Annotated in this window: 75 protein-coding genes and 1 tRNA gene; 55 read left to right on the top strand and 21 right to left on the bottom strand. The window is 63.5% G+C overall.

All coding sequences use genetic code 11. The features are described 5' to 3' along the window. From ACQZ2L_RS23075 to ACQZ2L_RS23050, 6 genes are all read left to right on the top strand, one after another. The coding region (locus ACQZ2L_RS23075; RefSeq protein ID WP_430328008.1) for a type I secretion C-terminal target domain-containing protein at positions 1-3,373 on the top strand (3,373 nt) is incomplete at its 5' end. A gap of 166 nt (positions 3,374-3,539) precedes the next feature. Continuing rightward, positions 3,540-3,881: a tryptophan synthase subunit beta gene (locus tag ACQZ2L_RS23070; RefSeq protein ID WP_430328009.1), complete on the top strand. Its 342-nt coding sequence runs from the start codon at positions 3,540-3,542 to the stop codon at positions 3,879-3,881. Positions 3,882-4,064: 183 nt separating this feature from the next. Then, complete coding sequence (locus tag ACQZ2L_RS23065; RefSeq protein WP_430328007.1) at positions 4,065-4,964, top strand: TauD/TfdA dioxygenase family protein; 900 nt, start codon at positions 4,065-4,067, stop codon at positions 4,962-4,964. Between the two features lie 18 nt (positions 4,965-4,982). Continuing rightward, the gene (locus tag ACQZ2L_RS23060; protein ID WP_430328006.1) at positions 4,983-6,002 is read left to right on the top strand and encodes an ABC transporter substrate-binding protein; all 1,020 of its coding nucleotides are present in this window, start codon (positions 4,983-4,985) and stop codon (positions 6,000-6,002) included. Positions 6,003-6,008: 6 nt separating this feature from the next. After that, the gene (locus ACQZ2L_RS23055) at positions 6,009-6,872 is read left to right on the top strand and encodes an ABC transporter ATP-binding protein (RefSeq protein ID WP_430328005.1); all 864 of its coding nucleotides are present in this window, start codon (positions 6,009-6,011) and stop codon (positions 6,870-6,872) included. A 13-nt stretch (positions 6,873-6,885) separates the two neighbouring features. After that, positions 6,886-7,749 (top strand): ABC transporter permease, encoded by an 864-nt coding sequence (locus ACQZ2L_RS23050; protein ID WP_430328004.1) that lies wholly within the window; start codon positions 6,886-6,888, stop codon positions 7,747-7,749. Positions 7,750-7,769: 20 nt separating this feature from the next. Here ACQZ2L_RS23050 and ACQZ2L_RS23045 read toward each other — a convergent pair whose 3' ends face one another. Beyond that, positions 7,770-8,327: a WYL domain-containing protein gene (locus tag ACQZ2L_RS23045; protein ID WP_101322654.1), complete on the bottom strand. Its 558-nt coding sequence runs from the start codon at positions 8,325-8,327 to the stop codon at positions 7,770-7,772. Between the two features lie 205 nt (positions 8,328-8,532). Here ACQZ2L_RS23045 and ACQZ2L_RS23040 point away from each other — a divergent pair, with 205 nt between their 5' ends. The 6 genes from ACQZ2L_RS23040 (at position 8,533) to ACQZ2L_RS23015 (ending at position 14,490) form a co-directional block, all read left to right on the top strand. Then, on the top strand, positions 8,533-9,345 hold the full coding sequence (locus tag ACQZ2L_RS23040; protein WP_430328003.1) for a tetratricopeptide repeat protein: 813 nt from the start codon (positions 8,533-8,535) through the stop codon (positions 9,343-9,345). A gap of 112 nt (positions 9,346-9,457) precedes the next feature. Then, positions 9,458-9,910: a MarR family winged helix-turn-helix transcriptional regulator gene (locus ACQZ2L_RS23035; RefSeq protein WP_430328002.1), complete on the top strand. Its 453-nt coding sequence runs from the start codon at positions 9,458-9,460 to the stop codon at positions 9,908-9,910. Continuing rightward, positions 9,907-11,994 (top strand): FUSC family protein, encoded by a 2,088-nt coding sequence (locus ACQZ2L_RS23030; RefSeq protein ID WP_430328001.1) that lies wholly within the window; start codon positions 9,907-9,909, stop codon positions 11,992-11,994. Before ACQZ2L_RS23035 ends, ACQZ2L_RS23030 begins: the two co-directional genes overlap by 4 nt. Further along, the gene (locus ACQZ2L_RS23025; protein WP_101322650.1) at positions 11,991-12,203 is read left to right on the top strand and encodes a DUF1656 domain-containing protein; all 213 of its coding nucleotides are present in this window, start codon (positions 11,991-11,993) and stop codon (positions 12,201-12,203) included. Before ACQZ2L_RS23030 ends, ACQZ2L_RS23025 begins: the two co-directional genes overlap by 4 nt. Continuing rightward, positions 12,200-13,075, top strand: a complete 876-nt coding sequence (locus ACQZ2L_RS23020) for an efflux RND transporter periplasmic adaptor subunit (protein ID WP_430328000.1) — start codon at positions 12,200-12,202, stop codon at positions 13,073-13,075. The genes ACQZ2L_RS23025 and ACQZ2L_RS23020 overlap by 4 nt, the downstream gene beginning before the upstream one ends. Continuing rightward, positions 13,072-14,490 (top strand): efflux transporter outer membrane subunit, encoded by a 1,419-nt coding sequence (locus ACQZ2L_RS23015; RefSeq protein ID WP_430327999.1) that lies wholly within the window; start codon positions 13,072-13,074, stop codon positions 14,488-14,490. The genes ACQZ2L_RS23020 and ACQZ2L_RS23015 overlap by 4 nt, the downstream gene beginning before the upstream one ends. Positions 14,491-14,511: 21 nt before the next feature. On the opposite strand, the gene ACQZ2L_RS23010 is transcribed toward ACQZ2L_RS23015, so the two are convergent. Further along, the gene (locus ACQZ2L_RS23010) at positions 14,512-15,999 is read right to left on the bottom strand and encodes a YifB family Mg chelatase-like AAA ATPase (protein ID WP_430327998.1); all 1,488 of its coding nucleotides are present in this window, start codon (positions 15,997-15,999) and stop codon (positions 14,512-14,514) included. Between the two features lie 327 nt (positions 16,000-16,326). Then, positions 16,327-16,605, bottom strand: a complete 279-nt coding sequence (locus tag ACQZ2L_RS23005; RefSeq protein ID WP_430327997.1) for an accessory factor UbiK family protein — start codon at positions 16,603-16,605, stop codon at positions 16,327-16,329. A 404-nt stretch (positions 16,606-17,009) separates the two neighbouring features. Here ACQZ2L_RS23005 and glnK point away from each other — a divergent pair, with 404 nt between their 5' ends. From glnK to sutA, 3 genes are all read left to right on the top strand, one after another. Next, positions 17,010-17,348, top strand: a complete 339-nt coding sequence (gene glnK / locus ACQZ2L_RS23000) for a P-II family nitrogen regulator (protein WP_002555808.1) — start codon at positions 17,010-17,012, stop codon at positions 17,346-17,348. 48 nt (positions 17,349-17,396) lie between these two features. Beyond that, positions 17,397-18,719, top strand: coding sequence for an ammonium transporter (locus ACQZ2L_RS22995; RefSeq protein ID WP_101322645.1), 1,323 nt, complete (start codon positions 17,397-17,399; stop codon positions 18,717-18,719). Between the two features lie 429 nt (positions 18,720-19,148). Next, entirely contained in the window at positions 19,149-19,472 is a 324-nt protein-coding gene (gene sutA, locus ACQZ2L_RS22990) for a transcriptional regulator SutA (RefSeq protein WP_103435388.1), read from the top strand. Between the two features lie 54 nt (positions 19,473-19,526). On the opposite strand, the gene ACQZ2L_RS22985 is transcribed toward sutA, so the two are convergent. Genes ACQZ2L_RS22985 through lptM form a run of 6 tightly spaced genes read right to left on the bottom strand, consistent with a single transcriptional unit; the run spans position 19,527 to position 24,125 of the window. Further along, entirely contained in the window at positions 19,527-20,222 is a 696-nt protein-coding gene (locus tag ACQZ2L_RS22985) for an HAD family hydrolase (RefSeq protein WP_430327996.1), read from the bottom strand. Then, the gene (xerC, locus tag ACQZ2L_RS22980; RefSeq protein WP_430327995.1) at positions 20,219-21,118 is read right to left on the bottom strand and encodes a tyrosine recombinase XerC; all 900 of its coding nucleotides are present in this window, start codon (positions 21,116-21,118) and stop codon (positions 20,219-20,221) included. The genes ACQZ2L_RS22985 and xerC overlap by 4 nt, the downstream gene beginning before the upstream one ends. Next, positions 21,118-21,828, bottom strand: coding sequence for a DUF484 family protein (locus ACQZ2L_RS22975; protein ID WP_430327993.1), 711 nt, complete (start codon positions 21,826-21,828; stop codon positions 21,118-21,120). Before ACQZ2L_RS22975 ends, xerC begins: the two co-directional genes overlap by 1 nt. Before the next feature lie 13 nt (positions 21,829-21,841). Then, complete coding sequence (gene dapF / locus ACQZ2L_RS22970; protein WP_430327992.1) at positions 21,842-22,672, bottom strand: diaminopimelate epimerase; 831 nt, start codon at positions 22,670-22,672, stop codon at positions 21,842-21,844. 4 nt (positions 22,673-22,676) lie between these two features. Next, positions 22,677-23,924 (bottom strand): diaminopimelate decarboxylase, encoded by a 1,248-nt coding sequence (lysA, locus tag ACQZ2L_RS22965; RefSeq protein ID WP_430327990.1) that lies wholly within the window; start codon positions 23,922-23,924, stop codon positions 22,677-22,679. A gap of 9 nt (positions 23,925-23,933) precedes the next feature. Continuing rightward, positions 23,934-24,125 carry an LPS translocon maturation chaperone LptM gene (gene lptM, locus ACQZ2L_RS22960; RefSeq protein WP_430327989.1) on the bottom strand — a complete coding sequence of 64 codons (192 nt, stop codon included), beginning with the start codon at positions 24,123-24,125 and terminating at the stop codon, positions 23,934-23,936. A gap of 221 nt (positions 24,126-24,346) precedes the next feature. On the opposite strand from lptM, the gene cyaY reads away from it, so the two are divergent. The 3 genes from cyaY (at position 24,347) to rnk (ending at position 25,439) form a co-directional block, all read left to right on the top strand. After that, a complete protein-coding gene (cyaY, locus tag ACQZ2L_RS22955) occupies positions 24,347-24,679 on the top strand; it encodes an iron donor protein CyaY (RefSeq protein ID WP_430327988.1) in 333 nt (110 codons plus the stop codon). A gap of 1 nt (position 24,680) precedes the next feature. Further along, positions 24,681-24,893 carry a DUF1289 domain-containing protein gene (locus ACQZ2L_RS22950; RefSeq protein WP_101322636.1) on the top strand — a complete coding sequence of 71 codons (213 nt, stop codon included), beginning with the start codon at positions 24,681-24,683 and terminating at the stop codon, positions 24,891-24,893. A gap of 135 nt (positions 24,894-25,028) precedes the next feature. Next, positions 25,029-25,439 (top strand): nucleoside diphosphate kinase regulator, encoded by a 411-nt coding sequence (rnk, locus tag ACQZ2L_RS22945; RefSeq protein ID WP_430327987.1) that lies wholly within the window; start codon positions 25,029-25,031, stop codon positions 25,437-25,439. A gap of 15 nt (positions 25,440-25,454) precedes the next feature. Here rnk and ACQZ2L_RS22940 read toward each other — a convergent pair whose 3' ends face one another. From ACQZ2L_RS22940 to ACQZ2L_RS22930, 3 genes are all read right to left on the bottom strand, one after another. Continuing rightward, positions 25,455-28,310: a class I adenylate cyclase gene (locus ACQZ2L_RS22940; RefSeq protein WP_430327986.1), complete on the bottom strand. Its 2,856-nt coding sequence runs from the start codon at positions 28,308-28,310 to the stop codon at positions 25,455-25,457. A 151-nt stretch (positions 28,311-28,461) separates the two neighbouring features. Then, positions 28,462-28,707 carry a TIGR02647 family protein gene (locus ACQZ2L_RS22935; RefSeq protein WP_314876949.1) on the bottom strand — a complete coding sequence of 82 codons (246 nt, stop codon included), beginning with the start codon at positions 28,705-28,707 and terminating at the stop codon, positions 28,462-28,464. A 73-nt stretch (positions 28,708-28,780) separates the two neighbouring features. Continuing rightward, entirely contained in the window at positions 28,781-29,080 is a 300-nt protein-coding gene (locus ACQZ2L_RS22930) for a hypothetical protein (protein ID WP_101322632.1), read from the bottom strand. Between the two features lie 145 nt (positions 29,081-29,225). On the opposite strand from ACQZ2L_RS22930, the gene ACQZ2L_RS22925 reads away from it, so the two are divergent. Beyond that, positions 29,226-29,885, top strand: a complete 660-nt coding sequence (locus tag ACQZ2L_RS22925) for a glutathione S-transferase (RefSeq protein ID WP_430327985.1) — start codon at positions 29,226-29,228, stop codon at positions 29,883-29,885. A 154-nt stretch (positions 29,886-30,039) separates the two neighbouring features. On the opposite strand, the gene argH is transcribed toward ACQZ2L_RS22925, so the two are convergent. After that, positions 30,040-31,434, bottom strand: a complete 1,395-nt coding sequence (gene argH, locus ACQZ2L_RS22920) for an argininosuccinate lyase (protein ID WP_101322630.1) — start codon at positions 31,432-31,434, stop codon at positions 30,040-30,042. Between the two features lie 313 nt (positions 31,435-31,747). Here argH and ACQZ2L_RS22915 point away from each other — a divergent pair, with 313 nt between their 5' ends. From ACQZ2L_RS22915 to rsd, 7 genes are all read left to right on the top strand, one after another. Further along, positions 31,748-32,497: a LytR/AlgR family response regulator transcription factor gene (locus ACQZ2L_RS22915; protein WP_101322629.1), complete on the top strand. Its 750-nt coding sequence runs from the start codon at positions 31,748-31,750 to the stop codon at positions 32,495-32,497. 127 nt (positions 32,498-32,624) lie between these two features. After that, positions 32,625-33,566 carry a hydroxymethylbilane synthase gene (gene hemC / locus ACQZ2L_RS22910; RefSeq protein WP_314875038.1) on the top strand — a complete coding sequence of 314 codons (942 nt, stop codon included), beginning with the start codon at positions 32,625-32,627 and terminating at the stop codon, positions 33,564-33,566. Beyond that, positions 33,563-34,330 carry a uroporphyrinogen-III synthase gene (locus tag ACQZ2L_RS22905; RefSeq protein ID WP_430327984.1) on the top strand — a complete coding sequence of 256 codons (768 nt, stop codon included), beginning with the start codon at positions 33,563-33,565 and terminating at the stop codon, positions 34,328-34,330. The genes hemC and ACQZ2L_RS22905 overlap by 4 nt, the downstream gene beginning before the upstream one ends. Positions 34,331-34,375: 45 nt before the next feature. Next, a complete protein-coding gene (locus ACQZ2L_RS22900) occupies positions 34,376-35,476 on the top strand; it encodes a uroporphyrinogen-III C-methyltransferase (protein WP_430327983.1) in 1,101 nt (366 codons plus the stop codon). Beyond that, entirely contained in the window at positions 35,473-36,711 is a 1,239-nt protein-coding gene (locus ACQZ2L_RS22895) for a heme biosynthesis protein HemY (RefSeq protein ID WP_430327982.1), read from the top strand. The genes ACQZ2L_RS22900 and ACQZ2L_RS22895 overlap by 4 nt, the downstream gene beginning before the upstream one ends. Positions 36,712-36,932: 221 nt before the next feature. Beyond that, positions 36,933-37,439, top strand: coding sequence for a disulfide bond formation protein B (locus ACQZ2L_RS22890; protein WP_430327981.1), 507 nt, complete (start codon positions 36,933-36,935; stop codon positions 37,437-37,439). Positions 37,440-37,667: 228 nt separating this feature from the next. Beyond that, positions 37,668-38,138 carry a sigma D regulator gene (gene rsd / locus ACQZ2L_RS22885; protein WP_103435375.1) on the top strand — a complete coding sequence of 157 codons (471 nt, stop codon included), beginning with the start codon at positions 37,668-37,670 and terminating at the stop codon, positions 38,136-38,138. Between the two features lie 9 nt (positions 38,139-38,147). Here the strand turns inward: rsd and ACQZ2L_RS22880 are convergent, their stop codons facing one another. Then, entirely contained in the window at positions 38,148-38,786 is a 639-nt protein-coding gene (locus tag ACQZ2L_RS22880) for an FKBP-type peptidyl-prolyl cis-trans isomerase (RefSeq protein WP_430327980.1), read from the bottom strand. A gap of 188 nt (positions 38,787-38,974) precedes the next feature. On the opposite strand from ACQZ2L_RS22880, the gene ACQZ2L_RS22875 reads away from it, so the two are divergent. Beyond that, entirely contained in the window at positions 38,975-39,934 is a 960-nt protein-coding gene (locus ACQZ2L_RS22875) for an AlgP family protein (RefSeq protein ID WP_430327979.1), read from the top strand. Here the strand turns inward: ACQZ2L_RS22875 and ACQZ2L_RS22870 are convergent. Further along, positions 39,910-40,392 carry a TIGR02444 family protein gene (locus ACQZ2L_RS22870; RefSeq protein WP_430327978.1) on the bottom strand — a complete coding sequence of 161 codons (483 nt, stop codon included), beginning with the start codon at positions 40,390-40,392 and terminating at the stop codon, positions 39,910-39,912. The two genes, ACQZ2L_RS22875 and ACQZ2L_RS22870, sit on opposite strands and share 25 nt — an antisense overlap. Before the next feature lie 50 nt (positions 40,393-40,442). Here ACQZ2L_RS22870 and ACQZ2L_RS22865 point away from each other — a divergent pair, with 50 nt between their 5' ends. From ACQZ2L_RS22865 to ACQZ2L_RS22845, 5 genes are all read left to right on the top strand, one after another. Further along, the gene (locus ACQZ2L_RS22865; RefSeq protein ID WP_430327977.1) at positions 40,443-42,353 is read left to right on the top strand and encodes an ATP-binding cassette domain-containing protein; all 1,911 of its coding nucleotides are present in this window, start codon (positions 40,443-40,445) and stop codon (positions 42,351-42,353) included. Next, positions 42,353-42,940, top strand: a complete 588-nt coding sequence (locus ACQZ2L_RS22860) for a mechanosensitive ion channel domain-containing protein (RefSeq protein WP_430327976.1) — start codon at positions 42,353-42,355, stop codon at positions 42,938-42,940. Before ACQZ2L_RS22865 ends, ACQZ2L_RS22860 begins: the two co-directional genes overlap by 1 nt. A gap of 100 nt (positions 42,941-43,040) precedes the next feature. Next, positions 43,041-43,673: a LysE family transporter gene (locus tag ACQZ2L_RS22855; RefSeq protein WP_430327975.1), complete on the top strand. Its 633-nt coding sequence runs from the start codon at positions 43,041-43,043 to the stop codon at positions 43,671-43,673. 149 nt (positions 43,674-43,822) lie between these two features. After that, the gene (locus ACQZ2L_RS22850; RefSeq protein WP_430327974.1) at positions 43,823-44,065 is read left to right on the top strand and encodes a DUF2789 domain-containing protein; all 243 of its coding nucleotides are present in this window, start codon (positions 43,823-43,825) and stop codon (positions 44,063-44,065) included. Between the two features lie 70 nt (positions 44,066-44,135). After that, positions 44,136-44,774 carry an NADH:ubiquinone oxidoreductase subunit N gene (locus ACQZ2L_RS22845; RefSeq protein ID WP_430327973.1) on the top strand — a complete coding sequence of 213 codons (639 nt, stop codon included), beginning with the start codon at positions 44,136-44,138 and terminating at the stop codon, positions 44,772-44,774. Positions 44,775-44,782: 8 nt separating this feature from the next. On the opposite strand, the gene ACQZ2L_RS22840 is transcribed toward ACQZ2L_RS22845, so the two are convergent. Together ACQZ2L_RS22840 and ACQZ2L_RS22835 are read right to left on the bottom strand one after the other, a co-directional pair. Beyond that, positions 44,783-45,220 carry a CBS domain-containing protein gene (locus ACQZ2L_RS22840; RefSeq protein ID WP_430327972.1) on the bottom strand — a complete coding sequence of 146 codons (438 nt, stop codon included), beginning with the start codon at positions 45,218-45,220 and terminating at the stop codon, positions 44,783-44,785. A gap of 142 nt (positions 45,221-45,362) precedes the next feature. Beyond that, positions 45,363-46,241, bottom strand: coding sequence for a LysR family transcriptional regulator (locus ACQZ2L_RS22835; protein WP_430327971.1), 879 nt, complete (start codon positions 46,239-46,241; stop codon positions 45,363-45,365). A 104-nt stretch (positions 46,242-46,345) separates the two neighbouring features. Here ACQZ2L_RS22835 and ACQZ2L_RS22830 point away from each other — a divergent pair, with 104 nt between their 5' ends. After that, positions 46,346-47,116, top strand: a complete 771-nt coding sequence (locus ACQZ2L_RS22830; RefSeq protein ID WP_430327970.1) for a sulfite exporter TauE/SafE family protein — start codon at positions 46,346-46,348, stop codon at positions 47,114-47,116. 53 nt (positions 47,117-47,169) lie between these two features. Here the strand turns inward: ACQZ2L_RS22830 and ACQZ2L_RS22825 are convergent. Then, a tRNA-Arg gene (locus tag ACQZ2L_RS22825) sits at positions 47,170-47,246 on the bottom strand. Positions 47,247-47,599: 353 nt separating this feature from the next. Between ACQZ2L_RS22825 and ACQZ2L_RS22820 the strand changes: the two genes are divergently transcribed. From ACQZ2L_RS22820 to ACQZ2L_RS22785, 8 genes are all read left to right on the top strand, one after another. Further along, entirely contained in the window at positions 47,600-48,349 is a 750-nt protein-coding gene (locus ACQZ2L_RS22820; RefSeq protein WP_181108527.1) for a GntR family transcriptional regulator, read from the top strand. After that, positions 48,346-50,070 (top strand): fumarate reductase/succinate dehydrogenase flavoprotein subunit, encoded by a 1,725-nt coding sequence (locus tag ACQZ2L_RS22815; RefSeq protein ID WP_430327969.1) that lies wholly within the window; start codon positions 48,346-48,348, stop codon positions 50,068-50,070. Before ACQZ2L_RS22820 ends, ACQZ2L_RS22815 begins: the two co-directional genes overlap by 4 nt. Positions 50,071-50,130: 60 nt before the next feature. Beyond that, positions 50,131-50,376 (top strand): 4Fe-4S dicluster domain-containing protein, encoded by a 246-nt coding sequence (locus tag ACQZ2L_RS22810; RefSeq protein ID WP_181108525.1) that lies wholly within the window; start codon positions 50,131-50,133, stop codon positions 50,374-50,376. A 127-nt stretch (positions 50,377-50,503) separates the two neighbouring features. Beyond that, complete coding sequence (locus ACQZ2L_RS22805) at positions 50,504-51,910, top strand: ABC transporter substrate-binding protein (RefSeq protein WP_430327968.1); 1,407 nt, start codon at positions 50,504-50,506, stop codon at positions 51,908-51,910. Between the two features lie 48 nt (positions 51,911-51,958). Further along, positions 51,959-52,741 carry an ABC transporter permease gene (locus ACQZ2L_RS22800; protein WP_430327967.1) on the top strand — a complete coding sequence of 261 codons (783 nt, stop codon included), beginning with the start codon at positions 51,959-51,961 and terminating at the stop codon, positions 52,739-52,741. Then, the gene (locus ACQZ2L_RS22795; RefSeq protein ID WP_430327966.1) at positions 52,741-53,598 is read left to right on the top strand and encodes an ABC transporter ATP-binding protein; all 858 of its coding nucleotides are present in this window, start codon (positions 52,741-52,743) and stop codon (positions 53,596-53,598) included. The genes ACQZ2L_RS22800 and ACQZ2L_RS22795 overlap by 1 nt, the downstream gene beginning before the upstream one ends. After that, positions 53,595-54,560: a HEAT repeat domain-containing protein gene (locus ACQZ2L_RS22790; RefSeq protein WP_430327965.1), complete on the top strand. Its 966-nt coding sequence runs from the start codon at positions 53,595-53,597 to the stop codon at positions 54,558-54,560. Before ACQZ2L_RS22795 ends, ACQZ2L_RS22790 begins: the two co-directional genes overlap by 4 nt. After that, on the top strand, positions 54,560-54,835 hold the full coding sequence (locus ACQZ2L_RS22785; protein ID WP_430327964.1) for a gamma-butyrobetaine hydroxylase-like domain-containing protein: 276 nt from the start codon (positions 54,560-54,562) through the stop codon (positions 54,833-54,835). The genes ACQZ2L_RS22790 and ACQZ2L_RS22785 overlap by 1 nt, the downstream gene beginning before the upstream one ends. Positions 54,836-54,839: 4 nt before the next feature. Here ACQZ2L_RS22785 and ACQZ2L_RS22780 read toward each other — a convergent pair whose 3' ends face one another. After that, on the bottom strand, positions 54,840-55,703 hold the full coding sequence (locus ACQZ2L_RS22780) for an ABC transporter ATP-binding protein (RefSeq protein WP_430327963.1): 864 nt from the start codon (positions 55,701-55,703) through the stop codon (positions 54,840-54,842). Beyond that, positions 55,700-57,238 (bottom strand): ABC transporter permease, encoded by a 1,539-nt coding sequence (locus ACQZ2L_RS22775; RefSeq protein ID WP_430327962.1) that lies wholly within the window; start codon positions 57,236-57,238, stop codon positions 55,700-55,702. Before ACQZ2L_RS22775 ends, ACQZ2L_RS22780 begins: the two co-directional genes overlap by 4 nt. A gap of 364 nt (positions 57,239-57,602) precedes the next feature. On the opposite strand from ACQZ2L_RS22775, the gene ACQZ2L_RS22770 reads away from it, so the two are divergent. Together ACQZ2L_RS22770 and ACQZ2L_RS22765 are read left to right on the top strand one after the other, a co-directional pair. Next, positions 57,603-58,655 carry an ABC transporter substrate-binding protein gene (locus tag ACQZ2L_RS22770; RefSeq protein WP_430327961.1) on the top strand — a complete coding sequence of 351 codons (1,053 nt, stop codon included), beginning with the start codon at positions 57,603-57,605 and terminating at the stop codon, positions 58,653-58,655. Positions 58,656-58,696: 41 nt separating this feature from the next. Continuing rightward, positions 58,697-59,602 carry a TauD/TfdA dioxygenase family protein gene (locus ACQZ2L_RS22765; protein WP_430327960.1) on the top strand — a complete coding sequence of 302 codons (906 nt, stop codon included), beginning with the start codon at positions 58,697-58,699 and terminating at the stop codon, positions 59,600-59,602. A gap of 147 nt (positions 59,603-59,749) precedes the next feature. On the opposite strand, the gene ACQZ2L_RS22760 is transcribed toward ACQZ2L_RS22765, so the two are convergent. Further along, positions 59,750-60,664, bottom strand: coding sequence for a LysR family transcriptional regulator (locus ACQZ2L_RS22760; RefSeq protein WP_430327959.1), 915 nt, complete (start codon positions 60,662-60,664; stop codon positions 59,750-59,752). A 192-nt stretch (positions 60,665-60,856) separates the two neighbouring features. Here ACQZ2L_RS22760 and ACQZ2L_RS22755 point away from each other — a divergent pair, with 192 nt between their 5' ends. The 12 genes from ACQZ2L_RS22755 (at position 60,857) to ACQZ2L_RS22700 (ending at position 83,838) form a co-directional block, all read left to right on the top strand. Continuing rightward, complete coding sequence (locus ACQZ2L_RS22755; protein ID WP_430327958.1) at positions 60,857-63,193, top strand: TonB-dependent receptor; 2,337 nt, start codon at positions 60,857-60,859, stop codon at positions 63,191-63,193. 17 nt (positions 63,194-63,210) lie between these two features. Beyond that, the gene (locus tag ACQZ2L_RS22750) at positions 63,211-64,887 is read left to right on the top strand and encodes an aryl-sulfate sulfotransferase (protein WP_430327957.1); all 1,677 of its coding nucleotides are present in this window, start codon (positions 63,211-63,213) and stop codon (positions 64,885-64,887) included. Between the two features lie 430 nt (positions 64,888-65,317). Beyond that, positions 65,318-66,760: an NADP-dependent succinate-semialdehyde dehydrogenase gene (gene gabD / locus ACQZ2L_RS22745; RefSeq protein ID WP_314874924.1), complete on the top strand. Its 1,443-nt coding sequence runs from the start codon at positions 65,318-65,320 to the stop codon at positions 66,758-66,760. A 177-nt stretch (positions 66,761-66,937) separates the two neighbouring features. Next, positions 66,938-68,218: a 4-aminobutyrate--2-oxoglutarate transaminase gene (gene gabT, locus ACQZ2L_RS22740; protein WP_101322592.1), complete on the top strand. Its 1,281-nt coding sequence runs from the start codon at positions 66,938-66,940 to the stop codon at positions 68,216-68,218. 137 nt (positions 68,219-68,355) lie between these two features. Next, positions 68,356-69,639 (top strand): HDOD domain-containing protein, encoded by a 1,284-nt coding sequence (locus tag ACQZ2L_RS22735; protein ID WP_430327956.1) that lies wholly within the window; start codon positions 68,356-68,358, stop codon positions 69,637-69,639. Positions 69,640-69,825: 186 nt separating this feature from the next. Further along, positions 69,826-71,574 (top strand): ShlB/FhaC/HecB family hemolysin secretion/activation protein, encoded by a 1,749-nt coding sequence (locus ACQZ2L_RS22730; RefSeq protein WP_430327955.1) that lies wholly within the window; start codon positions 69,826-69,828, stop codon positions 71,572-71,574. A 10-nt stretch (positions 71,575-71,584) separates the two neighbouring features. After that, complete coding sequence (locus tag ACQZ2L_RS22725) at positions 71,585-72,103, top strand: toxin-activating lysine-acyltransferase (protein WP_430327954.1); 519 nt, start codon at positions 71,585-71,587, stop codon at positions 72,101-72,103. Between the two features lie 16 nt (positions 72,104-72,119). Next, positions 72,120-81,047 (top strand): hemagglutinin repeat-containing protein, encoded by an 8,928-nt coding sequence (locus ACQZ2L_RS22720; protein ID WP_430327953.1) that lies wholly within the window; start codon positions 72,120-72,122, stop codon positions 81,045-81,047. Next, positions 81,047-81,925 (top strand): PoNe immunity protein domain-containing protein, encoded by an 879-nt coding sequence (locus ACQZ2L_RS22715; RefSeq protein WP_430327952.1) that lies wholly within the window; start codon positions 81,047-81,049, stop codon positions 81,923-81,925. Before ACQZ2L_RS22720 ends, ACQZ2L_RS22715 begins: the two co-directional genes overlap by 1 nt. A gap of 150 nt (positions 81,926-82,075) precedes the next feature. Further along, positions 82,076-82,429, top strand: coding sequence for a hypothetical protein (locus tag ACQZ2L_RS22710; protein WP_430327951.1), 354 nt, complete (start codon positions 82,076-82,078; stop codon positions 82,427-82,429). 74 nt (positions 82,430-82,503) lie between these two features. Next, positions 82,504-83,094 carry a GAD-like domain-containing protein gene (locus ACQZ2L_RS22705; RefSeq protein ID WP_430327950.1) on the top strand — a complete coding sequence of 197 codons (591 nt, stop codon included), beginning with the start codon at positions 82,504-82,506 and terminating at the stop codon, positions 83,092-83,094. A gap of 504 nt (positions 83,095-83,598) precedes the next feature. Continuing rightward, positions 83,599-83,838: a hypothetical protein gene (locus ACQZ2L_RS22700; protein ID WP_430327949.1), complete on the top strand. Its 240-nt coding sequence runs from the start codon at positions 83,599-83,601 to the stop codon at positions 83,836-83,838. Positions 83,839-84,010: the final 172 nt, after the last annotated feature.

Genomic DNA, 84,010 nt, shown 5'->3' with positions numbered 1-84,010 from the left:
CGGCGTTCCGGCCACCGAGGCTGATGCCAAAGTCACCTTCAACTTCGAGCTGAGCGACAAGCCTCAGGCCGGCAGCGCGCCAGTCGTACTGAACGTGCGCATCGGCAGCACCGACTACACCGTCAACATCGACAGCAACGGCAAGGGCTCGATCCAGGTCCCTAACCCGAACAGCGAAGACGTGTACAAAGACGCTAGCGAGTTGGTCGCGACTGTCACAGGCGGCACCGGCGGTAACTTCGAGAAGATCGAAACCGGCGCGACTGGCACCGCACAAATCGCTGACACCGAAACCCCGGTCAGCGTAACCATCACGCCGCAAGCTGCGACTGAAGCCGACGCCAACGTCATCTTCAACTTCCAGATGAGCAAGCCGCCGCAGGCTGGCAGCGACCCAGTGGTACTGGTCGTCAAAGTCGGCGCCAGCAACTACAACGTCTCGATCAACAGCCAAGGCCAGGGCACGCTGAGCGTACCTAACCCGAACACCGAAGACGTGTTCAAGGACGCCAGCAAGCTGGTCGCGACTGTGGTCAGCGGCACTGGCGGTAACTACGAGAAGATCGAAACCGGCGCAACCGCGATTGCCGATATCGCCGACACCATCGATACCGTCTACGCCAAGATCAGCATGGTCGGTACCGGTTCGGTCAACGAAGGCGGCAACCTCACCTACAAGGTCGAGCTGGTCGACAAGTCGGGCAACTCCATTAGTGTGCCAACCGGCAAGTCGGTTTCGGTCAACCTGGAATGGTCCGGCAATGCTGATGCCAGCGACATTGAAGGCACGCTGCCAACCAGCGTGACCATAAGTGGCGGCAAGAGCAGCGTCGAGTTCAACGTCAAGACCTTCGACGACACCAAGATCGAAAGCAGCGAGACCCTGACCGCCACCATCAAGCAGGTCAACGACACCAATCAGGTGTTCGAGAACCTCGCCGTGGGTAGCCAGAACGTCGCCACCGGCACCATCATCGACAACGACAAAGGCCCGGTCATCACCGCGCCTGGCAGTGCTTCGATCATCGAGAGCGGCACCGCAGGCGGCGCTGATGTGGTGTTGGTCATCGACCGTTCGGGCAGCATGGGGCCGGCGGGCAACGGCAATGGCGGTAGCGATCCAGATGGTAGCGGGCCATATACCTCGCGCCTGCAGATGCTCAAGGAAGCGGTGAAGAACCTGTTCGATTCCGGCACCGTGCATTCGGTGTTCATCGTATCGTTCAGCGGCAGCGCCTCCTTCCATAGCTCCGGCAAGGATGGGGGTTGGTTCACCAACCTGGATGATGCCTATGCCGCGATTGACGCACTCAAAGCCAACGGCACCACCAACTACAATGCTGCGCTGAACACAGTGATCGGCAACTATCAGGCACCACCAGCAGGCGGCAGCAAGCTGGTCAACATCTTCATGTCCGACGGTGAGCCGACCAGCGGTCAGGGCGCGAATGAAAGCAACTGGATCAACTTCCTGAACCAGAAGAACTTCAATGATTCCTATGCTGTTGGCTTCGGCGGCCTGAGCAACACTGACAAGAACTACCTGGAGCCAATCGGCTGGAAGCCGGGCGAAACCGTAGGTTCCATCACACAAGGCGCCAACGACAACCACGTCCTGGTCGTCGACACCTCGCTCAGCGCCCTGACTCAGGCGCTGGTAGGTAGCGTTGGCGGCAGCGCGGTGTCCGGTAACGTCACCGACAACGCCACCAGCGGTACCGCTGGCTGGGCCAGCAACGGCTGGAAACTGGCGTCGGTGCAGTACAACGGCGTTACCTACTCGTTCACCAGCGCCACCGACTCCAAGACCCTCGACCTGGGCAATGTCGGCAAGGTGGTGATCAAGGCCGACGGCAGCTACACCTTCTCCGGCAAGGACAACTTCGACACGGCCAATTCGCTGTCGGCAGTGGTCAATTTCACCGTCAAGGATGCTGCTGGTAATACGGCCTCTTCGTCGCTGACCCTGACCGTCAACGACCGTAGCGACCCAATCGCTGCCAATGACGACGTGACCGCCACCCTGACCTCGAAAACAGTCATGGGCGCGGCAACCGACGTCACGCTGGCCAGCTTCACCAGTGGCGAGAAGAACCAGTGGAAGTTCGAGAACGCAATTGATCGCGACGCGCCTAACCCGGCAGCCGACACCGGCCGCTGGCAGGTGAGCTCGGTGGTCGGCACCACGGCGGATGCCAGTGTCAGCAGCGGCAGCAATCCGACCCTCGTACTGACGGATCGCAACGGTAATAACAGCGGCGATGCCTCGATCCTGACCCCGCTGTACAAAGCGGTGGGCGGCGAGACGATGTCGTTCAAGGCGGTAGCTTCCCTTTCGACGGTGAACTACTGGTTCTCTACCGAGAAAGACACTGCAGCCTGGACGCTGTTCAAGAGCACCGATGGTGTCAACTGGACCGTGGCCGGTGGTGGCTCGATCGCTAATGGCACCTCCACCATCACCACCGATGCGCTGGAAGCGAACGCCCAGTACCGCGTGCAGCTGACCGTGCATGACGACACCAGCAGCGTCTACACGGGCAACGCCTCCGTCAGCTTCGACGACTTCAAAGTCACCGTACCTGGCGCCCCTGTGGTCGAGTGGACTGCCACCCCTGTCACCGGCACTGTGGCTGGCAACGACGTGTGGGGCACTGACGGCGAAGTCTCGACCCTGGCAATCAAGGTCAACGGCGCCTGGGTCGATGTACCGACTGGCGGCACCACCGTCAACGGTCAGTACGGCAGCCTGGTGATCGGTAAGGATGGCTCGTACACCTACACCCCGACTGCGAGCAAGGACGGCGTCGGCCACATGGATCAATTCGATTACAAACTGACCCAGCCGGACGGCGATACCGACACCGCGCACCTGTACGTGACCATTCAAGGTACCGGCCCAGGCGCAGATGGCGTGGCGGCACCGGCGTGGACCAGCGGCAATGACCTGCTGATCGGCGGCGACGGTAACGACAACATCTTCGGCGGTGCCGGCAACGACACACTGATCGGCGGCAAGGGCAACGACATCCTCACCGGCGGCAGCGGTGCCGACCTGTTCGTCTGGAAAGCGGGCCACACCGGCAACGATGTGATCACCGACTTCAAGGCGTCCGAAGGCGACCGTATCGACCTCAGCGAACTGCTTCAGGGCGAGAAGGGCAGCACCATCGACAACTATCTGAAGATGACCACCGTGCAAGGTGACACCGTTCTGCAGATCAGCAGCGATGGCAAGCTCAACGTTCAAGATGGCACCAATCACGTCGATACCACTATCACCGTGCAGGGCGTCAACTGGTCGAACAGCTCCATCAACTCGTTGATCAGCGGTGCCGATCCGTTGATCAAGGTCGACAACCACAACGGCTGATGTTCACCCGCCAGCAGCAGGCAACTGCTGCTGACGTTGTGCACTGATTCAATTCCGGCCTCGTCGCAGCTTGCCTGCAACGAGGCCGGAGTCGTGTTGGGCCAGCTCAAGCGTTATCCTGCCCCCATTGCAACCAGAAGGATTCACCGTGACAACGGATCACAGCCTGTATTACGTGCAGCGCGACGCCGATGGCCGCCTGTCGCGGGTCGACGCCAATGCTTTTGAAGGCCATACCGAAACCCTCCCGGGTGACCACGTCGAGGTCCTGCATTGGCTGGCTGACGATGTTATTGGCAACAGCCTCAACCAGCTCAAACAGAGCGATCTGGACATGATCCGGGTGCTCGAAGACTTGATCGAAGTGCTGACCAACAAAGGCGTGTTGAGCATTACCGACCTGCCGGCCGGAGCTCAGGCCAAGCTGCTCAGCCGCTCTAGCGCGCGGCGTGCCTTGGGTGGGTTGAGCAACCTGATCGAAGAAGAGCCTGAAGGCGGTTTGATCTGATCAGCCGTTCATATGTATATGCACTAACGGTATTTAAACTATCGTTCTTATGACTTTATAGTCACTCCACTGCGTACCTGCCGACCAATCGGCGCGCCGCACGATGTGAATCCACACGGGAGTCCCCCGTGCGTTTCTGATCGTTGCGCGCCTTTTGCATCGCGCACTATGTGGGAGTGACACATGCCAGCCGTCTCCAGCGCCTTGTCGAGCAACGACAGCGCACCTTCGCAATCCTTCGAGGTTCGTCCATTTGCCGGCGCAGTCGGTGCCGAAATCATCGGCCTGAACCTGGCTCAACCGGTCAACAGCGAAGACTTCCAGCGTATCCATCGCGCTCACCTCGACCATCACGTGCTGGTGTTTCGTGACCAGCGCATCGCCCCCGAACAACAGATTGCGTTCAGCCGACGCTTCGGCGAGCTGCAGATCCATGTGCTCAAACAGTTCCTGCTGGCGGGTCATCCAGAAATCCTGATCGTTTCCAACATTATCGAAAACGGCCAGAACGTTGGTTTGGGCGATGCGGGTAAATTCTGGCACTCCGATCTTTCCTACAAAGAACTGCCCAGCCTGGGTTCGATGCTGCACGCCCAGGAGTTGCCCAGTGAGGGCGGCGATACCCTGTTCGCTGATATGCACAAAGCCTGGGACGCCGTGCCCGATGCCCTGCGCAAGGTCATCGCCGGCCGCGATGCCGCGCATTCGTATACAGCGCGCTATGCCGAGACCAAGTTCGAAGGCAACTGGCGCCCGACCCTGACTGCCGAGCAGCTCGCGCAGGTTCAGGAAGTGATCCACCCGGTCGTGCGTACCCATCCGGAAAACCACCGCAAGGCACTGTTCGTCAGCGAAGGCTTCACCACCCGTATCGTTGGCCTGCCGGCAGACGAGAGCCGTGATGTGCTGCAGCAGCTGTACGCCCTGAGTGTTCTTGAACAGAACATCTATCGCCACCAATGGCAGCCGCATGACCTGGTGTTCTGGGACAACCGCTCGCTGATCCACCTGGCCGCCGGCTGCCCGGCTCACCTGCGGCGCAAACTTTTCCGCACCACCATCCAGGGCGATGCCCCGTTCTGACGACCGAGAGAACTCACCATGCGCAAATCCATCAGCCGCCTGGCGGCGAGCATCACCCTGGGCGCGACCCTGGCCGTCGGCACCCTTGCAGCACCCGTCGCAGCACATGCCGAAGGCAAGATCCGCATCGCCGAGCAGTTCGGCATCGTCTACCTGCTGCTCAACGTCGTGCGTGACCAGCAGTTGATTGAAAAACACGGCAAGCAGGAAGGCCTCGACATCAAGGTCGACTGGGCGCAGCTATCCGGTGGCGCGGCCATCAACGACGCCTTGTTGTCCGGCTCGGTGGATATCGCCGGCGCCGGCGTCGGCCCACTGCTGACGGTCTGGGACCGAACCAAAGGCCGGCAGAACGTCAAGGCTGTGGCCTCGCTGGGCAACTTCCCGTACTACCTGGTCAGCAGCAACCCGAATGTGAAAACCATTGCCGACCTGTCCGAGAAAGACCGCATTGCCGTACCTGCCGTGGGCGTCTCGGTGCAGTCGCGTTTTCTCCAGTACGCCGCCGCCAAGCAGTGGGGTGACAAGCAATACAACCGCCTAGACAAATACACTCTCGCGGTGCCGCATCCGGATGCCACCGCAGCCCTGCTGGCTGGCGGCACCGAACTCAACGGCCATTTCTCCAACCCACCCTTCCAGGATCAGGTGCTGGCCAACAAGAACGTGCATATTGTGCTCAACAGTTATGACCTGCTTGGGCCCAACTCGCCGACCCTGCTGTTTGCCACCGAAAAATTCCGCAACGACAACCCGAAAACCTACAAAGCCTTTGTCGCCGCACTGGCTGAAGCCGCCGACTTTGCTCAGCACGACAAGGCTGCCGCAGCCGATACCTATATCCGCGTGACCAAGGCCAAGATCGATCGCGACGCGCTGATCCGGCTGATCGACAACCCGCAGTACGAATTCACCATCACGCCGAAAAACACCTACCCGTTGGCCGAATTCCTTTACCGGGTCGGCGCGATCAAGAACAAGCCCGCATCGTGGCAGGACTATTTCTTCGAGGACGAGCGTCCTCTGCAGGGGAGCTAATCGCCGATGACTGCCCCATTGCCAGGCCACGCGGCCAGCAAGCTGAGCCAGGTCGCTACGCCGGCATTGCTGGCTGTGGATAACGTGAGCCTTGAATACCGCACCGCGCAGCAAGTGGTGCGCGCCACTCATCAGGTCAGTTTCGAGGTCGACCACGCGGATCGTTTCGTTCTGCTCGGGCCGTCCGGCTGCGGCAAGTCGACCTTGCTCAAGGCAGTTGCCGGTTTCATCGAGCCCAGCGAAGGGCAGATCCGTCTGCAGGGCGAAGCCGTGCGTGGCCCAGCCCCTGATCGCATCGTGGTGTTTCAGGAGTTTGACCAACTGCCACCCTGGAAGACGGTGAAGCAGAACGTCTTATTCCCGCTGCTGGTGTCCGGCCAGCTCAAACGCAACGAGGCCGAGCAGCGGGCTTTGCATTACCTGGACAAAGTTGGCCTGGCTGCGTTTGCCGATGCCTACCCGCACACACTCTCGGGAGGCATGAAAGCGCGGGTGGCGATTGCCCGTGCGCTGGCGACCCAGCCGAAGATCCTGTTGATGGACGAGCCGTTCGCTGCACTCGATGCCCTGACCCGGCGCAAGATGCAGGAAGAACTGTTGCTGCTGTGGGAGGAGGTGCGTTTTACCCTGTTGTTCGTCACCCATTCAATCGAAGAAGCACTGATCGTCGGCAACCGTATCTTGTTGCTGTCGCCGCATCCAGGGCGCGTTCGCGCTGAGGTGCACAGCCACCAGTATGACCTGGGCAGCCTGGGCGCCAGCGACTTCCAGGCCAGTGCCAGGCGTATTCACCGGCTGCTGTTCGACGAGGCATCAGAACCTGAACACAGCGCTGAGCTGGGCTTCAACGACATTCGCATCGCCTACTGAGGGGAAACAGGACATGACCACGACACCTGTTCGCCAGGAATATGAAGTGCAGCTGCAGCCTTTGCTCAGTGTGCCGCTGCAAAGGCAGTTGCCGTTAAGCCAACGCTTGTGGCAGCAAGGCTGGCTGCGCAAGACAGTGATTCTGCTGGTGCTGGCAGTCGCCTGGGAGCTGGCTGCCCGCTATACCGACAACGACCTGCTGCTGCCCAGCTTCCTGCAGACGGCAGCGGCACTGTGGGACTCACTGCTCAGCGGCGAACTGCCGGAAAAGGTCGGCGTCTCGTTGGTGGTGCTGCTCAAGGGCTATCTGCTGGGCATCGTGCTGGCCTTCGGCCTGACCAGCCTCGCCGTATCGACCCAGTTTGGCCGCGACCTGCTCAGCAGCCTGACCTCGATGTTCAACCCGCTGCCGGCAATCGCTCTGTTGCCATTGGCCTTGCTGTGGTTCGGCCTGGGCGACAACAGCCTGATCTTCGTGCTGGTGCACTCGGTGCTGTGGGCACTGGCACTCAATACCTACGCAGGCTTCATGGGCGTGTCCGAAACCTTGCGCATGGCCGGGCGCAACTACGGCCTGCGCGGCCTGCGCCTGGTCGTGCACATCCTCGTGCCCGCCGCGCTGCCGTCGATCCTGTCTGGCTTGAAGATTGGCTGGGCGTTCGCCTGGCGCACGCTGATCGCTTCCGAGCTGGTATTCGGCGCCAGCAGCGGCAAGGGCGGATTGGGTTGGTATATCTTTCAGAACCGCAACGAGCTGTACACCGACAAGGTGTTTGCCGGGCTGGCGGTGGTGATCTTGATCGGCTTGCTGGTCGAGGGGCTGGTGTTCAATACGCTGGAGCGCGCTACGGTGCGTCGCTGGGGGATGCAACGCTGAGGGCCACCGGGTGCTGTGACTCAGTCCTGATACTGAGCTGCGGCGCTGCTCAAGGTACGCCCGATTTCCTCACGCAGTGACTGTGGCAGCTCTACCACCAGGCTGTCGCCCTGGCTCAACAGCCACCAGCGCAGCGGCCAACCGTCGCTGACCGTCGCGCGCAGGCGGTGGCCGTGCTCCAGCGCGGTCAACTGCATGTCCGGGGTCAATGGCGCGTCACGCAACTGCCGGGCGAGCAGATCGCTGATCCACGCCTGCAGCTCAATGCCATCACCCTGCACCGGCTGCAGTGCATCCCCGCGCAGGTACGCCTGCAAGTCGAAATTGCCGCGCAGCTCGCTCACCGCTGCCGCTGACCAGTGCCAGCCAAACGGGATGCTCTTGTCGTTGCGCTCAAGCGGGAAGATCAACGCAAGCTCGTTGAGATCGCGCTCGACCGTGCGTTTGCTGACGATAAAGCCGACGTCACGCAACCCCCAGACCAACTCGGCGCTGGTAATGCCGGGCGAGCGGCTGGGCAGCTGACGCAGCAGGGCCCATTGACGGCTGAGGGTGGCGCGAGTAGTGGCGAAGGGCAAAGGTTAACGTCCTTGTCTAGGCTTGCCGCACCAGAATGGCGGCACAGGGCGCGCATGGCAATTAGCCACACCTCGCTCAGATCAATGAACCTGCATTTGGTTGCCTGGGTTCGAATCGTTCGCGACAGGTTTCGTCGTAGCATGCCGCAGAATCACGCCTCACCACGGCTGTGGTTGGGTTGTGAAGCGTTCAATGAGGATGAACATGTCTGCTGCCAGCAATATCCATTCGCTGCTCGCGCGTCTTTTACCGGCGCGGATAATCCCTGTGCCGATTCCTCCACGCCAGCGTCAGCATCTGTTCACCGGTGTCGGCCTACCCAGCCACTGTGGGCAGTTAGGCGAACGCCCTGGCCTGGTCAATCGCCTGGATGAAGCCGTCGACCTGCAGGCGGTGTATGCCGACCTGCGCCGGCTCGCGCTGGCGGGCAACATCGCTGCACTGAACGACCTTGGCTGGATCTGGCTCAACGGCAAGTACTGGCTGGCAGATACGGTCCTGGCTGGGCATCTGCTGCGCATGGCCGCGCTGCAGGGCAATGCTGCCGCCTGGTTCAATCTTGGCCAGCAGCACTACTTCGGCAAAGGCGTGGCGGTGTGTTACGAGCAAGCCGCCGAATGCTATCGCCAGGCATTCGAGGGCGGCCTGCTGCACGCTGCTGCAGCGTTGGGCGACCTGTTCGAAGAGGAAGTCTGCGACGCTGAGCAGGAATGGATGGTTGACCCGGTCGAGGCGCTGCGCTGGTTCATGCGCGGGGCCAAACTGGGCGAGGCGCGCTGTCGGTTCGAGGTCGGCCATCGTTTCTTGCATGGGCTGTATGTCGAGGCCGATATCAAGGCCGCCCTGTACTGGCTGGAGCTGGCGGCGGCCGCCGGGGTGATGCAGGCAGCAGAAGAGCTGGCGGTGCATTTCAGCAGCCGCAACGTTGCCCGCTACAAGGATTGGCGTGATCAGGCGATCCAGATGGGCAGCAACCTGGCCTTGACCATGAAGCTTGAAGACCAGGTTCAGCGCTGAAGTGCATGAACAACCTTTCATCCGCGCAGCTCATCGCCGGCGGTTGACGCGGGGGGTGGGGCAGGGCGTATATTGATAGTTAGCAAACTATGAATATATTTCCGGTTACTCCATGACACTCGATTCACTGCACCTGCAAGTCAGCAGCGGCATGGTAGTGGGCGCACGCCATTGGCGGCGTATCTGCCATACAGCCCTGACCAGCTATGGTATTTCCGAAGCCTGCGCGGTGCCGCTGCTGATGATCGTGCGCCTGGGCGATGGCGTGCATCAGGTCGCGGTGGCCCACGCTGCCGGGCTGGAGAGCCCATCACTGGTGCGCCTGCTCGACCAGCTGTGCCGAGCCGGGCTGGTCTGTCGCAGTGAAGACCCGCTCGATCGCCGGGCCAAGGCACTGAGCCTGACTGCCGAGGGCCGGGTCCTCGCCGAGTCGATCGAAGGCGAGTTGGTGCGTCTGCGGCGGGATATCCTCAAGGGCATCAGCGAGGCTGATCTGGAGGCCTCGCTGCGAGTGATCCGGGCTTTCGAAGCCGCCGCTCAAGGGCCCATTGAGGGCCTGGCATGAACGGCTTCTTCAGCTCGATGCCACCCGCCCGCGACTGGTTCTATGGCGTGCGCACCTTCGCCGCGTCGATGATCGCCCTGTACATTGCCCTGCTGATGCAACTGCCGCGCCCCTACTGGGCGATGGCCACGGTGTACATCGTCTCCAGCCCGTTCGTTGGCCCAACCAGCTCCAAGGCCCTGTACCGCGCCCTCGGCACGCTGCTCGGCGCGGGCGGGGCGATCCTGCTGGTACCGCCGCTGGTACAGTCGCCGTTGTTGCTATCGGTGGCGATTGCCTTGTGGACGGGGACCTTGCTGTTCCTCTCGCTGAACCTGCGCACCGCCAACAATTACGTGTTGATGCTGGCCGGTTACACCTTGCCGATGATTGCCCTGGCGGTGGTCGACGATCCGCTGGCGGTGTTCGACGTCGCCTCTTCGCGGGCCCAGGAGATCTGCCTGGGCATCGTTTGCGCAGCGGTGGTGGGCGCGATCTTCTGGCCGCGGCGGCTGGCGCCAGTGGTGGTCGGTTCGACCGGCAACTGGTTTGCCGAAGCGATCCGTTATAGCGATAGCTATCTGGCCCGTGATGTTGCGGTAGAAAACGTCGCCGCACTGCGCGCCTCGATGGTCGCCACCTTCAACAGCCTCGAGATGATGATCGGCCAGCTCGGTCACGAAGGCGCCGGCCCGCATACCGTGAAGAATGCCCGCGAACTGCGTGGCCGGATGATCCACCTGCTGCCGGTCATCGATGCCCTCGACGACGCCCTGCGCGCCCTCGAAGGCCGCGCGCCGGCGCAGTTCGCGCTGATGCAGCCGCTGCTGGCCGATGCCCGAGAGTGGCTGCAAGGCAGCGCCGATGATGCTTCGGTGCTGCGCTGGCGCGCCCTCAGAGACAAGCTCGAGTCTCATCAACCAAGCGCTGCCGCGCTCGATCAGCGGCCCGAACTACTGCTCTCCAACGCGCTTTACCGACTGACTGAATGGGTCGACCTGTGGCAGGACTGCTGCGCTCTGCAACATGCTTTGCGCGCTGACGATGCTACGCCCTGGCGGGCAGTCTATCGGCACTGGCGGCTGGGCCGGCTTACGCCATTTTTCGACCGTGGGCTGATGCTCTACTCGGTGTTCTCCACGGTCACTGCGATCATCGTCGCCTGCGCATTGTGGATTGGCCTGGGCTGGCACGACGGCGCCAGCGCGGTGATCCTCGCCGCAGTCGCCTGCAGCTTCTTCGCCGCCATGGACGACCCCGCGCCGCAGATCTACCGGTTCTTCTTCTGGACCCTGCTGTCGGTGATCTTCTCCAGCCTCTACCTGTTCCTGGTGCTGCCCAACCTGCACGACTTCCCGATGCTGGTGCTGGCCTTCGCCGTGCCGTTCATCTGCGTCGGCACCCTGACCGTGCAGCCGCGCTTCTACCTCGGCACCTTGCTGACCATCGTCAACACCGCGACCTTTGTCAGCATCCAGGGTGCCTACGATGCCGACTTCTTCACCTTCCTCAACGCCAACCTGGCAGGCCCGGTGGGCTTGCTGTTCGCGTTCATCTGGACCCTGCTGCTGCGCCCGTTCGGCGTTGAGCTGGCGGCCAAGCGGCTGACCCGCTTTGCCTGGCGCGACATCGTCGAAATCACCCAGCCAGCGCCGTTGGCCGAACAGCGCAAGGTCGGCGTACAGATGCTCGACCGCCTCATGCAACACCTGCCGCGGCTGTCGCAGACTGGCCAGGACAGCGGCGTGGCCCTGCGCGACCTGCGCGTGGGCCTGAACCTGCTCGACCTGCAAGCCTACCTGCCGCGCACTGGCCTGCAAGCACGCGAGGCGCTGCAAACGGTGATCGAGGAAGTCGGCGCTCACTATGCCCAGTGCCTGCGCGCCGGCGAACGCCTGCATGCGCCGCCAGAGCTGCTGCGCAACATGGAGCACGCCCGCCAGCGCCTGGCGCTGGACGATCTGCACGACCGTGGCGATGCCCGCGTGCATTTGCTGCACGCCTTGAGCGGCCTGCGCCTGGCCTTGCTGCCGGGTGTTGAGGTGATGCTTGAGCCCAGTGCGCCCGCGCAACTGCCTGATGGCATCGATGGAGCTCCGCTGTGATTGGTGAACTGGATATCAGCGGGGTGTTCCTGCCCACGCTACTGGTGATGATGATCGGCACCTACCTGCTGTTTCTTGGCGTGCACGCTGTGCTGGTGCGCCTGCACTTCTACCGCCTGGTCTGGCACCGGGCGTTGTTCAACGTTGCCCTGTATGCCGTGCTGCTTGGCGCGGTAGACCACTTTTGCCGAAGCCTGATGCTGCCATGAAAAAACCTTTGCTGACCTTGGGCCGTGTGGTCCTGACCCTGCTGGTAGTGACCTTTGCCGCCGTGCTGATCTGGCAGATGGTGGTGTACTACATGTTCGCCCCGTGGACCCGTGACGGCCACATCCGCGCCGACGTGATCCAGATCGCCCCGGACGTGTCCGGGCTGATCCAGCGCGTCGAGGTGCGCGACAACCAGGTGATCAAGCGCGGCGACGTGCTCTTCAGCATCGACCAGGACCGCTTCAGCCTGGCCCTGCGCCACGCCCAGGCGACCTTGAGCGAGCGCCAGGAAACCCTCGCTCAAGCCACCCGCGAAACCCGCCGCAACAAAAAGCTGGGCAACCTGGTCGCGGCAGAGCAGTTGGAAGAAAGCCAATCGCGTGAAGCCCGCGCTCGCGCAGCGGTCAATCAGGCCCAGGTCGCGGTCGACAGCGCGCAACTCAACCTGGACCGCTCGGTAGTGCGCAGCCCGGTCGACGGCTATCTCAACGACCGCGCCCCGCGTGCCCATGAGTTCGTCACCGCTGGCCGTGCAGTACTGTCGGTAGTCGACAGCGCCTCGTATCACGTCGATGGTTATTTCGAAGAGACCAAGCTCGGTGGCATCCATATTGGCGATGCTGTCGACATCCGCGTGATGGGTGACAACACCCGCCTGCGTGGCCACGTCGAAAGCTTTGCCGCCGGCATCGAAGACCGTGACCGCAGCAGCGGCGCCAACCTGCTGCCCAACGTCAACCCGGCGTTCAGCTGGGTACGCCTGGCCCAACGCATCCCGGTGCGGATTGCCTTCGATGAGGTGCCAGCCGACTTCCGTATGATCGCCGGGCGCACGGCCACCGTGACTATCCTCGAGGACCAGCGCCCATGAAACGCCTGTTGCTGCTTGGCCTGAGCCTGTCACTCGGCGCCTGCCAGATGGTCGGCCCCGACTATCAGGTACCAGAGGACGCTGCGGTCCAGCGCAGTGACCTCAACGGCGCCTTGCGCCAGGACGCCGACAGCGTGGTCTCGGCGCCGGTGCCGGAGGACTGGTGGCAGCTGTACCAGGACCCGCGCCTGAACCAACTGGTGCGCCAGGCCCTGGCCAGCAACAGTGAGCTGCGCGTGGCGGCAGCCAACATCGCCAAGGCCCGCGCCCAACTTGAGGTCGCTGAATCGCAGGGCGGCTTTGGTGGTTCCGGCAAGCTTGCTGCGCAGCGCTTGCAGGAGTCTGGCGAAGCCTTCCTGCAACCGGAAAAAGTCCCGGTCGCAAACATCGGCGAAGCGATCATCAGCGCTTCCTATCAGTTCGACCTGTGGGGCACCTTCAAGCGCGGCACTGAAGCCGCCCAGGCCAATGCCGACGCCGTCCAGGCCGCCGCTGACACTGCCCGCATCACTTTGGTGGCCGACGTGGTCAAGGCTTACACCCAGGTCTGCTCGGCCAACGAAGAGCTGCACATCGCTCGCCAGTCGCTGGACCTGCAGCAGCAAGGCGTGCAACTGACCCAGCGCCTGCGTGATGCTGGCCGCGGTGACGAAACTCAGGTCACTCGCTCGCAAACCCAGCTCAAATCATTGAGCGCCGAGCTGCCGCGTTTTCAGGCTGAGCGCGAGACGGGCTTGTATACCCTGGCGGCGCTGCTGGCCAAACCGGTTGAGCAACTGCCGGCAGGCACTGCCGATTGCGCCGAGCTGCCGCACCTGGCCCAGTTGATCCCGGTGGGTGACGGTGCTGCGCTGCTCAAGCGCCGCCCCGACGTGCGCCAGGCCGAACGCCAGTTGGCAGCCGCCACCGCGAGCATCGGTGTCGCTACAGGTGCGTTGTATCCGAACATCAGTATCGGCGCCCAGGTCGGCACCATCGGCATCCTCGACAACCTCGGCGAGCCGTCTACCAACCGCTGGGGCTTTGGCCCGCTGGTCAGCTGGACCATCCCCACCAACGGCACCCGTGCGCGTATTCGCGAGGCCGAGGCCTCGACGCAAGCCGCCCTGGCCCATTTCGACGGCGTGGTACTCAACGCCATCCGCGAAACCCAGACCCGGCTGGCGCAGTACAGCGCACTGCTCGATCGGCGCGATGCCCTGGCCGAGGCCGAACGCTCGGCCCAGCAAGCCGCCGAGCAGACCCACCGCTACTTCCAGGCCGGACGCGAGTCGTTCCTGGCGGACCTGCAGGCCACCCGCACCTACACCGACATGCGCGGGCAGCTGGCCGCGGCCAACAGCCAAGTGGCGATGGGGCAGATCAGCGTCTTTCTGGCGTTGGGTGGTGGCTGGAAAGACACAGCAGGCAAGTGATTCAGGCAGTGCTCAGCGGGCCTACGATCCCGGCCGGTACTGCAACGCCTCAGCCAGATGCGCACGACCGATGCTGTCCAGCTGCTCCAGATCAGCCAAGGTTCGCGCTACCTTGAGCAGCCGATGGGCCGCGCGCAGTGACAAGGTCAGGCGCTCGCAGGCGTTCTCCAGCCAGCTCTGATCCTGTGCACTCAACCCGCAATAACGGCGCAGGCCGTTGAGGTCGAGAAACGCATTGGCGCAGCCCTGTCGGCGTTGCTGGCGCTCGCGGGCCTCGGCCACCACTGCGGCAACGCTGGCACTGGTATCGTCGCTGGGCTGGTTGGTCAGCACGGTGCTTTCCCGCGCCACGGTCAGGTGCAGGTCAATCCTGTCCAGTAGCGGCCCAGACAGCTTGTTGCGGTAGCGCTGGATCAGCTCGGTGCTGCAGCGACAGCGCCCGGTGGGGTCGCCCAGGTAGCCGCAGGGGCACGGGTTCATCGCCGCCACCAACTGAAAGCGGGCCGGGAAGCGCACTTTGTCCTTGGCCCGCGCCACCACGATTTCGCCGCTTTCCAGGGGCTCGCGCAACACCTCCAGCACCCGCCGCTCGAACTCCGGTAGCTCATCGAGAAACAGCACACCATGGTGGGCGAGGGTGATCTCCCCTGGCTGCGGCCGACTGCCGCCACCGACCAAGGCCGGCCCGGAGGCCGAGTGATGCGGATGCCGAAACGGCCGCTGCGGCCAGCTGTTCAACGGCGTACGCCCGCTCACCGACTGAATCGCCGCCACTTCCAGCGCCTCGTGTTCATCCAGCGGCGGCAGCAAGCCGGGCAGGCGGCTGGCGAGCAAGGTCTTGCCGGTGCCTGGCGGGCCGGTGAACAAAAGATTATGGGCACCCGCCGCCGCCAGCAGCAGCGCCCGTTTGGCCGCCACCTGGCCCTGTACTTCGCTCAAGTCCGGGTAAGGCTTGCTCTGCAGCACCAACCCATTGGCCGCATAAGGCGCCAACGGCACCTGACCGTTGAGGTGGGCGACCAGTTCTTGCAAATGGGCGACCGCATACACCACCAGGCCACTGGCCAGGCTCGCCTCCTCGGCATTGTCGCGCGGCACTACCAGCGCCCGGCCGGCATCGCGTGCCGCCAGCGCCGCCGGCAGGACCCCCTGCACCGCCCGCACGGCACCGGACAAGGCCAACTCGCCGAGGCACTCGATCTCGCTCAGCTGGGCCACCGGCACCTGCGCATCGGCCGCCAGAATGCCCAGGGCAATGGCCAGGTCGTAGCGCCCGCCGTCCTTGGGCAGGTCGGCAGGGGCGAGGCTTTGGGTAATACGCCGGGCGGGATAGTTCAGGCCCGAGTTGACGATGGCGCTGCGCACCCGGTCCTTGCTCTCTTTGACGGTGGTTTCCGGTAGACCGACCAGCGTCAGCGTGGGCAAGCCATTGGCGAGGTGGGTCTCGACACTAACAGCGGGTGCCTCGACGCCGACCTGGGCGCGGCTGTGAACAAGGGCGAGGGACATGGACACTCCGTGATCGCTGATGAACGCCGCGTCCTGCGGCACGTCATCAGCGTAGCGGGGTGTGGGGTGGGTGCGTCGGGAAGAGTGCTTCGGGGTTTTGCAGGGGCCTGCGCTTGGCTCGAGTACGCCGGGGCTGCTATGCAGCCCTATCGCGACACAAGGCCGCTCCTACAGGGACCATGCACCAACGACGACCGCGGTCAACTGTGGGAGCGGCCTTGTGTCGCGATAGGGGTGCGTAGCACCCCCAGTATCGCAGGCTTTCACAGATCTCAAACACAGGCCTGGCAACCAGATCAACGCGATACAAATGACTCTGCCGCTTTCTCAGGACGCCGCTTGATCCGCCGCTGGCGCAGCACTCATCCGCGCATCCAGCTCGGCAACCTGCTTCTCCAGCGCTTCAAGCCGCGCGCGGGTGCGTGCGAGCACGACCATCTGGCTGTCGAATTCTTCCCGGCTGACCAGGTCGAGCTTGCTGAACGCACCCTGCATCAGCACTTTGAACTGGCTTTCCAGTTCAGCGCGGGGCTGGGCGGTGTCGCCGCTGAACAGGCGCGAGGCCTGGTCGCTGAGGGCGTCTAGAAGTGCTTTGGGCGCGAGCATGGTGGGCTGTCCGCTTGATCGAAAAAAGAGCCCAAGTGTAGCACGCCGGTTTAAAGGCCCTTTGCCGCACGCTTTTCGCGCATACCGCAGATAACCAGCGCACCAAAACCGTGCAGGTTTTCACTGATGGCGACTGGCCCAACCTGAACATTCCGCGCAACTCGCTGTTTCCCGAGCATTTCCAGGTTTTGGCAAGGTTTCTGCAATGACCTTTACGAGCCATGCACTGATGCGGGTCTTTGTGACCAGGCAGTGCGCAGGCCGCGCCGCGAGGCGTTCGTTCAGCGTCACTTGCGAGATCGACGCCGAGCCATGCCAACGATGCGTTACAAAGCCGAGCACTGCGCTTAGACTTGAGACGGGTTTGTTTTCCTGGGGCAAGTCCACCAAATCGGGAGAGTTTCATGAAGCTAGTCACTGCCATCATCAAGCCGTTCAAACTGGACGACGTTCGCGAGTCGCTGTCGGAAATCGGCGTGCAGGGCATCACCGTCACCGAAGTCAAAGGCTTCGGTCGGCAGAAGGGCCACACCGAGCTGTATCGCGGTGCTGAATACGTGGTCGACTTCCTGCCCAAGGTGAAGATCGACGTCGCCATCGACGACAAGGATCTGGACCGGGTAATCGAGGCCATCACCAAGGCCGCCAACACCGGCAAGATCGGTGACGGCAAGATTTTCGTAGTCAATCTGGAGCAGGCGATCCGCATCCGTACCGGCGAAACCGATACCGACGCGATCTAAGCGACACAACACAGCCTCACCAAACCCAACGCCCCAGGAGAAAACAACATGACTCTGCGTCAGATCGCAGGGCTAGGCGCCCTATTGTCCCTCGCAATGCCAGGCCTCGCGCTGGCCGAGGAAGCTGTCCCTACGCTGAACTCCGGCGACACCGCATGGATGCTCACTGCGACGGCGTTGGTACTGTTCATGACCATTCCAGGTCTGGCCCTGTTCTACGGCGGCATGGTCCGCTCCAAGAACGTGCTTTCGGTGATGATGCAGTGCTTCGCCATCACCGGCCTGATCAGCATCCTGTGGATGGTGTACGGCTACAGCCTGGCCTTCGATACCACCGGTATGGAAAAAGGCGTGCTCAACTTCAGCTCGTTCGTGGGCGGCTTCTCCAAAGCCTTCCTCAACGGCGTGACCCCGGCCAGCCTGACTGCTGCGTTCCCGGAAGCCGTGTTCATCACCTTCCAGATGACCTTCGCCATCATCACTCCCGCGCTGATCGTCGGTGCCTTCGCCGAGCGGATGAAGTTCTCGGCAATGCTGATCTTCATGGCGGTGTGGTTCACCCTGGTCTATGCGCCAATCGCGCACATGGTCTGGAGCGGCGACGGTGCACTGATGTGGGACTGGGGCGTACTCGACTTCGCTGGCGGCACCGTGGTGCACATCAACGCCGGTATCGCGGGCCTGGTCTGCTGCCTGGTACTGGGCAAGCGTAAAGGCTACCCAACCACGCCAATGGCGCCGCACAACCTGGGTTATACCCTGATCGGCGCAGCCATGCTGTGGATCGGCTGGTTCGGCTTCAACGCAGGCTCCGCCGCAGCTGCCAACGGCACCGCCGGCATGGCCATGCTGGTCACCCAGATCGCTACCGCCGCAGCAGCACTGGGCTGGATGTTCGCCGAGTGGATCTTCCACGGCAAACCAAGCGCACTGGGCATCGCTTCGGGTGTAGTGGCAGGCCTGGTGGCAATCACCCCGGCAGCCGGCACCGTAGGCCCGATGGGCGCTCTGGTAATCGGCCTGGCCTCGGGTGTGATCTGCTACTTCTGCGCCACCAGCCTCAAGCGCAAGCTGGGCTATGACGACTCGCTGGATGCATTCGGTGTACACGGTATCGGCGGCATCGTCGGCGCTCTGCTCACCGGTATCTTCGCGGCACCGGCACTGGGCGGCTTCGGCGCGGTGGACGACATCGGCGCGCAGTTCTGGATCCAGGCCAAGGGCGTGATCTTCACCGTGGTCTACACCGCCATCGTCACCTACATCATCCTCAAGGTGCTGGACATGGTGATGGGCCTGCGGGTCACCGAAGAAGAAGAGTCGGTCGGCCTCGACCTGGCGCAACACAACGAGCGTGGCTACAACCTGTAATCACGCCGAAAAAAAATTGCCCGGTTCGCCGGGCATTTTTTTGCCTGAATTTCGCAGTTTCGTGCAGAGCAAACGGTTTATCCGTTACGTTCGCGACGTATGCCAAAAACTTACAACCTGCAGTGCGTTTATGGAGCTTTGCTTTTTCTGCGAGCACGCTAGAATGCGCGCCGGAGAGTGCTGAAGAGTTAATCTCGCGCTTCTTCCAGCCTTTGCTAGGCTTGCCAATATCGTATGGCCAGCACCGGCTCAGGGATTTCGTCAGGCTCTGCCAGCAGCAGGGCCTGCAGGGTAGCGCTGCTCATCCAGCGGCGCGTGCTCAAGGGCAGTGGCCAAACCCACGGCCAGTTGAATTTTCACCGGTGGCTGCCGGTCTACGGCAACACTGGTCTATAACCAACCTGCTTTTCGCAAGCCATGAGGTAGAACATGAGCGACGACGATCTGGAAACTGACGACCTCGAAGTAGGCGACGAAGACGAGGCTGATGAGGGTCTTGAGGCTGCTGCCGATGACGGCGCCGAAGACGCTGGCGACGACACCCCGGTACCTGCTGCCAAAGGCAAGTCCAAGGCTGCCGTGACGGTAGACGACATGCCGAGCATGGAGGCCAAGCAGAAAGAGCGCGACGCCCTGGCCCGTGCCATGGAAGAGTTCTTGAATCGCGGTGGCAAGGTGCAGGAAGTGGAGGCCAATGTGGTCGCCGATCCGCCCAAGAAGCCCGACAATAAGTACGGCAGCCGCCCTATCTGAGTGGTTGTCTGCAAAAAAGCCCGCCGTCGCTGCGGGCTTTTTTGTGGCCGCTGTTCAGCGCCAGCGGGCGAGTACGTCAGGCAGCTGCGACAGCCGCTGAATCTGCGCATCAGGCGCTTTGTCGCCAGTCCAGGCCTTGCCCTGGGGGTTGAACCATACCGCGCGCAGGCCGGCCCGCTGGGCCCCGGCGATATCGTCGCCAGGGTGATCACCAACGTGCACTGCTGCCTCAGCCGGAGCATCACCGCGCTTCAAGGCCTCAAGAAACGGCGCCGGGTCTGGCTTGCCGATGCCAAGGTCTTCGGCGCACAGGGCGAACTTGAAGTAATCGGCCAGGCCAATGCGGGCGACGTCGGCGTTGCCGTTGGTGACCACACCCAGGGTGTAGCGCTGGCGCAGGATCTCCAGCACCGGCTGCACCTCAGGGAACACCTCGACCTGATGACGCGCGTGCAAGAACACCTCGAAGCCTTCGTTGGCCAATTGCTGCGCTTGCTGCTCGCTGTAACCGACGTCACGCAAGGCGTGGTTCAGTACGCGCCGGCGCAGGGCGCTGATGCGGTGCTTGAGGCCCGGCTCGGCCTGCACCAGGCGTTCACGAATGGCGTACAGATGCTCGACTGCCACGCCGCCCAGGCGCGGGGCGTTGGCTTCGAGCCAGTCGCGCAGCACGGTCTCGGCGCTGAGGATCACCGGCGCGGTGTCCCACAAGGTGTCGTCGAGGTCGAAGGTGATCAGCTGGATGCTCATGAGTCGGTGCCCTTGCTGCGTTTGGCCCGGGGATGGGCGCTGTCGTACACCGCTGCCAGGTGCTGGAAGTCCAGGTGGGTATAGATCTGCGTGGTGCTGATGTCGGCATGGCCGAGCATTTCCTGCACCGCACGCAGGTCCTGGGACGATTCCAGCATATGGCTGGCGAAGGAATGGCGAAGCATGTGCGGGTGCAGGTGCTGGCCCAGCTCGCGCTCGCCGGCCGCCTTGACCCGTAACTGAATGGCCCGCGGGCCGAGCCGCCGGCCCTGGCGGCTGACAAATACCGCCTTGTCCTGTGGCGCGCTGATGCCGCGCAGCTTGAGCCATTCCTGCAGCGCCTCGCGGGCCTTGCGGCCCACCGGCAGCACGCGGGTCTTGCTGCCCTTGCCCTGCACCTGCACCAGGCCATCGGCAAGGTCGAGGTGCTCGAGATCGAGGTTGGTCAGCTCGGACAGGCGCAAACCGGAGGAATAGAACAGCTCGAGAATGGCCTGGTCGCGGCGGGCAATGAAGTCGTCGTCGACGCCACCGTCCAGCAGCTGCAGCGCGCGGTCGGCGTCCAGCGCCTTGGGCAGGCGGCGTTCGCCCTTGGGCGGCGCCAGACCATTGGCCGGGTCGTGCTCGCACAGGCCTTCGCGGTTCAGGTAGCGGTACAGGCCGCGTACTGCCGACAGCAGCCGGGCGATGCTGCGCGAGGACTGGCCGTGATGATGCTGGCGGGCAACGAGTTGGCGCAGTTGCTGAATGTGCAGCGCGCCCCAGCTGCTGATGCCTTGGGCACTGCAGTATTCGAGGACTTTCTCCAGGTCGCGACGGTACGCTTGCTGGGTATGCGGCGAGACCTGGCGCTCATTGCGCAGATGCGCGCAATAAGCCTCCAGCTGGCGCTCCATCAGCGCACCGGTCGCAGGGTCTGGGTGAGCCTTGGAACCACCCGGCCAAGCACTTCAGCGATGTAGCTGAGGAACAACGTACCGACGCTGCTCTTGTAGTGCTGCGGGTCGTGGCTGCCGATCGCCAGCACGCCATGCAGGCCCTGATATTCCAGGGTGGCCACCGCGCTGGAGCCGACGTCCTTGCGCTGCTCTTCGCCAAACAGAAACGCCAGCTCATGTTCGCGCAGGTTGCCGCTGACCGTCTTGCCGCTGCCCAGCAGGGCACCGATGGCCTGTTGCGCCTCGGCGTTGCTGACCCAGCGGCCGACCGGCGTGGCATTTTCGCCAAACAGGATCAGGCTGACAAAAGGCACCTTGAATTCCTGGCGCAGGCTGTCTTCGACGGCCATCACCACTTCTTCCAGGCTACCGGCATCGAGCAGGTCGAGGATCAGCCGGCGGGTCTTGTCGAACAGCCGGTCGTTGTCGCGGGCGACGTCCATCAGTTGCGACAAGCGATGGCGCATCTCGATATTGCGGTCGCGTAGCAGCTTGAGCTGGCGCTCCACCAGCGACACGCTGTCGCCGCGCTGGTGCGGGATCTGCTGCTCGAGCAGCAGTTCGTCGTGCTCGGCAAAAAACGCCGGGTGCGCACGTAGGTAGGCAACCACCGCCTCGGCATCGAGGTCGGTGGCCTGTTCGGATAAAACCTGTGGCTGATCGGTCATGGCGCTTACTCGGTTAGAGGCGAACCTGTCCTTCATAGACGCGCACGGCAGGGCCGGTCATCAATACCGGTTGGCCGGGGCCCGCCCACTCGATGCTCAGGCGCCCGCCTGGCAGGTCGATGGACACGGGCGAATCCATCCAGCCCTGGCTGATAGCGGCCACGGCAGCGGCGCAGGCGCCGGTACCGCAAGCCTGGGTTTCACCGGCGCCACGTTCCCAGACCCGCAGGTTGGCGCGGTGGCGGTCGACAATCTGAATGAAGCCGGCGTTGACCCGCTGCGGGAAGCGCGGGTGGTGTTCGATCTTCGGCCCCAGCTCGTGCACCGGTGCGGTCAGCACGTCATCGACGCGCAGCACCGAGTGCGGGTTGCCCATGGATACGGCTGCAATCGAGTAGCTCTGACCGTCGACTTCAAGCGCGTAGCTCAGTGCCTGCCCGGCCGCCTGGAACGGGATTTGCTCCGGGTCCAGCCGCGGCGGGCCCATGTCGACGCAGATCTGCCCGTCGTTACGCACGTCCAGCTCGATGATGCCGCCCTTGGTTTCGACGCGGATGAGCTTTTTCGCGGTCAGGCGCTTGTCCAGCACGAAGCGCGCAAAGCAGCGCGCACCGTTGCCGCACTGCTCGACCTCGGAGCCATCGGCATTGAAGATCCGGTAGCGGAAGTCCACGTCCGGATTGTTCGGTGCTTCGACGATCAGCAACTGGTCGAAACCGATACCTGTGTGCCGATCACCCCATTGTTTGGCGTGTTTGGGTTGGATGTGCGCGTGCTGGCTGACCAGGTCGAGGACCATGAAGTCGTTGCCCAGGCCGTGCATTTTGGTAAAACGCAGCAGCATGGGTTCACTCCGGCAGCAGGCTTTCGCCGGCGAACAGTTCGGCGACGGTCTCGCGACGGCGCACTTCGAAGGCCTGGTCAGCGTCGACCAGCACCTCGGCGCAGCGACCGCGGGTGTTGTAGTTCGAGCTCATGACAAAACCATAGGCGCCCGCCGACTCGACGGCCAGCAGATCGCCCTCGGCCAGGTTCAGCGTGCGGTCCTTGGCGAGGAAGTCGCCGGTCTCGCAGATCGGCCCGACGATATCGTAGGCCCGGCCATCACCGGCACGCGGCTGCACGGCACTGACACCCATCCAGGCCTGGTACAGGGCCGGGCGGATCAGGTCGTTCATGGCCGCATCGACCACGGCGAAGTCTTTGTGCTCGGTGTGCTTGAGGTATTCGACGCGGGTCAGCAGGACGCCGGCGTTGGCCACGATGTAGCGGCCGGGCTCGAACACCAGGGCCAGGTCGCGATCGCCAACGCGCTCGCGGATGGCCTTGACGTATTCACCGGCCGACGGCGGCTGTTCGTCGCAGTAACGCACACCGATACCGCCGCCCAGGTCCAGGTGGCGCAACAGGATGCCGCACTCGCCGAGGCGGTCGACCAGGGCCAGCAGGCGGTCGAGGGCATCGAGGAACGGCTCCAGCGTGGTCAGCTGCGAGCCGATATGGCAGTCGACGCCGACCACTTCCAGGTTCGGCAACTGCGCGGCGCGCACGTAGACTTCTTCGGCATCGGCAATGGCGATACCGAATTTGTTTTCCTTGAGGCCGGTGGAGATGTACGGGTGGGTGCCAGCATCGACATCCGGGTTGACCCGCAGCGACACCGGCGCCACTTTGCCCATCTCGGCAGCCACGACCTGCAGCCGCTCGAGCTCATCGGTGGACTCGACGTTGAAGCAGTGCACGCCCACTTCCAGCGCACGGCGCATGTCTTCGCGGGTCTTGCCGACGCCGGAGAAGACCACGCGGTCAGCGCGCCCGCCAGCGGCCAGCACACGCTCCAACTCGCCGCCGGAGACGATGTCGAAACCTGCGCCCAGACGGGCCAGCACATTCAGCACACCAATGTTGGAGTTGGCCTTGACCGCAAAGCACACCAGGTGCTCGACGCCTTGCAGGGCATCGGTGTAGCTGCGGTACTGCGCCTCGATGTGGGCACGCGAGTAGACGTAGGTCGGGGTGCCGAATTGTTCAGCAATGGCCGACAGGGCCACGTCTTCCGCGAACAGCTGGCCGTCGCGGTAGTTGAAAGCGTCCATTGGATTTCCTTACTGCGCTGGCGGCTGCTCTGGGTCTTGCTCTTGCTGCGGCGCGGGCTGAGCGTGCTGGTGCTGGTGCGACTTGTTGGCCTTGCCGTCCTTGCCGTCTTCAGGCAGGAACAGGGGGCCTTTCTGACCGCAGGCCGAAACGAGGCAGGCAACCGCGACCAGCGCCGCGAAGGAGGAAATCAGGCGCTTCATTGGTGAAATCCTTGAAATAAGCAGTATTGCGCCCGAGTATACCCAGCGCCTGCCTGATTGCCTATGCAAGGGCCGGTCCGCCTGGCGGTAAGCCACGCTGGCGGGGCCGCTGCTGCGTTATCCTTGCAGCAGCGGCAGATGGCCTGAGGCTTTGCATTCTTGCGCCAGCGTCCGTATCTTCCCCGGCTTGCCTGTATGCAGCCAATTTCGAGGTTCTTGCAATGAGTTTGAGCGAAGCGCGTTTTCACGACCTGGTCGATGCCACCCAACAGGCGCTGGAAGACCTGTTCGATGAAGCCGATCTTGATCTGGACATGGAAAACTCCGCCGGCGTGCTCACCATCAAGTTCGAAAACGGCAGCCAGCTGATCTTCAGCCGGCAGGAGCCGCTGCGTCAGTTGTGGCTGGCGGACAAGTCTGGCGGCTTCCACTTCGACTACGACGAAGAAAGCGGCAAATGGACCTGTGAAAAGACCGAGGAGCTGCTCGGCGAGATGCTTGAACGCATCGTCTGGGGGCACATTGGCGAAAAGCTGGACTTTGAAGAGATCTGACATGAGCGAGCAGCCGCGGCCGCCCAAGCCGCTATACAGCAACGTCAGCCCTGCGGTGAAATCGCCCTGCATCAACGTCTGCCGCCTGGACGCCGAACGCGTCTGCACCGGTTGCCAGCGCCATGTCGAGCACATCCGCGAGTGGCGCTCTGCCGACGACGAGCGCCGCCGGCAGATCTGCCGCGAAGCCGAGGCCCTGCGCGCCCGGGCTTGAGTATTCGTCCGGCTGTGGTACTGTCGGGCTCTGCGTCGGCGCTGCCGAATGCCTGCACAAACCCCGCCCTTGGGCGGGGTTTTGCTTTATTCGTGCGCCGCAAATTGTCTGTTGAACATGGAGTCTGACTGGAACATGAGCCGCAAACCTTCCCTCATCCTCACTCGCCTGGACGTGCAACGTCTCGAGCGCCTGATCGATAGCCTCGATGAGAACGCGCCGGGTGTCGCCGCCTTGCAGGACGAGCTCGACCGCGCCGAAAAGGTAGTCGGTCACGAGGAGGTCCCGGCTGGCGTGGTGACCATGAATTCGCGGGTGCACTGCCGTGAAGAGGCCAGCGGCAAGGACTACCACCTGACCCTGGTCTACCCGAAAGACGCCAGCGGTGAAGGCAAGGTGTCGATCCTCGCACCGATTGGCTGCGCTTTGCTCGGCCTGTCGGTAGGTGACCAGATCGACTGGCCGGCGCCGGGTGGCAAGACCCTGAAGCTGACCTTGCTGGCGGTCGAGTATCAGCCAGAAGCTGCAGGCGACTTCGACCTCTGAGGTGTCACGCAGGCCTCACAGCAGTGAGGCCTGCAACTGCTCGACGCCGTCATTCAGCGCCTGCTCCAGCTCGCGCTTGTACCTCAGATGCAGGCACGTCGAGCCCTGCTCGTCGGCGAGCAGCTCGGACAAATCCAGATCGGTGATGTAGCAGCGATAACGCCCGGCACTGCGCCGCTGGCCGAGGATCTGCCGCGCCACCACGGCGTACAGCTGATCGCCATATTCAAGCTGCGAATATTCCTGCTGATCGCAATACAGGGTGATGTGCACCTCATCGCCGATCCCGCTTTGTACGATCGCCTGCACCTCGTAATAAGGCTGGCTGCCGTTGTCGCTCGGTGCCTGGCGTGGCTCCAGGCTGCGCACCTTGCCCAGGCCAGCAGGCAGCAGCTGGTAGTAGAGAATATCCAATGAGCCCTGTTGCAGGCTGGTCAGCGGCAGCCGGGCATCGCGGCGCATGCCCAGCGATTGCAGAAAACGCTGCAAGGGCAGCAACAGATGCGCTTCATCTTCCAGCGGCAGGCGCTGCTGCCACAGGGCGTTGAATTCATCCAGCACATACAGGTCGGCCCAGCCGTCGAGCAGGCGGTAGAACACCTGGATGCACTGCGGCTGGCCTTGGGGCAGAACCCAGACCAGATCCTCATCGTCCAGCGCGTTGTCGTCCAGGTGCAGCGGGCTGTACTCGCTGCGCTCCTCGCCCAGATAAGCCAGCAGTTGTTCGTGGTTGGTCAAGGTGACCAGGTTGACTTCACCTGGTTGCAGCTCAAGCACATGGGTGTCCTGCGCGATCTGCACCAGGTATCGGTAGTTCAGCCGCTGCTGGAGCAATGTGCGAGCTGTGGCGAACACATCCTCGACCCGCTGCGCAATGGCCTGAGCGCGGTTGTGACAGAAGCTGCGCACCTGCAGCCGTGGCGGTTGCTGGCGCTGGCCCGGGGTGTTGAGAAAGTCACGCAGGCAACGCATCAGCGCATGCTCGCCGTCGTAGCGCTGGACCAGCACCTCGTTCCAGCTGTTCAAGGTGATCTGATCGAGGGTCAGCACCAGGTTCTCGCGTACGCCAGCGTAACTCAGCGAGTCGGTGCGGGCGGTGGTCATGAGGATGTTCAGTTCACGCTGATGGCGCAGCGGATCGACGCCGACGTTGACCAGCAACAGGACCTCGTCCGCCACACTTGGCTGCAGCAGGCGCAACTCGCTGACGGGCTCCAGGGGCAGGACAATACTCTGTTGCAGGCTGCCGAGCAGGTTGAACAGCTCGAACTCGCTCAGATCGCTGGCGCCCGGATGCAGGGCCAGGCGTGTGCTGCTGTCGATAACGCCGTTGCGGTGCGCCCAGGTCAGCAGTTCGAGCAGTTCGCGGCAGCGCTTGAGCGGGCTGGAGTGGTCCAGCTCATCCACGCTCAGATTGCCCTGGTACAGGCTCCAGTGGAACGCACCGGGCTCCTTGCGATTGCTCGCATGGACCAGCGTCAGGGTGTCTTCGGCAAGGTCCGGGGCGATCCCCGGATTGATCACTTCGATCTTGCCGGCACGGCGCTCGAAGGCAGCGTATAGGCGTCGGCCGAGCACATTCAGGTCGCGTTGGTCGGCGCGGCTGCTGGCCTGCTGCTCGCGGGCGAACTGGTTGAGAAAGCGGTAGCTGTGATTGAGTTCGGCGACCAGCGCCCGCCGCTCAAGCGCGACCTGGCGCACCTTCCACTGGCTGCGGCTGTCGAGCAGCGCCAGCTGGCGCTCATCCCAACCCCATTCACGGACCAGTCGCGCCAATAGCTGGCGTTGCCAGCCACCATTGCGCGAGCGGCCGCTGAGCTTCTTGTTGACCTTCAAGTACAGGCTACGCCGCACCAGCTCCAGCCGCGCGACGTCGCCGCGGCGCAGCAAATACTGCTCGATGCGCCGATAGACCATCACGTACGGGTCCAGCGCATCGAGGTCGAGCTGGTTGGCAAACACCGCCTGCTTGAACTCAAGGCTCAAGCAGCGCACCTGCGGATGCTCGCTGGCGTAGGCTTCGGTCAGCAGCAGCTTGAGCAGCGATTTGTAAGGTGAGTCCATGCCTTTGAACAACTGCCACAGGCCGGCGCCGACAAACTCGCCGACCGGGATATGGGCCAGATGGCCGAGGTCAAGATCGTGATCGGCGCGGATAAAACGCTTGCTCAGCAGGGTTTGCGTGTAGGCCTGATAGTTGTGCTCTTCATAGACCGGCACCAGCCACCACAGCGGCGTGCGCCCGGCCAGCCAGATTGCGGTGCGGTAGAACTCGTCGAGCAGCAGATAATGCTGGGTCGTGCCGCAGTCATCGGAGCTGAGCTGGCCATCGCGCTCACCGACGGTAAACGCCTGCGGCTCGATCAGAAAGAAATGAGCCTCGGCGCCCAGGCTCGTCGCCCACGCTTCGAGCAACTGGCATTTGCGCCTGAGCTCGGCCAGCGCCCACTCGTCCAGTCCGGCGGCGTGGCAGACCCACACATCCATGTCGCTCTGTTCGGCCTGGGCCAGGGTGCCCAGGCTGCCCATCAGGTACAGGCCCTGGATCGGCAGCGGCACATTGCCCAGTCGCGGTTTGTAGCTGAACGAGCGCGCCAGGCGCTGGCCCTCGGCAATCAGCTCGGCATCTGGCTCATACCTGCACACTCCGGCTGGAGTGGTGCCGGAGACATACCCGGGCAGCAGCGGGTGATTGACATGAAACAACAGCGGCAACAGCGTCAGGACCTGTTGCTGGCGGGTTGACAGGCCCTCCCGTGCACGTCCCAGGCGACCCTGATTGATCTGCATGAAGCGCGCGCGCAGCGTGGCCAGGACTTTGCGGTCGATACCGTCGTCCAGGTCTGGGCGGATTTCATGAGGGTGGTTCATTGCGCACTCAGGGGCAGGCCAGGGCAGTGCCGAGTTTAGCCTGAGCAAGGGTCAATGGAGGGTAATTTATGGTTTTTTGACGCCAAATTAATAGCGAGGCGGTTGGCCTGTTCGCGACCAGCAACCTGGCCCGCGAACAGGCGCGAAGGCTTCAGGCGGTTTCTGGGGCTTTGAGAATGTTCAATACAATCTGCACGCTCTGCGCCGCATCACGGCCCAGGCTGGTCAGATAACCACCATCAGGCTGGTCGGTCAGTTGCTTGTCAAAGAGGCGTTTGGCAGCAGCGATTTTATCTGGCGAAGCGGATTGGTGGACCTGGATGCCTTCCTGGCTGCTATCGAGATTGAACAGCGCAAGGACTTCCAGCTCGGCGATCAGTTCGGGGGTAAGCGACATGGCGACTCCTGACTTCCAGACAAGGATTTTGGCACCACTGCGGGTGCTTGATCATGGAGTGTAGACAGACTTTTCAAGCGTTGCCTTGATCCGCCTCAGGTGGCAGCTCCGGCAGGGCGCGCAAGGCCGTTTCATACCACTCGGTATCGAACGGGCGGTCGGCATCGAGCATGGCGTCGATCTCGAAGGCCAGTACATGGGCCATCAGGTTGAGAATGTCTTCGCGCTCATAGCCAACCAGCTTCAGCTTGTTGAAGGTCGCCAGGGCCGCCGGCGGCTCGCCGCTTTCGATCTGGTTTTCGATGGCCTGGGTCAGGGTAGCTTCGGCGAAGGCTTCTTCATCTTCGTTGTCGATGTCCTGGGGTTCGCTCATGGCAGTGCTCCTGTAGTGAGGGGGGTAGTTTGCCATGCCCGCGCCGGCAATGCCTGGCCATCTATGCCATGCATGACGCTGGTCATGGCGCAAGGGAGTGGTTATAACAGCCGGGCCATCCCCTCACGGCCTGGAGGCTGTCGCAATGCTCAAGCTCTACGGATTCCCTGTCAGCAACTACTACAACATGGTCAAGCTGGCATTGCTGGAAAAAGCCCTGCCGTTCGAAGAGGTGCCGTTCGTTTCCGGCCAGACCCCGCAAGTGCTGGCCATCAGCCCGCGCGGCAAGGTGCCGGTGCTGGAGACCGAGCATGGCTTTATCAGTGAAACCAGCGTGATGCTCGACTACATCGAGCAGACCCAGCCGGGCAAAGCGCTGCTGCCGGCTGATGCCTTCGGCCAGGCCAAGGTGCGCGAGCTGGTCAAGGAAATCGAGCTGTACATCGAGTTGCCGGCGCGTACCTGCTACGCCGAAGCGTTCTTCGGCCTGGCCGTCGAGCCGCTGATCAAGGAGCGCGCCCGCACCGAGCTGCTGGCAGGCTTTGCCACGCTCAAACGCAATGGCAAGTTCGCGCCGTACGTTGCCGGTGAGCACATGACCCTGGCTGACTTGATGTTCGTGTTTTCGGTCGACCTGGCCTGCGCTGTCGGCAAGAAGGTATTGAACCTGGACTTTCTCGAGGACTTCCCGCAGGCCAGGGCGCTGCTGGAGTTGCTTGGCGACAACCCGCACATGGCGAAGATTCGGGCAGACAAGGAAGCGGCGATGCCGGCGTTCCTGGAAATGATCAGCAAGCGGCGTTGAGGTCGGAGATTGCTGGGGGCGCTTCGCGCCCCTTTCGCGACACAAGGCCGCTCCTACAGTTGACCGCGTACGCCGATAGTAGGCGGCCCCTGTAGGAGCGGCCTTGTGTCGCGATAGGGGTGCGAAGCGCCCCCGACGTACTCACCCCAGACGCTTACCGCGAAGCCAACAACGCCTGACCACGGACCACAGCCGCACGCACCTGGGCAGGTGCAGTCCCGCCAATGTGATTACGCGCATTCACCGAGCCTTCCAAGGTCAGCACGGCAAACACATCCTGCTCGATCTGATCGCTGAAGCGGCGCAGCTCTTCCAGGCTCATTTCAGCCAGGTCTTTGCCGCTGTCGACGCCGTACTTCACGGCATGGCCGACGATCTCGTGGCAATCACGGAACGGCAGGCCACGGCGTACCAGGTAATCGGCCAGATCGGTCGCGGTGGAGAAGCCACGCAGGGCCGCTTCGCGCATGATCGCGTGACGCGGTTTGATCGCCGGGATCATGTCGGCAAACGCCCGCAGCGAATCGCGCAGGGTGTCGGCGGCGTCGAACAGCGGTTCCTTGTCTTCCTGGTTGTCCTTGTTGTAGGCCAGTGGCTGGCCTTTCATCAAGGTCAGCAGGCCCATCAGAGCGCCGAACACACGGCCGCTCTTGCCACGCACCAGCTCCGGTACGTCGGGGTTTTTCTTTTGCGGCATGATCGAGCTGCCGGTGCAGAAGCGATCCGGCAGATCGATGAACTGGAACTGGGCGCTGGTCCACAGCACCAGCTCTTCGGAGAAGCGCGACAGGTGCATCATCGCCACGCTGGCCGCGGCGCAGAATTCGATGGCGAAGTCGCGATCGGAAACGCCGTCCAGCGAGTTGCCGGCAACCGCTTCGAAGCCCAGCAGCTTGCAGGTCAGCTCGCGGTCGATCGGGTAGGTGGTGCCAGCCAGCGCGGCGCTACCCAGAGGCATGCGGTTGGTGCGCTTGCGGCAGTCGACCAGGCGTTCGTAGTCACGGCTGAGCATTTCGAACCAGGCCAGCAGGTGATGGCCGAAGGTCACTGGCTGCGCGGTCTGCAGGTGGGTGAAGCCGGGCATGATGGTCTCGGCTTCACGCTCTGCCTGCTCCAGCAGGCCCTTTTGCAAGCGCGTGATTTCGCCCAGGATCAGGTCTATTTCGTCACGCAGCCACAGGCGGATGTCGGTGGCGACCTGGTCGTTGCGGCTGCGCCCGGTGTGCAGCTTTTTACCGGTGACACCGATGCGGTCGGTCAGGCGTGCTTCGATGTTCATGTGCACGTCTTCAAGGTCGACGCGCCAGTCGAAGTTGCCGGCCTCGATCTCGGTCTGAATGGTTTTCAGGCCGTCGATGATGGTGTCGCGCTCGGCGTCGCTGAGTACGCCGACCTGCGCCAGCATGGTCGCGTGGGCAATCGAACCCATGATGTCGTGGCGGTACAGGCGCTTGTCGAAGTCGACCGAAGCGGTGAAGCGGGCGACGAAGGCGTCGACGGGTTCACTGAAGCGGCCGCCCCAGGACTGATTGGTCTTGTCAGTGCTCATGGATTCACTCGTTGAAGGCGTGAACGATAAAAAGTGGCGCCGATAATAACAGGGTTGCACTGCCTGCCGCAGGGCATCGGTCGCTGGAAACAGCAGGAAATCAACCGGCGAAGTTACTGCAAAGGATATTTACCGATTGAACGGCAGCGTTCCACGAAGCGTCTACAGTTTGACAATAGGCTGGCGCTGAATCTGTCAGACCAGTGAATCTTTGGCCATTGCATGGGTCTAGAGCGTGACTGCGGCGTCGGACTACCGAGCCCGGTTTACGCTTATTACTTGTGCGAGACTCATTCAGGAATCCAGCGCAACTATGAATGTCCTGATCGTTGATGACGAACCCAAAGCCCGCGAAGACCTCAGCCGCTTGCTCGGCGGGCAGGAGGGCTACACGGTACTGGAGCCCAGCGCCACCAATGGCGAGGAAGCTCTTGCCTTGATCGACAGCCTCAAGCCTGACGTGGTCCTGCTTGATATCGGCATGCCCGGCCTGGACGGCCTGCAGGTCGCTGCTCGCCTCTGCGAGCGCGAAGCGCCACCTGCGGTGGTGTTCTGCACCGGTGATGACGAATACGGCAGCGAAGCGTTCAAGGACAGCACCCTCAGCCATGTCAGCAAGCCGGTGCAGCCGCAGGCCCTGCGCGATGCCCTGCGCAAGGCAGAAAAACCCAACCGCGCGCTGCTGGCGGCGCTGACCCGGCCAGCCACCGAAGACGGCGGCAACCCGCGCAACCACATCAGTGCGCGCACCCGCAAAGGCATCGAGCTGATCCCGCTGTCGCAGGTGATCTACTTCATTGCCGACCACAAATACGTGACCCTGCGCCATGAAGCCGGTGAAGTGCTGCTGGACGAGCCGCTCAAAGCGCTGGAAGACGAGTTCGGCGAGCGTTTCGTGCGCATCCACCGCAACGCGCTGGTTGCCCGTGAACGTATCGAGAAGCTGCAGCGTACGCCGTTGGGGCATTTCCAGCTTTACCTCAAGGGCATGGGCGAGGATGCGTTGATCGTCAGCCGCCGCCATGTAGCAGGCGTGCGCAAGATGATGCAGGGCTTGCACTGATCGCTCGCCCTCGGCGCCGCTGCGCTCGCGCGCACTGGCGCAGCACCACCGATTGCTGACCTGAGTCTGCAGGCAGGCCCCGAGTAGCTGTTATGATCGGCAGCATTTCTCTGCATCGGGGCGTTTCATGTCCACTCGCGAAATCCGTATTGCCACCCGTAAAAGTGCCCTTGCCCTGTGGCAGGCCGAGTACGTCAAAGCACGTCTGGAACAGGCCCATCCAGGCCTGATCGTCAGCCTGGTGCCGATGGTCAGCCGTGGCGACAAGCTGCTCGACGCGCCGCTGGCGAAGATCGGCGGCAAGGGCCTCTTCGTCAAAGAGCTGGAAACCGCCCTGCTCGAGAACGAAGCCGACATCGCCGTGCATTCGATGAAAGACGTGCCCATGGACTTCCCTGAAGGCCTGGGCCTGTACTGCATCTGTGAGCGCGAAGATCCCCGCGATGCCTTCGTTTCCAATACCTACGCAAGCCTGGAAGCGCTGCCTGCTGGCAGCATCGTCGGCACCTCCAGCCTGCGCCGTCAGGCGCAGTTGCTGGCGCGCCGGCCGGATCTGCAGATTCGCTTCCTGCGCGGTAACGTCAATACCCGTCTGGCCAAACTCGATGCCGGTGAATATGACGCGATCATTCTGGCCGCAGCGGGTCTGATCCGCCTCGGTTTCGAAGACCGCATCAGCGCCAGCATCAGTGTCGACGACAGCCTGCCGGCCGGTGGCCAGGGCGCAGTCGGTATCGAGTGCCGCAGCGCCGACAGCGAAATCCACGCCCTGCTGGCGCCACTGCACCATGTCGACACCGCCGACCGGGTGGTCGCCGAGCGCGCCTTGAACAAGCACCTCAACGGCGGTTGCCAGGTGCCGATCGCCTGCTACGCAGTGCTTGAGGGCGAGCAGTTGTGGCTACGCGGGCTGGTTGGCCAACCCAGCGGCGGCCTGCTGCTGGCAGCTGAAGCGCGGGCGCCACGGCTGCATGCCGAAGCGCTCGGCGTCCAGGTTGCCAAGGACCTGCTCGAGCAGGGCGCCGAAGCGATCCTCAAGGAAGTCTACGGCGAGGCCGGCCATCCGTGAGCGGCTGGCGCCTGCTGCTGACCCGGCCTGAAGAGGACTGTGCGGCACTGGCGCAGACCTTGGCGGCCGCCGGCATCGCCAGCAGCAGCCTGCCTTTGCTGGCGATCGAGCCGGTCACTGTGGATGACACACAACGCCAGCTGCTGAGCCAGCTGGCGAATTACCAGGCGTTCATCGTGGTAAGCAAGCCCGCTGCGCGCTTGCTGCTGGCCAATCTGGCCGAAGCCGGCCTGGTGCCGCCGTCCAACGCCTGGTTCAGCGTCGGTGAGGCGACCGCTCAGGTCTTGCGCAACGGCGGGCTTTTGGTGACATTCCCTGCCCAAGGTGACGACAGTGAGGCCTTGCTTGGCTTGCCCGAGTTGCGCAAGGCTATCGCCGTTCCTACGCCGCGTGTCCTGATTGTCCGTGGGGTAGGGGGTCGTGAACTGCTGGCAGAGCGTCTTGCCGAGCTAGGTGCTAGTGTCGATTATCTGCAACTGTATCGTCGCTGCCTGCCGCAATACCCGCCCGATACCCTGCGCGAGCGGGTCGATCGGGAACGCCTAAACGGCTTGGTGGTCAGCAGTGGGCAGGGTCTTGAACATTTGCGCCAGTTGGCAGACGCCGATTGGCCGCGCCTGGCGCGCTTGCCGTTGTTCGTGCCGAGCCCGCGTGTAGCCGAACAGGCCCGCGCGCTGGGTGCGCAACAGATTGTGGATTGCCGTGGCGCCAGTGCCGCGGCCTTGCTGGCAGCTGTGCAGCGCAGCGCTGCACCTGCCTCTTAAGGCGCTAAGCTCAGAGCGACGCGCCCCCATGCAAAGGATGAATACGTGAGCGAAACTGTCTTGTCGCAGAATGAACAGCCCTCGGTGCTCGACGCGCCGCAAACCCCTGTCACCCCGCCGACCAAGCGCTCAGGCAATGGCCTTGCCGTGGTTGCCCTGCTGCTCGGTGCAGCCGGTGTTGCGGTAGGCGGCTGGGGCGTCTGGCAGGTGCGCCAACTGCAGGGCAATGAGCTGGGTCAAAGCCAGCGCATGGAAGCCTTCAGCGAGCAGACCGCAGCGTTGCAGCAGCGTGATCAGCAGATCAGCGCACAACTTGCCAGCCTGCCGCCGGCCAGCGAGCTGGAAGACCGCCGCCGCCTGGTGGCGCAGTTGCAGGGCGACCAGCAGCGCTTGAGCCAGCGGCTGGATACGGTAATGGGCGAAAGCCGCAAGGAATGGCGCCTGGCGGAAGCCGAGCACCTGCTGCGTCTGGCCACCTTGCGCTTGTCGGCACTGCAGGATGTGACCAGCGCCAAAGCGCTGGTCGAAGGTGCCGACGAAATCCTCCGCGAACAGAGCGACCCAGGTTCATTCGCCGCCCGCGAGCAGCTGGCCCGCAGCCTGGCCACACTCAACAGCACCCAACAGCCAGACCGCACTGGCCTGTTCCTCAAGCTGGCAGCGCAGCGTGAGCAGGTGCAGCAGCTCAGCGCCCAGTCGCCTGAGTTCGACAGCAGCGCAGACGCCATGGGCGCGCTGACTGCGGATGGCGATGCCAGCAGCCGCTGGTCGCGCTGGTGGGCCGAAATCTCCAAGTACTTCCAGATCGAATTCGATGCCGACAACAATGTTCGCCCATTGCTGGCAGGGCAGTCGCTGAATCAACTGCGCCTGGCCCTGAGCCTGACCATCGAGCAGGCCCAGTGGGCAGCCCTGAATGGCGAAGCCAAGGTCTATACCCAGGCGCTGGATGATGCTCGCAGCGTGCTGCTGGCCAACTTCAACGCCGACAACCCGCAAAGCAAGGCCATGCTCGACAGCCTCAACGCCCTGGCCGAGCAGCCAGTGTCGGTGGTCACCCCTGACCTCAGCGAAAGCCTGGCGGCGGTACAGGCCTACATTCAGCGCCGCCACCTGCCGGCCAACGCCGAAGGGGGCAAGCCATGAAGCGAGTCTATCTACTCGCGGTGCTGGCAATCGTGGTCGCCGCAGCGCTGGGCATCGCCGTGGCCAAGCACAGCGGCTACGTGATGGTGTCCTACGGCAGCTTCCGCTATCAGTCCGGTCTGTGGGCCGCCTTGGGTGGTTTGATCGGCCTGATCGTGGTGCTGTGGCTGTTGCGCTATGTGCTTGGCCTGATCCTGAGTTCGACCGGGGTGGTCAACCCATGGTCGCGGCGCAATCGCCGCCGGCGCACGCGCATCGCCATCGAACAGGGCCAACTGGACCTGGCCGAAGGCCGTTGGGCCAGCGCGCAGCGTCACCTGCACCGCGCCGCCGAAGCCGAGCGCCAGCCGCTGTTGTATTACCTCGGCGCCGCCCGCGCTGCGAACGAGCTGGGCCGCACTGAAGAAAGCGACAACCTGCTCGAGCGCGCGCTCGAGCGTCAGCCTCAGGCTGAACTGGCGGTGGCGTTGACCCACGCTCAATTGCAGATGGACCGCGGCGACAGCGACGGCGCCCTCGAAACCCTGCTGGCGATGCAGCAGCGCCATCCGCATAACGGCCAGGTGCTGCGCCTGCTGCAGCAGTTGCACCTGCAGCGTGGCGACTGGCCGGCGCTGATCCGGCTGCTGCCTGATCTGCGCAAGGGCAAGGTATTGCCAGCCACTGAGTTGGCTGCGCTGGAGCAGCGTGCCTGGGGCCAGAACCTGAGCATCGCCGCGACCCGTGGTGATGATGCGGTAGCCGCCCGGCAGGCGCTGGAACGCGTCTGGCAGCAGCTGACCGCCGCGCAGCGCCAGGAACCGCAGTTGGTGCTCGCCTACGCTGAACAACTGCGTCAGGTCGGCGCCCAGGGCGAAGCCGAGCAGGTTCTGCGTGCGGCACTCAAGCGCCAATACGAAAGCCATCTGGCCCGGCTGTACGGGCTGATCCGTGGTGATGACCCCGCGCGTCAGCTGCAAACCGCCGAAGGCTGGCTCAAAGAGCACGCTCAGGACCCGAGCCTGCTGTTGACCCTGGGCCGCTTGAGCCTGCAGAACCGTCTGTGGGGCAAGGCGCGCGATTACCTTGAGAGCAGCCTGCGTTTCGAGCGCAACCCGGAAACCTGTGCCGAGCTGGCGCGGTTGCTGGCGAGCCTGGGTGAAACCGAACGCAGTAACCAATTGTTCCAGGAAGGCCTCGGCCTGCTCGACGAGCGCCTGCTGGCGCTGCCGTTGCCAGACGGCGCCCGAGCTTGACCGACCCTTGGGTCTGCGCAAGCCGCGCAGGCCCAAGGGCTGGTACCTAATCTGAAACGGTGAAGTGAGTTTGCGATGACCCCTTCGGAAATTTCCCACAGCAATCAGTAATCTTTCCTCAGCAATCAGAGACTTGTCCCTACTGTATTGCCTTGAAACAAAGTACCCATTTCCTCTACCGTCTCAAGCCACGTCATTGACTCCTCCGGGACCCCATCGCCATGTCGCTGGCCCGTTTTCGTACTCTGTTTTTCCCAGGCTTGCTGGCCTCGTTGGCGATCCTGTTTGCCGCCTTCGCCCTCGAAAGAAACCTGGGCTTGCTGCCTTGCTCGCTGTGTTCCGGCCAGCGCCTGCTGCTGGGCCTGTATGCGCTGGTCTGCCTGGTTGCGCTGGTGCATGCCCCGCTGCGTCTCGGTTGGCTGGTCTACACGATGCTGGCATTGGCCTGCTCGGCCAGTGGCGCGCTGTTGGCGGCACGGCAGGTCTGGCTACAGGGCTCGGAGTTTGCTCATGGCGCCTGCCTGCAGCCGCTGCCGAGGGTGTTCGAGCAGCCGTGGCGGCAAGCGTTGGAAACCCTACTCAAGGGTGGCCCTGACTGCGGCGCGTTGTCCTGGAGCTTTCTCGACCTGACCTTGCCCGAGTGGAGCTTGCTGGCCTTCCTGCTGCTGGCAGCGCTGCCGCTGTCGCGACTGGTGGCTGATCGTTTGCGCCGCCTCTCCCAACATTGATCCAGCGCAACGCTGGCGCATGGTTCGACCGGCGGCGCGCTATCAAGGGATGAAACGCTTGTATGAACTTTGTCCGATGCGTACCTTGATGGGCAGCACGTGCGGGAATAATCTCCCAGCACGGACACTGAAAACACAACTGCTCGATGCCGTACTGCTGACGTCCCTTTGTCGCGCACCTTTGCGCAACGAGGTGCAGCGGCATCTACCCAGAAGGGAAGAACTGCCATGCTCGATAGTTGCCAGAATGCCCAGGAACGCTGGGGCGGGGTCCACAAGCTGATCGATCGCTGGCTGCTGGAGCGCCAGGAGCTGGTGGTGGCTTTCCGCGCACTGCGCGATGCCAAGCCAGCCTTCGCTGACAAGGCCCAGAGCCGTGATTTCTGCGGCGTGTTGGTCGACTACGTATCGGCGTGGCACTTCGAGGTGTTCGAGCAGCTGCTCAGCGAGGCCAAGGCCTTCGACGACAAGCGCGCGCTGGCGCTGGCCGAAGACATGAACCCACGCATCACCGACATCACCCAGATCGCGCTCGACTTCAATGATCACTGTGACAAGGCCGAGTGCAACGACCCTGAGCGCTTTGCCCAGACCCTGCAAGCGCTGGGCGGCCATCTGCGCGAACGCTTCGAGCTGGAAGACTGCCTGATCGAAGTGCTGCACACCGCACACAAACAGGAAGCTGCACTGCAGGCCTGATCGCTTCGATCAGTCGGCCACTGCCAGCAGTTCGATTTCGAATACCAGCGGGGTGTAGGGTGCGATCAGGTCGCCCGCCCCGTCGGCGCCGTAAGCCTGCGCTGAAGGGATCACCAAACGCCATTTGGCTCCCGCCTTCATTTTTGGCAGCGCCGCCTGCCAGCCTTCGATCACCGAATCCAGGTTGAACCACTGCGGTTGCTGGTTCTGGTCGAACACCGAGCCATCCGGCAGACGTCCCACGTAGCGCACTTGCACCTTCCCGCCCGGCTTGGGCTGCGCGCCAGTGCCTGCCTGTAACTCGCTGTAAAGAATTCCTTCAGGCAACTCATGGGTGCCGACTCGGCCGCGTTCATTGGCCATGAAGCGGACTTCAGCCGCTTGTGCCTGACTGCCCTGGGCCTCGGTTTCATGCTGCTCGAGCAGGCTTTGCATCTGTGCTTGATCGAGCCGCAGCGGCTTGCCTTGGTAGGCCTGGCGCAGGCCTTCGACCAGGGCTTCCAGTTGCAGGTCAGGGACCTCCTGACGCAGCCGCTCACCGAGGCTCGCGCCCAGGCTGTAGGCCATATCCTGATCGGTATTGCTGGCCGGCGCGGCAACACTCAATGGCGCGAGCAGGCAGAGGCTGAGCAGAAGATAACGGGACACGATCGACTCCGGACGCGATGGCCAAGTAGCAACAGCCGAACAAGGGCCAACTACACTTGCTCGAGCTGCACCATAACAACTTTGCCCAGGCATGCAACGCGGCCCCAGCAATACTGTCAAGATGCCCTAGCGGCGGTAGCAGCAGAAGCATAGTATGAGCCGCAATCTCATCAGCCAGGAGGTAAACCATGTCGGCCAAGAAGAAGCCAGTAAGTACGCCGTTGCACCTGCTCCAGCAACTTTCCGGTAGCCTGCTCGAACATCTGGAAGATGCCTGCTCGCAAGCGCTGGCGGATGCAGAGAAACTGTTGGCAAAGTTGGAAAAACAACGCGGCAAGGCGCAGGAAAAACTGCACGGCTCGCGGCTGAAACTGCAGGACGCTGCCCAGGCCGGCAAGGCCAAGGCGCAGAACAAGGCGCACAAGGCTGCCAGCGAACTTGAAGAAGTGCTCGACTCGCTCAAAGAGCGTCAATCGCAGACCCGCATCTACATCCAGCAGCTCAAGCGCGATGCGCAGCAGAGCCTGAAAATCGCTCAGGGCGTAGGCAAGGTCCGTGAAGCAGCCGCCAAGGCTCTCGAGCAACGCACTGTTGCCGAACCTGCTGCCAGCAAGGCGCCAGCCAAGGCAGCCGGCAAGAGCACTGCCAGCAAAGCCCCAGCCAAAGCCCCAGCTAAAGTCGCTGCAGTCAAACCTGCCGCCAAGCCAGCCGCTGCCAAAGCGCCTGTTAAAGCTGCCGCCAAACCGGCTGCCAGCAAGGCACCAGCCAAGGCCGCTGCAGCCAAGCCTGCCGTTGCCAAAGCACCGGCCAAAGTAGCTGCCAAGCCCGCTGCTACCAAGGCCCCAGCCAAGACTGCCGCTGCCAAACCTGCGGCCGCCAAAGCGCCAGCCAAACCTGCTGCTGCCAAGCCTGCAGCCAGCAAGGCGCCAGCTAAAACCGCTGCCGCCAAGCCCGTCGCAGCCAAAGCACCGGCCAAGGCCGCAGCAACCAAACCGGCTGCCAAGCCAGCTGCCGCCAAACCAGCGGCTGCCAAAGCAGACGACGCCAAAGCCAGCACCGCAGCAACCAGCACCAACTCGGCAGCACCAGCGGCAACGCCTGCCGTAGCGGCCAACACCCCAGCTCAGTCGCCGTCTTCGGCGTCCTGAAGGGCTGACGCTGCGGCGCGCAATTGATCCAGCGCGCCGTGGTCGCGGCACAGGTCCGGCGCCAGCCGGGCCAGCCAATCGTCCGCGGTCTCGGCCGAGCCTGCGGGCCATTGCTGCGAGCACGCCTGCAAACGCTCGAGCAAGGTTCTTTCAGCCTGTAGTTCCAGGCCCTTCAACTGCTCCCGCAACAGTGCCAGCGCGGCATCGCCCTGCGCTGCCATACGCCATTGCTGGCGCAGCGTGCGCAGTGGCTGGACCACCTCGATTCGCCACGGCTCAGCCAACGCCAGCAGGGCGCCCACGCGCTCATCGCTGACGCGTGCCCGGCGCGCTTGCAGCCAGCTTGCGCAGAGCAGCAGGCACACGTCGGCGCCGTCCGCCTGCAGTTGCAGGCAAGCCGCTTCAACCCCGGGCCGGGCGTACAGGGCCAGGGCGTAATTCCACAGGTCGGTGTGCATGGTTCCACTCGCGCTAGCGGCCGAGGAAGCTGGTAGACTCCGCGACCATCATGATCAGACTAACCAACCTCACTTTACAGCGTGGTCCGCAGCGCCTGCTAGATAGCGCCGAGATGACGCTGCACGCCGGTCATAAAGCCGGCCTCATCGGTGCCAACGGCGCCGGCAAATCCAGCCTGTTCGCCTTGCTGCGCGGCGAGCTTACGCCCGACGGCGGCGACTGCCAGCTGCCCGGCGACTGGCGCATCGCGCACATGCGCCAGGAGGTCGACACCCTCGATCGCGTGGCAGTCGACTATGTGCTCGACGGCGACCTGCGCCTGCGTCAGGTCCAGGCCGAACTGGCAGTGGCCGAGCAAGCCCACGACGGCACTGCGCTGGCCCGCCTGCACAGCGAGCTGGAGGGCGCCGACGGTTATACCGCCGATGCCCGTGCACGCAAGTTGCTGGCCGGCCTTGGCTTCAGCAACGAGCAGATGGACCGCCGCGTCGGTGACTTCTCCGGTGGCTGGCGGATGCGCCTGAACCTGGCCCAGGCCCTGATGTGCCCGTCCGACCTGCTGCTGCTCGACGAGCCGACCAACCACTTGGACTTGGACGCCATCCTCTGGCTGGAAGACTGGCTCAAGGGCTATCCGGGCACACTGCTGCTGATCTCCCACGACCGCGACTTCCTCGACTCGGTGGTCGACCACGTGCTCCACGTCGAGCAGCGCAAGCTGACCCTGTACAAGGGTGGCTACAGCGCCTTCGAACGCACCCGCGCCGAACGTCTGGCCCAGCAGCAACAGGCCTACGAGAAGCAGCAGGCGCAGCGCGCGCACATGGAAAAGTACATCGCCCGCTTCAAGGCGCAAGCGACCAAGGCCCGTCAGGCGCAGAGCCGGATCAAGGCCCTGGAGCGCATGGAAGAGCTGTCGGCGGCGCACGTCGATTCGCCGTTCGACTTCGTCTTCCGCGAATCGCAAAAAATCTCCAGCCCACTGCTCGACCTGTCCGAAGGCCGTCTGGGTTACGGCGACACCGCCGTGCTGGAGAAGGTCAAGCTGCAGCTCACGCCGGGTGCGCGGATCGGCCTGCTCGGGCCCAACGGCGCCGGCAAGTCGACCCTGATCAAAAACCTTGCCGGCGAATTGCAGCCGCTGGGCGGGCGCCTTGTGCGCGGTGAAAACCTCTCGGTCGGCTACTTCGCCCAGCATCAGCTGGACTCGCTGGACGACAAGGCCAGCCCGCTGCTGCACCTGCAGCGGATCGCCCCAACCGAGCGCGAGCAAACCCTGCGCGACTTCCTCGGCGGCTTCGACTTCCACGGCCCGCGTGCCGAGGAGCCGGTGGTGAACTTCTCCGGCGGCGAAAAAGCCCGGCTGGCCCTGGCCCTGATCGCCTGGGAACGGCCCAACCTGCTGCTGCTCGACGAACCGACCAACCACCTCGACCTGGAAATGCGCCTGGCGCTGACCATGGCCTTGCAGGAGTTCAGCGGGGCAGTGGTGGTGGTCTCTCACGATCGTCACCTGCTCAAGAGCACCACCGACGACTTCCTGCTGGTTGCCGACGGCAAGGTCGACACCTTCGACGGTGACCTCGATGACTACAGCCGCTGGCTGATCGACTACCGCCAGCGTAACGCACCGGTCAGCAGCACCCCGGTCAACCCGGACAAGACCGACAAGAAGGCCCAGCGCCAGGCCGCCGCCGCCCTGCGTCAGCAACTGGCGCCGCACAAGCGTGCTGCCGACAAGCTCGAAGCCGAGCTGGGCCAGGTGCACAGCCAACTGGCCGAGATCGACACGGCTCTGGCCGACAGCGGCCTCTACGAGCAGTCGCGCAAGGACGCTCTGCGTGACCTGCTTGGCCGTCAGAGCAAACTCAAGCAGCGCGAAGGCGAACTTGAAGAAGCCTGGATGGAGGCACTCGAGCTGCTCGAAAGCATGCAGGCCGAACTTGAGGCGTTGTCCTGATGGAAGACCTGCACGGCCTGCTGCCGGGGCAATGGATGGACTCGCTGTGGCTGGGCGCGCAGATTCTGCTGATCCTCGCCGCAGCGTTCATCCTGCAACGCTTTGTCGGCCGTTGCCTGAGCCGGCTGGGCGAACGCTACCCACTGCCACCGGAATTGCTGGTACCGGTACGTGGCGGCCTGCGCTGGTTGATCATGGGCAGTGCGTTGTTGTTCGTGCTGGAGCGTCTTGGCGTTTCGGCCACGGTGCTCTGGACCGCCCTCTCAGGCTTTGTCGCCGTAGCGGCGGTGGCGTTCTTCGCCATGTGGAGCGTGTTGTCCAACCTGCTCTGCGCGGTGCTGATCTTTACCGTCGGGCCGTTTCGTATCGGTGATGTCGTCGAGCTGGTGGAAACCCTCGACAAGCCGGGCGTGAAGGGGCGGGTGATTGCGATCAACCTGCTGTTCACCACCCTGATGGAAATGCCCGATGCCGGCGGCGCGCTGGTGCAGGTACCGAACAGCCAGTTCTTCCAGAAGTGCGTACGGCGCTGGCGCGGCACCGAGGTACCGGGTGTGACCAAGGATGTCGCCGTCCAGGCTGACTGAAACCGGCCGCTGCTCGTTCAATCCCACAAAAAACTACTGGTGATTTCGCCGCCAACCTCTTAGCTTAATGTTTTGCAATATATCCGCTATGAGGTGCTACATGTCGATGGAAACGTGGGTGGCGTTCTTTGCCGCGTGCTGGGTGATCAGCCTGTCGCCGGGGGCGGGGGCGATTGCCTCGATGTCCAGCGGCCTGCAGTACGGTTTCTGGCGTGGTTACTGGAACGCCCTGGGCCTGCAACTCGGTCTGCTGCTGCAGATCGCGATCATTGCAGCCGGGGTGGGAGCCATCCTCGCCGCCTCGTCCACCGCGTTTCAGGTGATCAAGTGGTTCGGCGTGTTCTACCTCGTGTACCTCGCCTACAAGCAGTGGCGCGCGCTGCCCATGGACATGAGCGCCGAGTCACCGATACGCCCGATCGGCAAGCCGCTGAGCCTGGTGTTTCGTGGTTTTCTGGTCAACGTCAGCAACCCCAAGGCGCTGGTGTTCATGCTCGCCGTGCTGCCGCAGTTCATCGACCCGCATCAGGCGCTGCTGCCGCAGTACCTGACCATTGCCGCGACCATGGTCTGCGTCGACCTGCTGGTGATGGCCGGTTACACCGGGCTGGCCTCGCGGGTGCTACGGCTGCTGCGCACGCCTAAACAGCAGAAGCGTCTGAACCGGACCTTTGCCGGGTTGTTTGTCGGCGCCGCAGCATTCCTCGCCACCCTGCGCCGGGCGCCGCTGTGACGCTTGTTGGATAAAAAGTGCAAATTGCTTCGACCTTGAGTGGCTTGGCTGCTGTCTATCTTTGAGCGAGGTGGCTGCGGCCACTTCATCTATCACTCAACCAGCGCCGGGCCGGCGTCGTCGACGGCCAGCTTGGCGAGGAGGCACCCATGGAAGCACCGACTCATCAGTTTGCCGACCTGTTCATGCAACTGGGGCTGGAAAACGATGCGCAGAGCATCGACCAGTTCATCACCTTGCACTCGCCGCTGAAAAACGAAATCAAGCTGGTCGATGCGCCGTTCTGGAACGACTCGCAGCGCGCATTCCTCAAAGAAGCGGTGCTGGAAGACGCCGACTGGGCAATCCCCTTCGATCAACTCAACGAGGCCCTGCGTCGCCCCCGCAAATAAAGCGCCGAGCGGCACCTGATGGGTGAAGTGGCGTTGCTATGCTGAGGTAAAACAACAAGGGGATAGCGTGATGAAAGATCCCTATGCAGCCGGTTTCTGGTGCACCCTGGCAATCCTCGGCACCCTGACCACCGGCTACTTCTACGGCATCCGGCACACCCATCAGCTGAACCAGGCCGTGCAGTTTCTGTACGCCGCTGCTGCGGTCACTGCGGCAGCGGCGCTCTGCGGGCTGGCCTGGATCGCCTGGCAGCACTTGCAGCTGAACCGGCGCGAACTCAGCCAGGGCCACACGCTGGTCACCATCTGGAACACCAAAGTTGCCCTGCGCCGGGTCGAAACCGTTTTCGACCGCTATTTCTGGGGCAGTTACTGGCACTCCGGGCGCACCTTCGAAGAGGTCATGGGCGAGCTCAAGGGCACGCCGCTGGAGCAGAGCCTGGACGCGCTGAAGTGCCAATGCCGCGAGCTCGACCGCGAAATCCACGACCCGCACCAGCACTGGCTGGCATTCGCCGGCGACCTTTCCAGCGTGGCCACGGCCATGGCCCGTGAGCGCTACCAGCTGGACCTGGGCGATGGGCCGGTGGCCGGCAAGGGCGGCACGGCCGTACTTAACCGTGATCTGGAAGTGCTGGTGTACACCTGGTCAGCGCGCCTGCGCAGCTTCGACCATCAGCTGGATGAGCTGGAAAGCGCTTATCACTGAAGCAACCGTCACTCGCCGCGAATGTACTGCTGCAGCTGGCTGATCAGGTTGGCCTGCTCGGTGATGGTTTCCTTGACCAGGTCGCCGATCGACAGCAAGCCGAGCAGCTTGCCCTCACTGACCACCGGCAGGTGGCGCAGATGGCGGTCGGTCATCAGCTGCATGCACTCATCGAGCTTGGTCCTGGGTTCAACCGTGATTACCGCTGCGGTCATGATCTCGGCCACCGTGGTGAACGGCGACGAGCGGCCCTTGAGCATCAGTTTGCGCGCATAGTCGCGTTCACTGACGATGCCTACCACCTGCCCGTCTTCAACCACCGGTAAGGCACCGATGTTTTTTTCCGCGAGCAGCTTCAGCGCCGCCAGCACCGATTCGGTTGGGCCGATGGTGTAGACGGTCTGGTGCTGTGCTTTGCTCTTGAGGATTTCGTCGACGGTTTTCATGCAGGCCTCGGTGCGCGAATGGGGGGATGCTCAGGTAAATAAAGCATCCGCCAAGGCGCTTTGCACGGCAACGCGGAAAACGGCATGGAGTCGATTGAAAAACGTCATGGCAGTGCTTGAGCGACAAGGGTGGTGCCCTCTATCAAGCTGGCTCGGCGTCCCGGAACTCAGCACCGAGCAGCGCCGCAAAGCCGTCTTTGGCAGGGTGGCGGCCAGTGTGCTTGTTCCAGATAAAGTAATTCTGCACTGGCGCCAGGTCGGCGAAGCTGAAGCCGCTGATCCCGCCAATGTTCTTGAACTGCTCAAACAAGCCTTTTGGCACCAGCGATACGCCTTCCCCCGCGCGAACGCAGCCCAGAATAGTGCCGTAGCTGGCAATACTGGTGATGTCCACCGCCAGCCCGTGCGGCGTCAGCCAGCGTTGCAGCGACTGCCGGTACGGGCAGCCTTCAGGCCACATCAACCAGGTTCGCCCCTGCAGATCGAGCGGGCTGTGGATAACTCCCGAGTCGGCCGCCGCGATGACTACCAGCTCTTCGCGGAATATCGGCGAGCGCTCTACGTCGGGATGCTCGACATTCACCGCAACCACAGCGCCGTCCAAGGTGTGATTGACCACCTCGGCCACCAATTGCGACCAGGTCGCCGTGCTGAACTGCATGTCGACGGCGGGGTGTTGCTGCCGATACTTTGCCAACAGTGCAGGTAAGCGGCCGGTTGCTGCCGACTCGATGGCGCCGACGCGCAGCATTCCTGAGGGTTTGGCATCGGCATCGAGCGCTCGGCAGGCTTCCTGGCACAGGGAGAGTATGCGATTGGTGTAGTCGAGAAAAAGCGTGCCCGAAGGGCTGATGACCAAGCCTCTGCCTTTACGAATGAACAGGGGTACACCCAGCTCTTGCTCCAGCTGTTTGATCCGGTTGGTGATGTTGGAGGGTACGCAGTGCAGGATTTCAGAAGCGCGAACGATGCTGCCCTGGTCGGCAACCACTTTGAACATGGTGAGTTGGGCCAGCTCCATGAATGCATCGCTCACTGAAAGTGAAGGGTCGAGTGAGTATAAGTAACTTGTCCCGGCAGGCTCAACGCACCTAGTTTGTGAGCTCTGCCACGGGCGACACACTCATGTTATTTGAAACCAGCATTTATCTATTGGGCCTGTTCGCTTTCTGCGCAGGCCTGATCGACGCCGCCGTAGGTGGCGGTGGCCTGATACAGCTACCCGCACTGCTGCATGCGCTGCCGCAGCACGCCATACCTACCGTGCTGGGCACCAACAAACTGGTGGTGCTGGCCGGTAATCTGTCTTCGATTTTTACCTATATCAAAAGAATACGCATTGTCTGGAAGCTGATGCTGCCGACCATGGTGGCTGCATTTGTATTTGCATTCCTCGGTGCGCTTTCGACTTCGTTGATACGAAAAGACCTGATGGAATTACTGGTGTTTTGCATCCTGGTAGTGATGGCGATATATACCTTTGCCAAGAAAGATCTGGGCCGCTCGCACACGCATTCAACCTGCGGGCCCAAGGAAATTGCGCTGGGTGTTTTGTTCGGTGCTTTGATCGGCTTTTACGACGGGGTATTTGGCCCCGGCAGCGGCAGCCTGCTGCTGTTTGTATTCGTGAAGTACTTTGGCTTCGACTTTCTCAATGCCTCTGCCTCGGCAAAGCTGGTGAACCTGGGCACGTTCAGCGCTGCACTGCTGTTTTTTGCGCCAGCGGGGCATGTGTTGTGGGCGCTTGGCGGGGTGGTGGCGCTGTTCAACATGGCCGGATCACTGGCCGGGGCTTTTCTGGCCTTGCGCTATGGCAGTGGGTTTATCCGGATCCTGTTTCTGATCCTGCTGGTGTTTCTGATCGGCAGGATGGGCTTGTCGTTGCTGGACAGGTGAGGTCCGCACAAACGAAAAAGCCCCGGGACAAGTCCCAGGGCTTTTTCTTGATATGGCGCACTCGGCGGGATTCGAACCCACGACCCCTGCCTTCGGAGGGCAGTACTCTATCCAGCTGAGCTACGAGTGCAACGCGGCGCAATGATACCCATCTTGGCCTAGCGCGTCCATCGCCTTGATCTGTAGCCGTTTTCGCTGTGAAGCTGAGCGACGCGGTCCCTGTAGGAGCGGCCTTGTGTCGCGAAAGGGTCGCGCAGCGGCCCCGGCGATCTTGTGGCGATAAATAGATCCTGGGGCCGCTACGCGACCCATTCGCGACACAAGGCCGCTCCTACAGGGAGCGCGCTGTGATGGATACTCGTGCGGGGTGCATTTACACAGCGCATATCCATATTCGATATCAGTATTTCCCCCGCCATCCCCACACCCAATATCCTCTGGTCACAACTTGTTATAACAAGTAACCGACCAGCGAAGAAAACCATGGCCCAATTGCTCCCCTTGTCTCCCGTACCGCTGTACACCCAGCTCAAACAACTGCTGCGCGAGCGCATTCTGGATGGCAGCTACCCGCCACACAGCCGCATGCCGTCAGAAAGCGAGCTGGGCAAGGCGTTTGCGGTCAGCCGCATCACCGTGCGTCAGGCGCTGGGTGATCTGCAGAAGGAAGGGCTGATTTTCAAGATTCACGGCAAGGGCACCTTCGTGGCCAAGCCCAAGGCGTTTCAGAACGTCAGCACCTTGCAGGGCCTGGGCGAGTCGATGACGCAGATGGGCTATGAGGTCATCAACCGTCTACGCAGCCTGCGCCATGTGCCAGCTTCGGCGCTGGTAGCGGAGCGTCTGCAGCTGGAGGAGGGCGCGTTGGTCACCGAGATCCGTCGGGTGCGTTTGATCAACCGCGAGCCGGTGTCGCTTGAGCTGACTTGGCTGCCCAAGGCCATCGGCGAAAAGCTGGAGAAGGCCGACCTGGTTACCCGCGACATCTTCCTGCTGCTGGAAAACGACTGCGGCATCGCCCTTGGCCATGCCGACCTGGCCATCGACGCAGTGCTCGCCGACAGCGACCTGACCCAGGCGCTGCAGGTCGAGGAGGGTTCGCCGATCATGCGTATCGAGCGCCTGACCCACGCCGCCGATGGCACGCCGCTGGACTTTGAACACCTCTACTACCGCGGCGATGCCTTCCAGTATCGCCTGCGCATCGACCGCCACAAGGGGCCCAAGGCATGAGTATCGAGACCCAGGACTACGACTTGGTCATCATCGGCGGCGGTACAGCCGGGCCGATGGCGGCGATCAAGGCCAAAGAGCACGACAAGAGCCTGCGCGTGCTGCTGCTGGACAAAGCCAACGTCAAACGCAGCGGCGCCATCAGCATGGGCATGGATGGCCTCAACAACGCCATCATTCCTGGCCACGCCACGCCCGAGCAGTACACCAAGGAAATCACCGTGGCCAACGATGGCATCGTCAACCAGACGGCGGTGCATGCCTATGCCACCCACAGCTTCGAGACCATCGAGCAGCTCGACCGCTGGGGGGTCAAGTTCGAGAAGGACGAAACCGGCGACTACGCGGTGAAGAAGGTCCATCACATGGGCGCCTACGTGCTGCCGATGCCCGAAGGCCACGACATCAAGAAGGTGCTGTATCGCCAGCTCAAGCGCGCGCGGGTCGAGATCAGCAACCGCATGGTCTGTACCCGGCTGCTGCTCGACAGCGACGGCGCGGCGGCCGGGGTGCTCGGCTTTGATTGCCGCAGCGGCGTGTTCAAGGTGATCCGCGCCAAGGCCGTAGTGCTCGCCTGCGGTGCCGCCGGGCGCCTTGGCCTGCCGTCGTCGGGCTACCTGATGGGCACCTACGAAAACCCGACCAACGCCGGCGACGGTTACGCCATGGCCTATCACGCTGGCGCCGAACTGGCCAACCTCGAGTGCTTCCAGATCAACCCACTGATCAAGGACTACAACGGCCCGGCCTGCGCCTACGTGACCGGCCCGCTGGGCGGCTACACCGCCAACAGCAAGGGTGAGCGCTTCATCGAATGCGACTACTGGAGCGGGCAGATGATGTGGGAGTTTCACCAGGAGCTGGAGGGCGGCAACGGCCCGGTGTTCCTCAAGCTCGATCACCTGGCTGAAGAAACCATCCAGAACATCGAAGAGATCCTGCACAGCAACGAGCGCCCCAGCCGTGGCCAGTTCCACGCCAACCGCGGCACCGATTACCGCCAGCACATGGTCGAGATGCATATCTCGGAAATCGGCTTCTGCTCCGGCCACTCCGCGTCCGGAGTGTGGGTCAACGAGAAGGCCGAGACCAGCGTCAAGGGCCTGTATGCCGCTGGCGACATGGCCGCAGTGCCGCACAACTACATGCTTGGCGCCTTCACCTATGGCTGGTTTGCCGGCATCAACGCCGCCAAGTACATCGCCGGGCGTGCGTTTGCCGAGGTCGATCAGGGCCAGGTCGAGCGTGAGCGTGAACGGGTGTTTGCACCGCTGCTGCGCGAGCACGGCCTGCCGCCAGCGCAGGTCGAGTACAAGCTGCGGCGCATGGTCAACGATTACCTGCAGCCGCCCAAGGTCACCAAAAAGATGGAGATCGGCCTGACCCGCTTTGCCGAAATCGAGCGCGACCTGGCGCAGATGAAGGCCAACAACCCGCACGAGCTGATGCGCGCCATGGAAGTCACGGTGATTCGCGACTGCGCCGAGATGGCCGCACGGGCCTCGCTGTTCCGTGAAGAGAGCCGCTGGGGCCTGTATCACCACCGGGTCGACTTCCCGGAGCGCAACGATGCCGAGTGGTTCTGCCACTGCCATCTGAAGAAGGACGAACAGGGCCACATGACCAGCTTCAAGAAAGCCGTCGAACCCTACCTGATCGCCCTCGATGCCGACGAACAGACCGCCTACGACCGCCTGCGCGTCAAGGCCGATGCAGCCTGACCGGCAGCACCCGCGTGCAACTCGAATCAAGAGAGCCACAGGCTCCAAGGACTCCGTGAAATGGCCTACCAACCGCAGGAAATCTTCTTTCGCAGCAGCGCCCCGGTAACCGTCGACGAAGACAAGTGCATCGCCGACAAGGGCTGCACAGTGTGTGTCGAGGTCTGCCCGATGGACCTGCTGGCGATCAACCCGGCCACGCAAAAGGCCTACATGGCTTTCGACGAATGCTGGTACTGCATGCCCTGTGAAAGCGACTGCCCGACCGGCGCTGTCAAGGTCGACATCCCCTACCTGCTGCGCTGAACCCCAGCCCAGCGCCCCGCCATCCGGCCCACCACCGGACGCCGCACTTGCAAGCCCCTCGTTTCCCACCACCCAGCCGGTGGCGGAGACGACTCCTATAGCTAAAACGATTCGAGGGGATACACCCATGCGCCTTGTAGCAACCGTGGCCGGCCTGACGCTGGCAATCATTGGCCTGAACGCCCAGGCCGAAACCATCCGCATCGCCATCGGCACCCAGGACACCACCATCAACTGCGCCACCGGCGGCCTGCTGATCCGCGAACTGGGCCTGCTCGACAAGTACCTGCCGCATGACGGCAAGTACCAGGATGCGACCTACCAGATCGAATGGAAGAACTTCACCAGCGGCGCGCCGCTGACCAACGAGATGGTCGCCGGCAAGCTCGACTTCGGCGCCATGGCCGACTTCCCCGGCGCGTTCAACGGCGTTGCCCACCTCGACGCGGGCAAGCGTAGCCTGTTCATCAGCGTGCTCTCGGGCAGTGTCCATGGCAGCGGCAATGGCATCGTGGTGCCGGCGGCATCGAGCGTGCAGTCGTTGGCCGAACTCAAGGGCAAGACCATCTCCGTGTCGTTTGCCTCGACCGCCCACGGCATGCTCCTGCGTGCAGTAGCGGCGCAAGGCTGGGACCCGCAAAAAGACGTGCGGATCATCGCCCAGGCGCCAGAGATCGCCGGCTCCGCGCTGCGCAGCAACCGCATCGAAGCCCACGCCGACTTCGTCCCGTTCGCCGAGTTGTTCCCCAATCGCGGCTTCGCCCGCAAGATCTACGACGGCTCGCAAGCCAATGCACCGACCCTGCACGGCGCGTTGGTGGATGCCGACTACGCGAAAAAATACCCTGAGGTGGTCACCGCTTATCTGCGCGCCAGCCTTGAGGCCGACCGCCTGATCGCCGCAGAACCGGAGAAGTACAGCGAGCTGATCGAGAAGGTCACCGGTATCGAAGCCGAGGTCAACTACCTGTTCCACGGCCCGCTTGGCCTGCAGACCCGCGACCTGACCTGGAAGCCGGAATACCGCAAGGCCGTCGCTACCTCGATCGACACCCTCAAGCTGCTGAAAAAGACCGACCGCGGCCTCGACATCGACCAGTTCATCGATGACCAGTACATCCGCGCCGCCTTCAAGCAAGCCGGCCTCGACTATGAAAAGGCCCTGAGCAACTACGACCCGCTGCCACTCAAGGCCAACGATGCGCTGACCGGCAAGCCGATCAGCGACTTCAGCCGGCTGGCGCAGATCTGGGTGCGTGGCGAGCCCAAAGTGCGTCACTACGCTTCGCCGGAGTCGGCGCTCAGCGCCCTGGCCCAGCTTGAGCAAGAGGGCAAGGACATCCGCGCGATCTACGCACAGGCCGCCGACAGTGGCATCAAGCTGCTGGCCAACCAGGCCTGGTTTGTGCGCAACGGCAAAGGCGAGCTGGCGGCGTTTCTGCTCAAGGATCAGGCCGAGCAGTTTGCCAAGGCCCACGGCGGTGAAGCGCTCGACTTCGTCAGCGCCAACCAGAAGCTGGTCGCCCAGCGCTGAGTGGTTGGCCCTTGGCTGATCGCGCCGAGGGCCTGCCTGGAGAGTTTGATGACTAGCACCTTCACCCGCGGGCCGCTGCGGCTGGCTTCATTGCTGGCGTGCCTGCTGTTTTGGCATATCGCCGCCAGCAGCAAGCTGGACTTCGGCCTGTTCACCTTTACCTACGTGCCAACCCCCGGCGCGGTGCTGGCCGCCGCCTGGCAGCTATTGCTGTCGAGCAACCTTGGCAACCACCTCAGCAGCAGTCTGGTGCGGGTGTTCGCCGGGTATCTGATCGCGGCCGTGCTCGGCGTGAGCCTTGGCCTGGCCATCGGCCGCTCGAAATGGGCTGAAGACACTCTGCTGCCGCCGCTGGAAGTGCTGCGGCCGATCCCGGCTGTGGCGTGGATCCCGCTGGCGATCCTGATGTTTCCGTCGTCGGAGCTATCGATGGTGTTCATCACCTTTACTGGCGCGCTGTTCCCGATCCTGCTCAATACCGTGCATGGCGTCGAAGCAGTCGACCCACGGCTGATCGCTTCGGCACGCAGCCTGGGTGCCGGGCGCCTGGCGATTCTGCGCGAGGTGATCCTGCCGGGCGCCTTGCCGAGCATCGTCACCGGCCTTGCGATCGGCATGGGCACCTCGTGGTTCTGCCTGGTCACCGCCGAGATGATCGCCGGGCAGTTCGGCATCGGCTATTACACCTGGGAGTCCTACACCTTGCAGAACTACCCCGACATCATCGTCGGCATGCTCCTGATCGGCGTGCTCGGCATGGGCAGCAGTGCCCTGGTCAAGCGCCTCGGTGCGCTGGCCACGCCTTGGTATCGGCCACGGAGGAGCGCTTGATGAGCAGTTATCAACAGGCTGCAGAACCTGGCCGCATCGAAGCGCGCGGCGTGTCGATCCGTCTGGGGCAGGGCAGCCAGGCCTTCGAAGCGGTGCAGACGCTCGATTTTGCCATCAAGCCAGGCGAGTTTGTGTGCATTCTCGGCCCCTCGGGCTGCGGCAAGTCGACCTTGCTCGGCGCCCTGGCCGGGCACCTGCGCCCCAGCGCCGGGCAGCTTGAGGTGGATGGGTTGGCCGTCGACGGGCCATCGCCGCAGCGCGGTATGGTGTTTCAGCATCACACCCTGCTGCCATGGCGCAGCGTGCTCGACAACGTCGCCTTCGGCTTGAAGATGCAAGGCCAGGGCAAGGCTGAGCGCCACCGCCGAGCCCAGGAAATGCTCCAACTGGTCGGCCTTGGCGACTTTGCCGAGCGCTGGCCAAACCAGCTTTCCGGCGGCATGCAGCAGCGCGCCGAAATCGCCCGGGTACTGATCAACCGGCCGCGCCTGCTGTTGATGGACGAGCCGTTCGGCGCCCTCGACGCGCAGACCCGCTCGCGCATGCAGGAGCTGCTGCTGGACATCTGGACGCGCATCCGCACCACCGTGGTGTTCGTCACCCACGACATCGACGAGGCGCTGTTTCTCGCCGACCGCATCCTGGTCATGAGCCCGCGCCCGGGGCGCTTTATCGAAGACCTGCAACTGAGCTTCGCCCGCCCGCGTCAGGCCAGTTTGCTTACCAGCCCTGAGTTCACCCATCTCAAGCGTCACTGCCTGGCCCTGCTGCGCCACGAAGAAGGCCGCGAACTGCCGCGCCTGACTCCGCTGGGGCTGCCCGACACTGACCATCCACCTTTACGGATCGCCCTATGAACGCACGAACCAGCGACAACCCGGACATTCTTGACCTGCTGCCGCGCCTGCAAGACGCTGACGCCGCCGTGCGCCGTATTGCCTTGATTGACCTCGCCGATCTTGAAGAACCCGACGGCACGCCGTGGTTGACCGACGCCTTGCTGGTCGACCCGGCTGCCGAAGTACGCGCCGAAGCTGCACGCCTGCTCGAAGCCTGGGAGCAACCTGACGTTGTCCAGGCATTGTGCGCAGCGCTGGCCGACAGCGCCGAGCCGGTGCGCCTGGCCGCGGCGCAGAGCTTGAGTGAACTGAAGACGATCGAAGCGGGCGCCTTGATCCTGCCCTGGGTGCAGCATGCCGACGGCTTTGTCCGCGCCAGCGCTCTGCGCGCCTTGCGCGAACTGCGCCTGGAAGATGCCGCCGGCCCAGCGCTGCTGGCGCTGGACGATGCCGAGGCCGCCGTGCGCCGCGAAGCCGTGGGCATTCTCGGCTGGCTCAAGCACGTCCCAGCATTGCCGGCATTGGCCCGCCTGGCCGCGCAGGAGCCAGACACCGAGGTGCGCCGCGCTGCCATCGGCGCGCTGGGCTTGGCGCGTGACGCCGCGGTGTTGCCAGCGCTTACGACCGCACTGCTCGACGCCGCCTGGCAGGTGCGTGAAGAAGCCGCGACCACCTTGGGCAAGGTCGGCCATATCGATGCCGGGCCGGCGCTGGCGGCCGCATTGCAGGATGATTACTGGCAGGTGCGCCTGCGAGCAGCGCGGGCGCTGGGCCGCTTGCGTTATCGCGCCGCCTTGCCGGGTTTGGCCGAGTTGCTCGGGCACAGCATCGCCAACCTGCGCAAGGAGGCCGCCTTGGCCTTGGGCGAACTGGGCGACAGCGCTGCACTGGCGCCGCTGCACAAAGCCGAGGCCGACAGCGACCCGGAAGTGCGCAAGGCCGTGCGCATCGCTCTGGCGCAACTGCAAGGCGCCGCCTGATGAACGCCCCGCAAGCGTTGCGCAACCGGCGCGGGCAGGGCGAGCTGGAAGTGCAGTGGCCAGACCTGCTGCAGGTGATCAGCCACACCCGCCTGCGCGGCGCCTGCCCCTGTTCGCAATGCCGCGCCGCCCGGCTGCGCGGGGCAATCGGGCTGGTCGTCGATGATGTGCAGGTCGTGCGTATCGAAGCCCAGGGCTACGGCGTGCAACTGGTGTTCAGCGATGGCCACGAGCGCGGCATCTATCCATGGCGTTACCTGCGCGATCTGGGCTGAGCCCTTACAAGGCAATCAGCTCCGGGCGCAGGCCCTCGACCCGCTGCGATGCCGGCTTGAAGTAGCCGCCGTCGCCGGTGATCTGATGCAGCACCCGCTCGCGCAAACCATGCAGCGCCACCCCTGTGCGCTGGCGCGGGTGCGGCAGGTCGATCTCGACCACCGCCTTGATCCGCCCTGGGCGTGGTTTCAGTATCACTACTCGATCAGCCAGGTACGTCGCCTCTTCGGCATCGTGGGTGACCAGCAAGGTGGTGATGCCTGAGCGTTCGCGGATCGCCAGCAATTCGTCCTGCAACTGCTGGCGGGTCAGGGCGTCGAGTGCGCCGAATGGTTCGTCCAACAGCAGGATGCGCGGGCTGGCGACCAAGCCGCGGGCGATGGCCACGCGCTGGGCCATGCCGCCAGAAAGCTGATGCGGGTACGCCGTCTCGAAGCCAACCAGACCCACCAACTGCACGAACTCATGCACGCGGCGGGCGCGTTCGCCCTGGCTCAATTTTTCGTTGACCAGCCCCAGGCCGATGTTCTGCTCGACTGTCAGCCACGGGAACAACCGGTGCTCCTGAAAGACAATGCCGCGCTCGCCGCCGATGCCCTGCACCGGCTTGCCATCGACGTGAATGCTGCCGCTGTAGTCGGTATCCAGGCCCACCAGCAACCGCAGCAAGGTCGACTTGCCGCACCCGGAGGCTCCGACGATGGCAATGAACTCACCTTCGTTGATGGCCAGGTTGAAGTTGTTGATCGCCTCGAATGGCTGGCCATCGACGGTGAAGGTCTTGCCGACCTGCTCGAAGCTCACCAGCGCTGGTGTGGTGTCGGCTTGATTGGCGGCGTGCAGGGTCGAGGTGTTGAAGGCGTTCATTCAGTTCTCCAGCGCGTGGCGCGCGATTCGAGGCGTTGTCCAAGGTTACCCAGCAGGGCGCCGATCAGGCCGATCAGGACCATCGCCGCCATCACCTGGTCCATGCGGAACAGCTGCTGCGCGCCGAGCATCAGGCTGGCGATACCGCCATCCGACGGCATGAAGTATTCGGCGCCGATGGTGCCCAGCCAGGCATAGATCAGCGACAGGCGCAGGCCGGCAAATATTGCGGGGGCAGCGCCGGGCAAAATCAGCAGGCGCAAGCGTTTGGGCAGGTTAAGGCCCATCACTTGGGCAGCTTCTCCCAGCTGCGGCGACAGGCTGGCGATGCCGCGCTGGGTTGCAATGAACAGCGGGAAGAACGCTGCCAGGCCGACAAACACCAGCTTGGCCGCTTCGCCCAGACCGAACCACGCCGTGAGCAATGGCACCCAGGCAAAGATCGCCACCTGGCGCAGGGCTGATAGGGTAGGGCCGAGGGTTCGTTCGGCGGTTTTCGACAAGCCCAGCAGCACACCCAGCGCAAAGCCTGCGCCACCGCCCAGCAGCAAGCCGCTCAGTGCTCGCTGCAGACTCAAACGCAGTGCCTCCAGCAGCGAGCCGTCGGCGATGCCTGCCTGCAGGCTGGCCAGCACGCCCAGTGGCGAAGTAAGAATATTGTCGTCGACCCAGCCAAAGCTGCTGGCTGCCTGCCACAGCGCAAGCAGGCCCAGCGGCAACAACAGCCCCTGCCAGGCCCGCGGCACTTGCGCCCGGCTTTGCTCGCCGGTGGCCGCTTGCGGCCAGAACAGCAGGCGTCGTTCAAGGCTGCTGAAACCACGGTCCATCAAGAACCCGACTGCGCCGATCAGTACGATGCAGAGGAACACCAGATCGAGCATGAACAGCTGCCGACCCCACACCATCAGGTAGCCGATGCCCTCACTGGAGGCCAGCAGCTCAACGGCCAGCAGCGACGTCCAGCCTGTCGCCAGCGCCAGCCTGACCCCAGCCAGAAACGACGGCAGCGCAGCCGGCAACAGCAGCCGGCGAAACAGCAGATGCGCTGGCAGGCGCAAGGTCGCGGCGGCTTCCCGCAGCTTGGGTTGGGCATCGCGCACGCCTACCAGCGTGTGCAGGGTCACCGGCACCACCACCGCCTTGATCAGCACCACCAGCTTGAGCAGCTCGCCGATACCGAAGAACAGCATGAACAGAGGGATCCAGGCCAGCGTCGGGATCTGTGCCAGGGCAATGAACGTCGGCATTACCAACGTCTGTGCCCTGCGCGAAGCCCCCAGCCAGGTGCCGAGCAGCAACCCGCCGGCAATGCCCGCGAGCAACCCCCAAAGCAGCCGCTGCAAACTTATCCACAGATGCCCCCAAAGCTCGGCACTGCCAAACTCCAGCGCACTCTGCCAAACCAGCGCCGGCCCCGGCAGAATCTGCTCGCTCATCCAATGCCAGCGGCTGGCCACCACCCACAACAGTGCCAAACCCATTGGTACTACCCAGGCCAGCCACCCTTGGCCGGAGCGGCCTTGTCGGGGCGCCATGCCGGACGCAATAGGGCTGCCCGGCAACCGCGGCAATCCCCGTCCCTGTCGCAAAATTTCGCCCATCGGGCCCTCCAACAAACCGCAATTAACATATTCAATAAAAGAATAAAAAAACACAGATAGATAATCTCAAGACATAAGACCATGCATCCCCCGCATCGAGAACCCCCCACTCAATGCGTTCTTCTCATATTTCAAATGCACATTCCGCAACCCCGCCGACACCCCCCGCCAACTCTGATTTATGCCTTTTAGTTACTAAAACATGCACATTCAGTCTTTGTTACTTCTAACTATCCTTGCCTAGCTTCTGCCCAAAGCGCCGGCCCTTGCCGGTGGCAGCCTGCCAAGGAGCCGTGCCATGAAAACCCCACTGCGTTACCTACTCACCCGCTTCGCCCCGACCGTGCTGGCCGGCCTGCTGAGCAGCTTCGCCCTGACTACTCAGGCCGCCGAAGTCGACAGCATCCGCATCGCCGTGCCCGACCTCAGCGCCGGCAGCAAGCCCAGCGCCGGTGGTGTGGTCGACGTGCTGCGCAGCCAGCAACTGCTGGAAAAGGAATTCGCCAAAGACGGCATCAAAATCGACTGGCACTTCTTCAAGGGCGCCGGCCCGGTGATCAACGAAGCGCTGGCCAACGGCCAGGCCGACTTCGCCTACCTCGGCGACCTGGCGGCGATCATCGGCAAGGCCAATGGCCTCGATACGCGGGTGCTGTCGGCCGGCGTGCGTGGGGTCAAGAGTTACCTCGGCGTGGTGCCGGGCTCGGGCATCAAGACCCTGGCCGACCTCAAGGGCAAGCGCGTGGCGGTGTTCCGCGGCACGGCCAACCAGCTGTCGTTCGCCAGCGCGCTGGCCAGCCAGGGCTTGTCCGAACGCGACCTGAAAGTCATCAACCTGGATTTCAACGCGGCCAATGCCGCCATCGCCGCCAAGCAGATCGACGCCACCTGGGGCCTGTCCAACCTGCTCTCGCTGCGTGAACGCGGGCTGGTCGAGCTGCCAGTCAGCTCGCGCGACCTCAAGGGCGCCGGCAGCACCCAGGCGGTGCTGCTGGGCACCGGCGAGTTCATCCGCCAGCACCCCGAGCTGACTGCCCGTTTGGTCAAGGCTCAGGAACAGGCCAGCCAATGGCTGCGCGACGAGCACAACCGCCAGGCATACATCGACCTGGTGGCCACTACCGCCAACTACCCGCGGGTGATTCTCGAAGGCGACCTGGCTGAGGAAAACCTCGCCGAGTACTTCGATCCACGGCTGGACGCCGAGTTTGTCGGCCTGCTCCAGCAAGGCGTCGATCTGGCCGCCAAAGAGCGCCTGATCCGCCGTGGCTTCCAGGTCTCCGAATGGATCGAGCCACGCTTCCTCGACGCTGCCCTGCAACAGACCCAGGCCACCCAGGCCGCCCGCTGATTATCACAACCGCCCGTCATATGACCGTGAGGACCACCGCTATGAGCAACGCCGCACTGGCTACCACGCCACACACCGCTGCACTGGAAATCCTGCCGATTGGCGGCCGCATCGGCGCCGAGATCCGCGGCATTGCGCTGTCGGCCGAGCTGGACGCCGCCAGCATCGACGCCATCCAGGCTGCCCTGGTGGAACACAAGGTGATCTTCTTCCGCGCCCAGCATCACCTCGACGATGCCGCCCAGGAAGCCTTCGCCAAACGCCTCGGCGAGCCGGTCGCGCACCCGACCGTGCCGGTACTCGACGGCAGCCATTACCTGTTTCAGCTCGACGGCGCCGAAGGCCAGCGGGCCAATGCCTGGCACACCGACGTGACCTTCGTCGATGCCTATCCGAAAGCCTCGATCCTGCGCAGCGTGGTCGCTCCGGCTTCCGGCGGCGATACCGTCTGGGCCAATACCGCAGCCGCCTACCGCGAACTGCCGGAGCCGCTAAGGGAGCTGGCCGACAAGCTCTGGGCCGTGCACAGCAACGAATACGACTACGCCGCGGCCAAGCCGGATGTCAGCCCGGAGAAGCTCGAGCGCCACCGCAAGGTGTTCACCTCGACCGTTTATGAAACCGAACACCCGGTGGTGCGTGTGCACCCCATCAGCGGCGAGCGCGTGCTGCAACTGGGCCAGTTCGTCAAACGCATCAAAGGTTATTCACAGGCCGACTCTGCGCACCTGTTCGCGGTGCTGCAAGGGCATGTCACCCGCCTGGAAAACACCGTGCGCTGGCGCTGGCAGGTCGGTGATGTGGCGATCTGGGATAACCGCGCCACCCAGCATTACGCGCTGGACGACTACGGCACTCAGCCGCGCATCGTGCGCCGGGTGACCTTGGCCGGCGAAGTGCCGGTGGGGGTTGATGGGCAGTTGAGCCGGACTACTCGTAAAGGCTGATATGGCTGGGGGCCGCTTTGCGGCCCTTCGCGGGCAAGCCCGCTCCCACAGGTTTCGGCGGCGCTGCATGACCCTGTGGGAGCGGGTTCACCGGAACGCCGGACCGCCGCGAAGGCCGCAAAGCGGCCCCAGATCGACTAGACATACTCAAATCTCGCTATCACAAGCCAGCAACTGCCTGACCAGCCCCTGCGCCAACGGCGACAAGCCATATCCCACCCGGCTGACCACGCCATAGCGGGTGTAGCACTCGTCTTCCTGCTCCTGAGTCAGGTCGACCAGTTGCAGTGCCACCAGCCCACCTTCCCCCTGATACGGCCGCAGATTGGCGCTGCAGGCGATGCCGATGGTGTCCGAGTGCGCGACCACATTGAGCAGCGCATAACCATGCTCACACTCGACGCTAGGCAAAAAGTCCTGGCGGCCACTGAGGTCGCTGAGGATCTTGCGGATGTTCGGCGGGCGGAAGGTAGTCGCCAGCGGATAGTCGAACAGATCCCGCGCGCGCACTTCTGCTTGCTTGGTCAGCGGATGCCCGGCGCGGCAGCAGAAGTGCCAGCGCTGCGGCGTCAGCTTGTGCACGCGGTAGTCCGGATCGGCTTCGAACTGACGCGTGTCGGCGACAAAGAACTCGATCTCTTCGGCCATCAAGCGGCGGTTCAGCGCCTGCCAGTTATCCACCTGAAAACAGGTGCGCGCCGCCGGGTACTCGGCAACGAACCGCGCCACCGCCCGCGGCACCAACCCACCCGCAGGCGCTGGCCCCGAGCCGAAGCGGACCAGGCCGGTAGTCGCGCCGTTGAACTGGTTGATCTCGTTGGCCAGGTTATGTGCGCCATGTACCAGCCGACGCGCGTGCTCAAGCACCAGCAAACCCTGCCGGGTCGGCGCCAGCTCCTTGCTGGCGCGGTCGATCAGGCGACAGCCGACGTTGTGCTCGAGGGTCTGGATGCTTCGGCTGAAGGCCGATTGCGACAGGCTCACGGCGACGGCCGCAGCGACGAAGCTGCGGTGCTCGACCAGGGCGATGAAGTGGCGCAGTTGGCGCAGATCTATATGCATTTTCTACATTAAAACTTTCGGTGAAATGCAATTGGCAGGAGGGGTTGTGAACCTTATAAAGGGTGTTACTTATTCCACAAAATATGAATTAAACATATTTATAGACCCAATAAGAATATAAGCCTGCCAGACCGCGATTCGGTTCCGCCAACGGAAATGCTCGCCAAGGCCCACGCCTCCAGGAGCATCCGTATGTCTCGACTTTCCCGCTGGCCCGCCCGGGCCTCATTGTTTGCCCTGCAACCGCTTGCCGCTGGAGTGCTGCTGGCGGCGGCCAACAGCAGCTTTGCCGACCAACCCGTCAGCGCCACGCCTGCGGTGGAGGCGGGTGCCCAGCTCGGTACGGTCACGGTCAACGCCCGCCGCCGCGAAGAAACCGCGCAAAGCGTACCCACCCCGATCAGTGTGCTCAGCAGCGAAACCCTCGAAACCCAGCGCATCTACCGTGTGCAGGATCTGCAACAGCTGGTGCCGAGCACCAACGTCTCCTACGTGCATGCACGTCAGTCGAGCATTTCCATCCGGGGCCTGGGCAACAACCCCGCAAGCGATGGCCTCGAAGGCAGCGTCGGCATCTATCTGGACAACGTCTACCTCGGCCGCCCGGGCATGGCCGTGTTCGACCTGCTCGACGTCGAGCAACTGGAAGTGCTGCGCGGCCCGCAAGGCACCTTGTTCGGCAAGAACACCACCGCTGGCGTGCTCAACATCACCACGCGCAAACCCACCTTCCATACAGAGGGCAGCGTGCAGACCTCGCTGGCCGAAGACGGCTACTGGCAGACCCAGGCCAGCTACTCCGGCCCGCTCAGCGACACCCTGGCTGGGCGCATCAGCGCTTACCGCACCGAAGACGATGGCTATGTGAAGAACGTCTACAACGGCGATGATCTCAATGGCGGCAAGCGCCAGGGCTTTCGTACCCAGTTGCTGTTCAAGCCCAACGAGGCGTTCAACCTGCGCTGGATCGGCGAGTACAACGAAGAGGACTCCAACAACGGCATCCTCAGCCTGTACAGCACTGGCCCGACCATCAACGGCGTCAACCGTTACGAGAGCCTGGCCAATCAGGCCGGCGCAACGCTGGTGTCGGGCAAGGACCGCAAGGTCAACTTCGACTCCGATCAGCAGGTCACGGTGTTCCAGGGCGGCACCTCGGTGGAGGCCAACTGGACCCTGCCCAATGACTTCACCCTGACCTCGATCAGCGCTTACCGCTGGTGGGACTTCACCCCGCGCAACGACGACGGCCTCAACGTGGCCGCCAGCTACAACGCCGGCGTGTCGGTGCGCGACAAGCAGTACTCGCAGGAAATCCGCCTGGCCTCGCCGACCGGCGGCTTCTTCGATTACGTGCTCGGCGCCTACTACTTCAAGCAGGACCTGGATAACAAATCGTTCAACTATTACGGCCCCCAGGCGGACATCTGGAACGCCACCCCGGCGGGCGCGCTGGCCAACGTCACCACGATCGGCAACGGCCACATCGATACCGACAGCTATGCGCTGTTCGCCCAGGGCACCTGGCACCTGACCGATCGGCTCGACTTCACTGCCGGCGTGCGCGGCACCTATGAAGAGAAAAGCGCCTGGGTCGACCGCGCCTTGCCCAGCGGTGGCGCGGCGGTTACCGGAGCGGCCGCTGCCGCGCGCAATGGTCGGGTTGGCGCCTACGATTCGGGCGACCTCAACCAGTACAGCTTCAGCCCGACCGGCCTGCTCAGCCTGAGCTACCGCTTCAGCGACGCCGTACTCGGTTACGCCAGCCTCACCCATGGCGAGAAGTCCGGCGGGGTCAACCTTACCGTCGGCGCCGCGCCACGGCTGGGCACCGACTCGTTGCTGGTCGGCACCGAGCGGGTCAACAACGCCGAGATTGGCCTCAAAACCACGCTGTTCGACAACCGCCTGCAGCTCAACAGCAACCTGTTCTGGGCCCAGGTGCATGGCTACCAGGCCAACGTCTACGACCAGGTCAACCGCGTGCAGTATCTGGCCAACGCCGGCAGCGTGCGTTCGCGCGGGGTCGAGTTCGAAGCCACGGCGCTGCCGATCCAGGGCCTGACCCTGAACTTCAACGGCTCGTGGAACGACGTGCGCTACACCGACTACAAGGACGCGCCATGCCCACCGGAAGTAAGCCTGGCCAATGCCACCGCCACCTGCGACCTGTCTGGCCATCAAGTGGTCGGCGCTTCCAAGTACATCGCCAACTTCAACGGCCAGTACAAATGGCAGCTGACGGATCGCATCGAGCCTTACGTTACCGCCAGCTACGCCTTCCGCTCGCGGGCGGTGGGCACCATCGATGACTCCGACTTCGGCCAGATCCCCAGCTACGCGCTGGTCAACCTCTCTACCGGCGTGCGCCTGGACCAGGGCGACGGCGTCGTCGACCTGTCGCTGTGGGTGAAAAACGCCGGTGACAAAACCTACTTCACCAGCCTGTGGAACTCCGCCAACGGCGGTTATGCCGGCGTGCTCGGCACCCCACGCACCTTCGGCGCCACCGCCCGTTACGACTTCTAAGTACAAGGAGCTTTGCCATGAATGCCAAGACCGAAACCCTCGACCTGCCCGAAGGCGCCTGCCTGACTGCCAAGGTCCCCGACCGTGACGAAGCGCTGCTCGGCGACGTGGTGGTCAACCCGTACCGGCTGGCGCCGCTGACCGCGATCATCCGCGATGGCGGCCGTGCGATCAGCGCCGCCCATGTGCGCGTGCGCGGTCGTGGCGAACGCGGCGTCGATATCAGCTACGACGTCAGCGACCGCTCGCTGTGGACCTACGGCGGCATCCCGGTGTTTGGCCTGTACCCGGACTACGTCAACCAGGTCGAAGTCAGCTATAAGCTCGACGGCGAGCGCATCCGCGAGCAGTACCAGATCTACGCCCCGGCCGTGCGCCTGCCGGTGGTGGCCAAGCAGACCGCCGCCTTGCCGGAAGTGGTACCAGTCAAGGTCGCACCGGGCTTCGAGCAGCGCCTGTACCTGTTCAACCACCTGCTCGGCGATATCCCCGGCGGCCGTGCGCTTAAGTGGAATGCCCTGGGCGGCGCTGCCGAGTGGGATCAGGTCGGCAACAACTGGATTGCCGACAGCAATGGTGACGTACGCTGGTATCTGGACATCGAGCAGATCCACGACTCCAACCGCCGCGACGGCCTCGGCGGGACCATGGGCTTCCAGCAGACCCGCGACGGCAAGCTGATCTGGGGTCAAGGCCAGACCTACTCCAAGTACGACCTGCTCGGCCGCCAGGTGTGGCAGCGCAACCTGCCGGACAAGTTCGCCGACTTCTCCCACGAGATTCGCGAAACTCCGCACGGCACCTACCTGCTGCGGGTCGGCACCAGCGACTATCGCCGCCCCGACGGCAAGCGCGTGCGTTCGGTGCGCGACCACATCATCGAGGTCAACGAAGCCGGCGATGTGCTCGAGTTCTGGGACCTCAACCAGATCCTCGACCCGTACCGCGGCGACCTGCTGGAAACCCTCGGCAAGGCCGCCGTGCAATTGCCCGCTGGCGTGGCCTGCCAGGACAGCAACCTGGCCAATGAACTGGCCGAAGGCGACCTGCCGTTTGGCGACATCCCGGGCGTCGGCACCGGGCGCAACTGGGCCCACGTCAATGCCATCGACTACGACGCAGATGACGACAGCATTATCATTTCAGCACGCCACCAAGGCGTGGTTAAGATCGGTCGCGACAAGCAAGTGAAGTGGATTCTGGCCTCGCCGCAGGGCTGGCCGCAGCGCCTGCGCGACAAGGTGCTGACGCCGATCGCCAGCGAGGGCTTCGACTGGTCGTGGACCCAGCACACCGCCTGGCTCACCGGCAAAGGCACGCTGACCGTGTTCGATAACGGCTGGGGCCGCGACTTTGCCGCGACCAAGCTCAGCGGCAACTACAGCCGCGCCGTCGAATACCGCATCGATGAAGCCAAAGGCACTGTCGAGCAGGTCTGGGAATACGGCAAAGAGCGCGGAGACGAGTGGTACAGCCCGGTCACCTCGGTGGTCGCCTACCGGCCGGAAACCGACACCCAGTTCATCTACTCGGCCTCGGTCGGCTTCCTCACCAAGGACAAACTCACTACCACCACCCTCAACGAAGTGCGCCGCGGCACCCAGGAAGTGCTGGTCGAGCTCAAGGTGCTCAGCCGCCAGCCAGGCAGCGTCGGCTACCGCGCGCTGGTCATCGAACTCGACAAAGCTTTCTAACGGCGCACACGGTCCCCGTAGGAGCGGCCTTGTGTCGCGAAAGGCCAGCGTAGCTGGCCCGGCGATATCAGCGGCGAAGCTGAAAATGCGGGGCCGCTACGCGACCCTTTCGCGACACAAGGCCGCTCCTACACCAGAACTGCGCCACTCCCCCCCAACCGCCGGGCCAGCGTCGCTGGCCTTTCGCGATGCACGGGGCTACTGTTGTCGGGCCCTGCGCGGGCCGCGCAACGCTGGCGAAAATCGGACGAGGTGTTCAACCACTCGTTCTTTTTTTCGAACAGCCTATTGTCCAAGACCCAACAGACCCTTACGATTCGTTTGAGATTTCAAACGCTCAAGCCCCGTATCGGCCGTTTTCCGTGTTGGGGTGCGTGTTCAACAATCAATAATTCGCTCCGTGCGCTCACGGTGCTCAAGGGAAGCCGACATGCAGCTCAAAGACGCTCAGTTGTTCCGCCAGCAAGCCTTCGTCAACGGTGAATGGCTGGACGCGGACAACGGCCAGACCATCAAGGTGACCAACCCGGCTACCGGTGAAGTCATCGGCACCGTGCCAAAGATGGGCGCCGCTGAAACCCGCCGCGCCATCGAAGCTGCCGACAAGGCCCTGCCGGCCTGGCGTGCCCTGACTGCCAAAGAGCGTTCGAACAAGCTGCGTCGCTGGTTCGAGCTGATGATCGAGAACCAGGACGACCTGGCTCGCCTGATGACCACCGAGCAAGGCAAGCCGCTGGCCGAAGCCAAGGGCGAAATCGCCTACGCCGCCTCGTTCATCGAGTGGTTCGCCGAGGAAGCCAAGCGCGTCTATGGCGACACCATCCCGGGCCATCAGCCAGACAAGCGCCTGATCGTCATCAAGCAGCCAATCGGCGTTACCGCGGCCATCACCCCGTGGAACTTCCCGGCCGCGATGATCACCCGTAAAGCCGGCCCGGCCCTGGCCGCTGGCTGCACCATGGTGCTCAAGCCTGCTTCGCAGACCCCGTATTCCGCTCTGGCCCTGGCCGAGCTGGCCACCCGCGCCGGCATCCCGGCTGGCGTGTTCAGCGTCGTCACCGGCAGCGCTGGCGACATCGGCACCGAGCTGACCGGCAACTCGATCGTGCGCAAGCTGTCCTTCACCGGCTCGACCGAAATCGGCCGCCAGCTGATGCAGGAATGCGCCAAGGACATCAAAAAAGTCTCGCTGGAGCTGGGTGGCAACGCCCCGTTCATCGTGTTTGACGACGCTGACCTGGACAAGGCCGTTGAAGGCGCGATCATCTCCAAGTACCGCAACAACGGCCAGACCTGCGTCTGCGCCAACCGTATCTACGTGCAGGACGGCGTCTACGACGCGTTCGCCGAGAAGCTCAAGGCCGCTGTGGCCAAGCTCAAGATCGGTAACGGCCTGGAAGACGGCACCACCACCGGCCCACTGATCGACGGCAAGGCTGTCGCCAAGGTCCAGGAGCACATCCAGGACGCGGTCAGCAAAGGCGCCAAGATCCTGTCCGGCGGCAAGCTGATCGAAGGCAACTTCTTCGAACCGACCATCCTCGTCGACGTGCCGAAAACCGCGGCCGTAGCCAAGGAAGAGACCTTCGGCCCACTGGCGCCGCTGTTCCGCTTCAAAGACGAAGCCGAAGTCATCGCCATGTCCAACGACACCGAATTCGGCCTGGCCTCGTACTTCTACGCCCGCGACATGAGCCGTGTGTTCCGTGTTGCCGAAGCGCTGGAGTACGGCATGGTCGGCATCAACACCGGCTTGATCTCCAACGAAGTTGCGCCATTCGGCGGCATCAAGGCCTCGGGCCTGGGCCGCGAAGGTTCCAAGTACGGCATCGAGGACTACCTCGAAATCAAGTACCTGTGCATCAGCGTCTGATCCAGTAGCAAGGTTTTTACCTCTGCCAGCGGGGCGCGAGAGCGACGTCTCGCTGGTCTTTTTATATTGCAGGACTTGGTGGCCCGGGCGCTCGCGCCAGTCGATCAACGAATACTGATCGCGAACAGACCCAGCCACCCCCAAGCGCCGCTATTAATCGGCGCAATTGAGGGCACTATGAGCAAGACCAACGAATCCTTGATGCAACGTCGTGTCGCCGCCGTCCCACGTGGCGTTGGCCAGATCCACCCGATCTTCGTCGATACCGCGAAGAACGCTACCGTGATCGACGTTGAAGGCCGCGAACTGATCGACTTCGCCGGCGGCATCGCCGTACTCAACACCGGCCACCTGCACCCGAAAGTGGTTGCCGCTGTTCAGCACCAGCTGACCAAGGTCAGCCACACCTGCTTCCAGGTGCTGGCCTACGAGCCTTACGTCGAGCTGTGCGAAAAAATCAACGAGCTGGTCCCAGGCGACTTCGACAAGAAGACCCTGCTGGTCACCACCGGCTCCGAAGCGGTTGAAAACGCCGTCAAGATCGCCCGCGCTGCCACTGGCCGTGCTGGCGTGATCGCCTTCACCGGCGGCTACCACGGCCGTACCATGATGACCCTGGGTCTGACCGGTAAAGTCGTACCGTACTCGGCCGGCATGGGCCTGATGCCAGGCGGCATCTTCCGCGCGATCTTCCCGAACGAACTGCACGGCGTGAGCATCGACGACTCGATCGCTTCCATCGAGCGCATCTTCAAGAACGACGCCGAGCCTAAAGACATCGCTGCAATCATCATCGAGCCAGTTCAGGGCGAAGGTGGTTTCATCCCGGTGACCAAGCCGTTCATGCAGCGCCTGCGCGCCCTGTGCGACCAGCACGGCATCCTGCTGATCGCCGACGAAGTGCAGACCGGCGCTGGCCGTACTGGCACCTTCTTCGCCATGGAACAGATGGGCGTTGCGCCTGACCTGACCACCTTCGCCAAATCCATCGCTGGCGGCTTCCCGCTGGCCGGTGTGTGCGGCAAGGCCGAATACATGGACGCCATCGCTCCAGGCGGCCTGGGCGGCACCTACGCCGGTTCGCCAATCGCCTGCGCCGCGGCCCTGGCCGTGATCCAGGTGTTCGAAGAAGAAAAACTGCTCGACCGCAGCAAGGCTGTTGGCGAGCACCTGGTCGCTGGCCTGCGCCAGATCCAGGCCAAGCACCCGATCATCGGTGATGTGCGTGCACTGGGTTCGATGATTGCCGTTGAAGTGTTCGACGCCGCTGGCTCGCACACGCCAAACGCTGCAGCCGTCAACCAGGTTGTGGCCAAGGCGCGCGACAAGGGCCTGATCCTGCTGTCGTGCGGTACTTACGGCAACGTCCTGCGCATCCTGGTGCCGCTGACCGCCGAAGACGCCCTGCTCGACAAGGGCCTGGCGATCATCGAAGAGTGCTTCGCTGAACTCGCGTAATGTGACCCGCGTCAGAAAAAAACCCGCCTAGGCGGGTTTTTTTATGCCTGTCGACCGGGCTAGACGCTATCGTTAGCCCACGGACCTGTTTTGGAAGCTGCAACGGATTGCGTGACACGATTACTCAGGAGTAGCCCATGAGCGTTGCAAACCCCACCCCGCCTTGCGTTTTGATTGCCGAAGGCGACCCATGGGTGCGCGACATGCTGCGCGAAACCCTGCTCAGCGTGCGCTGCGACGCCCGCTTGCAGATCTGCGCCGACGGTGCCCAGGCGCTGGCGGCACTGGCCAGCAAACCTGACCTGATCATCGCCGACCGTGAGTTGGTAGGTGACATTGATGGCCTCGACCTGCTGCGCAAAGTGCGTGGCAAAAGCCAGACGCCGAGCCTGCCGTTCATTTTGCTGAGCAACCGCAGCGACAGCGCCAGCGTGCGTGAAGTGTTGCCGTTGCAACCCACCGAATACCTGAGCAAACCGCTCAACATCGACAAACTGCGCAGGCGCCTCGAAGTGCTGCTGACCAGCGCCGGCGAGGAGATCGCCTGCCCGGTGCCGCCGCTCAGCCCCGGAGCCAAGCTGCCGGCGTACCTTGAGCAGCGCCGTGCCAGTGCCGATGGCGGGCCGTTGCTGGCTGACGTCGAGCAGGCCATCAAGCGCGCGCTCAATCCGCAAGGGCTGGACCTGCGCGTGCTTGAAGAAGAGGTACGCAGTGACCCGCAGATCACCGCAGTATTGATCGCCGCCGCCAACAGCGCGGCGATGCACAGCGATGCCCCGGCACAAACCCTGCTGCAAGCGCTGAACAAGCTCGGCAGCACCCAGAGCATGAACCTGGTGCTCGGCTTGACCCTCAAGCGCAGCGCGCGCCTGAGCGACCCACTGCTGGCCCGGCATGCCGCGCACTACTGGGACTTGTCGCTGCACACCGCAGAGTACGGCCGCACCCTGGCGCGCATGCTTGAAGTTGATGAAGGTCGCTGCTACTGCGCCGGCCTGCTGCATTGCCTGGGCGACCTGGCCGTGCTGCGTTGCCTGCAGGAGTGGCGCCTGGCCGGCGGTGAGCTGGATGAAGATCAGGTGCAGCTGTCGCTCAACGAATTCGGCGCCCCATTCGGCTCGGCGCTGCGCACCCGCTGGCGCTTGCCATTGCCGCTGCGCGAGCTGATTGCGGCGGTGTATGCCTTGGGCGGCGGGGTCTATTCGCGGGAGATTCTGGCCATGAGCCTGGCCGGGCAACTGGCGCGGGTGCCGGCTGATCAAGGCCTGGAAAAAGTCGCCAGCAACAAGACTGCACGGCTGCTGAAACTCGGCCTGCCAGAGCTGAACCGGTTGCGCAGGGTCGACGCCGCGCCACTCGACGAGGCTGCCGCCAGCCAGGCGCCCCCGACCGATGAAGCGTCCACGGTCAGCAAAGAGTAACTACAGGCTTCGCGACAAAACCTGACGCTCAAAGTGCGATTTGTTTCACAAATCGCTCTGCTGTGCTGATTTTTCCTACTTCAACACGCAACTTTTTTGCGAATGACCCGTCAGACCGTTCGATTTTAGGCCTGCAGAACACCGTGTCCCAGGTCTCTACCCGCTTCCGGTTCACAAGGACGTGTCATGCCCCCACTCGCGCAACGCGGCGCGGTGACTGTTGCTGTCGCCCGCTCATTCGCCTCGCTTGTCCCTTCGCTATGCCTGCTGCTGGCAGGTCTGCTGGTCAGCCAGTCAGCCTCGGCAGCCGTTGCCGATGAAGAATTGCGCCAACGCGAGCGCGAGCGAATCCTGCGCGAGCAACTCGATACCCGCCCCGACGTGCGCCTGGAAGCTGCACCTGTGGCCGAGGCCCTGACGCGCCTGCCGCGTGATGAAAAGCCCTGCTTCAAGATCAACGACATCCGCCTGATCGGCGAGGCTGCCGAGCAGTTCCAGTGGGCGCTGCAGGCCGCCAACCCCAGCGACGATCCAGCGCTGGGCCAGTGCCTGGGCGGTGCCGGCATCAACCTGACGATGAAGCGCATGCAGAACGCGATCATCGCCAAAGGCTACGTCACCACGCGCGTCCTGGCCGAAGCGCAAGACCTCAACAGCGGCATTCTGGTGTTGACCGTGATCCCCGGCCGTATCGGCCAGGTGCGCTTTGCCGAGGGCACCAGCGGGCGCGCCAACGCCTGGAACGCGATGCCGGCCAAGCCCGGCGACCTGCTCAACCTGCGCGACATCGAACAAGCGCTGGAAAACTTCAAACGGGTGCCCACTGCCGAGGCCGATATCCGCATCGCGCCTGCCGCCAGCAGCACCGCCAAGCCGGGCGAGAGCGACGTGATCATCGCCTGGCGCCAGCGCTTCCCGGCGCGCCTGAGCCTGTCGGTGGACAACAGCGGTAGCAAGACCACCGGCAAATACCAGGGCGCCGTGGCGCTGTCGCTGGACAACCCGCTGTCGCTCAATGACCTATTCTACGCCAGCTTCAACCACGACCTGGGCGGCGGCACCTCCGGCGACAAAGGCTCGAAGGGGCACACGCTGCATTACTCGCTGCCGTTCGGTTACTGGCAGCTGGCGTTCACCAGCAGCGAGTACGACTACCACCAGACCGTTGCCGGGGCCAACCAGGACTTCCTCTACCGCGGCGAAAGCCGCAACAACGAGCTGCGCCTGTCGCGCCTGGTGTACCGCGATGCGGTGCGCAAGACCACGATGTGGGGCAGCCTGTGGACGCGCTCTTCGGAAAACTTCATCGACGACACCGAACTGCTCCAGCAACACCGGCGCATGGCCGGTTGGCAGGCGGGCATTGGCCATCGTGAGTTCATCGGCGCTTCAACCCTCGACCTGGGCCTGAGCTACCGCCGTGGCACTGGCGCTCACAGCGCTTTGGAGGCGCCGGAAGAAGCCTTCGGCGACGGCACCGCCCGCTCGAAAATCATCCAGGCCGACGCCCAGCTGCAGGTGCCGTTCGACGCCTACGGCCAGCGCCTGCGTTACATCGGCGGCTGGCGCGCACAGTGGAACCGCACCGAGCTGGTCCCGCAAGACCGCTTCAGCATCGGCACGCGCTACTCGGTGCGTGGTTTCGATGGCGAGAACATCCTCTCGGCCGACCGCGGCTGGACCCTGAGCAACGAACTTGGCCTGGCCCTGGGCAGCAGCGGCCAGGAGCTGTACGCCGGGGTCGACTATGGCGAAGTCGGCGGCAACTCCGCCGACTATCTGGTTGGCCGGCGCCTGGCCGGTGCCGTGGTCGGTGTGCGTGGCGGCTACCGCAACCTCTCCTACGACTGGTCGTGGGGTACGCCGTTGAAAAAGCCCGATGGCTTTGAAACCGCCAACTTCACCAGCGCGTTTACCGTCGCGCTGTCGTTCTGAGGAGGCTGTCATGCGCATCGACAGCTTCGACATCACCGCCCCGGGCCTGATCGACGAACCGTGGAACGAAGCCACCGCGCTGGGCGCTGCGACCTGGCTGTGGATGCATTCCACGGCTCATCGCGACGCCCCGTTGCACAGCCTCGCCAGCCTGCTGCTGCCGGCGCTCAAGCACCGCCAATTCGTGCTGGGCAGCGAAGGCGGTCGCCCGGTGTTTTTCGTCTCCTGGCTGAACCTCAGCGCGGCCGCCGAACAGCGCTACCTGACCCGCTCGCCGATCGAGCTGGACGAAGCCGACTGGTGCAGCGGCGAGCGCATGTGGATCAACGACTGGGTCACCCCGTTCGGCCACAGCGTCGCCCTCAGCCGCCTACTGGCGCGGCGCCTGTTCACTGACCGCTGCATGCGTGCACTGCACCACCGCGGCGAAGAGCAGGGGCTCAGGGTCAACACTTTTCATGGCATCGGGGTGATCCCGGAGCAGGCGCGCGCCTGGTTTGCCGCTCACCCATTGGCCACCGACGCCTGACGCAAAGGGATTTGCAATGAACAAGCATCTGTATCGCATCATCTTCAACAAGGCGCGCGGCCTGCTCATGGTCGTCGCCGAAACCGTCAGCAGCGCCGGCAAAGCGCCAGGCGTGAGCAGCGGCAGCGGCGTGGTGGCCAAGCCCTGTGTTGCCAGCCTCAACGGCCTGCGTTTCGCCCTGATGGGCGCCCTTGGCCTGATCAGCCTCAGCGTGGCCCCGGCCTGGGCTGCCGGCATCGTTGCCGATCCTGGTGCACCGGGCGGCCAGCAGCCGATGGTGATCGACAGCGCCAACGGCACGCCGCAGGTCAACATCCGTGCACCGAGCGCCGGCGGGGTGTCGCGCAACGACTACAGCCAGTTCGACGTCGACGGCCGAGGCGCGATCCTCAACAACGCGGTCGGCAACAGCAAGACCCAGCTGGGCGGCTGGATCGAGGGCAACCCATACCTTGGCCGGGGCAGTGCCAAGGTCATCCTCAACGAGGTCAATTCGAGCAACCCGAGCCAGTTGCGTGGCTACGTCGAAGTCGCCGGCCAGCGCGCCGAAGTAGTCATCGCCAATCCGGCCGGGATCACCTGTGACGGCTGCGGCTTCATCAACGCCGACCGCTCGACCCTGACCACCGGCCGCGCACAGATGGAGAACGGCCGCATCACCGGCTACCGCGTCGAAGGCGGCACCCTGAGCATTACCGGCAAGGGCCTGGATGCCCGCGACAGCGACTACACCGACCTGATCGCGCGCAGCGTCGAGGTCAACGCCGGGATCTGGGCCAACGACCTCAAGGTTACCGCCGGGCGCAATCAGGTCAACGCCGACAATACTCAGGCCACCGCCCTGGCCAAGGACGACAGCGCTCAGCCCGAGGTGGCCATCGACGTTGCCGAGCTGGGCGGCATGTACGCCGGCAAGATCAAGCTGGTCGGTACCGAGGCCGGGGTTGGCGTACGCAACGCCGGGCAGATCGGCGCCATGGCCGGTGACGTGGTGATCAGCGCCGACGGCAAGCTGCTCAACCAGGGCGCCATCAGCAGTGCCGGTGCTACCCGCGTGGCAAGCGCCACGGCGGTGGAAAACAGCGGCAGCCTGTACGCCAAGGGCGACCTGCACGCCAGCAGCCAAGGCACGGTCACCAACACCGGCGAGCTGGCCGCGCAGGGCAATCTGAACGTCGACGCGGCCAAGCTCGACAGCAGCCGCGACTCGCTGCTGGCCGCCGGTGTTGACGCCCAAGGTGCGTCCAGCGGCAACGCCACGCTCACGGTCAAGGCCAAGCAGATTGCCGCCCACGGCCAGAACCACGCCAGCGGCACCCTTGATCTGCAAGGCGACACGGTTAACCTCAGCCACAGCCGCAGCTACGCCGGCAACCTCAACCTGACCGCCAACAACGGCGACCTCGACCTCAGCTCCAGCACGATCGACAGCGCTGGCCGCCTCGACGCCAAAGCCAGCGCAACCGTGCGCAGCGACAGCGCCAAGGTCAATGTCGGCAACCTGCAGGTCAACGCCGACAAGCTCTCGAACAACGGCGGCGAACTGGTTCAGACCGGCACCGCAGCAAGCGTGATCAAGGTCGCCGACCAGCTCGACAACAGCGACGGGCGCATCGCCAGCAACGCCCACGACCTCAGCCTCGACGCGGGCACTCTGGCCAACCGCAAAGGCAAGGTCGAGCATGCCGGCAGCGGCACACTCGACGTCCGTGCACGCGAAGTCGACGGTAACGGCGGCACCTTGGCCAGCAACGGCGCCCTGCAGCTCAGCGCGCAAAAGGCCCAGCTTGCCAACGGCCAGACCCAAGGCCGGCAAGTGCTGCTCGACAGCCGTGACCTCGATACCCGTGGCGGCACCGTGATCGCTACCCACGCCGGCACTCTGCAAGTGCGCGACGCGCAGCGCCTGGACAACCGTGGCGGCACCCTAGCTGCTGGCGGCGCCATGACCGTCACTGCCGGCGAAGTGCTCAACGACGGCGGCACGCTCAGCGCCGGCAATACCCTCAACCTGAACGCCGACAGCCTCAGCAACATCGCCGGCACCCTCGCCTCGACCCAGGCCATGCAAGTGATTGCCGGCCAGCTCGACAACAGCGGCGGCACCCTCGGCTCGGTCGAGGCCGGGCTGTTCGTGGAAGTCAGCAACGGTAAGATGCAGAACCAGAGCGGGCGCCTCGAAGCGGCTGGCGATATTCAACTCGGCGCACTTGGTTTGAACAACAGCCAGGGCGTGATCAGTGGCCGCGAGCTGCTGCTCGACAGCCGTGGGCAGACCGTCAACAACGATGGCGGCATCCTCGATGCACGGGCCAGGCTCGACCTGCGCAGCGGCGAGCTGCACAACAGCGGCGGGCTGATCCAGGCCGGCGGCCGGCTGTTCGTCGACACCGGCAACGCGGCCCTGCACAACAGTGCCTCGGGCGCTGACCGAGGCATCGTCGGCCAGGCCGAGGTCGAACTGCGCAGCGCGCAGCTGGATAACCAGCAAGGCTTTATCGGCGCCAAGGGCAACCTGCTGCTGGCAGCCACCACCCTCAACAACCAGGGCCAGATCGCCGGCGAAAGCCAGGTGCAGCTGCTCGGTAACCGCCTCGACAACCAGGGCGGCCAGGTGCAGGCAAAAGGTGCGTTGATCGTTGAACAGAATGAGCGCATCGACAACCGTGGCGGCCTGCTGCGCAGTGCTGGGCAAACCCAGCTGACCACCGCGCAGCTGAACAACCGCACCAGCCAGGGCAACGAGCAAGGCATCGAAGGCCAGTCGCTGCTGCTGCGTGCCGACACGCTGCAGAACCAGCAAGGCGCCCTGCGCGCTGACGCCGGTATCGACCTCGGCCTGGCCCAGGCGCTGTACAACGACGCCGGCCTGATCTCGGCTGGCAGCGAACTGCGCCTGGCCGATCGCGACCCGGCGCAGAACCGCGTGGTCGTCAACAATGGCAGCGGCACCTTGCTCGGCGGCAGCCTGCTGTCGCTCAACGCAGCATACTTCAGCGGCAGTGGCCGCCTGCTCAGCCTCGGTGACCTGATCCTGCGCCAGCAGGGCAACCTCAGCCTCGGCGGCCAGGTGCAAGCCAACGGCAAGGTCGATATCGATATCGGCGGCGCCCTGTACAACAGCGGCAAGCTGCTCGCCGGGCAAGCGCTGCTCGTGCGCGGCCAGGCGCTGGACAACGCCGCCAGCGGCGAAATGGCAGCCACCCAGGTCGACCTGCGGGTCAACGGCCAACTGCACAACCGTGGCCTCATCGACGGCCAGCAGGTGCGCCTGCAAGCCGATGAGCTGTTCAACCTTGGCACCGGGCGCATTTACGGCGACCGTCTGGCCATCGCCAGCCGCACCCTGGCCAACCTCGACGAAGCAGGCAAGGCCCCGGTTATCGCCGCCCGTGAGCGGCTGGACATCGGCAGCCAGCGCATCGACAACCGCGAAGATGCGCTGATCTTCAGCGCCGGCGACCTTGCCATCGGCGGCACGCTGGATGGCAACGATCAGGCCAGCGGCCGCGCCGACCTGCTGGCCAACGCCAGCGCCACGGTTGAGTCGCTGGGCGCCATGAGCCTGAACATCCGCGAGCTGCGCAACACCAACGAGCACTTCAGCACCGTCGAGGTTGAAGTCAGCCGCGAGCAGTTGCAGGAATTCCAGATCACCGGCTCGCCCAACCGCTATCGCCCTGATCAGGTCTCGGTCTACCGCGACGAAGTCGATCACCTGGTCGCCCCGGATGGCGTACGCGACAACTTCAACCGCTACGACTACACCCGCAGCGTGGTCGAAACCCGTATCGCCACCTCAGCGCCTGGGCAGATTCTTGCCGGCGGCAACCTGACCTTCAGCGGCGACAGCGTACTCAACGACAAGAGCCGGATTCTGGCCGGTGGCCTGCTCCAGGCCGGCGCCGCGCAAGTGACCAACACCGAGGTGGACGGCCAGCGGGTGACCACCGATGCCGGCACCGCGACCAACTTCTACCGCATCCAGCGCAAGGGCCGTGACAGCCAGGGCCGCAGAATCACCCAGTACCGCCCGGCGCCGCTGATCCAGGACATCGACCTGACCCCCACCGAGTACGGCCAGTACGCCGTGGTCAACGGCAGCGGCACCCAACTGAGCGGTCGCGAGCTGCTCCAGGTCGGCCAGCAGGTGGCCACGGTCGGTGCAGTCAACGCGGAGGTTGGCCAGCAGTACCGGGTCGGCGCCGTGGTCGAGGTCAAGCTCAACAACGGCCAGGGCATTGCCGACCAGGTGCGCACCGGCGGCCTGAACCTGGCGCTGCCCAATAACAGCCTGTTCCGGACCAACCCCGCAGGCACCAGCAACTACCTGATCGAAACCGATCCGCGCTTTACCAGCTACCGCAAATGGCTGTCGTCGGACTACATGCTCGAGCGCCTGCAGTTTGACCCGGCGCAGACGCAGCAACGCCTTGGCGACGGTTTCTACGAGCAGAAGCTGATCCGCGAGCAGATCGCCCAGCTCACTGGCCGGCGCTTCCTCGACGGCTTTGCCAACGACGAAGCGCAGTACCGCGCCCTGATCGACAACGCCGTGACCCTGGCCAGCGACTGGAACCTGGTGCCGGGCATTGCCCTGAGCGCCGAGCAAATGGCCCAGCTGACCAGCGACATCGTCTGGCTGGTCGAGCGCGACGTCACCCTGGCCAACGGCGAATCGCGCAAGGTGCTGGTGCCGCAGGTCTACGTGCGTGTGCAAGAGGGCGACGTCAACGGCAACGGCGCGCTGATCGCCGGCCAGCAACTGAAGATCGACCTGTCCGGCGACCTGATCAACAGCGGCAGCCTCGGTGGCCGTAGCGTGGTCGCGCTGACCGCGCAGAACATCGACAACCTCGGTGGCCGCATCCAGGGCAACAACGTCGCGCTGCAGACCCGCGACAACCTGAATAACCTCGGCGGCCTGATCGGCGCCACCGACAGCCTCGCCATTGACGCCGGGCAGGACATCAACAGCCGCTCGCTGAGCCGCGACAGCAGCAGCGAGCAAGGCACCCGCAGCAACCTGTCGCGGGTCGCCGGGCTGTTTGTCAGCGGTGACGGCGGCAGCATGAAAGTCGCCGCCGGCAACGACCTCAACCTGCAAGGCAGCCAGGTGGTCAACGCAGGCGAAGGCGGCGCTACCCAGCTGCAGGCCGGGCGCGACGTCAACCTCGGCACCGTCAGCGAAAGTTCGCAGCAGGCGATCCGCTGGGATGCCAGCAACTGGCGCAACGAAGCCAGCCGCGGCGAAGTCGGCAGCACCGTGCAAACCAAGGGTGACCTGCGCATCAACGCCGGCCAGGACCTCAACGCCCGCGGCGCCACGGTCACCAGCGAGCAGGGCATGGTCCTCGCCGAAGCGCGCCGTGACCTCAACCTGACCGCCGCTGAGCAGTATCAGTTCGCCGACGAAGCGCACAAGTTCAAGGGCAGCAACGGCATGCTGTCGAGCAAGACCACCACCTTGCGCGACACCGTCAGCCAGACCCAGGCCAGCGGCACCACCTTGAGCGGCGAGCAGGCCTATTTGCAGGCCGGGCGCGATATCAACGTGCGCGGCAGCGACGTGGTCTCGACCCAGCAGACGGTGCTGGTCGCCGAGCGCGATGTGAACATCGAAGCGGCCACTGAAAGCAGCAGCGAACGCCACGACAAGTCGGAGAAAAAGAGCGGCCTGTTCAGCGGCGGCGGCATCGCCCTGACCATGGGCACTCAGCAGCAGAGCGTGAAAGACCTCACCACCCGCGAAACCGCCCGCGCCAGCACCATCGGCAGCACCGAAGGCGATGTCATGATCGAAGCCGGGCGCCAGTACCGCCAGGTCGGCAGTGATGTGGTTGCGCCGAAAGGCGACGTCGATATCCTCGCTCAACAGATCGCCATCACCGAAGCCCGCGAGACCAGCGAGCGCACCCGCGAGACGCTGTTCAAGCAGACCGGCTTCACCGTGACCATCACCAACCCGGTGATCAGCGCGATCCAGACCACCCAGCAGATGCAGCAGGCGTCGAGCAAGACCGAAGACGGCCGCATGCAAGCGCTGGCCGCGGCCACCACTGCGCTGGCGGTCAACAACGCCGCCACTGCGGTCGCGCAGGACCCAGGCGCGGCCGGCGGGATCAACCTCAGCCTGTCGCTGGGCACCAAGCAGCAACAGAGCACCACTGTGCAGCAAAGCGACGCCGCTGCCGGCTCGACCATCATTGCCGGTAATGACGTGCGCCTGCGCGCCACCGGCGCGGGCAAAGACAGCAACATTCTCGTCCAGGGCAGCGAGGTGCGCGCCGGCAACAACGCCACCCTCGCCGCCGACGGCAACATCGACCTGCTCGCCGCGCAGAACACCAGCAAGCAGGACAGCGACAGCAAAGGCATGAGCGCCAGCGTCGGCATCGGCCTGTCGCTGGGCGGCTCGCGCAACGGCTTCACCCTCGACCTGGGCGTCAGCGGCAACCGCGGCGAAGCCGACGGCGACACCCTGACCCACACCAACACCCAGATCGCCGCAGGCAACACCACCACGCTGGTCTCCGGCGGTGACACCAACCTGCGCGGCGCCGTGGTCAGCGGCCGTCAGGTGCTGGCCGACGTTGGCGGCGACCTCAACATCGAGAGCTTGCAAGACACCGACACCTTCAAGGTCGACGAGAAGAGCATGGGCGTCGGCATCAGCCTGTGCATCCCGCCGTTCTGCTACGGCATGAGCACGGTCAGCGGCGGCAGCGCCAACCTCGGCGGCACCGACATGGACTCGGACTTCGCCAGCGTTACCGAGCAGTCCGGGATCAAGGCCGGCGACGGCGGCTTCGACATCCGCGTCGGCGGCAACACCGACCTCAAAGGCGCGGTCATCGCCAGCAGCGACAAGGCCGTGGCCGATGGCAAGAACCGCCTGCAGACCGCCAGCCTGACCACCAGCGACATCCGCAACAAAGCCGAGTACGACGCCAGCACCTTCAGCATCGGCGGCGGCTACAGCGAGATCGGCAAAGACCCGGACGGCAAGGTTCAGACCGGCGGCAACATCACCCCCGGCACGGAAATCCCCACCAACGAAAACCAGATAGGCGCCAGCCTGCCGATTGCCATCAGTGCCAGCGACAGCGCCAGCAGCGTGACCCGCAGCGGCATCAGTGGTGGCACCATCCTCATCACCGACACCGCTGCCCAGCGCGAGCGCACCGGCCAGAGCGTCGACGAGACCCTCGCCGGGCTCAACCGCGACGTCTCCAGTGATCGCGACAACACCAACGCGCTCAAGCCGATCTTTGACGAAGAGCAGATCCGCGCCGGCTTCGAGATCGTCAACGCCTTCGCCAACGAGGCCGGCACCCTGCTTGCCAACAAGGCCAAGGAAGTCGACGCCAAGCGCAACGCGGCCGATGCAGCCGACGCCAAGGCCCTCGAAACCAGCGACGCCGAGCTCAGCCAGGCCCTGCGCGACCAGGCCATCAGGCTGCGCAACGAAGCGGATGGCGTGGCCGGCAACTGGGGCGCCGGTGGCACCTACCGGCAGATCACCACCGCGCTGGTTGCCGCAGCCAGTGGCAACATCAGTGCCGGCAACGGCGCGTTCATGCAAGGCATGGTCGTCAACTACGTGCAGCAACAAGGCGCCGGTTACCTCGGCGACCTGGTCGCCGACGGCACCCTGGTCGAAGGCACACCAATGCACGCCGCCCTGCACGGCATCCTTGCCTGCGCCGGTGCGGCCGCCAGCAGCCAGAGCTGCGGCAGTGGCGCAGCCGGCGCGGCGGCGTCGAGCCTGCTCACCGGGCTGTTCTCCGAAGCCAGCCCGACCGAAAGCGAAAGCCAGCGCGAAGCCAAGCGCAACCTCATCGTCAGCCTGGTCACCGGCATCGCCGCCACCACCAGCCTGGATGCCGCCACCGCTACCGCGGCGGCCTCGGGGGCTGTGGATAACAACTGGCTGGCGACCCAGCAGTACGTGCAGGCACGCAAAGAGCTGAAAGAAGCCGAAGGCCGCCTGGATGAACTCAAGGTGCTGGCCAAGTGGGCCTATATCAGCAAGAAGCAGGACCTGCTGACTCAAAGCGGGGTTGGTGCGGGGCTTGTTCAGGCTGGTTTTGAAGACGTCAAAGGCCTTGCCGAGTTCATCATGCATCCAATTGACGGCCTTAATGGCATGAAGCAACTGGTCAGTGATCCAGAGGTCAGGGCGAAGTTTGGCGATGACATTGTCAACGGCCTCAACGCCAAGATTGATCGCGTTGCGCTGGCTCTGGAGCAAGGTGGCGATGAAAAAGCATTCCAGCTAGGCCAGGATTTGGGTGAGTTGGTATGGCAGGTGGGCAGTATTGCCACCGGCGTGGGGGGCGTGGCCAAGGGCGGCATAAAACTCGCCAGCGTTGGTGTCAAGCTGGGGACGCGTGGCTTGGAAAGCATGGCAGGACTGGGACGTTTCGAACAGTTGGTCGCTAAAGGTGGCCAATTCAATCCCAATGGCACGCCGATCATGGATTTCCGAGCCTTGAACAATGCGCAGAAGAGCATCGTTGGCGACTTGATGGGAGGGGAACGAATCCAGCAGTTGGTGCCTGGGGCACAGAAGATAGGGCGCGCCCCAGACATCGGCCAGACGGGTATTGACGATCTCTATAAAATCGACAAGCCCGGTGTTGATTATCTGATCGTAGAGTACAAGTTCGGCTCCTCGAAGCTTAAGCCGACCCAAGATGGCATGCAGATGAGCGATAGCTGGTTGACCGGCGCCAACACTAATTACAATCGCATTCTTGAGTCAGTAGCTGGCGATGCTCGAGAGGCCAGGAACATCAGACAGGCGATGGCTGGCGGACGCGTGGAGAAATGGCTGGTACACACTGATCCATTCGGCAACGTGACTGTGGGGGTTCTGGATCATGGCGGCAAGTTCGTCATCAACCCGACGGCCACTTCCAAGTTATTAGGGAGCAAATGATGAGCAAGCGCGCGCCGTTGGGTGATCCAGCCTATTGGTCAGAATGGGTCGCTTTTGGTGAAGAGTCCATCACCCTCGGCTGGGACACTGCAAGTCGGCCATTTGGCGACCCGAGTTATGCGCCTCAGTATCTGTTCGAGTTAGCTCAGGATCACTGGCATCAGATATTGCGTCGGTATTCTGCGGGCCTGCCGGTGGCAGACCTGGCAGGGTACTTCCCCGGTTTGCTTGATGCCTGGGAGCGGTCACAGCGCTTGGGCGCGGAGCAGTGGACTGCGCAGCAGGTGACAAGCCGCACCCTATGGGCTGTCAACTACGATCATTACATTGTGTGTTTCTGGCTCGTCGGCTTGGCGTTAACGCTCGATATCCCCGACGAGCAGTGGCTGCGTCTGTTGGCGCTGATCGACAACGAGGGCGAGGACATCTTGCTCGACCGCGTCATCGCTAGCCGGTCCCCGCAACGTCGGATCGGTACTGTGCTGCTTTACCCCAAACCGTATGCTCGATTGCTTGCAGCTGTTGATGCGCCTCCTGGGGAGCAAGGCGTGCTCCTTCAGGGATTCGTCGAGCATTGGTATGCCGAAGTTGGCAGCGGTGCCCGTTCGGGCAGTCAGCAGCAAGCGGCGTCCTTCAAGCATCCTTACTGGTACCGTTATGGCGACGAGAATTTCGCAGGTGGTGCTTACTTTGGCCGCTGGTGCATTGAGGCGGTCGCTGCCGTCAAGGCGTTCGGTCTGGACGATTCGCTGTGCCGTGGCCACGAGCATTACCCGCGCGACCTGCTCAAGCCCGCTGCGCAAATGAAGGTGGTGACCAAGGATAGCAGCGAAAAGCGCGGGTTTTGGGCCAGGCTTTTCGGCGGTGAGGATGGGTAAGGACTGTTCCAAGCCTGGTTGCAAGGTGTGCTCAAACGCGCGAGAGAAGATTGGCCACAGTACGATGCGGTGCTGTCTTTGCCAGAGTTGAAACACTGATCAGGTACAAGAGCCGTCTGCACTTTGCCAGCAAGGCTGTGGATCGAAACGTTGCGAAGACTCTGGGGGGTTATGAGTACAGATCAGGAAATTTATCAGGGCTTGGGCGAAATACTCTCGGCGATCGCGCCCCAGCAGGCTCAGTGGGTTTCTGTTGAGGTCGAGCTGTCGCCGACCGGCGACCACGCCAAGCTGTTCTATGACTATCAGGCTGAGGGGAGTGAGCCGCAGTGGTTCGTGCCTGAGGCGGCTCGTGTGGATCATGACATCCGGCTCCTGTTGATACAGCTGCGCGAGTATTTCGCGGGTAACAATCTGTTCGAGCAAGGCAAACCGTGGGCACGCTGCATGATCAAACTGGATCTGCAGACCGGCAAGTTTGCGGCAGACTCCAAATACGAATGATGGGTGGCGGTCGGTACGTCATCTGCAAACGGATCAAGTGGGCTTAACCGGTGCGAGATGAGTTTTTCCAGTCAATGATCGACAACCTTGGTGAAGCCACCTCACGTCGCGAGGTGCCTGCAGCGAGCATCGACAAGTACCAGCCAAAACTGCCCGCTGCATTGCTGGGCTACTGGCGCGAAGAAGGCTGGTGTTCCTACGCTGATGGCTTGTTCTGGATCGTAGACCCAGATGCGTACAAGGCCACGCTGGATATGTGGCTGCAAGGCAGTGGCCTGGCCGAGATCGATAATTACCACGTGATTGCCAGGGATGCGTTCGGTTCGCTGTATGCCTGGGGCGAGCGTTATCAGCGCAAGATCACTGTATCGAGTTTGGCTGGTGGCATTGTCGCGCTGAAAAACCAGCTGCAAAAACCCAACCCACAACCAGACCGCAGCCTCGGTATCTTTCTCGGCGCTACCCAACGTGACAGCCTGGACTTTGACGACAATCAGGGCAAGCCGCTGTTCCAGCGTGCCCTCGCCAAGCTGGGGCCGGTTGCCGAGGACGAGATGTATGCTTTCGAACCGGCGCTGTGCATTGGTGGCAAGGCCGACCTTGAGCATATGGTGAAGGTGAAGATGGTTGAGCAACTGATGCATCTGGATCAGGCGCGGCGGTGAGATGAGGGCTGGGAATACAGACATCAGATGATGCCCGGCCCCCGTAGGAGCGGCCTTGTGTCGCGAAAGGCCCGCATAGCGGGCCCAGCGATATCAGCGGCGAAGCTGAAATCTGGGGCCGCTGCGCAGCCCTTTCGCGACACAAGGCCGCTCCTACAGGGGGGGTGCTTGGCGATGGATTTGCGGTGTTTGCGTAAGACGTTTCCGAACTTGAAACCAAATGCTTCTAATCGGGATTGCTTGGGAATTATCCTACGCGACTTGCGGAAGCAGCTCTGTTGTCGGGAAAATGCCTCAGGGATAACGTCACGGGGTCGCCAGGTTTGGTGACCGGGTGTGAGAACCCGAAAGCGTGAATGCGGCAACCGTCATGGTAGCTGTGCGCGGGCAGACTTCGGTCTGGCCGGGTTTTCACGTCCTCGGTTTCTCACCCCGCGCACAGCTGCCACCCAATTCCCGTGAGAAAGGACGGGTGACAGCCCTCAAGTTGACGTGAGGTTGTCTATGAAAAAGATCGTCCCCGACCCACCAATTTCCTATCTTTCAGTCATCAGCGACCTGAGCCGCGAAGAGGCTCTCACCCAGGTTTCCAAGTTGATGGACTGCATGAACCGCACCCTCGAAGCTTACCTCGGCACCGAGCCCATCGGCGTCCACAGTTACCTGCTGGAAAACGTCGAGATCCTCAACCAGCTGATGCGCGCCTTGATCACCCACGCCGTGGCCAAGGAGGCAGCGCCATGACCGACGAATCCATTCAATCCACCGCCCCTGATAGCGCGTGCTGCGATCCCTGTAGGAGCGGCCTTGTGTCGCGAAAGGGCTGCGTAGCGGCCCCAGATTCCAGCTTCGCCGCTGATATCGCTGGGCCCGCTTCGCGGGCCTTTCGCGACACAAGGCCGCTCCTACAGGGGGG

The sequence above is a fragment of the Pseudomonas shirazensis genome, assembly GCF_050496565.1.
GTDB lineage: Bacteria > Pseudomonadota > Gammaproteobacteria > Pseudomonadales > Pseudomonadaceae > Aquipseudomonas > Aquipseudomonas shirazensis_A.
Note: the sequence above shows the minus strand (reverse complement) of the source record. Positions and strands in the feature narration are given on the sequence as shown.

Coding starts and splice junctions, on each gene's coding strand:
- ACQZ2L_RS22750 (WP_430327957.1), top strand. CDS start 63,211: ATGAATGCCAAGACCGAAACCCTCGACCTGCCCGAAGGCGCCTGCCTG.
- ACQZ2L_RS22795 (WP_430327966.1), top strand. CDS start 52,741: ATGAGCAGTTATCAACAGGCTGCAGAACCTGGCCGCATCGAAGCGCGC.
- ACQZ2L_RS22950 (WP_101322636.1), top strand. CDS start 24,681: ATGAGCGAGCAGCCGCGGCCGCCCAAGCCGCTATACAGCAACGTCAGC.
- ACQZ2L_RS22790 (WP_430327965.1), top strand. CDS start 53,595: ATGAACGCACGAACCAGCGACAACCCGGACATTCTTGACCTGCTGCCG.
- ACQZ2L_RS22840 (WP_430327972.1), bottom strand. CDS start 45,220: ATGAAAACCGTCGACGAAATCCTCAAGAGCAAAGCACAGCACCAGACC.
- ACQZ2L_RS23060 (WP_430328006.1), top strand. CDS start 4,983: ATGCGCAAATCCATCAGCCGCCTGGCGGCGAGCATCACCCTGGGCGCG.
- ACQZ2L_RS22810 (WP_181108525.1), top strand. CDS start 50,131: ATGGCCTACCAACCGCAGGAAATCTTCTTTCGCAGCAGCGCCCCGGTA.
- ACQZ2L_RS22860 (WP_430327976.1), top strand. CDS start 42,353: ATGGAAGACCTGCACGGCCTGCTGCCGGGGCAATGGATGGACTCGCTG.
- ACQZ2L_RS22785 (WP_430327964.1), top strand. CDS start 54,560: ATGAACGCCCCGCAAGCGTTGCGCAACCGGCGCGGGCAGGGCGAGCTG.
- ACQZ2L_RS22865 (WP_430327977.1), top strand. CDS start 40,443: ATGATCAGACTAACCAACCTCACTTTACAGCGTGGTCCGCAGCGCCTG.
- rsd (WP_103435375.1), top strand. CDS start 37,668: ATGCTCGATAGTTGCCAGAATGCCCAGGAACGCTGGGGCGGGGTCCAC.
- glnK (WP_002555808.1), top strand. CDS start 17,010: ATGAAGCTAGTCACTGCCATCATCAAGCCGTTCAAACTGGACGACGTT.
- ACQZ2L_RS22805 (WP_430327968.1), top strand. CDS start 50,504: ATGCGCCTTGTAGCAACCGTGGCCGGCCTGACGCTGGCAATCATTGGC.
- ACQZ2L_RS22855 (WP_430327975.1), top strand. CDS start 43,041: ATGTCGATGGAAACGTGGGTGGCGTTCTTTGCCGCGTGCTGGGTGATC.
- ACQZ2L_RS22700 (WP_430327949.1), top strand. CDS start 83,599: ATGAAAAAGATCGTCCCCGACCCACCAATTTCCTATCTTTCAGTCATC.
- ACQZ2L_RS22800 (WP_430327967.1), top strand. CDS start 51,959: ATGACTAGCACCTTCACCCGCGGGCCGCTGCGGCTGGCTTCATTGCTG.
- gabT (WP_101322592.1), top strand. CDS start 66,938: ATGAGCAAGACCAACGAATCCTTGATGCAACGTCGTGTCGCCGCCGTC.
- ACQZ2L_RS23015 (WP_430327999.1), top strand. CDS start 13,072: ATGAAACGCCTGTTGCTGCTTGGCCTGAGCCTGTCACTCGGCGCCTGC.
- ACQZ2L_RS22705 (WP_430327950.1), top strand. CDS start 82,504: ATGATCGACAACCTTGGTGAAGCCACCTCACGTCGCGAGGTGCCTGCA.
- ACQZ2L_RS22730 (WP_430327955.1), top strand. CDS start 69,826: ATGCCCCCACTCGCGCAACGCGGCGCGGTGACTGTTGCTGTCGCCCGC.
- ACQZ2L_RS23040 (WP_430328003.1), top strand. CDS start 8,533: ATGTCTGCTGCCAGCAATATCCATTCGCTGCTCGCGCGTCTTTTACCG.
- rnk (WP_430327987.1), top strand. CDS start 25,029: ATGAGCCGCAAACCTTCCCTCATCCTCACTCGCCTGGACGTGCAACGT.
- ACQZ2L_RS23035 (WP_430328002.1), top strand. CDS start 9,458: ATGACACTCGATTCACTGCACCTGCAAGTCAGCAGCGGCATGGTAGTG.
- sutA (WP_103435388.1), top strand. CDS start 19,149: ATGAGCGACGACGATCTGGAAACTGACGACCTCGAAGTAGGCGACGAA.
- ACQZ2L_RS22935 (WP_314876949.1), bottom strand. CDS start 28,707: ATGTCGCTTACCCCCGAACTGATCGCCGAGCTGGAAGTCCTTGCGCTG.
- lysA (WP_430327990.1), bottom strand. CDS start 23,924: ATGGACGCTTTCAACTACCGCGACGGCCAGCTGTTCGCGGAAGACGTG.
- ACQZ2L_RS22985 (WP_430327996.1), bottom strand. CDS start 20,222: ATGAGCATCCAGCTGATCACCTTCGACCTCGACGACACCTTGTGGGAC.
- ACQZ2L_RS22925 (WP_430327985.1), top strand. CDS start 29,226: ATGCTCAAGCTCTACGGATTCCCTGTCAGCAACTACTACAACATGGTC.
- ACQZ2L_RS23050 (WP_430328004.1), top strand. CDS start 6,886: ATGACCACGACACCTGTTCGCCAGGAATATGAAGTGCAGCTGCAGCCT.
- ACQZ2L_RS23005 (WP_430327997.1), bottom strand. CDS start 16,605: ATGCTCGCGCCCAAAGCACTTCTAGACGCCCTCAGCGACCAGGCCTCG.
- ACQZ2L_RS22760 (WP_430327959.1), bottom strand. CDS start 60,664: ATGCATATAGATCTGCGCCAACTGCGCCACTTCATCGCCCTGGTCGAG.
- ACQZ2L_RS22765 (WP_430327960.1), top strand. CDS start 58,697: ATGAGCAACGCCGCACTGGCTACCACGCCACACACCGCTGCACTGGAA.
- ACQZ2L_RS22815 (WP_430327969.1), top strand. CDS start 48,346: ATGAGTATCGAGACCCAGGACTACGACTTGGTCATCATCGGCGGCGGT.
- ACQZ2L_RS22930 (WP_101322632.1), bottom strand. CDS start 29,080: ATGAGCGAACCCCAGGACATCGACAACGAAGATGAAGAAGCCTTCGCC.
- lptM (WP_430327989.1), bottom strand. CDS start 24,125: ATGAAGCGCCTGATTTCCTCCTTCGCGGCGCTGGTCGCGGTTGCCTGC.
- ACQZ2L_RS22725 (WP_430327954.1), top strand. CDS start 71,585: ATGCGCATCGACAGCTTCGACATCACCGCCCCGGGCCTGATCGACGAA.
- ACQZ2L_RS22820 (WP_181108527.1), top strand. CDS start 47,600: ATGGCCCAATTGCTCCCCTTGTCTCCCGTACCGCTGTACACCCAGCTC.
- hemC (WP_314875038.1), top strand. CDS start 32,625: ATGTCCACTCGCGAAATCCGTATTGCCACCCGTAAAAGTGCCCTTGCC.
- ACQZ2L_RS23055 (WP_430328005.1), top strand. CDS start 6,009: ATGACTGCCCCATTGCCAGGCCACGCGGCCAGCAAGCTGAGCCAGGTC.
- ACQZ2L_RS22835 (WP_430327971.1), bottom strand. CDS start 46,241: ATGGAGCTGGCCCAACTCACCATGTTCAAAGTGGTTGCCGACCAGGGC.
- ACQZ2L_RS22780 (WP_430327963.1), bottom strand. CDS start 55,703: ATGAACGCCTTCAACACCTCGACCCTGCACGCCGCCAATCAAGCCGAC.
- ACQZ2L_RS22770 (WP_430327961.1), top strand. CDS start 57,603: ATGAAAACCCCACTGCGTTACCTACTCACCCGCTTCGCCCCGACCGTG.
- ACQZ2L_RS22870 (WP_430327978.1), bottom strand. CDS start 40,392: ATGCACACCGACCTGTGGAATTACGCCCTGGCCCTGTACGCCCGGCCC.
- ACQZ2L_RS22850 (WP_430327974.1), top strand. CDS start 43,823: ATGGAAGCACCGACTCATCAGTTTGCCGACCTGTTCATGCAACTGGGG.
- ACQZ2L_RS22940 (WP_430327986.1), bottom strand. CDS start 28,310: ATGAACCACCCTCATGAAATCCGCCCAGACCTGGACGACGGTATCGAC.
- ACQZ2L_RS22715 (WP_430327952.1), top strand. CDS start 81,047: ATGAGCAAGCGCGCGCCGTTGGGTGATCCAGCCTATTGGTCAGAATGG.
- ACQZ2L_RS22895 (WP_430327982.1), top strand. CDS start 35,473: ATGAAGCGAGTCTATCTACTCGCGGTGCTGGCAATCGTGGTCGCCGCA.
- ACQZ2L_RS22875 (WP_430327979.1), top strand. CDS start 38,975: ATGTCGGCCAAGAAGAAGCCAGTAAGTACGCCGTTGCACCTGCTCCAG.
- cyaY (WP_430327988.1), top strand. CDS start 24,347: ATGAGTTTGAGCGAAGCGCGTTTTCACGACCTGGTCGATGCCACCCAA.
- ACQZ2L_RS22845 (WP_430327973.1), top strand. CDS start 44,136: ATGAAAGATCCCTATGCAGCCGGTTTCTGGTGCACCCTGGCAATCCTC.
- ACQZ2L_RS22890 (WP_430327981.1), top strand. CDS start 36,933: ATGTCGCTGGCCCGTTTTCGTACTCTGTTTTTCCCAGGCTTGCTGGCC.
- dapF (WP_430327992.1), bottom strand. CDS start 22,672: ATGCTGCTGCGTTTTACCAAAATGCACGGCCTGGGCAACGACTTCATG.
- ACQZ2L_RS22755 (WP_430327958.1), top strand. CDS start 60,857: ATGTCTCGACTTTCCCGCTGGCCCGCCCGGGCCTCATTGTTTGCCCTG.
- gabD (WP_314874924.1), top strand. CDS start 65,318: ATGCAGCTCAAAGACGCTCAGTTGTTCCGCCAGCAAGCCTTCGTCAAC.
- ACQZ2L_RS23010 (WP_430327998.1), bottom strand. CDS start 15,999: ATGTCCCTCGCCCTTGTTCACAGCCGCGCCCAGGTCGGCGTCGAGGCA.
- xerC (WP_430327995.1), bottom strand. CDS start 21,118: ATGGAGCGCCAGCTGGAGGCTTATTGCGCGCATCTGCGCAATGAGCGC.
- ACQZ2L_RS22830 (WP_430327970.1), top strand. CDS start 46,346: ATGTTATTTGAAACCAGCATTTATCTATTGGGCCTGTTCGCTTTCTGC.
- ACQZ2L_RS22720 (WP_430327953.1), top strand. CDS start 72,120: ATGAACAAGCATCTGTATCGCATCATCTTCAACAAGGCGCGCGGCCTG.
- ACQZ2L_RS23030 (WP_430328001.1), top strand. CDS start 9,907: ATGAACGGCTTCTTCAGCTCGATGCCACCCGCCCGCGACTGGTTCTAT.
- ACQZ2L_RS22735 (WP_430327956.1), top strand. CDS start 68,356: ATGAGCGTTGCAAACCCCACCCCGCCTTGCGTTTTGATTGCCGAAGGC.
- ACQZ2L_RS22775 (WP_430327962.1), bottom strand. CDS start 57,238: ATGGCGCCCCGACAAGGCCGCTCCGGCCAAGGGTGGCTGGCCTGGGTA.
- ACQZ2L_RS23065 (WP_430328007.1), top strand. CDS start 4,065: ATGCCAGCCGTCTCCAGCGCCTTGTCGAGCAACGACAGCGCACCTTCG.
- ACQZ2L_RS22975 (WP_430327993.1), bottom strand. CDS start 21,828: ATGACCGATCAGCCACAGGTTTTATCCGAACAGGCCACCGACCTCGAT.
- ACQZ2L_RS22915 (WP_101322629.1), top strand. CDS start 31,748: ATGAATGTCCTGATCGTTGATGACGAACCCAAAGCCCGCGAAGACCTC.
- ACQZ2L_RS23020 (WP_430328000.1), top strand. CDS start 12,200: ATGAAAAAACCTTTGCTGACCTTGGGCCGTGTGGTCCTGACCCTGCTG.
- ACQZ2L_RS22995 (WP_101322645.1), top strand. CDS start 17,397: ATGACTCTGCGTCAGATCGCAGGGCTAGGCGCCCTATTGTCCCTCGCA.
- argH (WP_101322630.1), bottom strand. CDS start 31,434: ATGAGCACTGACAAGACCAATCAGTCCTGGGGCGGCCGCTTCAGTGAA.